The organism is Psychrobacter pygoscelis (genome assembly GCF_004335015.1).
Lineage (GTDB): Bacteria > Pseudomonadota > Gammaproteobacteria > Pseudomonadales > Moraxellaceae > Psychrobacter > Psychrobacter pygoscelis.
Genome location: NZ_RQRU01000006.1, coordinates 57,672 through 171,544, shown reverse-complemented (window position 1 = coordinate 171,544; position 113,873 = coordinate 57,672). Strand labels below are relative to the sequence as shown.

General features: G+C 42.9%; 95 protein-coding genes, 2 tRNA genes and 2 pseudogenes (1 of these 99 only partly in view). 31 read left to right on the top strand and 68 right to left on the bottom strand.

Annotation, left to right across the window (positions count from 1 at the left end; genetic code table 11):
- Positions 1-47: 47 nt before the first annotated feature.
- The 6 genes and pseudogenes from EGV92_RS12355 to EGV92_RS12335 all read right to left on the bottom strand — a co-directional run bounded on the left by EGV92_RS12355 (position 48) and on the right by EGV92_RS12335 (position 6,549).
- Positions 48-797, bottom strand: a complete 750-nt coding sequence (locus EGV92_RS12355) for an ABC transporter ATP-binding protein (RefSeq protein WP_131669603.1) — start codon at positions 795-797, stop codon at positions 48-50.
- Positions 791-1,858, bottom strand: a complete 1,068-nt coding sequence (locus tag EGV92_RS12350; protein WP_131669602.1) for a FecCD family ABC transporter permease — start codon at positions 1,856-1,858, stop codon at positions 791-793. Before EGV92_RS12350 ends, EGV92_RS12355 begins: the two co-directional genes overlap by 7 nt.
- Before the next feature lie 47 nt (positions 1,859-1,905).
- On the bottom strand, positions 1,906-3,120 hold the full coding sequence (locus tag EGV92_RS12345) for an ABC transporter substrate-binding protein (RefSeq protein ID WP_131669601.1): 1,215 nt from the start codon (positions 3,118-3,120) through the stop codon (positions 1,906-1,908).
- Positions 3,121-3,359: 239 nt separating this feature from the next.
- Positions 3,360-4,178, bottom strand: a pseudogene (locus EGV92_RS12340) (IS3 family transposase); the annotation flags it as partial.
- The gene (locus EGV92_RS14390; protein ID WP_479725189.1) at positions 4,148-4,261 is read right to left on the bottom strand and encodes a helix-turn-helix domain-containing protein; all 114 of its coding nucleotides are present in this window, start codon (positions 4,259-4,261) and stop codon (positions 4,148-4,150) included. The gene EGV92_RS14390 and the pseudogene EGV92_RS12340, both read right to left, overlap by 31 nt.
- A gap of 443 nt (positions 4,262-4,704) precedes the next feature.
- A complete protein-coding gene (locus tag EGV92_RS12335; RefSeq protein WP_131669600.1) occupies positions 4,705-6,549 on the bottom strand; it encodes a TonB-dependent receptor in 1,845 nt (614 codons plus the stop codon).
- 843 nt (positions 6,550-7,392) lie between these two features.
- Here EGV92_RS12335 and EGV92_RS12330 point away from each other — a divergent pair.
- From EGV92_RS12330 to EGV92_RS14365, 3 genes are read left to right on the top strand one after another with little or no spacing between them, the layout of a single operon-like run.
- Positions 7,393-9,165, top strand: a complete 1,773-nt coding sequence (locus EGV92_RS12330) for an ABC transporter ATP-binding protein (protein ID WP_131669599.1) — start codon at positions 7,393-7,395, stop codon at positions 9,163-9,165.
- Positions 9,162-10,895: an ABC transporter ATP-binding protein gene (locus EGV92_RS12325; RefSeq protein WP_131669598.1), complete on the top strand. Its 1,734-nt coding sequence runs from the start codon at positions 9,162-9,164 to the stop codon at positions 10,893-10,895. Before EGV92_RS12330 ends, EGV92_RS12325 begins: the two co-directional genes overlap by 4 nt.
- A gap of 20 nt (positions 10,896-10,915) precedes the next feature.
- Positions 10,916-11,110 (top strand): MptD family putative ECF transporter S component, encoded by a 195-nt coding sequence (locus EGV92_RS14365; protein WP_131669597.1) that lies wholly within the window; start codon positions 10,916-10,918, stop codon positions 11,108-11,110.
- Positions 11,111-11,151: 41 nt separating this feature from the next.
- On the opposite strand, the pseudogene EGV92_RS12315 reads toward EGV92_RS14365, so the two are convergent.
- A pseudogene (locus EGV92_RS12315) lies at positions 11,152-11,339 on the bottom strand (integrase core domain-containing protein); the annotation flags it as partial.
- Between the two features lie 718 nt (positions 11,340-12,057).
- Between EGV92_RS12315 and otsB the strand changes: the two are divergent.
- The 6 genes from otsB to EGV92_RS12280 all read left to right on the top strand — a co-directional run bounded on the left by otsB (position 12,058) and on the right by EGV92_RS12280 (position 18,209).
- The gene (gene otsB / locus EGV92_RS12305; RefSeq protein WP_131669596.1) at positions 12,058-13,008 is read left to right on the top strand and encodes a trehalose-phosphatase; all 951 of its coding nucleotides are present in this window, start codon (positions 12,058-12,060) and stop codon (positions 13,006-13,008) included.
- Between the two features lie 13 nt (positions 13,009-13,021).
- Entirely contained in the window at positions 13,022-14,698 is a 1,677-nt protein-coding gene (locus EGV92_RS12300) for an alpha,alpha-trehalose-phosphate synthase (UDP-forming) (RefSeq protein ID WP_131669595.1), read from the top strand.
- Positions 14,699-14,786: 88 nt separating this feature from the next.
- The gene (locus EGV92_RS12295) at positions 14,787-15,893 is read left to right on the top strand and encodes an acyl-CoA dehydrogenase family protein (protein ID WP_131669594.1); all 1,107 of its coding nucleotides are present in this window, start codon (positions 14,787-14,789) and stop codon (positions 15,891-15,893) included.
- Positions 15,881-16,699 (top strand): PIG-L deacetylase family protein, encoded by an 819-nt coding sequence (locus tag EGV92_RS12290; protein WP_131669593.1) that lies wholly within the window; start codon positions 15,881-15,883, stop codon positions 16,697-16,699. Before EGV92_RS12295 ends, EGV92_RS12290 begins: the two co-directional genes overlap by 13 nt.
- Positions 16,692-17,495, top strand: a complete 804-nt coding sequence (locus EGV92_RS12285) for a class I SAM-dependent DNA methyltransferase (RefSeq protein WP_131669592.1) — start codon at positions 16,692-16,694, stop codon at positions 17,493-17,495. The genes EGV92_RS12290 and EGV92_RS12285 overlap by 8 nt, the downstream gene beginning before the upstream one ends.
- Before the next feature lie 42 nt (positions 17,496-17,537).
- Positions 17,538-18,209: a glycosyltransferase family 2 protein gene (locus EGV92_RS12280; RefSeq protein WP_131669617.1), complete on the top strand. Its 672-nt coding sequence runs from the start codon at positions 17,538-17,540 to the stop codon at positions 18,207-18,209.
- A gap of 128 nt (positions 18,210-18,337) precedes the next feature.
- Here the strand turns inward: EGV92_RS12280 and EGV92_RS12275 are convergent, their stop codons facing one another.
- The 3 genes from EGV92_RS12275 to EGV92_RS12270 form a co-directional block, all read right to left on the bottom strand.
- Entirely contained in the window at positions 18,338-19,207 is an 870-nt protein-coding gene (locus EGV92_RS12275) for an HpcH/HpaI aldolase/citrate lyase family protein (RefSeq protein ID WP_131669591.1), read from the bottom strand.
- A gap of 95 nt (positions 19,208-19,302) precedes the next feature.
- Positions 19,303-19,560, bottom strand: a complete 258-nt coding sequence (locus EGV92_RS14285) for a Clp protease/crotonase-like domain-containing protein (protein WP_278248269.1) — start codon at positions 19,558-19,560, stop codon at positions 19,303-19,305.
- Positions 19,554-20,087 (bottom strand): enoyl-CoA hydratase-related protein, encoded by a 534-nt coding sequence (locus EGV92_RS12270; protein ID WP_278248268.1) that lies wholly within the window; start codon positions 20,085-20,087, stop codon positions 19,554-19,556. Before EGV92_RS12270 ends, EGV92_RS14285 begins: the two co-directional genes overlap by 7 nt.
- A 210-nt stretch (positions 20,088-20,297) precedes the next feature.
- On the opposite strand from EGV92_RS12270, the gene EGV92_RS12265 reads away from it, so the two are divergent.
- Together EGV92_RS12265 and EGV92_RS12260 are read left to right on the top strand one after the other, a co-directional pair.
- Positions 20,298-22,190, top strand: coding sequence for an NERD domain-containing protein (locus tag EGV92_RS12265; protein ID WP_131669590.1), 1,893 nt, complete (start codon positions 20,298-20,300; stop codon positions 22,188-22,190).
- A gap of 650 nt (positions 22,191-22,840) precedes the next feature.
- A complete protein-coding gene (locus EGV92_RS12260) occupies positions 22,841-24,019 on the top strand; it encodes an MFS transporter (protein ID WP_131669589.1) in 1,179 nt (392 codons plus the stop codon).
- Between the two features lie 60 nt (positions 24,020-24,079).
- On the opposite strand, the gene EGV92_RS12255 is transcribed toward EGV92_RS12260, so the two are convergent.
- From EGV92_RS12255 to speB, 28 genes are all read right to left on the bottom strand, one after another.
- Positions 24,080-24,877 (bottom strand): hypothetical protein, encoded by a 798-nt coding sequence (locus tag EGV92_RS12255; protein ID WP_131669588.1) that lies wholly within the window; start codon positions 24,875-24,877, stop codon positions 24,080-24,082.
- Positions 24,878-24,982: 105 nt separating this feature from the next.
- Complete coding sequence (locus tag EGV92_RS12250; protein WP_131669587.1) at positions 24,983-28,105, bottom strand: TonB-dependent receptor; 3,123 nt, start codon at positions 28,103-28,105, stop codon at positions 24,983-24,985.
- A gap of 99 nt (positions 28,106-28,204) precedes the next feature.
- Positions 28,205-28,819, bottom strand: coding sequence for a hypothetical protein (locus EGV92_RS12245; protein ID WP_131669586.1), 615 nt, complete (start codon positions 28,817-28,819; stop codon positions 28,205-28,207).
- 186 nt (positions 28,820-29,005) lie between these two features.
- Complete coding sequence (locus EGV92_RS12240; RefSeq protein WP_242678724.1) at positions 29,006-29,665, bottom strand: hypothetical protein; 660 nt, start codon at positions 29,663-29,665, stop codon at positions 29,006-29,008.
- A gap of 1,287 nt (positions 29,666-30,952) precedes the next feature.
- The gene (locus EGV92_RS12235; RefSeq protein ID WP_131669585.1) at positions 30,953-32,176 is read right to left on the bottom strand and encodes a DegT/DnrJ/EryC1/StrS family aminotransferase; all 1,224 of its coding nucleotides are present in this window, start codon (positions 32,174-32,176) and stop codon (positions 30,953-30,955) included.
- Positions 32,177-32,407: 231 nt separating this feature from the next.
- Entirely contained in the window at positions 32,408-33,070 is a 663-nt protein-coding gene (locus EGV92_RS12230; protein ID WP_207401799.1) for an LbetaH domain-containing protein, read from the bottom strand.
- Between the two features lie 239 nt (positions 33,071-33,309).
- Positions 33,310-34,347, bottom strand: a complete 1,038-nt coding sequence (locus tag EGV92_RS12225; protein WP_131669584.1) for a GNAT family protein — start codon at positions 34,345-34,347, stop codon at positions 33,310-33,312.
- A 47-nt stretch (positions 34,348-34,394) separates the two neighbouring features.
- A complete protein-coding gene (locus EGV92_RS12220; RefSeq protein ID WP_131669583.1) occupies positions 34,395-35,042 on the bottom strand; it encodes an acetyltransferase in 648 nt (215 codons plus the stop codon).
- A gap of 28 nt (positions 35,043-35,070) precedes the next feature.
- Positions 35,071-35,664 carry a sugar transferase gene (locus tag EGV92_RS12215; protein ID WP_131669582.1) on the bottom strand — a complete coding sequence of 198 codons (594 nt, stop codon included), beginning with the start codon at positions 35,662-35,664 and terminating at the stop codon, positions 35,071-35,073.
- Entirely contained in the window at positions 35,661-36,803 is a 1,143-nt protein-coding gene (locus tag EGV92_RS12210; RefSeq protein WP_131669581.1) for a glycosyltransferase family 4 protein, read from the bottom strand. Before EGV92_RS12210 ends, EGV92_RS12215 begins: the two co-directional genes overlap by 4 nt.
- Positions 36,800-37,933 carry a glycosyltransferase gene (locus tag EGV92_RS12205; protein WP_131669580.1) on the bottom strand — a complete coding sequence of 378 codons (1,134 nt, stop codon included), beginning with the start codon at positions 37,931-37,933 and terminating at the stop codon, positions 36,800-36,802. Before EGV92_RS12205 ends, EGV92_RS12210 begins: the two co-directional genes overlap by 4 nt.
- Positions 37,923-39,848, bottom strand: coding sequence for an asparagine synthase (glutamine-hydrolyzing) (gene asnB / locus EGV92_RS12200; protein ID WP_131669579.1), 1,926 nt, complete (start codon positions 39,846-39,848; stop codon positions 37,923-37,925). The genes EGV92_RS12205 and asnB overlap by 11 nt, the downstream gene beginning before the upstream one ends.
- A 17-nt stretch (positions 39,849-39,865) precedes the next feature.
- Positions 39,866-40,804, bottom strand: coding sequence for a hypothetical protein (locus EGV92_RS12195; protein WP_131669578.1), 939 nt, complete (start codon positions 40,802-40,804; stop codon positions 39,866-39,868).
- 130 nt (positions 40,805-40,934) lie between these two features.
- Entirely contained in the window at positions 40,935-42,035 is a 1,101-nt protein-coding gene (locus tag EGV92_RS12190; protein ID WP_131669577.1) for a glycosyltransferase family 4 protein, read from the bottom strand.
- Positions 42,001-43,323 carry a lipid II flippase MurJ gene (locus tag EGV92_RS12185; RefSeq protein WP_131669576.1) on the bottom strand — a complete coding sequence of 441 codons (1,323 nt, stop codon included), beginning with the start codon at positions 43,321-43,323 and terminating at the stop codon, positions 42,001-42,003. The genes EGV92_RS12190 and EGV92_RS12185 overlap by 35 nt, the downstream gene beginning before the upstream one ends.
- Positions 43,324-43,335: 12 nt before the next feature.
- Positions 43,336-44,355: an NAD-dependent epimerase/dehydratase family protein gene (locus tag EGV92_RS12180; RefSeq protein WP_131669575.1), complete on the bottom strand. Its 1,020-nt coding sequence runs from the start codon at positions 44,353-44,355 to the stop codon at positions 43,336-43,338.
- Between the two features lie 26 nt (positions 44,356-44,381).
- The gene (tviB, locus tag EGV92_RS12175; RefSeq protein ID WP_131669574.1) at positions 44,382-45,659 is read right to left on the bottom strand and encodes a Vi polysaccharide biosynthesis UDP-N-acetylglucosamine C-6 dehydrogenase TviB; all 1,278 of its coding nucleotides are present in this window, start codon (positions 45,657-45,659) and stop codon (positions 44,382-44,384) included.
- 713 nt (positions 45,660-46,372) lie between these two features.
- Positions 46,373-48,364, bottom strand: coding sequence for a polysaccharide biosynthesis protein (locus EGV92_RS12170; RefSeq protein ID WP_131669573.1), 1,992 nt, complete (start codon positions 48,362-48,364; stop codon positions 46,373-46,375).
- A gap of 63 nt (positions 48,365-48,427) precedes the next feature.
- A complete protein-coding gene (locus EGV92_RS12165) occupies positions 48,428-50,659 on the bottom strand; it encodes a polysaccharide biosynthesis tyrosine autokinase (RefSeq protein ID WP_131669572.1) in 2,232 nt (743 codons plus the stop codon).
- 9 nt (positions 50,660-50,668) lie between these two features.
- Complete coding sequence (locus EGV92_RS12160) at positions 50,669-51,103, bottom strand: low molecular weight protein-tyrosine-phosphatase (RefSeq protein ID WP_131669571.1); 435 nt, start codon at positions 51,101-51,103, stop codon at positions 50,669-50,671.
- Positions 51,104-51,117: 14 nt separating this feature from the next.
- The gene (locus EGV92_RS12155; protein ID WP_131669570.1) at positions 51,118-52,248 is read right to left on the bottom strand and encodes a polysaccharide biosynthesis/export family protein; all 1,131 of its coding nucleotides are present in this window, start codon (positions 52,246-52,248) and stop codon (positions 51,118-51,120) included.
- Between the two features lie 589 nt (positions 52,249-52,837).
- Positions 52,838-54,097: a 4-aminobutyrate--2-oxoglutarate transaminase gene (gene gabT, locus EGV92_RS12150; RefSeq protein WP_131669569.1), complete on the bottom strand. Its 1,260-nt coding sequence runs from the start codon at positions 54,095-54,097 to the stop codon at positions 52,838-52,840.
- A gap of 97 nt (positions 54,098-54,194) precedes the next feature.
- Positions 54,195-55,661 (bottom strand): NAD-dependent succinate-semialdehyde dehydrogenase, encoded by a 1,467-nt coding sequence (locus EGV92_RS12145; protein WP_131669568.1) that lies wholly within the window; start codon positions 55,659-55,661, stop codon positions 54,195-54,197.
- Between the two features lie 63 nt (positions 55,662-55,724).
- Positions 55,725-57,266 (bottom strand): aldehyde dehydrogenase family protein, encoded by a 1,542-nt coding sequence (locus EGV92_RS12140; RefSeq protein WP_131669567.1) that lies wholly within the window; start codon positions 57,264-57,266, stop codon positions 55,725-55,727.
- 171 nt (positions 57,267-57,437) lie between these two features.
- Positions 57,438-58,844, bottom strand: a complete 1,407-nt coding sequence (locus tag EGV92_RS12135; protein WP_131669566.1) for a YjiH family protein — start codon at positions 58,842-58,844, stop codon at positions 57,438-57,440.
- Positions 58,837-60,570 carry a D-lactate dehydrogenase gene (gene dld, locus EGV92_RS12130; protein WP_131669565.1) on the bottom strand — a complete coding sequence of 578 codons (1,734 nt, stop codon included), beginning with the start codon at positions 60,568-60,570 and terminating at the stop codon, positions 58,837-58,839. The genes EGV92_RS12135 and dld overlap by 8 nt, the downstream gene beginning before the upstream one ends.
- Before the next feature lie 141 nt (positions 60,571-60,711).
- Complete coding sequence (locus tag EGV92_RS12125) at positions 60,712-62,418, bottom strand: 5-guanidino-2-oxopentanoate decarboxylase (RefSeq protein ID WP_131669564.1); 1,707 nt, start codon at positions 62,416-62,418, stop codon at positions 60,712-60,714.
- A 125-nt stretch (positions 62,419-62,543) separates the two neighbouring features.
- Complete coding sequence (gene speB / locus EGV92_RS12120) at positions 62,544-63,512, bottom strand: agmatinase (RefSeq protein WP_131669563.1); 969 nt, start codon at positions 63,510-63,512, stop codon at positions 62,544-62,546.
- A gap of 198 nt (positions 63,513-63,710) precedes the next feature.
- Here speB and EGV92_RS12115 point away from each other — a divergent pair, with 198 nt between their 5' ends.
- Positions 63,711-64,625 (top strand): LysR family transcriptional regulator, encoded by a 915-nt coding sequence (locus EGV92_RS12115; RefSeq protein ID WP_131669562.1) that lies wholly within the window; start codon positions 63,711-63,713, stop codon positions 64,623-64,625.
- Between the two features lie 226 nt (positions 64,626-64,851).
- On the opposite strand, the gene EGV92_RS12110 is transcribed toward EGV92_RS12115, so the two are convergent.
- Positions 64,852-65,973, bottom strand: coding sequence for an endonuclease/exonuclease/phosphatase family protein (locus EGV92_RS12110; RefSeq protein WP_131669561.1), 1,122 nt, complete (start codon positions 65,971-65,973; stop codon positions 64,852-64,854).
- Between the two features lie 304 nt (positions 65,974-66,277).
- On the opposite strand from EGV92_RS12110, the gene asd reads away from it, so the two are divergent.
- Positions 66,278-67,423: an aspartate-semialdehyde dehydrogenase gene (gene asd / locus EGV92_RS12105; protein WP_131669560.1), complete on the top strand. Its 1,146-nt coding sequence runs from the start codon at positions 66,278-66,280 to the stop codon at positions 67,421-67,423.
- A 161-nt stretch (positions 67,424-67,584) separates the two neighbouring features.
- Here the strand turns inward: asd and EGV92_RS12100 are convergent, their stop codons facing one another.
- Positions 67,585-68,199: an SOUL family heme-binding protein gene (locus EGV92_RS12100; protein WP_242678723.1), complete on the bottom strand. Its 615-nt coding sequence runs from the start codon at positions 68,197-68,199 to the stop codon at positions 67,585-67,587.
- Between the two features lie 193 nt (positions 68,200-68,392).
- The gene (locus tag EGV92_RS12095; protein WP_131669559.1) at positions 68,393-69,295 is read right to left on the bottom strand and encodes a LysR family transcriptional regulator; all 903 of its coding nucleotides are present in this window, start codon (positions 69,293-69,295) and stop codon (positions 68,393-68,395) included.
- Positions 69,296-69,403: 108 nt separating this feature from the next.
- Here EGV92_RS12095 and EGV92_RS12090 point away from each other — a divergent pair, with 108 nt between their 5' ends.
- The gene (locus EGV92_RS12090; protein ID WP_131669558.1) at positions 69,404-70,033 is read left to right on the top strand and encodes a LysE family translocator; all 630 of its coding nucleotides are present in this window, start codon (positions 69,404-69,406) and stop codon (positions 70,031-70,033) included.
- Between the two features lie 89 nt (positions 70,034-70,122).
- Positions 70,123-71,274: a tRNA guanosine(34) transglycosylase Tgt gene (gene tgt, locus EGV92_RS12085; protein WP_131669557.1), complete on the top strand. Its 1,152-nt coding sequence runs from the start codon at positions 70,123-70,125 to the stop codon at positions 71,272-71,274.
- Between the two features lie 489 nt (positions 71,275-71,763).
- Here tgt and EGV92_RS12080 read toward each other — a convergent pair whose 3' ends face one another.
- The 12 genes from EGV92_RS12080 to rimO form a co-directional block, all read right to left on the bottom strand.
- Complete coding sequence (locus tag EGV92_RS12080) at positions 71,764-73,116, bottom strand: sodium-dependent transporter (protein ID WP_131669556.1); 1,353 nt, start codon at positions 73,114-73,116, stop codon at positions 71,764-71,766.
- Positions 73,117-73,315: 199 nt separating this feature from the next.
- Positions 73,316-74,095 (bottom strand): acyl-ACP--UDP-N-acetylglucosamine O-acyltransferase, encoded by a 780-nt coding sequence (gene lpxA, locus EGV92_RS12075; RefSeq protein ID WP_131669555.1) that lies wholly within the window; start codon positions 74,093-74,095, stop codon positions 73,316-73,318.
- Positions 74,096-74,346: 251 nt separating this feature from the next.
- Positions 74,347-74,793, bottom strand: coding sequence for a 3-hydroxyacyl-ACP dehydratase FabZ (fabZ, locus tag EGV92_RS12070; protein ID WP_423227915.1), 447 nt, complete (start codon positions 74,791-74,793; stop codon positions 74,347-74,349).
- 462 nt (positions 74,794-75,255) lie between these two features.
- A complete protein-coding gene (lpxD, locus tag EGV92_RS12065) occupies positions 75,256-76,356 on the bottom strand; it encodes a UDP-3-O-(3-hydroxymyristoyl)glucosamine N-acyltransferase (RefSeq protein WP_278248267.1) in 1,101 nt (366 codons plus the stop codon).
- Between the two features lie 67 nt (positions 76,357-76,423).
- Complete coding sequence (gene bamA, locus EGV92_RS12060; protein ID WP_131669553.1) at positions 76,424-78,835, bottom strand: outer membrane protein assembly factor BamA; 2,412 nt, start codon at positions 78,833-78,835, stop codon at positions 76,424-76,426.
- 295 nt (positions 78,836-79,130) lie between these two features.
- The gene (gene rseP, locus EGV92_RS12055; protein ID WP_131669552.1) at positions 79,131-80,531 is read right to left on the bottom strand and encodes an RIP metalloprotease RseP; all 1,401 of its coding nucleotides are present in this window, start codon (positions 80,529-80,531) and stop codon (positions 79,131-79,133) included.
- Positions 80,532-80,678: 147 nt separating this feature from the next.
- Complete coding sequence (ispC, locus tag EGV92_RS12050) at positions 80,679-81,893, bottom strand: 1-deoxy-D-xylulose-5-phosphate reductoisomerase (protein WP_131669551.1); 1,215 nt, start codon at positions 81,891-81,893, stop codon at positions 80,679-80,681.
- Between the two features lie 217 nt (positions 81,894-82,110).
- Complete coding sequence (locus EGV92_RS12045) at positions 82,111-82,920, bottom strand: phosphatidate cytidylyltransferase (RefSeq protein WP_131669550.1); 810 nt, start codon at positions 82,918-82,920, stop codon at positions 82,111-82,113.
- 61 nt (positions 82,921-82,981) lie between these two features.
- Positions 82,982-83,827, bottom strand: coding sequence for a polyprenyl diphosphate synthase (gene uppS / locus EGV92_RS12040; protein WP_131669549.1), 846 nt, complete (start codon positions 83,825-83,827; stop codon positions 82,982-82,984).
- A gap of 274 nt (positions 83,828-84,101) precedes the next feature.
- Positions 84,102-84,656: a ribosome recycling factor gene (gene frr / locus EGV92_RS12035; RefSeq protein ID WP_131669548.1), complete on the bottom strand. Its 555-nt coding sequence runs from the start codon at positions 84,654-84,656 to the stop codon at positions 84,102-84,104.
- A 299-nt stretch (positions 84,657-84,955) separates the two neighbouring features.
- Entirely contained in the window at positions 84,956-85,681 is a 726-nt protein-coding gene (gene pyrH / locus EGV92_RS12030; protein WP_131669547.1) for a UMP kinase, read from the bottom strand.
- A gap of 486 nt (positions 85,682-86,167) precedes the next feature.
- On the bottom strand, positions 86,168-87,805 hold the full coding sequence (gene rimO / locus EGV92_RS12025; RefSeq protein WP_242678722.1) for a 30S ribosomal protein S12 methylthiotransferase RimO: 1,638 nt from the start codon (positions 87,803-87,805) through the stop codon (positions 86,168-86,170).
- 569 nt (positions 87,806-88,374) lie between these two features.
- Between rimO and glnL the strand changes: the two genes are divergently transcribed.
- From glnL to EGV92_RS12010, 4 genes are all read left to right on the top strand, one after another.
- Positions 88,375-89,580, top strand: coding sequence for a nitrogen regulation protein NR(II) (gene glnL, locus EGV92_RS12020; RefSeq protein WP_341352821.1), 1,206 nt, complete (start codon positions 88,375-88,377; stop codon positions 89,578-89,580).
- A 231-nt stretch (positions 89,581-89,811) separates the two neighbouring features.
- On the top strand, positions 89,812-91,818 hold the full coding sequence (locus EGV92_RS12015) for a sigma 54-interacting transcriptional regulator (RefSeq protein WP_131669546.1): 2,007 nt from the start codon (positions 89,812-89,814) through the stop codon (positions 91,816-91,818).
- A gap of 130 nt (positions 91,819-91,948) precedes the next feature.
- Positions 91,949-92,089 (top strand): hypothetical protein, encoded by a 141-nt coding sequence (locus EGV92_RS13995; RefSeq protein ID WP_165525620.1) that lies wholly within the window; start codon positions 91,949-91,951, stop codon positions 92,087-92,089.
- Positions 92,090-92,260: 171 nt separating this feature from the next.
- Positions 92,261-92,345, top strand: a tRNA-Leu gene (locus EGV92_RS12010).
- A 113-nt stretch (positions 92,346-92,458) separates the two neighbouring features.
- On the opposite strand, the gene EGV92_RS12005 is transcribed toward EGV92_RS12010, so the two are convergent.
- From EGV92_RS12005 to EGV92_RS11940, 15 genes are all read right to left on the bottom strand, one after another.
- A complete protein-coding gene (locus EGV92_RS12005; RefSeq protein ID WP_131669545.1) occupies positions 92,459-93,598 on the bottom strand; it encodes a tyrosine-type recombinase/integrase in 1,140 nt (379 codons plus the stop codon).
- A 334-nt stretch (positions 93,599-93,932) separates the two neighbouring features.
- Positions 93,933-95,306, bottom strand: coding sequence for an SNF2-related protein (locus EGV92_RS12000; RefSeq protein ID WP_131669544.1), 1,374 nt, complete (start codon positions 95,304-95,306; stop codon positions 93,933-93,935).
- A 3-nt stretch (positions 95,307-95,309) separates the two neighbouring features.
- Positions 95,310-95,453, bottom strand: a complete 144-nt coding sequence (locus EGV92_RS13990) for a hypothetical protein (protein WP_165525619.1) — start codon at positions 95,451-95,453, stop codon at positions 95,310-95,312.
- Between the two features lie 112 nt (positions 95,454-95,565).
- Complete coding sequence (locus tag EGV92_RS11995; protein WP_131669543.1) at positions 95,566-95,856, bottom strand: PDDEXK family nuclease; 291 nt, start codon at positions 95,854-95,856, stop codon at positions 95,566-95,568.
- A complete protein-coding gene (locus tag EGV92_RS11990) occupies positions 95,823-96,122 on the bottom strand; it encodes a hypothetical protein (protein WP_131669542.1) in 300 nt (99 codons plus the stop codon). Before EGV92_RS11990 ends, EGV92_RS11995 begins: the two co-directional genes overlap by 34 nt.
- A 2-nt stretch (positions 96,123-96,124) precedes the next feature.
- The gene (locus EGV92_RS11985) at positions 96,125-98,200 is read right to left on the bottom strand and encodes a DNA polymerase (protein WP_341352820.1); all 2,076 of its coding nucleotides are present in this window, start codon (positions 98,198-98,200) and stop codon (positions 96,125-96,127) included.
- Between the two features lie 23 nt (positions 98,201-98,223).
- Positions 98,224-98,661 carry a hypothetical protein gene (locus EGV92_RS11980; RefSeq protein WP_131669540.1) on the bottom strand — a complete coding sequence of 146 codons (438 nt, stop codon included), beginning with the start codon at positions 98,659-98,661 and terminating at the stop codon, positions 98,224-98,226.
- A 92-nt stretch (positions 98,662-98,753) separates the two neighbouring features.
- Positions 98,754-98,825, bottom strand: a tRNA-OTHER gene (locus EGV92_RS11975).
- A gap of 85 nt (positions 98,826-98,910) precedes the next feature.
- The gene (locus tag EGV92_RS11970; RefSeq protein WP_131669539.1) at positions 98,911-99,453 is read right to left on the bottom strand and encodes a DUF2815 family protein; all 543 of its coding nucleotides are present in this window, start codon (positions 99,451-99,453) and stop codon (positions 98,911-98,913) included.
- Positions 99,454-99,464: 11 nt separating this feature from the next.
- Positions 99,465-100,721, bottom strand: a complete 1,257-nt coding sequence (locus EGV92_RS11965) for a DUF2800 domain-containing protein (RefSeq protein ID WP_131669538.1) — start codon at positions 100,719-100,721, stop codon at positions 99,465-99,467.
- A gap of 9 nt (positions 100,722-100,730) precedes the next feature.
- Positions 100,731-101,162: a hypothetical protein gene (locus EGV92_RS11960; RefSeq protein ID WP_131669537.1), complete on the bottom strand. Its 432-nt coding sequence runs from the start codon at positions 101,160-101,162 to the stop codon at positions 100,731-100,733.
- A gap of 5 nt (positions 101,163-101,167) precedes the next feature.
- Positions 101,168-101,572 (bottom strand): hypothetical protein, encoded by a 405-nt coding sequence (locus tag EGV92_RS11955; protein WP_131669536.1) that lies wholly within the window; start codon positions 101,570-101,572, stop codon positions 101,168-101,170.
- Entirely contained in the window at positions 101,572-101,769 is a 198-nt protein-coding gene (locus tag EGV92_RS11950; RefSeq protein WP_131669535.1) for a hypothetical protein, read from the bottom strand. Before EGV92_RS11950 ends, EGV92_RS11955 begins: the two co-directional genes overlap by 1 nt.
- A 584-nt stretch (positions 101,770-102,353) precedes the next feature.
- Positions 102,354-103,196 carry a hypothetical protein gene (locus EGV92_RS11945; protein ID WP_131669534.1) on the bottom strand — a complete coding sequence of 281 codons (843 nt, stop codon included), beginning with the start codon at positions 103,194-103,196 and terminating at the stop codon, positions 102,354-102,356.
- 261 nt (positions 103,197-103,457) lie between these two features.
- A complete protein-coding gene (locus EGV92_RS11940) occupies positions 103,458-104,129 on the bottom strand; it encodes a LexA family transcriptional regulator (protein ID WP_165525618.1) in 672 nt (223 codons plus the stop codon).
- Between the two features lie 169 nt (positions 104,130-104,298).
- Between EGV92_RS11940 and EGV92_RS13985 the strand changes: the two genes are divergently transcribed.
- The 12 genes from EGV92_RS13985 to EGV92_RS11890 all read left to right on the top strand — a co-directional run.
- A complete protein-coding gene (locus EGV92_RS13985; RefSeq protein WP_165525617.1) occupies positions 104,299-104,457 on the top strand; it encodes a helix-turn-helix domain-containing protein in 159 nt (52 codons plus the stop codon).
- Positions 104,458-104,516: 59 nt separating this feature from the next.
- Positions 104,517-104,963, top strand: a complete 447-nt coding sequence (locus tag EGV92_RS11935) for a phage regulatory CII family protein (protein WP_131669532.1) — start codon at positions 104,517-104,519, stop codon at positions 104,961-104,963.
- Positions 104,960-105,124 carry a hypothetical protein gene (locus EGV92_RS13980; RefSeq protein ID WP_165525616.1) on the top strand — a complete coding sequence of 55 codons (165 nt, stop codon included), beginning with the start codon at positions 104,960-104,962 and terminating at the stop codon, positions 105,122-105,124. Before EGV92_RS11935 ends, EGV92_RS13980 begins: the two co-directional genes overlap by 4 nt.
- Before the next feature lie 52 nt (positions 105,125-105,176).
- Positions 105,177-107,720, top strand: a complete 2,544-nt coding sequence (locus tag EGV92_RS11930; protein ID WP_131669531.1) for a phage/plasmid primase, P4 family — start codon at positions 105,177-105,179, stop codon at positions 107,718-107,720.
- Positions 107,721-108,138: 418 nt separating this feature from the next.
- Positions 108,139-108,456: a dATP/dGTP diphosphohydrolase domain-containing protein gene (locus EGV92_RS11925; protein ID WP_131669530.1), complete on the top strand. Its 318-nt coding sequence runs from the start codon at positions 108,139-108,141 to the stop codon at positions 108,454-108,456.
- Entirely contained in the window at positions 108,447-108,824 is a 378-nt protein-coding gene (locus tag EGV92_RS11920; RefSeq protein ID WP_131669529.1) for an antiterminator Q family protein, read from the top strand. Before EGV92_RS11925 ends, EGV92_RS11920 begins: the two co-directional genes overlap by 10 nt.
- Before the next feature lie 102 nt (positions 108,825-108,926).
- Positions 108,927-109,271, top strand: a complete 345-nt coding sequence (locus EGV92_RS11915; RefSeq protein ID WP_131669528.1) for an HNH endonuclease — start codon at positions 108,927-108,929, stop codon at positions 109,269-109,271.
- 100 nt (positions 109,272-109,371) lie between these two features.
- Positions 109,372-109,827 carry a phage terminase small subunit P27 family gene (locus tag EGV92_RS11910; RefSeq protein WP_131669527.1) on the top strand — a complete coding sequence of 152 codons (456 nt, stop codon included), beginning with the start codon at positions 109,372-109,374 and terminating at the stop codon, positions 109,825-109,827.
- 34 nt (positions 109,828-109,861) lie between these two features.
- Complete coding sequence (locus EGV92_RS11905; RefSeq protein ID WP_131669526.1) at positions 109,862-110,077, top strand: hypothetical protein; 216 nt, start codon at positions 109,862-109,864, stop codon at positions 110,075-110,077.
- A 60-nt stretch (positions 110,078-110,137) separates the two neighbouring features.
- On the top strand, positions 110,138-111,847 hold the full coding sequence (locus EGV92_RS11900; RefSeq protein ID WP_131669525.1) for a terminase large subunit: 1,710 nt from the start codon (positions 110,138-110,140) through the stop codon (positions 111,845-111,847).
- On the top strand, positions 111,844-113,100 hold the full coding sequence (locus EGV92_RS11895) for a phage portal protein (RefSeq protein ID WP_131669524.1): 1,257 nt from the start codon (positions 111,844-111,846) through the stop codon (positions 113,098-113,100). Before EGV92_RS11900 ends, EGV92_RS11895 begins: the two co-directional genes overlap by 4 nt.
- A protein-coding gene (locus EGV92_RS11890; RefSeq protein ID WP_131669523.1) for a head maturation protease, ClpP-related crosses the window boundary here: on the top strand, positions 113,084-113,873 show its 5' portion. Its footprint extends 80 nt past the window's final position; the window shows 790 of its 870 coding nt (coding positions 1-790); the start codon lies at positions 113,084-113,086; the stop codon falls past the right edge of the window. Before EGV92_RS11895 ends, EGV92_RS11890 begins: the two co-directional genes overlap by 17 nt.

The window sequence follows — 113,873 nt, the reverse complement described above, 5'->3', positions numbered from 1 at the left end:
GTTACTAATGTGGATAAGAGTATGGATTATAAATATATTTCTCAAACCTATATCTGGATATCATCAACAAGAACGTGATAAAAACCTTTAGAACAAGGTTCTATACGACATTGAACATGAAAACAGTCTGCCATAGCCTTGACAGTAATCACTTCCTGGACCTTTCCAGAGGTGTATAAACTTCCTTTATATAGTAGAATCGCCTTATCAGCAAAACGCATTGCAAGATTAAGGTCATGGATAGCTATTATTACTAGTAAAGACTTTTCCTTTGCTAAGTTGCGAATTGATTTAATAACTATCATTTGACGGTACAAATCTAGCGCACTAGTCGGTTCATCAAGTAGCAATATTTTTGGATTACGGACGAGACATTGTGCTAAAGAAACCAGTTGTTTTTGTCCTCCACTTAAGTCACCAAGCATACGATCTGCTAAAGTCTCAATACCTAAAGTAGAGAGTGCTAATGCTGCACGTTCGAAGTCTGAATCGTGTAACTTCCAATCACTACTTTGTTTGAGAGCAACCAGTAATGATTCAAGCACCGAGAGAGCTGCGCCACTACTTTGTTCTTGGGGCATATAAGCAATATGCTGCTGAGGATCAACTTCACTATTAATCGTACCAGTCCCCTGAAGTAATCCAGCAATTCGTCGTAATAAAGTAGACTTACCAGCTGCGTTGGGGCCAACTAAAGCAACAACTTCACCACCAATCATCTCAGGCAACGATACGTCACATAAGACAGTTTTACCGCCTAATTGAGCTGAAAGGTTTTTTGTAGATAGTTTTACCATAGTTGAGTCTTGCTACGCAGAATATAATAAAGAAACACCGGTAAACCAATTGCAGAGGTCACGATACCAATTGGCAGAATAGTACCAGGCATAATAATTTTTGCCAGTATTGAACCACAAACCATAATCAGTGCGCCGATCAGTGCACTAGCTGGTAATAATACACGTTGATCCTCACCGACCATAATTCGAGCAATATGTGGTCCTACTAACCCAACAAACCCAATAGTGCCAACAAAAGCTACAGGAATTGCAGTGAGTAGTGCTACTAGTAGCATTATCTGCAAGCGTAATTTACCAACCTTTACCCCGAAAGCCGCTGCCTGCGCCTCCCCCAAGCGCAGTGCTGTAAGTTTCCATCTTTGTCGAAGTAAGAAAGGTATAATAACCACTAGGGCTACTGCGGTAATCGCAACTTTTTCCCATGTTGCTTTGCCAAGGCTACCCATTGTCCAAAACACAATGGCAGAAACGGCCTCCTGACGAGCAAAAAACTGCACTAGAGCTAGTGCGGTGTTGAAGGTAAATACCAATGCAATACCGAGTAAGATAATAGTCTGAACTGTGCCATCTCGGCGCATGCTTACTATGAAAATAATTAACGCAGTTGCAATTGCACCTACAAAAGCATTGAGTGCAACGAAATAAGGACCAGCACCAGGTAGAAATGTTAGCCCAAAAGCCAAAGCAAGTGCGGCACCAAAGCTAGCGCCTGCTGAAATTCCTAGTGTAAATGGACTCGCTAATGGGTTGTTTAGGATTGTTTGCATTTGCAATCCTGCCACTGCTAATGCCATACCACAGCATATACCCATCATAGTCGAAGGCATTCGAATATTCCAGACAATGACTTTTAATTGTTTATCAACATCCTGAGGTTGTAAGATAGCATATGTTACTTCAAGCAGATTGTATCTTGCAGGACCAATAGCAATATCGGCTATTACTGCAAATATCAGTAGTGTAAGCAATGACAGGCATATTAAAGAGCGGCGGCGGCTAATATGAAAATAGTTTGTTTCGACACTATGTTTTCCAATTTTTCCTAGCTGCTGGGTCATAATATCGCTACTTTTCTATAACCTAATAATATTGAATTAGCCAAAGTTTATTTTTCCTCGTACAGACTTATGAAGTAGCCTGGCTGGTAATCAATTGGCAAAAACTGTTCATGGAATGCTTTGAATGTAGCATCAGGATCAAGATCTTTAAATAACTCTGGATGAAGCCACTTGGCAAACTTTTGTATAGCTACAAACTCGTATGGGCTATTATAGAATTGATGCCAAATGGCATGAAACTGTTTGTCATCTTGTGCAGTAATTCCAGTATATGCCGTACGCGACGGATACCATTCTAGCTTTTTCTTTGCTTCCTTTTGATCCGTCCCTGGGCCAAGCGGTATCCAACGACCATTGGGAACATAAGCTTCCCAGTTAGCACTAGTCACAATGACATGATCAGGGTCAGATACAATTACTTGTTCGGGTGATAGCTGACCAAAAGTTCCAGGAATAAATTCGCCACCGATATTATGCCCTCCTGCTAGCTCGACATAATTCCCAAAATTTTCATTACCAAAGCTCAAGCAGCACTCTTCTGAATAGCCGCCGATACGTTCGATAAAGACTTTTGGTTTTTTTGGGTTATGCTCTACTAACACCTTAGTGACCTTTTCGGTAGCGGCTTTGCGAAATAAAATCATCTCACTTGCACGCTTTTCTTGTTGTACTAGTTTTCCAAGCAACTCGATAGTAGAGTTAGTATTTTCCAAAGGCTTATGACGGAAATCAACATATAAAAGTGGAATACCTAATTCGTCGAGTTTTTCAATATATTGTGCATCTTCAGTATTGCTTTTGGCCTCAAGATTGAGCAGCACAACATCAGGTTTTTCAGCAATGGTAGATTCAAGATCGATTAAGCTGTCTTCTTTACCTTTGAATGTAGGGATATCGGCTAACTCAGGAAATACTTTAAGGTATTGCTGATAGGTCGCAGGATCAGCTTCGATCAAATCATTTCGCCATCCAGCTATATGGTTAACTGTATCATTACCGAGTAACCCAGCGAGTAAATAGAGCTGACGACCCTCACCAAGTAGTATACGATTAGCAGGAACTTTGACCTGGACTTTACGTCCTGTAATATCAGTTAAGGTTGTAATTTTTTGATTAGAACTTCTTTCTTGGTTTAAGGCTGATTGTTGATCAATAGGAGTGTGTAAAAAATGAGAAGAAATAATAAAGCCTAGAGTAATAACTACTAATATTGCTAATATAAAAATTACTATATGATTATTGCTAGAAAATTTATTAGTCATACTTCTCACTTATATTTTAATTATTAGAATGATTATCATTTACATATTTCAATATAAAGGATAATATTCCAGCTGTAAAGTAAATAGCCGCAACAAGAGAGAAAATAAAACACAAGCTAAATATATGACTGGTTGACACCCCAACACCGATAATATCTGTTGGGTACTTTGTGCTTGGCCTAAATGACCTATGCTCTCAAATCCGTAGACCTAAACTTGGGAGATTTTAATCGAGAGGCCTAACGATAATAACCTAACCACACCTGTCTTAATGCTTTCATGCCTAGACCTTTTTGAATCCTAGCCTGGTTGTACTCAGGCTCAATATATTTAACAATATCGCTGATGGCTTCCTTTCTCGTTTGACACTCTTAATGATATACCAGCTCATTCTTTAACACACCTCAGAAGCTTTCTATAGGTGCATTGTCAAAGCGGTTGTCTTTAGGCCTCATTGAGCCTTTAAACTGATGCTGCTTAATGATCTTGTGATACGCATGGCTACAGTACTGACTACCTCTGTCAGATTGCACATTCAACCCTTAGCTTGGACGTTTACTTTTGATTGCCATATTGAGTGCAAGGCAGACTAAATCTGCTATTATGCGCTTATTAATGGTATAGCCGATCAGCTCTTAGTATAAAGGCCTCTTACCCCTGCCAAGTAAAGTCAGTCCTTGCTTTTCCAAATATAAGTAATATCATTGACCCAAGCTTGGTTGAGTCTATTAGCTTCAAAGCTTTACTCTAATAGGTTTAGATAAATTGGTTTGTTGTGATCTGAGTTAGTTGTCACTTTACACTTCTTATGACGCTTGCATTTGATGTTATATTCTTCTTTAGTACTTCTATGTATTTGCAATCTTACGCCCTTGAGCCGTTATATGAGTTTGCAGCCATTCATAGCCATAGCACTCTTTAGTCTCAGTATGAGTGGCTTTAACCAGTAGTAGGCAGTGGTTACGATGTATCTGCTGATCACTGATATCACAAGTTATCCAGTCATAGTAGCTGGATAGTTGAGCCTCTAAAACAGTACACATTCGAGTAATAGTAAAGATTCACTGATTGGCTTTGATATCTGTATCGGTATGCCAAGCTTTCTTGCTGCGGCAGTGATATTTCCATTGTGCTCAGCTATGCTTTTGACAGCTTAGGATTTGAATTCTTCACGGTATCGTATTGTTCTTTTAGTCATAGTAAACTCCTTATTAAGTTGTTAGTTTACCAAGTCTTATTCTACGGTTTCTTCAGCATACCTCCTGAGCTCGCCCGTGGTAGTTACCATATAAACAGCATTGAGTCTTTTTGGAGTTTTACTAAACGATAGCTTGCTAAATTTAATGGTATTACTGCTAATTTCGAGCTTTAATTAAAAGAGGATGAGTGGTGATGGAATCAGAATATTGATAGCTTACAACGCTACCTTCGGAGTCTGATTAAGTGATCTTATTTAAATGTTGCTAGTCTAGAGCCTAGCTAGAATCGAATCATCAAAATATTTTTTTAGACATAAAGAAACTTCGTAGAGCTATCTTAGGGATCGAGATTGGAATTAAGGTTTACTATACTACTTTATTGTAGTTAGAAGTACCTCTTCAAACCTATACCGAAGCTTCTTGGTTTAGCAGCTTCTGATGTATGCCCAGCTCCAAAATCATATTCGACTGAAGAGTACTTCTCATCTAATGCATTCTTCAACCAAATATAAGCTTCCCATGAATCGCTTTCAACTCCTAACTTCGCATTGACCAAAGTATAAGGATCCTGTTTAAACTCATTTTGCGTATCGTAATAATAATCGCCAGTATATATGGCCTCTGCTCTCGTAAAGAGATTCAAATTGTTATTTAAAGCTCTAAAGTATTCCACACCTACTAAGCCTGTGAACTCAGGAGCATAAATCATATGGTTGCCGCTACAATCTGCATCAGTTCCTAATAGGCTACACCCTTCGTAATTATCATATTTTGCACTGTTATAACTGATACCACCATCCACTAACCAATGATAAGAAATCTTATACTTAGCATTCAGTTCAATGCCTTTACTAGTACTTTTTCCTGAGTTAACAGTAGAAATTTGACCACTTGAAGGAAGGATTTGCTGAACTTGTTGGTCTTTGATATCTATCCAAAATAGTGCAGTTGTCAAATCTAGTTTGTTGTCAAAGAAAGAACCTTTGTAACCTATCTCATAATTTGAACTTGTTTCTTTATTATAAGTAGGCTTATTAGGACTAGGATAAAGATGATCAAACCCACCAGCCCGGTAACCTTTATTATAAGATGCATACACCATCGCATCATTCTTAAATTGATAACTTGCCCCGACTTTTGGTAGCCAAGCATCAAACTCTTCTGTACCTTCAACAAAAACACTAGGTGCACTTTGATTATTTATATTTATATCTGCTTTTCTTTTCTCGCGGTCTAACCGGAGACCGCCTGTTAAAGTTAATTTTGGAGTGATGTGATAGTCAGCCTGACCAAATAATGCAATGCCAGAGTTATCTTTAGTTATATCGGTAAGGTCAACATAGGGACCACCTCCTCCAAATAATGTATAGTCGACATCATTCCTACTATCAATTTTGTATTCATTTTTATAGCCATAAGCACCGACTATCCAGCTTAAGGCTTGCTCATTGTCTGAAGATAGCCTCAACTCTTGTGTCAGTTGAGTATTTTGCTCATTAGTTTTTGAAACCCATGAAAATAGTGGATTGCTACCAGCATCTTGATCAGCCGTGTTAAAGCTGTCAAGCTTTCTCCAACCAGTAATGGATGTTAGTTTGATATCATTAAGTATTTTTTTATTAACCGAAAAAGACATCCCATATGACTTACGGTCATCTTCACCGCGATAATCATTGTCAATTTTCTTAGGATTTTTACTAATAAATTCATAGGAACCTAATGCATAGGAGTCATTATCAGTCTTTTCATAATCTAGTCCTAAACTCATATCAAGTGTATCTGAAGGCTGCCATACTAATTTAGTATTAAAACCTACTTCTTTTTTGGCTCCATAATCTGAGTTATTAAATACATTAGTAAGATAACCATCACTACTGGTTCCTTTTGCATGAATATTCCAAAACAGCTCATCCTCTATGATTGGTGAACTATAATATAGTTTTAGGTTTTTTTCTGACAAGTTGTCTACAGAGATTGATGCGCTTCCCTCGGAATAGTTACTCGGTTCTTTAGTAATAACATTAATAACTCCACCCAAAGAATTTCCGCCATATAGCGTTCCTTGAGGTCCTTTTAATACCTCTACTCTTTCTACATTATCCATATCAATATCAAACATCCCACTACTAGTAAGATTTACACCATCTACATAATACCCAACAGTAGGATCCGTAAACAGTCCAGGTCCTATCCCCCTAATATAGATATTACTCTCACGACTCCCCCCCATGTAAAAGCATGCATTCCAGGTACATGATCACCAATCCCAGTAATTGAATCGATTTGGGAGTCTTGAAGCGCCTGTTCATTCACTACAGTTACACTTAGCGGTGTCTCTAATAAACTTTCATCGCGTTTGTTAGTGGTTACTACAATTGTTTCTAGAGAAGCAAACGGAACATCCATATTTTTAATTAAGTCAACTGATGGGTTTTCTGTCAAAATCTCGTATTGGTTATCAGATAAATTAGTTGTTTTATCAATGGTTTCGTCAGCATTAGCAAAAGATATTACGCAAAAAGCTAATATAAAAACAGCTAAAGATGTTTTTTTTATTTTTTATTTTTATTTCCTAAGTTAATAATAAAAATCACATTTATATTAAATTGATAAGAACATATAGTAGTCGAATCTAAATAAAATAGAGTCATCGTAATAAGATGCGCAACTGGTATAAATTTTTCTGGCTTGTTGTGGCATGTCGACAGATTCTATAAAAATCTATACCAGTACTAATGTAGCGTTTTTATATTGAACTTACTAATTATGATAAGAAAACTAAAAATATATAGCTTTATTATTTTAGGGGTTCTTATAGTATCTATCAGAGAAAACGTAATTTTTTTGAGAAAAACTTTTAAAATCAAATAACTAGACTAAAACTATTTAAGTTGACTTAGAATATTTTATTAATATTTTTCAAATACTTAGTAAAAGCATTCGATTGCCCTGAAATATCTATATTAGCATATATTAATGCTAATAATAGTAGCAATCATTATCATTTATGATAAACTATTTCTTATTTACAGCACTATTACAATAACTAGAATCAATATAATGGACTTAAATAATGAAAAAGAAGTTTCTTTTCGTTAGGCTTATGCCTTATATGGAAAACAAAATATATTTATTGTATGCCTCCTTAATCCTATCTGCACTGTCTTCGATATTAGGGCTGCTACCATTTATCTTTCTCTGGTTAATTATTAAAGAGCTTTTAGGTAATGATCCAACTATAGATAATGTAGCTACCCATGCTTGGCTAACGCTAGCATCCGCTTTAATAGCAATGATATTTTATTTTGTAGCGCTATTATGTTCACATCTGACTGCATTTCGCGTAGAAACAGGCATGCGTAAAATGGGCATGCGTAAAGTAATCAACTTACCTTTAGGATTTTTTAGTGAAAACCAAACAGGAAAAATAAGAAGCATTATTGATGAAAATGCTAGTCAAACTCATACTTTTTTAGCCCACCAACTTCCAGATGTATCTGCTACCGTTATTGCACCAATTGCGCTACTTATTATCATGCTGATTATAGATTGGCGTATGGGACTGGTGTCTCTTATTCCTATCGTATTAGGATTAATCGCCATGAGCTTTATGATGAACAAAGATGGAGAAGAGTTTCGCAGACAATACATGGACTATTTACAAGAGATGACCAGTGAATCTATCGAGTATGTTAGGGGCATTTCTGTCGTTAAAACTTTTGGACAAAGCGTTCATGCATTTACACGTTTTGTCGATAGTATTACTAAATATAAAGAAGCTGTAGTGGCCTATACACTAATGTGGAAAAAGCCGATGGCGTTCTATACGGTAATCATGCAAAGTGCTGCTTTTTTCTTAGTTCCCTTTGCCATATTCTCTATTAATGCTAACAACCTTAGTACTGTCTTAAGTAATTTTATATTTTATCTACTTATCGCACCCAACTTTACCCTTCTATTCATGCGTAGTATGTACTTTCAAAATACAGCCAATATGGTTAAGCAGTCTCTTGATCGCTTCGATGCAATTATGGATTATCCCGACATGATTTTTGAAGTGCAAAGCAAACCGCTAACATCGTTTGACGTCGAATTTAAAAACGTAGTCTTTAGCTATAAAGACACAACTACTAATATCGTCAATGGGGTAAGCTTTACTATAAAAGAGGGAGAGGTGGTAGCACTAGTTGGCGCGTCTGGGGGAGGCAAAACTACTATTGCAAGACTACTTGCTAGATTTTGGGACGTCCAATCAGGCGAGATACTGATAGGTGGTCGCAATATAAAAACACTGTCTCGGCAAGCTCTAATGACGCACATTACTTTTGTATTGCAAAATACGAAATTATTTAACACCTCTATTCGAGAGAATATTATCTATGGTAAACCTGACGCCACTGATGATGAAATCTCTAGAGCTCTAACACTATCACAAAGTCAAGAAATCATTGACATGCTACCCCATGGTTTGGATACTAATATTGGTACATCGGGGACCTATCTATCTGGTGGTCAGCAACAACGTATCGGGCTGGCTCGTGCCCTTTTAAAAGACGCACCCATCGTAATATTAGACGAAGCTACTGCTTTTGCAGATCCAGAAAATGAGCATTTAATCCAGCAAGCTTTAAAAGAGTTGAGTAAAGGAAAAACCACTTTAATGATTGCTCATCGTTTAACCACTACTCGAGACGCTGATAAGATACTGGTAATTGATAAGGGTAATATTGTTGAAAGTGGCTCTCACGCTGAACTTCTATCCAAGGATGGTTGTTATCGAACTATGTGGGACGAGTATCAACAGTCTATCGATTGGAAATTGACCAATACGGAGCGTGTATTATGATTTCCTTTCTGCAAGAGAAATTTGCTTTGAGCCAGGAGGGTGCTATAGATCTACGTAACGCTATTTTTTGGCATACCTTGTTTAATTTAATAACAATATTACCTGCTATCCTAGCGTTCATATTTCTACAAGACTACCTTAATTTTTTTGTACTAGGTACACCACCTAGTTATAGCATGTCGTTTTACCTCATATTTTCGCTCATTACGTTTTTCCTTATGTATGTCATTGCATACATTGATTACGATAAAACCTATACCAAAATGTATAACGAGAGTGCTAGTCGACGCATTAAATTAGCCGAGACTTTGCGAGCATTGCCGATGGCTTTTTTTGGCAAAAAAGATATGGCAGATTTAAGCTCTATTATTATGGAAGACACTACTCAAATTGAACAGATATTTTCTCACGCTGTTCCACAAACATTCGCTGCAACCATCAGTATGACGCTATTAAGTTTGGCAATGTTTATCTACGATTGGCGTATGAGCTTAGCAATGTTTTGGGTAGTTCCTTTTGGTTTCTTAGTATTTTATTTATCAAAACAACATATAGAACAAGGTCACAGCAGAATCTACGCCAAAAAAAGAAAAGTGACCGAGGTTATTCAAACTGGGTTAGATATGTTGCAAGAAATTAAATCGTATAATCAAGAAACAGCTTATTTACAAAGTTTAGAAAAGCAACTAGATGCCTACGAAGGAGAGCTCATTAATAGTGAACTTGCTGGTGGCGCTTTACTGAACTTGTCACATTTTATCCTCAAACTTGGACTACCTAGTGTCATTCTTGTCGGTGCTTATTTTTACGTACATGACGGTATTAGTCTTTTTACATATTTAGTATTTCTAGTAATCGTTGGGCGTATCTATGATCCATTTATTGATGCCATGAATAACTTTGCTGCTCTGCTTTACCTAAAAGTACGAATTAAGCGTATGAAAGAGATGGATTCAATGCCAATACAGTCAGGGCGCAAAACATTCAATCCTAAATATTTTGATATTGAATTCCAGTCAGTTGACTTCTCTTACGAAGGTGATGTAAAGACATTGGAAAATATTAGCTTTATTGCTAAACAGGGTAAGGTTACTGCATTAATTGGCCCCTCAGGCGGGGGAAAAAGTACAGTCGCAAAACTTGCTGCTCGATTTTGGGATATTGATAAAGGCAAGATTCTATTAGGTGGTGAAGATATTAGTAAAGTCGCACCTGAAGCACTACTAGAGCATTTCTCTATTGTTTTTCAAGATGTAATGCTATTTAACACCAGTATTTTAGATAATATACGTCTTGGACGTACCAATGCCACAGATAAAGAGGTCAAGGAAGCTGCTGCTTTAGCCCAATGTTCTGATTTTATAGAGCGCTTACCAGAAGGTTATCATACCCTTATCGGTGAAAATGGTGAAAAGTTATCTGGCGGCGAACGTCAACGAATATCTATTGCGCGCGCATTGCTGAAAGACGCGCCTATAATTTTACTAGATGAAGCTACTGCGAGTCTTGACGCCAGAAACGAGCGTAAAATTCAGCAGGCAATAAGTGAGTTAATTAGTAATAAGACCGTCTTAATTATTGCTCATCGTATGCGTACTGTTATCAATGCCGATAATATAGTGGCACTCCGAGGAGGTAAAATAGTTGAGAGTGGTCCACCTGAGACACTTATGAAACAAAATGGAATATTCTCCTCAATGTTGGACAGACAAAAACAAGAAAATAACTAAGAAAACTATAGGGATATACCATGTTCAAAATTGACTCTAAGCAGCTTATTCAACTCGGAATCTACACGGTTATATATTTCTTTATTTACGTTCTTATTAATTCAATAGCAATTCTTACGCCTATTCTTACCCCAGTCGCCGCATATCTATCAGTAATAATAGCAGCTATTCCTTTTATGTTATTTTTACAACGTGTCAAACAGTTTGGACTGTAGTGTAAATACCCTATACTTAACACAACCTCATCATAAAATAACTAAGCCACCTGTTTATACTTAGCAGGCGTCATATCATTGAGTGAATCGTGCGGTCTTTCAGTGTTATATACCTTGATCCAATCTTTAGTCAGTTGATTAACCTCGTTTAAATTATTGAAAAGGTGCAGTCTAAAACCTCAGTACGATAACTGCGATTAAATCTTTCAATATAAGCATTCTGATAAGGGCAGCCAGCCACGATATAGTCTATAGTCGATCCGCTTAGAATTTGATACAGAGTCAAAAGGATGAGTTTTCGAAAGCTCGTGGTGGTCAGTTATTAGAAATTTACAAACAAGCCAATCAATGTATTTAGCTAAGTTCCGCATTATGGTTGAATACAAAATAGGCTTAATTAAGCTCTTCAAGATTGTTGCCATAGACCCCGCAGTCGCCGTCAGCGTTATACTCTTAGAATGAAGCTGTTCGCTGGCGTTGTTAATTTCGAAAATAGCTTATGACTTTTGCAAGAGGTCTACTCTTATAATATTTTTATAAGTCAATAACTTAACAATATTACTTCACAGTATTAGCAATCACTGAGCAGTTTGGAGTATGACAGTATAATGCCTTAACCCTATTGGGAAGGTTTCGCTCAATAAACACGTAGTAATCAACTTAGGGCTTGAAAGGTTACATACCCTACGTGAAATAGAGTGCGCTTACTATCGTAATAAGGCTCAGCTTGTGGCAAAGTTAATGAATAACATCTTATTAGTATTTTAATGGCTTATTAGGTGCTTTATATAAGAATAACTAACATTTACCACCCTCTATAAGAAGGGTTTAAAAGACAATCATATTTTTACACTATAATTTATCCAAGATTTAAACCTTACCTGCTCAGAATATCACCGCTCAATAATCTTCAACTAATGATTAGCATTTACTAACAAGGAGCACGCGTGACTTCAGCAAGCCAATCTCACTCTAAAAAGCCTCCTACATATCTGCAGCCCAACCACTTTGCCGACTATCTATCCCCTCAACAGCAATATTGCTTATTTTTGGATATCGACGGCACATTGGCAGATTTTACACTGAAGCCACAAGACAGCGTTGTCCCACAGACAACACTATTACTACTACAAAGAATACAAAATTGCGGTGTCAAAATAGCAGTCGTGACGGGTCGCAGTCTCGCTGAAGCAAGGCAAATGCTGTCTCCTATTCACCTGCCCATTGCAGCCACCCATGGTCTAGAGATAGCGTTAGCTGATATTAAGGACAGGGGCAACAATAATAGCTTTCATAATAACAGTAATGATAAAAAGGACAGCAACAGTGCTAAGAATAACGTAATACAAGTTGACTCTGCCGAGCTGATGGCCATAAAACAAGCCATCACCCAATCTTGCCTATCTTATGCTGATTTCACCATTGAAGATAAACCCTATTCTGTTGCCCTACACTATCGGCAAGACCCTTCTTTAGCCGATATCGCCTATAGCATCATGTCGGACACTTTAAAAAACCATTCAAATTGGATACTAAAACAAGGCAAATTTGTTTGGGAGGCGATGCCAAAGGGAGTAGACAAAGGCAGCGCCATATTGACTTTGCTAAATAAAATGCAGACTAACTCTGAGCTTTGTCCAATTTTTATTGGTGATGACATTACCGATGAGGCAGGATTTAGAGCTGTGCAAGCTCATAGCCAGTCATTAGAAATGGAGCAGGTTATGGATAACCCGCAAAAGTTAGTACATGGCATAGGCATTAAAGTTGGTACTTCGCCAACTTGTGCCGATTATTATGTGTATAATATTCAAGAGGTGACAGCTTTGCTTAACCACTTTTTAAGCTTTTGCCAAACCCACATTATCAGACGTCCTTCCCTCACCCATAAAAAATAACGAGATAGGATCTATGAGCCGCTTAATCGTCCTATCAAATCGGGTTAAAAGCCCCAATAATGGTCCGATGGCTGGCGGACTTGCAATAGCATTGCACGACCTGTTGATAGAAAGTTCAGGTATCTGGATGGGATGGAATAGCGATATTATTAACGGCTCCATTAACAGTGATAATGACTTTGCAACCTATGAATTTAGCCATCACCCACAATCTGATTTAGTAGGCCCTGCTATAGCTGGTACTGATCTACCAAGTACTGATTTGCTAAGTTCTGACACTCAACTGGCTCACTCAAAAACCACTTATGTCACCACTGCCCTAACTACTGAGCAATACCAGCATTTTTACTGCGGCTTTGCCAATAGCGTCTTGTGGCCTCTTCTGCATGAACGCACCGATTTAATTCACCAAGTCCCACAAGACTATGCAGGCTATCAGGCAGTAAACCGTCTTTTTGCTAAGCAATTAAAAAAAATCTCTCAACCAGACGATGTAATTTGGGTACATGACTATCACTTTTTAAGTGTGGCCTATTATTGTCGTCAGTTGGACATGGGTAATCGTATTGGCTTTTTTTTGCACATTCCATTTGCGCCATTGGCAGTTTGGCAACAGCTTGATCAGAGCTTAGAGCTAATTAAGCATCTTGCTCATTATGATGTACTCGGTACGCAAACTGAGCATGGTAAAGCGAACTGTCTTAAGGTGTTTAGATATTATTTAAAGGATTATCTTTTGAATAATACTTCAATAAATACTTTTCAAAAAAAGCGACAGTCTACCCGCCCTCAGCAGTCAATGAGCACCAGGCTAATGCTCAACCTTAAGCTAGAATCAACTGCCTCTCACTACTTAACGATTAATGCCTATCCTATAGGCGTGAATGTAAAAAATATTCAAAAACAGGTTAGCCATTTAACCTCGTATGTATCCTCCCAAGCGACAAATCATACTCGAAAAGTCAGTAATATAAAGCCAGCCAACCAACAGATAATTGCGGTAGATAGAATTGATTACTCCAAGGGTTTGTTGGCGCGTTTTTTAGCGTATCAGTCTTTTTTACGGCAATATCCAATCTATCAAAACCAGCTAAGCTTATTACAAATTGCCTGTCCTAGCCGCTTAGACTTACCCGTTTATCAACGGCTTTATAATGATGTTAGACAAACCGTGAATCATGTTAATCAACAATTTTCGTCTAGTGAGTATGCTATAGATGCAGTTAAAACTAATGCTTTAGAAGCTAACAGTTTAAATCCATCTGCCCTTATAACTGATAACACAGATAATTGGCGGGCTATTAACTATAGCGAGAGCGTGTTAAGCCATGAAAATTTGATGAAGGCCTTTCATCAGAGTGATGTTGGTTGGGTCAATTCGTTTAAAGATGGTATGAATCTGGTCGCTAAAGAATACATTGCCGCGCAAAATCCTGATAATCCGGGTGTGCTATTGCTGTCTCGATACGCAGGTGCTGCCGAGCAAATGCAGGCGGCGGTCATTATCGACCCACACCAGCCGGAAAGTATCATTCAAGGTTTGAAAATGGCCTTGACGATGCCACTAGCACAGCGTAAGTCACGCTATCAGACATTACTAAAAGGGTTGCAACAGGATAATTTATACGCTTGGCAGCAAGATTTTTTAGATGATTTATATGGTAGCGCAAGTCATCAAATAGATGGCTAGTGTTCAGCCTTATTTATAGCTTCGTTTCCAACCCAGTCGCAGTATCCGACTCACAAAATAATCTCACAAGAATAAGTAGGACACACCTATGATAGATTCTACACTAAACGAAAAACTGGTTGCGAAAAAAGCTTTATTACAATCCATTAAAGCAGATATAAAACACCTTATATCTGCCAACAATCAAGGTACTAGTACGTCGGCTCTCACTGATAAATTGCGCCATGATATCCTAAATACCTTAGTTACTTATAGCGATCAAATACCCCATCCTGCCAGTGGTAACGCAGCCAACCCAAACACGCTAATCCGTTGGCAAATCTTGGCGTATATTGCCGGTATTGATTTAACGATTGCCAAATGGTTTGAGTCTCATTTAGATGCGCTAAGCATTTTACATGAGGTGGGCTATGACAAATCAGTACAAGGGCTGTGGGCCGTTTGGGCTTCAGAAGGTCACCCCGACCCTATTCGCTATGAGCAAGGCCCAGCTCATCATACTATTAGCGGGACAAAAGGGTGGTGTTCGGGTGCCAATATGGCTGAGCATGCGCTGATGACCTATCGGGATGGCGACGGTCAATCACAACTGCTCATTGTAGATATGGGACAACCTGGAATCGAGATTGATAATAGTGATTGGCAAGCGGTAGGCATGCAGTTCACTGATACCGCCACCGTTCAGTTTAATCAGGTTCCAGCTACTAAAGTTGGCGCGGCAAATGCCTATCTAGACCGTGTGGGTTTTTGGCATGGTGCAGCTGGTGTGGCAGCTTGCTGGTACGGGGCAGCAGCTTCCCTTGCCGGTCATTTAATCACTGCTTATCAGCGAAAGCCGAATGATTATAAAGCCATGTATTTGGGCGAGATAGGAACGGCATTGGCAGTCACTCAGCAGTATTTGCACTATGTCGCTGACTTAATAGATACTCAGTCACAATGTAGCCATGAACGGATCATTCGCCAATTAAGAGCGAACGTCGAGCAAGTAGCGCGTCTCGTGATAGAGACTGCCGGTCAAGCATTGGGCGCAGCACCATTTTGTCAAAATGCCCATTTTGCAAGATTATCAGCTGATTTAGCCGTGTTTATTCGTCAGAGTCATGGTGCGTTTGATTTACAAAAAATTGGCGAATTAACCAGCGAATTAACGGGAAGTTCAGCTGATGGACAGGAGCACATATGGCAGCTTTAAATTCTGCAAACTCTGAGGCCGACACGTCAGCGCACAACCATCCAATCGTTGGTGACCGCGTTATTGAAGGTGATGGCACAAGTTTAGATGCTTGGCAAAACTGGCAAGATTTGCATAATCTATCACGATTAAATATTGCAGAAAGTATGTTACCGCACCAGCGTGTGTGCGTCTTTGCCCCGCATCCTGATGATGAGATATTGGGCTGTGGTGGTCTGCTGCAACAGCTGGCCGCCAATGGCAATCCTATGGTACTGGTCCATGTGACCAATGGTACGCAAAGCCACCCAAACTCACAGATTTACCCTCCCGAACAATTGGATAGTATCCGACCGCAAGAAAGCCAGTCGGCGCTACAAGTATTAGGCGTAGCGCAGCAAGTGACGACGATTGCCCTAGAATTATCGGATGGCAATGTATTTGCCCAGCGATCTCAGTTTAATGAGAAATTAGCCGCTATTATCCAGCCTGATGATATTTTAGTGACGCCCTTTAGACACGATGGTCATCCAGATCACGAGGCCACAGGTCAAGTCGTTGCGGCGTTTGCTAAGCAATACCAACTACCCTGTTACCAAGTCTTAATTTGGGCATGGCATTGGGCAAAGCCTGCCGATAGCCGTATTCCTTGGCACAATGCTACGAGGCTTGACTTGACTGCTGAGCAAGTTCAGCGTAAAACCCAAGCTATTGCTTGCTTTAAAAGCCAAATTACCGTTGATGAGAGCACGGGCAATCCGCCAGTTTTATCGGCGCAAACCATCGCTAGAATCAGCCAGCCCTGGGAAGTTTATTTATATGAGTGACACTCCTAACTCGAGGACGTCTACTGATACGCCTCTTAGCACAAATTCAAAAGCTGGCAAGACGAGCTTGATCCATGACTCTGACAGCTATTCAGAAAGCTATTTTGATAAGTTGTATAGCGACAATAGCGACCCATGGCATTATCAGACCCACTGGTATGAACAGCGCAAACGAGATATGTGTCTTGCGGTACTGCCACAAGCTACTTATAAAAATGCTATTGAATTAGGCTGCGGTAATGGTGTGTTTAGTGAATTACTAGCGCGTCGTTGTCAAGACTTGATCAGTATTGATGGCAATAACAAAGCGGTACAACTTGCCAAACAACGCTTAGCGGATGCTACCCACGTCAGGGTGGTGCAAGGGATTATTCCTAGCATCTTATCGACTTTAAGACAGGCACTGCTACAAGCTTATCCTTCATCAAATGCCTCTCTATTAGACCACTCTCCTGCTAAACAACCACCCTTTGATTTAATCGTTATTAGTGAAATTTTATACTACTTATCGCCCAATGATATCGATACGATTATTGCTTGGATCAGACAAAACCTAGCCAAAGGCGGCACTTTACTGTGCTGTCATTGGCGTTATGCCATTGATGGCTTTGCGATGACGGGCGAGAGGGTGCATCAACGCCTACAACAAGCATTTGGCTTAGTACATAGTGCTAATGATGAAGAGTCTCATATAGCAACTTTTCATCACCAAAGCCAGACGGTAGATAGCGACTTTTTATTAGACATTTGGCAAAATTCTCCAAAGTCAGTCGCCATGCAAGAAAACTTGGTATGACTTGATATGACCGTCAGTAAGATGATGAAAGACATGATCGATATAGAAATCGCTATTGTAATCCCTGCCCATAACGAGGCGCTGACCATTAGCAAGTGTCTGGCATCGGTCCAAACCGCCATTAAGCAATTACCCTCAACAATCTCAGCTTATCCGCTAGTGGTGCTCGATAGCTGTAGCGATGACACAGCTACGTTAGTCAAAAGCGCCGGGGTTGAGTGTATCAATGGTGATTATCGCAGTGTGGGTCGGGCGCGAGATTTAGGCATTCGCCACGCTATTACGCGCGGAGCAACCTGGCTTGCCTGCACAGATGCAGACTCAATAGTGACGGCAGATTGGCTAGTGCAACAAATCACCCATATTAGCGAGCAGCCCACGGATATGATTTGCGGCGTGGTGAGTGTGGACAGCTGGGCGCATTTGACTCCGAAAACGCGAGAAGATTATATCGCTCATTATCGAGATATGATGGGACACCGCCATATTCACGGGGCAAATTTAAGCTTTAGCAGCGATGCCTACCTCTCCGTTGGTGGCTTTGCCCCCCTACCTTGCCATGAAGATGTGGAGTTGGTCAAAAAGTTTGAGGCCCAAGGCCTTGATATCACTTGGAGCAATAGAGTGCGAGTAGTTACTAGTAGCCGCTTGCAAGCGCGGACAAGCGAAGGCTTTGCGGCATTTTTGATGGATTTAGAAAAGGGGAATTTATAGTAGTGATTGATAGAGACTATTTTTAGAGTCTATATTTGCTAGAGTGTGCAAGCTTTATTGTTGCCAATATCAATCTACTATACCTATAAGTCTAAAAATAACTCATCACCACCGCTTCAATCAGCAAGCTAACCCTTCTCACTAAGCAACTGATAACAGCGCTCAATCACCGGTCCATCCACCATATTACCGTCTATTTCGAATACTGCTTGACTAGAACGCTCATACTCCTCTATTACCCGCTTAGCAAAGTCAAGCTCAGCTGTTGTGGGTTGTAGAGCGTCTTTAACTATCGCTACTTGATTCGGGTGAATACAAAGCATGCCCGACATGCCCATCTGTGACCACAGCCGCACTCGTTGACTTAGCCCTTCGCTATCCTTGAAGTCGGGATAGACTGTATCAATAGGCGCTAATAGACCGTGGACTTTAGAGGTGAGAATCAGCTGATAGCGGATTTGGTTGGCCACGATATCGGCCGCTGGTGTACCCACCTGAACCTGCATATCATTGCACAAATCTAAAAAACCATAGCTAAAAGCGACAAGTCCTGAGGCCTTTGCCATAGCATCCATATGATATAAGCCTTTGACACTCTCTATTTGTGCGATAACAGGCAATCCGCTCACTTGATAGACATACTCAATATCAGCAGCTTGCTCAGCTTTGGCCAGTATAACGCCAGCAAGATTAGGCATCAGTCGGCATGCCTTAATGTCTTCAGCGAATGCTGGGCTACTTGACTGATTGATACGCACCCAAACTGGGCAATAGTCTGCACTATTATAATAGTATTTTAACGCAGCGCGTGCGGATGCCTTATCTACTAAATTCACTGTATCTTCTAAATCTACGATGACCGAATCAGCCCCGCATTTGAATGCTTTGGCTACTAGTGCCATCTTAGTAGCGGGTACAAACAACCAGGTTTTGTTATTCTCTAACTCAACAATAATCGCTTTGGTATCTTTTGGCAAAGCACCCTTTAAGGCAACCATACTTTTATCCTTAAAAATCAAATTAAATTAACGGTCATATTGCAAATGCCTATCTTATGCTAAGCCATTCTTAAGTAACGGTGGTAAAAGTTACCTTAACACCCTGTCCAAACAGCGGGGCGCTTGTCAATAAAGGCATCAATACCCTCAATCACATCTTTGACCATCATATTGTCAACCATAACATCTTTAGCAAAGTCATAAGCATCCGGCAGACTCATGCTCAATTGTTGGACGATAGCATCGACCAGATTTTGCAGGACCGCGTCTAATTGATCTGCAGACGCTACGCGATTGATCAGCCCTTGCTGCTTTGCCGTTTGGGCATCGATGAACTCTCCCGTAATTAACATCTCGAAGGCCTGCTTAGGCGATCAGTTCGACTGATGGCGACGGCGGGTGTCGAGCAAAACAAGCCGACATTGATACCAGAGGTGGCGAACCTAGCTGTGTCTGCGGCAATGGCTAAATCACACACGGCGACCAACTGACAGCCTGCAGCAGTAGCGATACCTTGGACTTTGGCAATCACCACTTGTGGCATTCGATTGATGGTTAGCATTACTTGATTGCATTGCTCAAATAAGCGGTTGTAAAAAGATTTATCGCGGTTAGCGCGCATCTCTTTGCGATTATGACCAGCATAGAACGCTTTACCATGAGCCTGAAGGACTGCGATACGAATTTTGTCATCATCGGCGCTAGCCTGCAACTCAGATTGAAAAGCCGATGACATATCTACAGATAACGCATTGAACTGTTTAGGGCGGTTTAGAGTGAGGGTTACGACTTCATCATTAAGCTCTTCGCTGAGCAGCGGTTGGTCTATATCTGCTAAAAAGGTAGGTGTAGATTTTAGAGAAGAGCAAGGTTCAATCATTCGCCGTCCTTAACGATTGTTGGTAAGTTTTTATGAGTATTTTTATAGTATCACCGCTAATTACTTAGGGTGTCCCATGCTTAATAAATAGGCTAAAGAAAAAACAAAACGCTATTTTACTTATTTTAATATTGAAAAAGTTTAAATAAATTAGTATCTTAGCTCGCTATCAACATTTATCTAAGATTATTATTCTACAAGGACGTACCTATGGCGCAGATGATTCCTGATAGCATCGGACAAGTGAAAGAAGCTACCGCAGGTGAGAGGCGTGTTTATAATTTATTAAGGGCAGCCTTACTACCAGATGATGAATGGACAGTATGGTATGACCCTTGCGCCTGTGTCCAAAGTAAACATGGCGACTTTCTTATCTTCTCGCGCTATCACGGCATTATCTTAATCGAGGTCAAAGACTGGAGCCTATCCTATATCGAAGAGGCATCTCCTAACTATTTTACGGTCAAAACGGACAACGATACGCTGCAAAGAAGGGAGAATCCATTAAAACAAGCCCGCACGGTGCAGCTGCAGATTCGTAACTTATTAGAAAAACGTCGCTCGCTCACGCAAAAGACAGGCAATCATGCAGGTAAGCTAAGATTCCCCACCACAGAATGTGTTATTTTTACTGGTATGGAGAGAGCACAAGCAGAAAAATCAGGGTTACTGAACGATGCTATCTTAAGCCATCAAAAGTGTCTCTTCCAAGATGACTTACGTATCGATGTAGAAGATAGAGAGTCTCGCAAAGACTTTATCAATCGCTTACTCAGCGCCTTCAATCATAAATTCCCATTTCAGCCATTAAATAATAAAGAAATTGATGCGGTTAGGTATGCGCTCTTTCCTGAGTTGCGAGTCAACCCTCAACAACAACTTGGTTTAGACTTGGTGCTTAATAATGACGAGCTCATCAAGGTTTTAGACAAGCAACAAGAGATTACTGCTAAGTCCATCGGACCAGGGCATCGTATTCTAAAAGGGGTAGCAGGCAGTGGTAAATCCTTAGTTATTGTTTATCGAGCACGCCATCTGGCCAAGTTTAATCCCAATTGGCGCATATTGGTGGTTTGTTTCAACATCTCTTTACGAAGTCATCTTGGCGCTAGCCTAAATAATGCCCATATCAAGCCTTACGCCTCGCAAGGTGACGGCTGCATTGAAGTAAAGCACTATCACAGCTTATTACCTGATTTGACGGACGTTAAGATAACTAAACGCTCGCAAGAAAGTTGGGATGACTTCAATAAACGCCGTTCTGACGCCCTGATTAATTATGTCAATAACCATCCAAACTTCAGCAAATACGATGCGGTATTAATCGATGAGGGTCAGGACTTCTCTGAGGATATGATCGCTGCTGTATTAACCATCCTTTCAGAGCAAGATAGCCTGTTGTTTTGTTATGACCCTGCTCAGAACATATTCGGTAGAAAAAATTTCACTTGGAAGTCTGTAGGTATTAACGTTCAGGGCAAGAAACCGACCTTGTTAAATAAGAGCTATCGTAATACCCGCCAGATTTTAGAGCTTTGTACAGCGTTTAAAGGTGAAGAATTAGAGGTAGAAAGTGATAATCAGGCGCTAGTACCTGATTATGGCGATTGCCGTGAAGGCGATGTACCCTTACTCGTTCAACAACCGACTTTCAATGACATGGTGGACTACATTGCTGAAGACATTAAGCGCCATGTCAGTAGTGGCGTCGAGTTGTCAGATTTTGCAATCATTATTATGGAGTCCGACAATAAAAGAGACATCGTCAAGCACTTAATCCCCAAACTAAAAAGTAAGCTCGCTCGCTTAGGGATGAGTGAGACATCGGTGAGTGCTATCTTGGACCGAGACTCAAAGCTAAATTTAGACCTTTTCCACCCCAGTATTAAGGTACTTATGACAGACTCCTGTAAGGGTCTGGAATTTAGAAATGTCTATCTTTTGGGGCTTGGCGTGGTAAAAGAAGACTCGCCTGAGCTTAGAAAAACAGCGTATGTCGGCATGAGCCGCGCCAAGGAGTATCTAACCATTCTGTACTCTGGCTCTAACTTCTATATCGATGAATTAGAGAAGATTATAGATAAGCAAAACAAGATGTTTTAGCCACTCAGCTGACCAGCCCTATCTCGCAAATAATTCATTATTCGTGTGCCGAGCCAGACAACCCCTACTGGCTCACTCAATGCACTCCGTATTAAAAAGTATTATTAAAGAGAATAAGTGATTAATGGTGTTTGGCTTTTAGCACCACATTAGTAGCGTACCACTATCATCAATCTTACTTAAAACTGGTAGATAAAACAGCAGCGGGTATAAATTCACTGGCTAGAGATCATGAGATGACTGAGGTAAGCGTAAATTTATACCCGTTCCGCATCATAATATAACGACTCTATTTTATTTAGAGTCGACAATAAGCCACTATGAAACAGCTGGCTGGCTATTGGTTGGGAGGGGCTTATCTCACATAAGCTAACGTCATGAATATGCTCACTCAGCCGTTAATTAAAGAAGATATATAATGTAGCCCATCTATGTGTAGTCCCCTCCTCAGTTAATTACTCATAACAGAAAAATAAGTCTAATTATTATACAATCCGCTATCGCTCCCAAAGTATTTCTAAAGCCGTAATCATGACCCTAACCAGCACTATGCCTTTTCCCAACTTGATTGATTTGCAGCATTTTAAAGCTCCCTTCGTGACCATCATGACAACTGCTATTCTAGCTAGCTCACAAAGGGGGGTATAGCAATGAGTGTTAACCAAGCCAGTCATTTAGCAGCGACAAAGCTGCCTATCTGGAAGCTACTCGTATTCACCTTAGCCGGCTTTCTCACCATTATGACAGAGACTATTCCGGCAGGACTGCTGCCGCAGATTAGCGAGTCTTTAGGGGTGTCAAAGGCACTGGCAGGTCAGTTAGTTACCCTTTATGCCTTAGGTTCTGTGCTTGCTGCTATCCCAATTATTGCCGCCACGCGCAGTTGGAACCGCAGACCATTATTTCTATTCGCCGTTGGCAGCCTTTTATTATTCAATATAATCACCTCCCTATCTAGCCATTATGGGCTTATCATCGGCGCACGATTTGCGGCTGGGATGGCGGCTGGAGTGATCTGGGGGCTATTTCCAGGTTACGTATTACGCCTAGCACCCTCAAATTTACAGGGTCGGGCATTAGCAATAGCTGGCGTCGGTCAGCCCATTGCCCTTGCTATCGGTGTGCCGCTAGGCACTTGGCTCGGTATTATGTTTGATTGGCGTGGGGTGTTTTGGATTATGTCCGCCATGACCCTACTGCTACTAGTCTGGATTGTCCTTGTTATTCCTGATTTTGCCGGTCAATCTGCAAAGCAGCGCATCTCTATTCGGCAGATCTTTCTGATACCGGGTATCCGGCCTGCACTCCTCACTCTATTCGTCTGGATATTGGCGCATAACACACTATATACCTATATCGAACCTTTCTTAGCTTCGGTCAATTTGGCCCAGCGTGTAGATGCTTTATTGCTACTGTTTGGCGTATCTGCCATCGTTGGTATTTGGCTCACAGGTTTACTCATAGATCGCTGGCTACGACTGATGATATTAGGAAGTCTTATGCTATTCGCCTTGGCAGCGTTAATATTGGGCTTAGGCGGCGGCTCACCTGTGGTGGTCATAATCGGTATAGCGCTTTGGGGCTTGACCTTTGGTGGTGCACCAACATTATTGCAAACGGCACTTGCCGGTGCGGCAGGTGACAACGCTGATGTGGCCCAATCGATGTTTGTGACTATCTTTAACCTTGCTATCGCGACAGCCGGCGTAGCGGGAGCGTTACTGCTACAAAATATAGGAGCAATATCTTTGCCTTGGACAGTAATGCTACTAGCGTTATTAGGCTTAGCCATTGTTTGGACAACGAAACGGACTTACTTGCCTAGGTGAGATTTATGTATGATGACTGAGTAATTGACTTCTAGATATTGAGAGTTCTGTGATACTCGTTCAGTTGACCAATACCCCCACACTCACTCTATAGCCTCCGGAATATTTCAAGACACTACTATTGGCTTGTATTTGTAGTCTAGTGCCCACCCCTACCCAGCAGTAACGATCTCGAATACCATTCCCCGGTTCGGTAAAGTACTGACCACTTAGACCAGCATTAGCATGATAAAAATAAATATCCGCCGTTAGCTCTTTAGCTGGGTCAATGTTAGATTGTAGTTTGGCAGCACTTATCTTGGCAATACTACTTGTTGAGCTAATATCAGAAGCAGCCGTACCAGAAGCTGGAATGGTCTGAAAGACATTAGGATGGTTTCTTAGGTAATTTCTAATTACTGGATACTGGCCACTACAATCATCATTGTTATTTGTCTTTATATAAAAATTAAATAAGCTTGGCGAATCAAACTGGCCATCTACGTTTGGATAGTTAGCGGATAAACTATTAAAATCCAAATTGCCAACGTTAAAACCAGTAAGATCGATGCTATTAGCCAGTGGAAAAGTCTGGAGCGTGTTGCCTTTTGCGATAACTTGACTACCGCCATTAACCAGATCAGTTCTACTAGGGGCAAATAATAATGCCTGATCAGGGAATTCCTGTTTACAAAAGTAGATTTTTTTGTTATTGCTGGTGGTACCGACCACTTTGCTTTCCACATTGATACCTTGGGTGGCAGGGCAAGCTGCGAGAACAGCCGGACTTAACCAGCCAGCAAGTACTAATATGCTAATTTTCGTGCTAATTTTCAGTACGCATTCATAGTGCAGCGACTTTAGAGCGCAGTTTGACATAATAGATACTCTAGTCTAATGTTTAGTAATTTTAGTGTTCATAATTCGCTAATACTATTTTAATAATAAGTAGTGGAAGTAACTCAATAACAAAGCTCAGGCACTCTACTGGTGTGTTGTTACTGACTCTAGCAAAACTTGCATGACAAAGTCGTTGCTAATAGCGACATCTTTCGTCTCATAGCCTTGCGATTTTAAAGTATAGATATTGGGTAATAGGCCAAATACTTGAAAATAGCCATAGCTGCCTGTCGTGATACTCCGCACCAAGGTATCACCTTGATAAACATCAATCTTTATTCCTGGCGCAGCGTCTGTTGTTTGACCAGAGATACCAAACGTCTTTTGTAGGGTAATAGGCACAGTAGTCGGCGTATGATTGCTAACACGAATGCGCGGTGTGGGCAGATCGCTGGCACTATATTCAAGTGGTAAGTTTTCAGCATCAGTGGTTAGCACATAGTCACCAGCCTTTATATTGTTTATTAAATACTGGCTATGCCCAGCCTGCTTATCGATTAAGCTTGCCTTCACTTGTTGGTTATTTAGCTCAAAGCGCATATTATCTGCGACTATAGGTAGGTCAGCTTGATGCTCAACATCTACAATGATACTTCCCCCTTGCTGGAGTGGATAACTACCAAATCGTAGTCGGCTTTTGGGTGCTTTAAACATATCGAATGATAGCTTAGCGTATAGATAGTTATTCTGTGACCAAGCTGGTAGTGAGTTATCGACGCTAATAGAGTCAGCTATTACTAAATCATCGTACCGACTATTGGAGATGGCATCAACATAACGATGCTTATATCCCAAGCTAAAGCTAACCCCATTACGATGGTTTAATTGCCAATCAGCTTGCCAGCCCAGTTTATTTTTATAAGCACTGTAACCAATGTTGACTGAATTATTGAACGCATTAATACCTTTCAATCCACGACCCAGTCCCTCTGAACTATCAAAGCGATAACTAAAGTCGCCTTGGTTCAGCACGTTATGGCTACCATGTAAGTGACTGATTGATTGCCCAATACTGGCTCGCTGATTTAATTGATGTCGTACCGATAGTGTCTCACTATCATTATCACCGGACAATCCTACAGTATTGCTAATATACGGCTTCTCACCCTTACGCGTTTGGTTACTATCTTGCCATAGCAGACGATAGCCATAGCGGTCCTCACGGCTATTCCAACTAAGCCCTGCATTTAGAGCATCATTAAAACGATGATTGATACTGCCGTAAGCATAATATTTATCTAAATCGTAACGTCCTACTTTGGTGTTACTGACATTAGTGTTGTTTATACCAGTACTAACCGTACCTACTGCCGTATTAATATCAGTAGCAGAAGCCGGATCATCATAATACTGGTTTAAACTAATACTAGTATCATCATTAGGTCGATAACTAACCAAGAGCTGGTGACGCTGATCCGTTATAGCTTGTCTTGGATTAGTACTCATCAGAGCTTTAGGATAATCATAGTCGTAGCGTCTATGCTGGTACTGGTAATTTGCCCACAATTTCTTACGTTGATATTGCAGCTGCGCTTGCCATAAGTCTTGGTTAGGCGCATGCGCATAACTAAGATCGGCATTACTATAAGCCGACGGGGTAACGTTTATACCAGCATGCCATGACAGCGACGTATCATTATCTGACGAGGTTAGGATATTGCTATTAATACCGCCGCGTACCGCTAGGCGGTTATTAACACCATATTCTGAATATAAATGCGCAGCAGTATGACTTTGAGTATGTCCTTTACTTGTTGTACCCAGCTTATCACTTAATAGATTGCCAGTACGCCCCAAACCAGCTTCTAACAGCCACTCATTGGTCGCGACATTCGTGCGGCGCTTGCCAACGAAAATAGACCTAACCTCAAGCGGCTGCCGAGCTAGTGGATAAGCATAGATAGCCACTTCGACGACATTATCTGTGTGTGTCAATTGACTCACATCAAGATTTAAAAACTCATAGCGACCATCTAAGCCAATTTGTACCCGAGCGATTGCCTGACCATTAATTCGCAACTCAGCGACGCCGCCCACCTGCCCCGAACCCGTCAAATGCTGATAATCTTGACTGGTATTTTGTAATAGACTCCGACTGTCTTCATCCAACCGTGACAGGTGCCGGGAGATTTGACGATTGCTAAACGCCACTAATGCCCCAGTGAATTCATCACCACTATTTTGTGCCCCTTGAGCTAACGCGTTAGGCTGATTAATACCAAGCCGAGTGGCTAAATGCTGTCCTGACTTAGACCAGTATAGATTGTCAACCTGCCAACGCTGCCAATCCGATGGCAGGTGAGTCAGACCATCAAGCGCTGTCTTAGTGAAGCTAAGACTATCTACTCTATCTCTTTCTAACTCCCTATTGTTATTCTCACTCCTTGCATTAGCATTATCATCATCATAACCTGCGACCTTAATACCCCAGATCCCTCCGAGTCCATAACCAAATGCCCCAATATCAGCGTACAAATATTGATTGTACGAATGATCATTATTATAGCCACCACCCTTAGTATCGCTCGCTGTGAATGTGCTGTTAAATGACAGGCCCAACAATCCAGCGCGACTGGGATAGTAGTCAATAGCTAACGGCTGATCTATGTCCTTGTCCGCTGCTGATAGATTTTGTTGAGAGGGACGCCAGCCCATATTAAGAATAATGGCTAAGTCTTGCTGACTGAAGTCAGCAGTAATACCTAACGGCTGTAAATCAGGCAATGATACATAGTCTTGGCCTTGATAGGAGATGACCTGGCGGTCTGATAAGGTGGCATTACCAATTGGGGTGGTAACGTAATAACCAATATCAGAGTTAAGGGAGCTTGAGCTTTCAATTTTATGAACAGCGGTATTATTTTTAGGCGAGGAGCTTAGAGCAGAGGAATTTATAGCTGAGGAGCTGGTAGGAAGGGAGGAAAAGCGGATAGCCGTTAATCGGCTTAAATCACTAACGGATAGAAAGTATGCTGTATTTTTACTGTTTAGACTGTCATCCACGTTCGGATTATATAACGCATCAAGACTCTCCTGCTCCTTCCCATTGACCACTATACCAACCAGCATAGGCTCTAGCTTCTCTGCTGCTGACACTTGCTGAGTCGTGTTTACATCGACTGATGGGAGCGTAGTACTCGCCGTTTGGTCTGGTACTTCAGCGGCTACAAATGGACAATAGATTCCCACACATGACACAGACGTCATTACTACTAAATATAAGGGTGAGTATCTTTTGCTCATATAGGCCATACAATATCCATATTATGAACACTGCTTAGGTTACTAAGCCCTTTTAGCTGAGCTTTATTCCACGTTAATACGAATGGGTAACCCATAACGAGAGCCTAATTCAACAGTGACACCTTTACCATCTGCATCATAGGTAATGGACTTGTCAACTTGCTGCTCGATCGACAGCATGGCGATGTGTTGCCCTTGTTCGAACTCTTTTGGTAAGCGTATGGACATTCGTACTGTCTGATAGCCACCAGGAGAAATGGTGAACTGAGTAGGATTGATTAATGTCCAAGGTTTTAGAGTATGCTCACTAGGGATAATAGGAGTACCTGATGCGTCTATATCTACTAAGGTTAAACTTATTTTCTTAGGCTTTCTACCATAATTATAGAGGGTTAGCGACTGATTTAGTTTGGCGGTATTTTTATTATTAATAATAGAGACCGTCTCGTTGATCTGAGAGGGAGATATTCCTAACTGTGCAGGGGGGAGCTTCTCTTGCCCATCCTCGCTAACGACCATACTAGTCTGACCGGTATTATCGTTAGAGGTGTGAATAATCAACTCAGCTTGGGCTGCTGATGAAGCCAGTACTGCCATTGCCCCAGTAGCCGCTATTATTAAGCCTGAGTATATTGCACTCACCCTCAATTGACGATTAGGGAAAGTCGTTCCGCTCATGTATTCACCTAACAAAATATGGATAATGGATAGAACAATGACAACTAAAATAACGATTAACATTAAGTCAGGATATATCACTGATATAAAAATACCAGCAATTTCAGCTGGTATTTTATGGTGCTCTACTGTGCCAATTGAGCTTACTTATAAGTAGAGTATCATAATGATAAATTACCAGTGCGGTTAGTTACCTTGAAGGGTGAGCAAGAAGGTGTCGGTTGCCTCGTCTGAAGTCGTTGCTGGTCCTGCTACGCCTCTTGTATTATATTCACCCGGCTTATTAGCACTTGATAGATCTAAATCAAAATTGATATCACCCATTACTGGCGCCCAGCCTGAAGGGATGGTCATATTGGCTGAATTGCTGCCCGCCACTCCATTACTGGTAGATGCTAAAGTGGCATTGCTAGTAGTAATAGTAACCGAATTATCAGTAACATTTTTTAGGGTAGAATTTGGATTGGTTAATGAAAGACTCACATCACCACTAGATAGGCTGCGTACTGCCCATGAGTTCTTCAAAGTTACCGCCACTGTATTCAAAGCATTATTGGGTGCAGTAGTAGCGACATCTCCAGTAATAGTATAAGGACTATTTCCTAAAGGCGCTGTCAAATCATGAGCTGTCGTATCGCTGATTTCGCGGCCGGTATCGCTATCGTTATCAGGCGTAGTAGCGACATCAGTTAAGGTTAAATGTGCATCATCCCAATGATATAGGACTAAGATTTCGGGTAAGGTAACTCGAAAATCAGTAGAACCACTAATGGATGCGGCAGAGGCAAATGAAGCCATAGATAATGCTACACCTGAAACCGCTACTCTTTTTAAAATATTCATCATGTAAATCCTCTGGTAAAAGCCAGTGCAAATTGTGGAAAACCAGTAATGCATCTTAATATTTTAAGCGATCGAGTAAGAGAATAGCTGGTAGTAGAATAATGTAAGGACTTAGCCAAATAAACACCTGAAATGACTAAGGATTTCCACCATTATTAGATTCGCAGCATTATCTTATTATTCTTATATAAATACAAAAACAAATAGACAAATGGATTCTTTATTATGACAAGTGGTTAAGATTTGTTTTTAGAAAAGATAATTCAATTAAAACCCGCTGCACTAAAGCTAATAACATATATCAAAAAGAAGTAAATAACTTATAACTCTAAAAAATTAATATTACTCTAATTAATTTTAAAATACAGTCATTCTAGTTAATCTCATGACAAACTAACACATTGCCCAGCTATAGTTAATCCTATTTAAAACGAATACCTAAAAGAGTAGCTGACATAAATTTACTGGCTAGCAGTCATGATATGCTTAAAGCTACAGAAGGCTGCTCTATAGCAAGGATAGGGTGAATTAATTATATAGACGACAGTGAGCTAAGCTTAATATCATGACCCGTTAACATAGAGTCGGTCGACAATAAAAGAGAGACAAATAAGTTTAAGCACGATACTAGTACAAGTTTTCTAGCTTGCTGCGATTGCGCTAGCAGAGGCGAAAAAACACTCACCCCAGCCTCATTGTATCTTTTTATAGTAAATTTACTATACGTAAAAAAGCAAAATATATCATCCTAAAAGTCTGTAAATCAATCCTAACTATTTGATTAATATATAAATATCTCTATAGATTAAGTTTGATAGTTACTATAATACGAATTCATCTTAGATAATATTTCAATATTATGACAGCCAGAGAATAATATAGATAAGTTTATTATAATCAATATTTTACTACTTTAAAAGTTGATGGCAAAATAACATTAAGCTTTCGACTTCCCCTTAGTTTGTAAGAAAGCTTTGACCTATAACAATATCAACTCACTATTATCCGCTTGGTTTGAACTATAACTGGATAAAAAAGGTAAGTTATTATCATTAGCTACTAAAGTCCATGCTATTTTAAACGTGTACGTTGTGAGTTACTGATATGAGCCTTTTGGCTAGAAGCCCTGATATGACTTAAGTAGTCGCAAGCTTATACCCATGACTCTGTGCTAAATGCTAAGTTGATAAAAATATGTGGCTTAACTATATCTAGTCTAGCCTTGTAATACGTTTGGATACGAAGGGTAGATTAAAGCGCTGACTGCGTGTCTGTTTAATGACGCTGCAACTACTGATCCGCTGCAGACTGACGCAAACTATCTATTTCAGAGAATACCGAATCTATCGCAGCAACGCTTTGTGCAATCTCAGATTCGGTTAAGGTAGGATGGACTAAGAACATCAAGCTGGTCTCTCCCAACTGCTTGGCTATAGGCAATCTTTGCTTAGGACGCAGCCCAGAACCCTCAAATGCTTTTTCTAAATAGACCTCCGATGCCGACCCTGAATAGCAGGGCACGCTCATATTATTTATTTCCTCAATAATACGATCTCGCGACCAATCTTTTGGTAGATTTTCTGGACGGATATAGACATAGAGCTTATAGTAAGCATGAGCTGACTTATCAGCTTGCTCTGAGCATTCAAACCTTGGTGCTCTTAGGTAACCCTTGTCGGTCCATTTTTCACAAGCTTGGATCAGCTTTTGCGCATTGAGGGTGCGTCTGGTCGTCCATTCGTCCATTCGCCTAAGCTGAATCCTACCAATAGCCGACTGCATCTCTGGCAAGCGCCAATTAGTGCCGAAGCTCTCATGAAGCCAGCGATAGCCAGGTGGGTGCTCCGTTTCATAAACAGCCGCATAGCTCTTGCCATGATCTTTATAAGCCCACATCTTACGCCATAGCCGTTCATCATTAGTAGTGACCATACCGCCCTCACCGCCGGTCGAGATTATCTTATCTTGGCAAAAACTCCATGCGCCAATATGACCAATACTGCCAACGCTTCGTCCTTTATAGCGGGCTCCATGCGCTTGAGCACAGTCCTCAATCACATATAAGTCGTGATTCTCGGCTAGCGCCATAATGGCATCCATATCACAAGGCCAACCTGCAAGATGCACGCAGACAATAGCTCTAGTCTTATCTGTTAGTACTGCGGAGATAGTCTCAGCGGTAATATTCCCACTATCCGCGTCAATATCGGCAAAGACAGGTTTAGCGCCTGAATTCACCACACTCGACACGCTAGCGATAAAGGTGCGCGGGGTGACGATGACCTCGTCACCGGTGCCAAGCTCAAGGGCATTTAAAGCCAAATCCAAAGCCAAAGTACCATTAGCAACCGCAACCGCAAACTGACTGTCTGACCAATCAGCAAACTCCTGCTCAAATTGACGCCCTTCTTGCCCCGTCCAATAGTTGACTTTGTTAGATAGGAGTACTTGACTGACAGCATCAGCCTCTTGTTGAGTGAAGCTTGGCCAAGGATGGAAGGGCGTGTTAAGCATAGTAGGTTGTCCATAACGATTGAGTGACGAGAGAATGGGCGAGTGATGCCGAAAAGACAGTTCTTAATATATATTTTTAATTCAACATCATAAAACAGCTATCTTTTAATAAAAGCTCCGATATAGCTAACTTATTGAGATTAGTAAATTTATAGTCAACATTCTTTAAGTTTAGAGTGTCGATTTTATTATTGGTTATGCTTATGACTGTATTTTTTTAAGCGCTAATAATTATTTGAGCAATACTCTAGCTGGATTGCCAACGACGACCAGTCCGGGTGACACATCTTTCGTGACCACAGCACCCATGCCAACAATAGCCCCTTCTCCTATTATCAAAGGTTTGTCAGATGTGCCTTGTTTGATCACTGCTCCTGATCCAATATAAGCATGGTCATAAATATGGATGTTACCATTACAGTTAACCCTAGGGGCAAAAGTAACGTAATCGCCAATCACACAATCATGCTCGACATAACTATATAAATTGGCATGAAAACACTTACCAATAGTCACATTGGAGCCGATAGTCACGAATGGGCTTAATGCCGCTCCTACATCGATATTCACATTATCCATAATCAACGTAGTAGCTCCTTTAACTGACCATAATAAGATGCCATCATTCAATAATTTCTTACCAATAATTTGACGAATACTACTATTGGCTATGGCAATAAGGACAAACTTATAGGAGCAATCGATATCTTTGAACCTATCGTAATTCATCGCTACATGGCCATTTACCATCCTATCTTCATCTAAGATATCATCAATAAATACCACTTGACTGTTACTACCAACTCTCTTTAATTGCTCAATAGCAACAGGCATCAAACTACGTCCGCAGCCTGCTATACCATACACAGCAAATATCTCGTCGATAGTATTCATGTTAGTTTGTACTCGCTAGGTATCCACCCTCATCTTGTTTATAGTCATTACTTATAAGTATCAATAAAAGACGTGCACTAATCTTTTGCGTATTAGGTCTAAATAGGATGAACTATAATAAAAAGCGTAAGCTAAAAGTAATAATTAAGGCCAACTACTTGATAGGACAAAAGACTTATCACTCAACTGGCTACTTTGATACCTTAATCAAGGAAAAGTTTTATAATGATGGTATCAAGTTAGTGAGGCTTCCTATATATAGGGAAAAAATCTAAACTCATATTCGTATCAATATACTCAGAGTCCCTCGCCAAAACCTTATATTTTTCTAAATTAGTGATCACTCTATGCGTTTTGAAGTCTAGCTCTTCTGAACTAAATCCCTTTTTGTACTCATATAGCGTATCTAATTTAGCCCCTACCCCTCCACCAAAATGTAAAAACTTATAACCCTGATTCCTTCCCCACTCTCGAGCCACATGAGTAATTACTTTGGATGGCTGTAATCTTCTATAACCATCCAAAGTACCACTCAAATGAAATTGCATAATTTTAGACTCAGCGCAAATGGTACACATTGTAGAACTAATGGCCACATCATCTTTATAAGCTGTTATTAATAAAATTCTTTCAGGAAGGTAGTCACATAAACAATTAAAATAACTATCATTAAAATGATAGTACTGGCTGGCACAAACCTTCGTCATAGTCTCTTTATATATTTTTGAAAATACTTTAATATTACTCTTAGATAACTTTTCAATTTTTGTTGTAATCTCTGACTTCAAAGATTTTTTAATCGCCTGACGATGTCGTCTTTGGGTTTCTTGCCAATGCTCTTCTTCTGTTTTGCTCAGATCTGATACCAAAGTAGGTCCGTGAGTAACGATAGTACCTATGGCTGCTTTCCAGTCTTTATTTAAAATCGGATGTAACCTGATAAACCATGAAACGCAGCCTTGCTGAAAGAGAAATCTTTCTACTTCGAACATTACAGCGTCAATATCATTTTTAGTCAGCGTAGGATCTACGATAGGCCCACCGTAACCATAGGTGGAGGTTGCATCCCAATACTTATCATCAATATTTCTGATAATTAGTGGAAAAAAAAGTTTTTTACTTTTGTAGGTCGCCACTACGCCTTTAGGCTCGCCCCTATCTATGATAGTCGAAGATATCAGCCAACCACTTAAGTGATAAATATCAATATCATAGCCAGTAACTTCTTCATCCCAATACTCATCTATATCCCTAAAGCATACGTTAATCGAATCCATGATGACCACCTAGCTTAAATATTCTGTATTTCATTAAAACAGTAATACTATTTAATCAATGGTCGCGCTGGATTTCCAATCACTACGGCCCCAGGGGCTACATCTTTAGTTACTACTGCTCCCATCCCTATAATAGCACCTTCACCAATAATCAGTGGCTTATCATTCTTTCCTTGTTTTATGATAACGCCAGTACCTATATACGCATGATCGTGGATATGAATGTTGCCGTTACAATTAACTCGAGGCGCAAATGTCACATAATCACCAATGACACAATTATGCGCAATATAACTATAGATATTGCCATGAAAAAACTTACCTATTTTAATATTAGAGGTTAAGCAAAAAAAATTACATATAATAGTACCTATCCCCAGCTCTACCGTATCTAAACTGACTAAATCCTTAGCTTTAATCGAAGCAATCAAAATCCCATCTTTAATCAACTTTTCTGCTAATACTTCTCTTATTTTACTATTAGCAATAGCGATTGAAACCTCCTTAATTTTATTCGGTAGTTTTAAAAACTCATGGTAAGACATAACACGATAGCCGTTTAAGTGAGTGGCCTTACAATTGTCGTCGATAAAGACAAAATCTTGTTTATTTAAATGGGCATACTGGATTCTAATTAATGGCATTACTTCTATCCCAAAGCCACTTGCACCATATACACCAATGATTTTCGTCATCTGCATTCCCACCTTACAAATTATAAAATTATTCAGACCCCGTAAACTTCTTCATGGTCGCTTCGTCCTTTGCGGTAATACCCTCTTTGCAGATTACCTTTTTAACCGTTTTAAACAAAATTTTGATATCCAACCACAGTGACTGGTTATCAACGTACCACGTATCAAGCTTGAACTTCTCTACTGAGGTAATCGAATTACGCCCATTGACTTGAGCATAGCCAGTAATACCTGGGCGCACTAAATGACGACGGGCCTGCTCTTGATTATAAAGTGGAAGATATTCCATAAGTAAAGGCCGAGGCCCCACTAGGCTCATCTCCCCTTTTAGAACATTCCAAAACTCCGGTAACTCATCCAGACTAGTGGCACGAAGCTTCTTACCAAATGCTGTGAGACGTTCATTATCTGCTAGCAGATTACCTTCAGCATCTGTAGCATTCCTCATTGATCTAAATTTAATCATCTCAAAAGGCTTACCGTGTAAACCCGGACGCACTTGACGAAATAAAACTGGTGAGCCTAAGTGCTTCCTGACTTTGTAGGCCAAAAAGATATACACAGGCGATAAGATCACCATTGCAGCTAAGGCAACAATGATGTCAAAAAGGCGCTTAATCATAGTATCTCCATTGCTTCTAGCATGGCTCGATTGACCGTGTGCACATCAAATTTTTCCTCAACCAATTGTCGTGAGGCTGTGCCCATTTGGGTTAATAACTCAGGATTAAATATGAACGTCTCCATTGCCGCTGCCAATTCATCAACTGCTTTGACTGGGACAAGGTAGCCGTTGAGACCATCTGTCACCGTCTCGCGACAACCAGGAGCATCGGTGGTAATGACCGCTCGACCCATGGCCATCGCTTCTAAGACCGTTCGTGGTGTTCCTTCTCGATAAGAAGGTAGAACATAAACCGAGCTTGCACTAATAGCGGGTCTAACATCCGCGACTTTGCCCCAAAAATTGAATACCCTTTCATTTATCCAATCATCAAGCTCAGACTGACTTATCGAATTTGGGTTGTCATCAATCCAACCAACCAAGTCAAACTGTGTGCCTGGATATTTGGCTTTGATTATTTTTGCTGCCTGAGCATACTCGCGAATCCCTTTATCCTCTAACAAACGGGCGATGAGTAAGAACCTTGGTTCTGGTACATGGTTTTTAGTAGGCAAAGACACTACGCTATATTCAGCAATATCAACCCCTGATCCATTAACAATTTTAGTTGCCACCTCAGGTTTTATGATACCCATAGTCCTAAATAGTGCTTCATCATCCGGATTTTGAAAAAATACTTTTTGTGCTGATGCCAAGGCCCGAGAATAGAGTTGATGCATAAGTTTCTGTAAGTTGGATTTTTTGTAGCCCTGTTCTTCTGCTCCTTGAAAGGCATATCCCAACCCTGTAATTAGTGCGAATTGATGCGGAACGTGAGCTAACTTAGCGGCCAGTAGACCGTAGATTACCGGCTTGATGGTATACGCGAGTACATAATCAGGCTTAATACTCTTCATTAATCGGTACAATGAAAGCATCGCTCTCATATCGGCAATAGGGTTCGTTCCCGTTCGCTGCATAGGGATTTCATGGAGCTGATAACCCAACGTCTTAAGTTGATTAAACGCTTCTGGATGATTGACAAAATCAGGGGCGGCAAGGTGAATTTCTAGATCAGTTCGTGCAAGCGCGGCCAGTAGCTCTCCACGAAAACTCAAAAAAGAAGGTGGGTAACTGGCGATGAGTAGAAACTTCATTCTACGTACTCCTTTACTGCTTGCCAAAAAGCTTCTACCGAGCGGTATTGGCTGATGTATTTTTTATTGACTACAGCATTGTCCACTTGATGGGATAAGTGTTGGCGTAGTGCCGCTTCAATTGCTTCTTTGGAGCATGATTTGGTCACGGTGATGTGAGGTATCGAGTCTACACCGTCTGTACAAGGTGTAGAAATCACCTGTTTGGTTCCCGAGGCCATCATTTCGATTAACACATTGGGAAATCCTTCTATCTCAGAGGAGATAACACCAATATCAGCACTAGCAAACCATTGAATTGGGTTACTGATCTTGCCAGTAAAAATCACTTTATCTTGTAGCCCTAACCTAGCGACAAGCTGTTGTAAACTTTCTCGTTCAGGACCATCACCAATGATTACTAGACCTGCCTTAGGGAACTCTCCTTCTATCGCTGCAAACGCCTCAATCAACCAATCAAATTTCTTTAGAGGAATTAAGCGGCCACAGCCAACTAATAAAGTTGAGAATGGCCGCTTGTTAATTTGGCTATCGGCTACCTGATAATCAATATAATCCAAATTCACGGGGTTAGAGATAACCGCTATTTTCTTTGCAGGCATATATCCTAAATTGCTAATAAGCGATGATTTCATGCGCTCAGTTTGACAAATAATTAAGTCCTGTTGGCCATACATGAACTTATAAATGAGTTTAAATAACACCCGCCATGGACCAAAAAAGCGGTCAAAAACAAAGGTCGATTCGCGGCTAATCAAATATTTGGTCCTAAAAAGCCTAACTCGCCTCATAAAACTCAAGACACCATTCACATGACTGTGCGAAGAAAATGCGTACTCATATTTATTGTTATAACTTAGAAAAATAAGGTTAAATAAAAAATCTGGTAAAGATGTTTTTTCAGAGCCATGATCTTTAATAATCATAGTTAAATTCGGATGATCTTTAATACTCTCCCACCCTGCTTGCTTACCCCTAGACATAATATAGACAGTAACGTGATGACCTTTTTTCAACAGCATAGATATGATGTTAAACATGGTACGCTCCGCCCCACCCAACACAGCAGTGGGCGAGACAAACAAGAATTGGCTTGGTGACTCTCTTGTCACCTTAGGGTTAACGTTCATTTTGCCACGCCTGAAACATAAGAACTGACCATAATTTTTTACTATAATCTGCATGACCTGACAGATGCGCTTGCCACGTTTTTTGAATAATGTCAGAATTAAGATGGCCCTGATTACGAATATGCATAGGGTCTAATAAACTTTCTACCCAGTCGCGTAAATCATGACGTAGCCAAGACCCTAGTGGCACACCGAACCCCATTTTTGGCCGGTCTATCAACTCTGGTGGTACATAACGATAGAGAACTTGTCTTAATATCCATTTCCCTTGGTTATTTTTAAATTTCAGACTAGCGGGTAGCTGCCATGCAAACTCAGCGATACGATGGTCAATTAAAGGAATACGCCCTTCTAAGCTAACCGCCATCGTTGCTCGATCTACCTTAGTTAAAATGTCATTAGGCAAGTAATTCAAACCATCATGCAACATCATGACGTGCAAAAAATCTGGCAGATCAAAACTATCATTGAATATCCTTACTGCAGATGGAGTATAGTTCTTCACTAGCTGACTAGGTTGCCGCCAGTTCTGCATGGTCATACGATAGAATGCGAGTTGATTTTTAGTAGATAGTAAAGGCAGCGTATGTCTAAACGTTGTCAGCGTTATTGGCTTACTCACATATGGTTGTAATATTGGACGCAGCATCCCCAGTATTACTTTTAATGAACGCTCTGACAGAGCACTTAACCAAGCCGTGACCATGCTACGGACAGGTATTTTGTTTAATTTGTGCCATACATTCGGCGTTTCTTGATAACGACTATAACCGCCAAACAACTCATCCCCCCCATCACCGCTCAGGCATACCGTGACATGTTGTTTAGCTATACCACTGACTAAATAAGTGGGAATCTGTGAAGCGTCAGCAAAAGGTTCGTCATAGATACCTCCTAGCTTAGGTACTACTCCCATAGCTTGACGGCCTGTTACATATTGCTCGGTATGATCCGTGCCTAAGTGCTTAGCTACGGCTTTAGCATGTTCAGCTTCATTGTAGCCTTCAATATCAAAACCAATTGAAAAGGTCTTTACAGGGCTTACTGATTGCGCTTGCATCATCGCTACCACGATGGAAGAATCAATACCTCCAGACAAAAATGCCCCTAATGGCACATCAGCCTCCATTCGAAGTCTGACAGCATCCCTTAATAACACATCTAATTGGTTAATCGCCTCCTCATCACTGTTATAGGACAATAGGTCTTGTTGACCTTGAAGCGCAACCTCAGCTAGATTCCAATAACACTGCTCTTTAAGTTCCTGATTATCAGGTGACCAAGTAAGATAATGCGCTGGCAGCAGCTTAAAGGTATTCTGATATATAGTTAAAGGCGCGGGTACATCATTGAATCTAAAGAATTCAGCCAATGCATTTGAATCAATGTCGCGCTGAAATTTAGGATGCGCTTCTAAACATCGTAGCTCTGAACCAAATATAAATGCTCCATTTTGCTGGGTATAATATAAAGGTTTCTCGCCTAGCCGATCACGCGCTAAAATAAGCTTGCGCTGCTGCCTATCCCAAACGGCAAAAGCAAACATACCATTAAAAGCTTGCAAAGCAGTATTCATACCCCATGCTTCAATGGCAGCGAGCATAATCTCAGTATCTGAATGACCTCTCCACTGATAATTTAACTGCCTCTCAAGCGTATCTTTTATTTCTTTATAATTATAAATCTCACCATTAAATACGATTATGAAACGCCCAGTTGATGACACCATTGGCTGGTGGCCTGCGGGTGACAAATCCAAGACGGCAAGGCGGCGATGACCAAAATTTACACCTCCTTCAGACCACATACCCTCACTGTCAGGACCACGCTGGCGAATAGTACCGAGCATATTATCCAAAATAGTTTGGCCACTGAGCGTTGAACTCTCATCGTAGAACCCTGTAATCCCACACATAATATGTCTCAATATTTTTAAATAAATGTCAACCAATAACCTAGCCAACCTTGTGAATACTCTATTAAAGGGTGCCACTCTAAAGTTGAATATATAGATAGAGCTGTAAAAGATATCAAAAATAAAAACTTCCCCTGAGACCGATCAGACTTTATCAATAGTATTAATAATGCAACAACCATAGCCTGAGAAAAGAATCTCCAAGCAAAAGGGTAATATCTCCCTAAAATCAACCAAAATAGTACCAATACAATAAAAAAATAACGATATGGATTAGACTTAAAAGCTAAATAGTAAAATACACCAAATAATAAATATACAAAATATACTGACCACATCTCTTGCCCAGCTACGAACCCATCATAGCCTCTTGACATCATTACGTCATTGACAGTATCAGAATAAAGCATTAAAAATAAGCCTAACAAGCCCAAAAAAATTTTAATATATACAGATACCCTCTTATTAAAAATAATACTTAGCAAACTTAGAGGTGCTACTCCAGGGTGAATAGCAATAGAGCCGAAAGTAAATAGCTTTTTGGAACTAACCAACCCATACATTAAAACTGCTAAGGCCAAACCATTTTTTAATGCCACAAACATAGAGTTAAATATCAAAGGGTTTAACATCAAAAAAAATAAAAACAAAAATATGTTTGCTGTAGATATTCTTCTTATTATGAGAAATAAAAATAAGAAAATGACCAATGATAAAAAGTTTGGAAAAAAATAACCAAAATACTCGCCAAAAATATCTACAAACAACCAATATAGTGGATAACCATAAACCTGAGGTAGAGTAAAGTCTACATCATATAAAAAAGCATGAACAATATAACTAGGGCCATCACTAATAAGCATTGCATCCCTAAAAGAGATTAGAAAAGCGATTAAAAAAAATAAAAAATAAGCAAATAACCTTAAAGCATGATTCTTATTAAATTCATTATTCATTGTGACACCATGATACTCTATAAAGCAATATACAGAATCATGAAGTGCATTCAAGATTATATATTGATTTTATTTATAGCCAGTTTGACAAAGTTAATTACCAACCCTATATTCTCAGCTCTAATTTTTATTATCTAAATAATGCTTCCCAATGAGGCATGATATTAGTTTCAGAATATCTATTGATTACGGCTGTTGCTTGGAGCCCCAACCGTAAGCGTAACTCTTCAGATGCTATACAGTCCTCGATAGCGGCTGTTAAAGCATCTATGTTTTCCTTTTCTACTAACAGTCCATTATGATTATGTTCAATTAATTCAGACGGTCCAGAGGGGCAGTTAAAACTAATACAGGCCAACCCCAGTGCCATAGCTTCTAGTAAAGCATTAGGAAAACCTTCTATTCGCGAGGGTAGTACAAAAATATCTGCGCTTTTCAGTATGCTAAAAGGGTTTTTTACTTGTCCATGAAGTAATACTTTGTCTTGTAACCCTAAATCTTGAATCAGCTGTAATAGCTCAGGTTTAAGTGGCCCATCTCCTATAATTTCTAGTCCCCATTCTGTTTCTCTTTTTAGTAGAGGGGACACACTTTTTATTAGCAAATCGTGACCCTTCTCGATAGTAAATCGACCCATAGCTACTATTGACTTTTGCCACGCTCTATCAGTTTCGATTTTTTGAGCCCTTTGAAGGGCGTGTATTCGATTGTCATCCAGAGCATTAGGAATCACGCTTATATGATCACTATCAATATATGACCGCGCCCAATTCAATAGGCTTTCCGTTTGAATGACCAGATGGTCTGCTCTGCAATATAACAAACGACGTAATAACGCCCAAAACCTACCAATCGGATAGTAAATGGGATTGGTGCGTTCAGATATAATGATAGGTATTCCTGTATTTTGACAGGCTAATAGTGTCAGAATATTACAGCGGTCTATAAAACTAATAATTTTATCAGGTTTACTTTTTAAAATAGCTTTTCGCAAATTTGTTGCTCGATAATATAAATTAAATAAAGCATGGAGGTTGTTATTAGGAACCCCGCCAAGATCAAGTCTTATCCGATGAATCGAACTTGCTACTTTATAGAAATCATCTGTCTTATTTATATAAGTAATAAGAGTAATATCATAGCCATTTTTATCTAAATAATTAGCTAAGCCAGTTATCACCCTTTCTGCGCCTCCACTACCGAGGCTTGATATTACTAAGCTTATACGCATTTATTCTTCTCTGTTTTAGAATATGATAAAATTTATATAAAGAGGAGCCACTATAAACAATAGTGTAAGCTATCCCTAAACTTTCAATACCTCTATTATAGTATTGAATCAATATCCAACTTGAACTCGAAAATAAAACCAGACTTATAATATTACCCAATATAAATATTCTTGATAAACTCAGTGAAACGACTAACCTTGATAACAATAACCCTGTAACATAAAATGGAATATAAAGCAGTAAGTACTTTAGTATAAAAGATACTGCTAATGTGCTCTCATGAGTAAACTCCCCACGCTCAAAAAACAACTGTACTATCATATCGCTCAATAAATAAATAGGTATAATAGCCACAGAAAACAATAAAAATCCGAAAACTGTAATCCTTAGACCAAACCTAATACCCTCACTCTTATTAGCAATAACTGCTTCTGCAATATAAGGGAATAGTACTGAGTTAATAACAATACCAACTATCATCAAACCAGATGAAATCAGCTTATTTGCATAATTTAAACTAGCCACGCTTCCTGGATCTAAAAAGCTTGCATAATAATTGGCTATTACTGGCATAATTCCTAGTATTGATGAAGAAAATACCAACCAAAAAAATTCTTGAATAGTATTCTTATAATTATTAATATCTAATTTTCTTAATTCACCTTTGTTAAATTTAAATATTTTACTGATTATCATCAACTGAATTAATAGCTTTATACCATAACCCACATATAAACCAAGGCACAATATCAAAAAGTTATTCTCATTGACTAACTGTAGTACAGCAATAGTCCCCAAAGGAATAAGTATAGAAGTTAAATTATTAGCTATTATTTTTTTCTCCGCATTTAGAACTCCGTCTAAAAACGACATAACTCCTTGTATAAAGACAATGGGCGACATTATTAACCCAGCTTGTATCACTAGTTTAATTTTATACTCTGTCAATCCTAAAAGACTGGGCTGAACATAAATGATAAAAATAGCTGAAAGCAAGGATAAAAACAACAAAAATACAGCTGTAATTTTTGCCACATCAATAAAAAATTCAACCTCACAACTTTTTGATTTTGCCTCAAGATAAGCAGGAATCACTGTGGCATTAATTGACGAGCTAAAAATGGATACGATAAACAAAGGTATACTTAAACCCAAATAAAAAATATCAATATCACTATTAGTACCAAAGTTATAGGCTACAAATATTTCTTTGAATAACCCAGTTACACTGACTACCAACCCTATTAGTAATACAATGATTGAGGTCGATAGTATTTTTTTTAGCATCGATATATCGCTTTATGAACTTATATACCAAGGCATTGCTTTTGCGATACCCTGCACAATATTGAATTTTGGCTCATACCCTAATAGTCTCTTAGCTTTTCCTATATCTGCTTGAGAGTGACGAACATCACCTTCCCGAAAGTCTCGATAGTGAGGTGACTTATCAAAATTAATACTATTGCTTGCCAAAGCAGATTGAATAGCAGTGAACAGCTCATTTAGCGTCGTTCTATCGCCAACAGCGACATTGTAAATCTGATTTTTTGCGTCTTCATTCTCGGTAGTGGCCGCTAAAATATTAGCCTGAACCGCATTTTCAATAAAATTAAAATCACGACTGGTTTCACCGTCTCCATTCACAAAGACGTCATCATTTTTTACCATTGCTGCTGTCCATTTTGGAATAACTGCCGCATAGGCCCCGTCAGGATCTTGACGCTTACCAAAGATATTAAAATAGCGAAGACCGATAGACTTAAACCCATATACTCGTGCAAAAACTTCAGCATAAAGCTCATTGACGTACTTCGTTACTGCGTACGGGGACAATGGCTTACCAATAGCGTCTTCTACTTTAGGAAGCGCGGGATGATCTCCATAGGTTGAGCTGCTCGCGGCATAAGTGAAACTTGTCACTCGCGCATCTCGTGCGGCTGTCAACATATTAAGATACCCTGAGATATTGGTCTCATTGGTTGCGATAGGATCTTTAATGGAGCGTGGAACTGAGCCTAAAGCCGCTTGATGTAAGACATAATCCGCACCCATGCAGACTTGATAGCAGTCATCTAGATTTCTGATATCGCCTTCGATAAAGTGAAAGCGCTGCCACTGCTCTAATGCCACTGATGCCTGCACTTCGTCTAGGTTTTTTTGATATCCAGTGGCAAAGTTATCTAGTCCTATTACGCTCTGATTAAGCTGCAGTAGCGTTTCTAGTAAGTTTGACCCTATAAACCCTGCTACCCCAGTAATGACCCAAACTTTAGGATTTTCTACGATGGTCTTTTTTCTCTGTTCATAAGCTGTCATTATTATTGTCCTATTTGATGAATCTTCTATAGCCGGATATCAGTTTTTTCTTTTTCAAATACATACTTGAGGTCGTAGAGAACGTGTTCTTTTTTACCTAAAGCCCTAATACTATCAATACCCATGTGTGAAAACTCTTGATGAGCGACCGCCAAAATAATGCCATCATAATGATTAAATCGCGGCTCGCTGATCGGTGCAATACCGTACTCTCGCTCTGCTTCATCGCTATCCACCCAAGGGTCGTAGACATCTAAATCGATATTGTATTCCCTGAGTTCATTGACGATATCGATGACCTTAGTATTACGGACATCAGGGCAGTTCTCTTTAAAGCTAAGCCCTAATATCAGTACCTTTGCACCTTCTACTTGAATGCGCTTTTTAACCATGGTTTTGATAAGCTGCGTGGTGACATACTCTCCCATCCCATCATTAAGACGCCTACCGGCCAAAATAATCTCTGGGTTATGACCAATAGATTGCGCTTTATGGGTTAGGTAATAAGGATCAACACCGATACAGTGACCACCTACCAAACCTGGTCGAAAGGGTAGAAAGTTCCATTTAGTGCCAGCTGCTTCTAACACCGCTTCAGTATCTATATTCATCTTGTTAAAGATGACCGCCAGCTCATTGATAAGCGCGATGTTGACATCTCTTTGCGTGTTTTCAATGACTTTTGCAGCTTCTGCTACTTTGATAGAGGGGGCTTTGTGAGTCCCTGCAGTGATCACTAGGTTATATACCGCATCGACAAAGTCTGCTATCTCTGGTGTGGAGCCTGCAGTAACCTTTAAAATATTGGTTACTCGATGCGCTTTATCTCCAGGATTAATACGCTCAGGGCTATAACCCACGTAAAAATCTTGATTAAATGTCAGTCCAGAAACTTGTTCTAATACCGGAATACAAACTTCCTCAGTCGCCCCTGGATAAACTGTGGACTCATACACCACAATGTCACCTTTACTTAGTACTTCACCTATAGTTGTGGACGCTTTAATTAATGGCGTTAAGTCTGGTTGTTTATATTCATCAATAGGCGTTGGTACTGTAACAATAAAAAAGTTACAGTCTTTAAGTGAGTCAATATCGGAGCTGAAGCTTAGATGAGCCGCTTGAGCAAGCTCTAAATCGCTGACCTCTAAAGTATGATCGGTTCCTGATGTTAGCTCTGCTATCCGGCTAGTATTGATATCAAAGCCGATGACCATACGGTGCTTACCGAATTCAACTGCTAACGGTAATCCCACGTAACCTAGTCCAATAATGGCAATTTTAATATTGTCGATGTCTATCATAATGTCCCTCAAATAACCTCTTAAACAACCTTCGTAATAAATCCTTTTTATAGTGCTAAGCATCACTAACGACTTTACTAAGCAGCAATACTTTTTCACCATAAAGGTGCCATAAATCTTTAATTACTCTAAAATTTTTATTAATATTGACTTTTTGTTTTTAAAAATCACAACTAATTATCAAATAGTCTTTGCCATGAAAATACGAGCGTTATTACTATGGCTTTCTCTAAAACCAAATGCCTTATATAAGCCGATCGCTTTAGTGTTATATTTCTGATAGCCAAATTGCCTTCTTAAACAACCTTTGCTTTTGAAGCAGGCTAAAATTTAGTTAATAAATCTTTCGCAACACCTTTTCTTCAAAAATTTTCATTTGCTGCCACCATCGTTTTAACAGACCTCTCTTTATTTTTATCATTACAATAAAGTGAAATAAATCCTGACAGTTAACCTGCACTAAAAAATTTAAAGTCAACGTGGTTATCTATTTTTTAAGCTATTTGTTAACCCACCTTCCTCAAATAGCAAAAACTCACAATCAACTGTTAATTCTTCTAACATGAGATTGATACAATCATAATTTTTGTATTGTGATGACATGGCCCTACCCTTAGGTTTGTCTGTAGCCCATGCTTTAAAGTTGATACCATGTGTAATTTTTCCTTCATTTTATTAAATGATGCTTTGTTAGCTGATATATAAGTTCGTTATCACGCTGGAGTCACACATTCCTGATAGCCACTGACAAAGTATCTGAACTGACGTTTTAACCAAATAACATCCTCTTGCTGAGCTTTTTCGGTAAGCTCAGCCAATATCGCTTCAATATCGGCTAACGGAAAGCAATCTTCTACAGCTTGCATAATTAGTGGGTGACGTGTGGACTCGATATTGCTCTCCCCGATAATGAGCTCTTCGTAGAGCTTCTCACCGGGTCGCAGTCCCGTAAAGATAATCTCAATATCGCCATTTGGATGAGCATTGTCTTTTGGCTCACAGCCACTTAAGAGCACCATTCTTCGAGCTAAATCTACAATCTTGACTGGGCTTCCCATATCTAGGACAAACACCTCACCACCATGAGCCATAGCCCCTGCTTGAATAACCAAGTTAGCAGCTTCAGGAATCGTCATAAAATAGCGAGTAACCTCAGGATGGGTCACCGTAATAGGGCCACCACACTCAATCTGTTTAGTAAAAAGAGGGACCACAGAGCCTGAAGATCCTAAGACATTGCCAAACCGAACCATGCTGATGCGAGTAGAGATATCTGACTGACTCATGCCTTGACAGACCAGCTCCGCCAAACGCTTAGACGCTCCCATAATATTGGTCGGCCGAACCGCCTTATCTGTAGAGATCAGTACAAAAGTCTCTACCTCAGCATCAACTGCCGCTCGGACGCAGTGATAAGTTCCTTTGGAATTATTGATTACTCCCTCAAATGGGTTGTGCTCTACTATTGGCACATGTTTGTAAGCCGCGGCGTGATAGACCGTCTGAATCTGATATTGCTTAAATACGGTTCGCAGCCTACCCTCATTAATCACATTACCGATAAGAGCGATAATCTCTATTTGATCTGCTTCTGGTAGCGCTGCCTGCTGGGATTTTAGCTCTTGATGAACCGCATATAAGGCATACTCAGATAGCTCAAACAGTACTAAACAGCGTGGTTGGTTTTTAATTATTTGTCGACATAGCTCACTACCAATAGAGCCACCAGCACCGGTAACTAATACCCCCTTACCTTTGATATCTTGATGCAAAAGCTCATCAACTGGCGCTACAGTCTGCCGATCTAAAACATCCAATATATCTACTTCGCGAAGGGTACTTACCGTGACCTTGCCATCCGCTATATCTTCCATACTGGGTAGCTGCTTGATCTTTACTGAGACACTAGAAAGACTGTCAATAATCTTACGTCGATGCGCTTGGCTAATCGTCGGCATCGCTAGAAATACTTGTGAGATGTCAAACTTCGTAACTAGGTTTATCAAATTAGCGGCAGCGTATATTTTTTTACCTAAGATATGAGCGCCCGTTAACCTTGAATCCTCATCGACAAAAGCAATAACTTGATAACGACTGCTGTGTCTTAGCTCTTCAAATAAAGCCTTCCCTGCCTTGCCAGCTCCGTAGATGATCACATTCTCATAAATAATATCGCTGTTACCACGCGCCTCATGCTTGCCCTCCCAACGAGCCAATAACTCTCGCAGGGTGAGACGACTATTCCAAAGACAAATAAATAATAAAAATAGATAAAGTAGCGGAACTGAACGGGGAAGATAACTGGTCCAGTGTAAGTAATGCGTGATTGCAAACACGAAGACCAAAAGTACGAATAACTGTAAAACATGGTGCATCTCACCATCATAAAAAATTCGTGCTACGCCTTTGTAGAAACCGATGGCGTATAGTCCTATAACTGGGACGACAGCATAAAGAGCCAACACAACCGGACTAACATGATTATCAATAGTGCCGTAACGTAATGACAAAGCACAGAACAGACAAAATATAGAAATCACATAGTCAACTATGAGTAAGATGACCTGTTTGATTTGACGCGGTAACCCAAGTAACCACTTTGCCAAACGATATGACACCGTCATAGGCACTTGCTCGTCTGAGACATAACAGTTGTCACTCAGGGGTCGCTGCGTATTGTTGTTACTTTCTACACTGATGGTCATAACATTGACTGCTTATTTTATAAGTGTTGGCTAATAGGACTATTACTTAATTACTGTTATCGTCTAACCATAGGCATAGTTATAGTGACAGCTATACCTATTCATCACACTTTGATTCATATCATTTAGGACGATGCCATCGACTTCTACATTGGCCTTGTGCATCTGCTTTATGGCATAGACGAGCTGACCTTCAATAGACTGGTCGTAGCGCGTCACCAGCAACACCTTATCAGCGTATTGGGAAATAATAAGCGCGTCAGAAGCTGCTAATACTGGCGCTGAATCAATAAAAACATAGTCGTAGTGTTGGATCACTTGTTTTATCAAGTTCTTGAAACCTTCACTAGCTAGTAGAGAGGCAGGGTTGTTTGACGGCCCTCCACGAGGCATTAAATCGATATTTTGAATACACGTAGGGTGAATAAAATGGGTAAGCTCTGTATCTAAATGAGGTTTTGGCTGGGATTGAGTGCCTTGATGACTAGTCAGATACTCAGTAAGACCACTATCATGATCGATAGAAAATATCTTATGCAGTTGCCCCAGTCTTATATCGCCATCTATTACCAAGATTTTTTTATCTAACTGAGCGAATACTTCGGCCAAATTAGCTGTGATAAATGACTTTCCGACTTTAGGACTCTCACCAGTAAGAAGGATTACTTTGCCCTTAGCAAAAGACTTAATACTAGGCACCATGCCGAACAGCAAAAATGTTCTTAGACTTTTAATTGCTTCGTAGCTTAGGCTCTCGTTATCTACACGTGCTAGCAATCGATTAGGGGTACGTTTACTTTTACCCAATCGGCGCACAGCCTTAGAACTGGGAATAGTAGCAATAACTGGCACACCAGACTTCGTTTCTAATCGCTCTGGATCTTTAACCGTATTGCGTAATAAACTTCTTAGTAATACCAGCGTGGAACCCAGCATAGCACCTAATATTAAGGCCAAAATCCAAATCCGTAATTTCTTTGGTGCAATGGGTCTAAAAGAGCTGATAGGTAAATCAATAACTCGCACATACCCAATTTCACCCGCCTTTACAATTTTGAGCTGTTCGTAGTTTTTAAGCATGGTTAGATATATCTCTCGATTAATCTCCATATCTTCTGACAGCTGCAAAAACTCCCTTTGAATCTCAGGCAAACGAGCGATGGTCTCATTAATCTCTTGCTTCCTATTAAGCAGCACTTTTAATTGATCATTTATTTGCGTCACGAGTGGATGCTCATCGGTATAATAAGTACTCAATTCAGCTCGTTGAAGATTGAGCTGATTAAGCTGAGCATCTATCTGATAGCTCTCAGTGAGCAGCAACTCTGCCTCTTGACTGACATCAATAGTGCCGTAAGTCTCACGGAATTTATTAAACGCTGCTTCTGATGTTTCAAGCTTTTGCCTCAAGTTGGGTATCTGCGACTCCATAAACCCTATAGTGGTGGTAGTCTGCTCAGAGCCACGAGCTTGATTTTGGTTAACATAGGACACCACAACCTGCTCTAAGATTCGGCTGACCTGTTCCTGATTACTACCCGTTAAAGACAGTTGAATGATGCCAGTCTGTTGGCCTTGCTCTGTCACTGTTAGAGCATTATTTAGAGCGTCAGTAGCCGTTTGCAGTGAAAGTTTGGTTAAGCCCACAGGATGATCGCCGACTGGTAGTGCAGCTACGGTAATACTGATATCCCCTGCTGTCGTCTTAAAGCTTGACGCTTCTCCCACTTGACCCACAAAGTGATTGATACCATCACTGAGATCAAAGCCTGATTTAGTGGCGGTCAATGTAAAAGACTTATTCAAGTAAGCTTGAGGCACTTCAAATTCGCTGATTTCGACTTGGCCATCTTCGGTATCTAAAGCCACGCCATCCGTACTATGAATCGTGGTCGCTATTTTGGTTTGGCTCAATCTATCCAAAGTGTTCACTAGTGGATCAGCTAGCCTAGTATCTAGGTGTAGCTGGTCTACCACAGGCTCTAATACCATCCTTGACTGAATTAACTCACGCTCAGTCTCGGCTAGGCTAACCTCTGGCGCGACCAGCTCTGAGATATTAGAGCCAAGGGCTGACAGGCCGATAGATTTTTCATCTATTTGTACCAGCGCATCAGCTTTGTAGACAGGGTTAACATAACGCCCATAAAGCACGCCTAACAATAAACCAGCAATAGCAAAGGCCAGAATAATCTTCCAGCCGCGCAGCATTACCCAAAATAAAGCAAGTAAGTCAATCTCATCTTTTTCTTGTTTGGGCGTCGCTTTTGGTAACTTCGGTGAATTTATACTCATAATGAATCACTAGTCTGCTAATTTATTCTGCCAATAACCCAAGCTATCTGCGATGTCCTGATAGGCTGTCTTGAAGGCAGCGAGGTTATGTCCATATGGGTCGTTAATGTCTTTATTATTCCAATGCCCTAGTCTAAATGTCTTCCCGCGGCAATAAGGCCACTTAGATTCGATCCACTTGGTTTGTTTACTGGTCATCGTCAGGATTAAATCTGCTGCTACTGCCATATCCTTGGTGATCTGTTTGGCACAATGGCGATCAATATCAATCTGAGCTGCCGTCATCACCTCTACTGCTTCTGACTGAATAGGGTGACCCACTACTGCCGCCAGACCTGCTGAGTCGATACGCTTTTGTGGATAACAAATTTGCAGTAAAGCTTTTGCCATTGGACTTCGACAAATATTGCCAGTACAGACCACTAATATATTGTTAACCTCCATGCTGTGACCGCCCTTTATAGCCCTGATAACATATTGACAGTAGAAGCTGAAGGTAAGATAGATCTGATGAATCTTGACCACCGCACTAGACCCGTTGGATCTACATAGACGATATCATTGGCCTGCATCTCAAAGCGATTAGCCAGAGCAAAGTTAGTCACCGTCTGCATATCGACATAATAGATATCGGTATAAGCGCTACTAGGATGGTCACGCACCACATAAATCTTGGCAGCGTCTGCTGTGTTAGCATTCAACCCCCTAGATTCACCCAGCACATGGGCCAAGCTTAAACCTTGTTCAGGAATCTCAAGCGGCTCAACAACACCAAACTCCCCTAACACATAAACCTTATTGCGGTCCTGTCTGTTGACATGCACTGAGTCGCCATCTTGCAAATGAATTTGGTTGGCTGAGATGCCCATCTTTTGCAAAGCGCGTAACCCGATCTGATAACGCTGACCCTCTCGAATCAGCTCTATACCATTTGAATCACCAGTAGTATTGACCCCGCCGGCCATAGAAATCGCCCCAAAAAGCGTAACCGGCGCATCATTGATATTAAACTCCCCAGGCTGACGCACTTCGCCATCAATGAAGAACTTCTTACCACGATAATTAATAATCTTTACTTGTGGGTCTGGGTACTTAAGGTACTTTTGCAGCTTTGAGCGCAGCTTTTCGGCAAACTCCGGTACGCTCAATCCCTGTGCCTGGATCCGGCCTATTAGAGGGAACTGAATATAGCCTTGTTGATCAACAACAAAGCCTGATGCATAAGGATTGGAGGAGTTACTACTGGCAGGAGGGGTAATCTCTGGATAACCGACGAGAACAATACTTAAGATGTCACTAGAAGTTATACGATAATCAGCTTGAGTAGTGGCGCTTACCAACTTCCTTAAACCCTGATCATTTATTTTGCTCGCTGTAAATTTAGCCGCAGTTGGGAGCGTTGCTAAACTTAAAGGCTTAACGATGAACTGCATACCATTATCAGCGACAAAAGCGCCTGTCGGTGGTAAATCCCCAGATTTAAGTCCAGAACTAATGGTACAGCCAGAAATTATGCTCATCATGATAATAAGTAAGTTACCAAGTATTAATTCTCGACTATTTTTTATTAATAAATTATTTAAGTCCATGATTTACGTCCATAATCAAGCTATCTAACGTCACAATACAAGCAGACATAAGTTTATTTTATATATAATAACAACAAGAGTAATACTGAAAAATGACATTTGTATTAAAAGACAACAAGACTATATCATATTTAATAAACATTTGACTAGATTTTTGTTATGAACAATTATCGAATAAATAGTCATTATTTTTTAAATTTCTGTGACTTGATAGGATACTAGGAGGAGAACAAGATTATGATTTTAAAAATTTTTGTTTGGTTTTATATATGAAATTATTACTTTTTTATTCAACTTCACTAAATAATTTTTATAGTCTTAAAATTTTTATATCGAATTATTTTTATTATCGTTGAACTAAGTATATTGATAGCCAACCTATTATGTGTACCTCTTCTGCACTAGTATTAAGCCTAAATTAGGTAAGTATGCAGCTTGTGACTAGGATCATTAATGAGGCGTCAGCTAAGGTGTGTAAACTGTGCCGCAATGGGGGTTAAAATTTACTGAGTTACCATAAAAAAGCTGAAGGCAGTCATTGACCACCCTCAGCTTAATTTTAAGGTAATGTGCTTATTGATTAGCGCATTTAGAGGCTATCGGCAATAATCTGCATGCCTTCTTCTAGAATCTCATCTTCAACAGTTATCGGCACCATAATACGGATAGCATTACCAAACATACCACAAGAAGCAAGAAGCAGTCCTTTCTCAAAAGCTTTGGCCTTTAGGTCTGCTGCTGCTTGAGGATCTGGATTGCCGTCTGCATCGACGAGATCAAAGGCAAGCATCGCTCCCATGTGACGAATGTGCGCAATCTTAGTATTGTTTAAATCGGCTAAGAATGTCGCCATACGCTCACCGATAGCGTTACTACGCGCCAGTAAGTTTTCTTCTTCTATGACTTCCATCACTGCCAATGCTGCCACGCAGCCTAAAGGACTGCCAGAGTATGTACCACCAAGGCCGCCTTTCTGTGCAGCGTCCATAATATCAGCGCGCCCTATAAGCGCAGAGATAGGATAACCGCCTGCTAAGCTTTTGGCACTAGTGAGCAGATCAGGCTCTATTCCTAATTGCTCTGTAGCAAATAGCGTACCCGTTCTGGCGAATCCAGATTGAACTTCATCTAGAATTAATACGATGCCATGCTCATCACAGATCTTACGCAAGGCTTGTGCAAAGCTTGGCGTCACTTGATGAAACCCCCCTTCACCTTGGACAGGCTCAATAATCATCGCCGCCACATCGCTTGGATGAATGTCGGCTTGGAAGATCATCTCAATACTTCTAAGTGCTTCGGCTTCTGTCACCCCAAGCTCCGGCGCTGGGAATAGCGCGTGATAGATAGAAGCTGGCATAGGACCGAAGTTATTCTTATATGGCACCACCTTACCGGTTAGCCCCATACACATCATGGTACGGCCATGCCAGCCACCGACAAATGAAATCACGCCGTGACGATTTGTTTTGGCACGCGCAATCTTGATAGCATTTTCGACGGCTTCAGCACCCGTGGTCAAAAAGAATGCTTTTTTATCGCCAGTAATGGGCGCTTTTTCACAGAGCTTCTCAGCTAGGGTTACATAGCTGTCATAGCTGATAATCTGCGCAGCGGTATGTGAGAACTTCTCTAACTGCTCCTGAACGCGCTGGGTAATTTTTGGATGGGTGTGACCGGTGTTTAATACTGAAATACCAGCAACAAAGTCAATATAGCGGTTGCCCTCTACATCCCAAAGCTCAGCGTTCTTGGCACGCTCTGCAAAGATTGGAAAAGCGACACCAAGGCCATTTGGTAACACTGCATTACGGCGCTCTAGTAAAGACTGGTTGGTTAAGTTGGTCATTATTCTATCCTTAGTATATTGTCTATAACGACATGAAAGTTGAGATTAAAGGGAGATATAACAAAGTTATTTGCTTTTAATTGGGCAAATATCATTCTTATTCGCTAATATCTTGACACCAGTATTTGGTGGTTACATATTCTTCAATACCATATTTAGAACCTTCACGGCCAAAGCCAGATTGCTTAACGCCGCCAAAAGGTGCGACTGTAGTGGAGATTAAGCCAGTATTTTGTCCCACCATTCCATACTCTAGCGCCTCACTGACACGCCAAGAGCGGCCTAAATCTTGGGTATAGAAATAGGCAGCAAGACCATAAATGGTATCGTTGGCCTTTTTGATGACATCAGCCTCTTCACTAAACGTGAATATCGTGGTGACGGGACCGAATATTTCAGCCTGAGCAATCGCCATATCATCAGTGACATCACTTAATATAGCTGGGTCCAACGTCAAGTCAGAGGCTGCATTACGCTCACCACCAGTGATAAGCTTAGCGCCTTGATCGACTGCCTCATTGATTAACTCCCTCACTTTATCGACTGCCGATTGGTTAATGAGTGGTCCGATGTCAGTACCCTCGTCCATACCATCGCCGACGCTGAGTGCCTCTACCTTTTGTTGATAGATGGCTAAAAAATCATCCTTGATACGCTCGTGCACATAGATACGGTTGGCACAAACACAAGTCTGACCCGCGTTTCTATATTTGGCAGCGATTAGGCCTTCGGCAGCTTTTTCTAGATTGGCATCTTCGAATACGATAAATGGCGCGTTACCACCTAACTCTAGCGATAGCTTTTTGATGGTATCAGCACACTGAGCCATTAGCTTTCTACCAACTTCGGTAGAGCCAGTGAATGATAGCTTGTGAATACGCTTATCTTGCGTCAAGAAATCGCCTACGACTGAAGATTTACCAGTCACTATTTGCAAGACACCTTTAGGGATACCAGCCTGAATAGCTAATTCACCTAATGCCAATGCTGATAGTGGCGTCTCAGTCGCCGGCTTGACAATCATCGTACAGCCAGCCGCTAGCGCAGGTGCGACTTTGCGCGTAATCATCGCCGAGGGGAAGTTCCAAGGCGTAATCGCTGCACACACACCGACGGGCTGCTTAAGAACCACGATACGCTGCGCCTCATTGGTCGCTGGTATCGTGTCACCATAGACACGTTTGCCTTCCTCAGCGAACCAGCGGATGAAGCTATTGGCATACCCAATCTCCCCGCGAGATTCTTTTAGAGGCTTACCTTGCTCTGCCGTCATGAGTATGGCTAAATCTTCTTTATTTTGATCGATTAAATCAGCCCATTTGGTCAATAGCTGACTGCGCGCGTCTGCCGTTTTACGCGCCCACTCCGCTTGCACATCATGTGCAGTCTCCACAGCCTGGCGGACTTGCTCAGCCTTCAAACTCGGTACTTGACCGACCTTTTCACCATTAAAAGGGTTGATAACATCAATTAGCTCGTTATCAGTAGCGACTATCCAGCCATCAGCTTCTAGCCCCACTAAGCACTGCGATTTTATCAATTGTTGATTAGATATCTCTTTCATAGGTCATCCTCTGGTTCTGCTTTTGAATAATGCTAAATAATTGTGACACTTAGTAATAGCTGCTTAGGCAGGCAGTAAGATATGCTTGCTCTTCTGGTAAGCAGCTAAGCCATCCTCACCAAGCTCTCGGCCAATACCACTTTGTTTAAAGCCGCCCCACCCTGCTTCGGGCAGCACAATCTGCTGCTCATTAATCCAGATGTGACCTGCTCTGACTCGAGCAGCCATCGCTAGTGCTTTTTCTTCATCAGCACTCACCAATGTGGCGGCTAATGCATAGTTACTGTCGTTTGCCAGTTGGATTGCTTCATCATCATGCTGATAGGTAGTCGTTACTAATACGGGACCGAATATTTCTTCTTGCCACAATCGGCTCGAAGTTGGCACATCGGTATAAATTGTCGGTGCGACAAAATAGCCAGAATCTGGCAAGCTTGCCTCAGAGTGGTTGTTGTCGCCAGAGTTCTCACCGCCTACCAGACACTCAAGCTGCTCATCCTTAGCAATAGCGAAATATTTGCGCACTTGGCTTAACTGTGCTGCACTCACCAGAGGTCCCATTTGGGTAGCTTCAGCAAAGCCATCACCGATGGTCAGCTGCATAGTTTTTGCTTTGAGCTGTTGATATAACGCTTGGGCAATATCCTGATGGACAATCAGCCGAGAGGTAGCAGAGCAAATCTGTCCGGCATTGGTAAAGATACCTCCGATGATTAGCTCACAGGCAGCATCGATATCCGCATCAGCCCGGACAATAATGGCCGACTTACCACCCAGCTCAAGGCTGATGTCTTTGGCACCAATTGCGGCCTGCGCCATAACTTTCTCCCCCACCCCATTACTTCCAGTAAAAGAGACTTTGTCGATTAGCGGGTGACGGGTCATTGCTGCCCCGACTGCTGCAGCACCAGGCAAGATATTAACCACCCCTTTTGGAAAGCCCATATTGCTTAAGTTGCTCAAGATATTACCCAGCATTAATTCTGGCAGTAAAGTCACCTCCGAGGGCTTTAATAGGACCGTACAGCCAGCCGCTAGAGCAGGTGCTAGCTTCCAAGCGGTAGTCACCATAGGGAAATTCCAAGGAACAATTAATGCACAAACACCGATAGGCTCTAGGGACTTATATAGACGTATTCCTGGCTCATTCGTAGCCACTGTCGTTTGCGCCAGTTGCGCGGCTGCAAGCTTCGCGTAGTAACGATAGCAAGCAATCGCATCACTAACATCTATCTGAGCTTCGGCAATTGGCTTACCATTATTGAGCACCGACAACCCAACTAATGTATCAAATTGCTGCTGCATCGCATCGGCTAGCGCATTAAGATAACTTGCTCGCTGAGCGCCTGTTGTCTGCGACCACGGCGCCAATGCTGCACTCGCTGCCTGCGCTGCTAGGTCAACATGGTCAGCACTACAAAGCGCTGTCTGAGCGATAACGTCACCAGAATTAGGATCGTATAATGCAGCTTCCTCCTCTGTAGAAACTCCAAGATCTACCCATTCGCCATCGATAAAGGCGCTATTAAGCTTAATCTCAGATGCCACGACCTGACTGATGCCCTCTCGAGTCAGCTGAATATTATTTGCTAATGTAGAAGACATAAAACCTCTCATTGCTAAAGTAGGAATTGAAAACAACGTTTAAGAATAATCTCTCACAAAACCCACTAAGAATTAATGAAATAAATAGCCAATATTAACTACCCTGAGCGAGAGATTTGCTCAGAGGCAGCTTTAGTTAAATATCTGGTAAGTAATCAGGTCTTGAAGACGCTAATACAGTAGATGAGCTACTGAGGTAATGATGACCAGACTGATCAAGGTACGCATAATAAAGATGAGAAACAGCTCTAAAATGTTCAGCTTAATATTCGACTTAAGGATCAGCGCACCAACTTCAGACATATAAATAATCTGAGTGATAGACGCTGCTCCTACGATAAATCGCGTCATCTCGCTCTCAATACTCTTACCCACTAGGGCTGGTAAATACATATCTGCAAAGCCCATTACCATAGCAGGCGCCGCTGCTGCTGCTTCAGGGATTTGCAGCCATTCAAGTAATGGCACTAGCGGTGCTGAGAGCCAGTTAAACACTGACGTATACTCGGACAAGCCTAAACCAATAGTACCGATCGCAAAGACCACCGGAATAAGACCAAAATAGATGTCAAACAGATTAACGACGCTGCTTTTGAACACATGACTCAAACTTGGCATAGAATAAGCTCGTGTCACCGCCCGATTTAGCGCCCATTGATGAGTGCTATAATTGGTCGGAATCTGCTCATCTAGCATACTTTTGCCCGAGTGATAAGTCTCTGGTTTCAAAGACAGGGGCGGCAGTCGTGGCATAATAATTGCCGCAACGAAACCGGTTAAAGCAACGGTCAGATAAAAAGGCACAAAATTATTGTCAACGCCGATGGTCTTGGCCACCACATAGGTAAACGCTATAGAAGTCACTGAAAAGGTCGTCGCAATAACTGCTGCTTCTCGTTGACTGTAGTAGCTTTTATCATATTGCTGCATGGTGACGAGTAGACCAATAGAGGCAGCGCCAAACCAAGATGACATGGCATCAACAGCGGAGCGGCCAGGCAACTTGAAGAGTTTAACAAAGACTTTACGAGCAAGCGTTCCTAAATATTCCATAAGACCAAAGTCTGTTAGGAATGGTAAGGTCAAAATGGCGAAGAAAAATAGGGGAATAAGAATAGGGATAAGATCTTGATAAATGACCCCGCCAGTATTACGGTTAATAATAAACTCAGGACCCATCTGCAGAAAAATCATCCAGATAAATAACGCCCCTAAAAAGCGGGCCACGAGCCATAGCCAAGAGACATCAAACATATTCTTAAGCGCAGGCTTGTTCTCTAAATTAGGGCGCAATACTTTTACTGCTAACGCACCTAAAAATGATATGCTCACTATGGCGAGTGAGATATAAAATACTGCATCACCCAGTGCAGCTTGCAAGGTATCCGTTAGTACGCCTAGTAAAATCGTAATCTTACCACCCCATTCAAAGGGGAGAATAAATAAGGCAATACCCACCGCAGAGAACAATATAAATTTCCACAGTGACGATTGCCACTGCGCGCCTTGCGGCGTCTGTACCTCTTCTTGCGCGTCATCCAAAAGTGGCTGCTGCGACTTATTAATATAATTAGTCATTCACTTCCTCCATGAGAGGCGAAAATCGCCAATCTTTCCATTTTGCTGTCTGACCTATTCCTGGGTTTAGCGAATTGGTCGGGTCCAGCGTCCGATAAAAAGTGCTCAATGCTGGTTTTGCAGGATAAATATGCCCGACATTATGCTCAGCAGGGTACTCCACCCCGCGCTGATCATAGAATGCTAACAATTCATCCTTAATTTTATTTTTATTGGTGGTGGGCTGTAATAAATAGTCTTGATGCATAACGTGACAAAAAAAATGCCCTAAATAAAATGTTTTTTTAATATGTTTTTTTAATGACTCAGGTAAGGTCTCATCCCAATCGATGGCGTTCCTTGGTAAGGCAATATCTGTAGATATCATCTCACCAAAGTCTGCTGAGTTTAGGTTATGGTAGCGAAACATAGCTGCCGTGGCCGCACTACGAAAGACTAATAACTTCTCTGCCTCCTCTGTGGTACAAGTATGCAGCCTGCTTTGATGCTGCTCATTATGTGCCTGCAAAAAAGCCTGAGCTGGGGCAATATTGTCATCCGCTACCTTAATGATGAGATGGTAGTCATAGGCTAAAGCTTGCTTGGCCAGATGCTTTGGTAAAGCGGCTGGCATCACGCTAGATACGAGCTGTAATATTCGATCTGGCAATGAGGTTGGCAGTCGCCACTTAGTCAAATAGTAACCCAAGCGAGATTGTAGCCGGTATAGAGCACCAATACGCTTGGCAGGTAGTTTTCGCATACTAAAACAAGTATCGCGCCCATATTGCAAGGTCACTTCGTTATACGCTCGATGCATGTATTCAGCACATACTGGCAAATCAAGCTCACTTGCAAGCCAGTGTCGGCGTAAGCTTGTGAGGGCGTGGGCATCATTGCTAGAGTAGTAAAAGGTCTGCTCTCGCTGGCTCTTAGCAAAGGTCGCAACCCTAACAGCAAATACGATAAGCCTACCTGCCGAGCCAGATGCCTCGTAAAGACCGCTAGGATCATTATTGAATCTGGCAGGCGTCGACGCGTTACAGTCACGGACTTTATCTTTATATTGAGTGTTACTGGCAGCGCGGTTGCAGGTATCACTGACTTGGTCGGTGCTAAAATTACCAGACTCTAGGCGAGTGAGGATTTCTTCAGGTGAATCTCCTAGCGCAATATCTAGATGATTAATAAGCTCAAAACTACCCGATGCTGTTCGCCGTGCGAATAACGCCATTTCTGTATACGCGGGACCACGCTGAACCAGCATTCCACCAGAGTTATTGCAAATACCGCCAATAACCGAAGCGCCGACACAGCTTGAGCCAAGTACCGAATGGGGCTCTCGGCCTAATGGGGCTAAGGTAATCTCTAATTCTTGTAGTGTGGCCGCCGGTAGAGCAACGACTTCACGGCCTTCCTTAAGTAGATGCACGCCACCCAAGCGCTGCATCGAAATGACGACAACAGGACGATCATAGCCGCCAAACGGTGTTGACCCTCCTGTCAGTCCTGTATTGGCCGCTTGCGCAATAATGATTGCATCGGCTTTAGCACAGATATTAATCACTTGCCAAAGCGCCACCAGAGTCTGTGGTATCACCACTGCTAGCACGTTCGGCTGCTCTGGACTACTAACGATACCCTCAACGTAGGCTTGCTGCTGGCTAGATGTCGTAAGCAGACCAGCTTTATCGACGACTTGGCTTAGCTCGGTGAGCAAATATGACGAAGGATCGTAAGAAGACACAACTACTCTCTAAATTTATTAAACAATAAAATGGCAATTAACGGACGATGGGTGAGAACCACCAAACAACTCTCACTAAGGCAATAGCCAGCCAGCAACTAGACTCACAGGGTGGCTTTACTGACTCGCCCTAATCCTAATCTAGCTAAAGTAACTAAAAGACTTGCCCATCTCTTCAATAAAGTCGTCCGCTTCATCGACTTCATAAATAACTGGCTTATGACCTGTGATGTCCTGTTTTAGTGCTTCCAATAGCTGCTGCTCTGAGGTGATTCGGCGGTAGCCTGCACCAAATCCAGCTGCTAGTGACTCAAAATTAGGGGTCTTAATATTGACCCCGATCTCCGGTAAGCCTCGTTCCTGCATATAGCGACGAATCTCGCCATAGCCTTGGTTATTCCACAACAGCACGATTAATGGCAGCTCAAGCTCTGCTGCACAGATAAGCTCAGCGATAGTAAATTGAATACCGCCATCGCCTATCAAGCTAATGACAGGACCTTGCGCTGCTACCAGAGCACCAATTGCCGCCGGTAAGCCATAGCCCAACGTACCAAAGCCCGTGGAAGAGTTAAACCATTTGCGTGTTTTTACAGCTTCAAAGCCAAGGTTACCTGCATAGACCGGCTGAGTGGAATCTCCGACAATAATGACGTCGTCTACAGCATCACGGATGCATTTAAGGAGTGCGTTTTGACCTGCAAAATTATCTGGTATCTCTTTGATTATCTGCTGCTGAGCTGCTTTAACCCGCGGCGCGGCCTGATGATCTAAAGGGTGGTCAGATAAGCGTTTGCACAGTGCCGAGACTGCCATTTGCGCGTCACTGAGTATCGCGATATCTGCCCTAAATGGTCGGTGCAACTGCGCCGCATCACAATCGATACGAATAAGGGTACCATTGATTTTAAAGCCCCCATCAAAGCCAACATCATAATCAGTCTCACCAAGCTCAGTGCCGATGGCTAATACCACATCGGCATTAGTAATAAGCTCACGACCAGCCGGTAAAGATTGATTACTACCAAGACTTAAAGGATGAGCCGGTGGCAACAATCCCTTAGCATTGATGGTCAAAAATGTCGGAGCATCAAGTAGCTCTGCCAATCGCTGAGCATCCCCGTCGACTGCCACGCAGCCACCACCAAAAAGTAATACTGGATTTTTAGCAGCGATTAGCTGCTGCGCGGCGAGATCCAACTGTGCAGGATTGGGTGCAGGCAGAGTTGCTAAAGAAGCGGCCACATTCTGAACCTCAGCCTGACTCGACTTTGGCGGCTTGGGAACATGGCTGGCATCAGCAGTAATGACATCAATAGGCAATTGAATATGCACCGGACCAGGTCTTGCACTATGAAATAAAGCAAACGCTTCGGCGATTACCTTAGGCAGAGCCTCGGGCTGCCAGATAGTCTTGCTTGCTAGCGCTGCTTTACTCACCAGACCCTGCTGATCATGAAGCTCATGCAAGTGCCCTTCTCCGCTACCAGTGTCGGCAATCTTATTCACACTAGAGATAATGAGCATCGGTATAGAGTCAGCTGCGGCTTGCGCCATTGCTGTAAGAATATTGGTCATACCAGGCCCAGTTATGATAAAACACACTGCCACCTTACCTGATGCGCGGTAATAACCGTCCGCCATAAAGCCCGCCCCTTGCTCATGACGCGGAGTGATATGACGAATATTAGTATTGGGAAGGCCACGATATAACTCTACGGTATGCACACCTGGAATACCAAATACTGTATCTACCCCATAATACTCTAGCCATTCTACTAATAGCTCACCACAAGTGATGGCCGTATCGTTCACCGTTAACTGATGCGATTGATCTGACTGCCCCATAAATCATCCTAAATAGTAAAATGGTCTTTAATGCCACTCCGAGTGACTGTGAACGATCAGTGGAATAGAATTAAAGACCATATAATATATCATTAATATTAAACAGTTTTATTAGCTAACTTGGATTAATACACTGCTTTGACTTTATCGTCATAGCGAACGCCTGGTAGAATGCATAACATCTCAAAGAGCAAGTTAGCAGCTAGCACAGAGGTATTACCAAATGGATCATAAGGAGGAGACACCTCTACTAGGTCACAGCCAACCACATCTAAGCCGCGCATACCACGAACGATTTCAATCCCTTGGGTCGAGGTTAGCCCTCCAATTTCAGCAGTACCAGTTCCAGGGGCAAAGGCAGGGTCAATACCATCGATATCAAAGCTTAGATAAACAGGACCGGCGCCTACTTTTTCTCTGACTTCAGCCATGAGCGGCGTCAGTGACTTATACCAGCACTCTTCTGCTGGCACTACGCGAAACCCTTGCTGCGTCGACCAGTCAAACTCTTCGGCACTGTAGCCCGTACCACGAAGGCCTATCTGAACCACTCGATTACCATCGATAAGGTTTTCTTCGACCGCGCGGCGAAACGGCGTACCATGAGCGATTTTTTCACCGAACATATCGTCATTGATATCCGCATGAGCATCGATATGAACAAGTCCGACCGGACCATGCTTTTTCGCGATGGCACGTAGAATAGGCAAGGCAATCGTATGGTCACCACCTAACGTCAATGGCACTGCACCGTGACTTAGAATTTTTTCTGAATAAAACTTTTCAATTATCTCAACGCTCTTAAGCAGATTAAAGGTATTGATAGGCACATCACCGATGTCGGCCACTTGTAAAGATTCAAAAGGGGCAGCACGAGTTGCCACGTTATACGGGCGTATCATTCGCGACTCATCGCGAATCTGTCTTGGGCCTAATCTTGCACCACTGCGATTTGAAGCCCCAATATCCATAGGCACGCCAACAAAAGCAGCATCTAACCCTTGGGCATCAGGCTGAGTAGGTAGACGCATCATAGATGCAAATCCGCCAAATCTTGGCATTTCATTACCGCTTAGGGGTTGATTAAATTCCATTTGTCACTTCCTTCTTACATTTCATCTGAATAATCAGTCATTTTGACTATAATTACCTTACCTAAATATAGTGGCTCAGACCATGATAAAATTCAGAAGTAAACTTTTAAAAATTCGTAGTAATCTGCTTAAAACAATGAAGATTGATAAGTAAATGAGAATTAGTTAGCTACTACCAAAGATAAGAGATACTGATACATGCTCAATGAACTCACCAAAATTGATATCAAGACCCTTAATAGCTTCATCGCCATTGTTGAGTGCCAAGGAGTCACTGCCGCAGAGGATAGACTAAACCTTTCAACCTCTGTCATTAGTGGTCACCTATCCCATTTAGAAGACAGATTGGGTATGGTGCTATGTCAGCGTGGTCGTAGCGGCTTTAAGCTTACTGAGGATGGCCTTGCAGTCTATGAAGCTTGTCTTGGCTTTCAAGAAGCTGTGGCAAACTTCCAGCATCAACTACACTATATCCGTCAACTAGACTCGGTCCGAGGTGGCCATATTCGGCTATGCTTATCTGATCAGCTGCCCGAAGTATTTTATGAAGCGCTACGACAGTGTCTGGCGCAGAGCTATAGCCAAAATCCGCTCATCCATTTCTCTATCGATGTACAAAGTCCAGAGAGAATGTTAGATACCTTATTGAACAATGAGTGCGACATCGGTGTGGGATATTTTAGTAGCTTTCCGCCCTCTTTGACCTTTAAACCTGCCTTTACTGAAAAGCAGGTAGTGTGCTGTGGGCGCGACCATGAGCTGTTTAGAAACTTTCAAACCCTGACCTTTGAGCAATTAGAAAAGCAGTATGCATGGATCAAGCGAGGATACTCCGTAGAGCATACGTTAAAGTATATCCAACCGACGAGCTTAACTGCCACTACCTATCATATGGAAGCGACGGCGCGACTAATCCTAGCCGGCCATCATGTGGGCTATCTTCCTTATGATCTTGCCAAGCGCTACGAAGATCTTGGCTTGATGAAAATTTTACTGTTTGATGAGATTAGTTACGACGTTCAGCATCATTGGGCCTTTCGACCTGCTATGAGCAAACCTGTCGAGAATTTTTTGATCCAGATGATTGAGCGGTTTGAGATGATAAATAGCTAGGACTTATTGAGCTTTAAGCTCATAAGTCCAGTATTGATAGGGTATAAAATGCAATTGTTCTCTCATATAAAGACTGGCTACATTTGCCTTGGTCAATGTTAATAAACGGGGCAATCTGCACATATTAACTGCAATCATTGCTTTAATTTGATTAAAACAATGATTATGACAGTCAGCACCTTAATTTTTCTACGAAAATTAAAACCAATGACCCTAATAAATCTGACTAACTTTGGTATGCTTGCGCCCGATGCTCCTCCGACACCTTCCTACCCTCTTCTCTACCTTGGTCAATTTTTTTCTCAGTCTCACTAATATCTTCAGCATCTGCCGTGGGCGCATTTTGCTTTTGCTCCGCGCTGACCTCTGGCGAGTACTGCAATGTGGTCAACACGGGAAAATGATCCGAGCCAATAGAGGGCAGTCTTTTAATATTAACCAAAGTAAAGCACTCACTATGGAAGATATGATCCAGCGCCCAGCGCAGGAATGGATATTTCACATGGAAGGTATTGATAAAGTGGCGACCGATACGTGGATCGAGCAATCCGGAGATTCGCTGAAAGCGGCGCGTCGTCTTAGACCAAGCCACATCGTTCAGATCACCCGCCAGAATAGCCGTATGACCCTGCTCCTTAATATGACGACCGACCATAAGCAGCTCAGCATCGCGTGTGGTTGACTTATCTGCCTCAGTTGGACTTGGCGGCATAGGGTGCAAACAGTATAGCCAAACCACTTGACCGGTTTTTAGGCGCATCTGTGTATGGATAGAGGGGATATCATCGATCATAAGATATTTCACTTCGGGATCGATAAGTTCAAGCTTAGAGTACAGATGCATACCGTACAGATTGTCCAATGGTATTTTGACACTATAGGGATAGTCCCCTTCTACCGCCTCTAATGCCTTCTCCCACTTCTTATCTGACTCAAGGGTGATAAGAATATCTGGATGATGCTCACACACTAAATCTATCAATGCTTGGGTATTATTATTTGGCGTTAGTACATTGGAGACCATAAGCTTTAGCTGATGGGCTTCGGGTTTAGACGTGGCAGCGCGGACTTCTTTTTTCCAAAGCCGCGTATAGGGCAAAATCATACGCAGCTGAAATGCTAAGGCCAAGCTTAATACCGCAAATAACAACCACTGCACTATCTCCCACTTCAGCCAAAATACCAACAATCCAATCCAAGCTAGTGTACCTAATACTAAGATCTGAATCCGTGGAAACTCAACACCACGAACCCACCAATGGTCCAGTGGCATCATTCCCCAAATAGTGACAAAGGCAATAAAACCGGCCAAAACCTGAACGGCATAATATAGTACGAGATAATCCATGCTAATTTTGACCTATTATTATGGCAACTATTAGATTAAAGTAAGGCATTAATACCCCCAAGACAATTTATTGATTCGTTGTCTTTCTTAACCCTTTATTTATCAGGATTATATCGTACTTTCTGGCTTTATACTTTGAAGGAGCCAAATATTAATTAGATTGGGTTAAAAGTCATTCTTATTCTGCTCATTGTCTTAAATAATTATTCAAATTCGAGCAAAACATCTTGCATTTTTTAATTTTTAACGGCATTGTTAAAGGTTGGATAGACAAATCACTATTTCACTTAAGAGGGCAAGTTCTATGAGTAATCTAACAGTAGGTTTGGTTGGCTGGCGCGGTATGGTCGGCTCGGTATTGATGCAGCGCATGGTCGAAGAAAGCGACTTTACAGGTATTACCCCTGTATTTTTTTCGACCAGTAATGCTGGTGGCGATGCGCCTAAGATGGACGGCGTAAGCTATAACGCTGATAACAAAACCTTAAAAGATGCTCATGATATTGCTGCTCTAGCCACGTGTGATGTGATTATTACCTGTCAAGGTGGCGACTATACCAAAGCTGTGCATCAGCCTCTTCGTGACAGTGGTTGGGATGGTTACTGGGTTGATGCAGCCAGTACCCTACGCATGGAGGATGACAGCATCATCATTCTCGATCCCGTTAATCGCAACGTAATAGATGAAGCCCTTGCTAGCGGCAAAAAAGACTTCATCGGCGGTAACTGCACAGTGTCCCTTATGCTAATGGCCATCGGTGAGCTGTTCAATCGCGGCTGGGTTGAGTGGGTTTCAGCCATGACTTATCAGGCAGCTAGTGGCTCTGGCGCTCAGAATATGCGTGAGCTGATTGCAGGTATGGGCATGCTCCATGACGCTGTAAAAGACGAGCTGGCTGATCCTGCCAGTGCCATTCTAGATATCGATAGAAAAATCGCTGAGACGCAGCGAAGTGACAACTTCCCGCAGCAACACTTTGGTGTGCCACTAGCCGGTAGCTTAATTCCTTATATCGACTCGCAGTTAGAAAACAAACAGTCGCGTGAAGAATGGAAAGGCGGCGTTGAGACCAATAAAATCTTAGGAAATACTGGTGATGCTATCGTCCCTATCGATGGCTTATGTGTGCGCATCGGTGCGATGCGCTGCCATGCTCAAGGCTTAACTATTAAGCTGAATAAAGACATTCCCCTTGCTGAGATTGAAGAGGCGTTACGTAATAGTGGTAATGAGTGGTTAGACTTGGTCGAAGACGATAAAGAAGCGACCATGAACCGCCTAACACCAGTTGCCGTGACTGGTACCTTAAAAGTGGCGCTTGGCCGCTTGCGTAAGCTTAATATGGGTAATCAGTACTTAGGGGCATTCACTGTAGGCGATCAGCTTCTTTGGGGCGCTGCTGAGCCGCTACGCCGTATGCTAACGATCATTCGAGAGCAAAAGGCTTAATTTATTTAAGAGCAATCCTAACCTTGCCCCTTAAACCATCAAAGACAGCTTCGGCTGTCTTTTTTTATCGCTCGGACTCTCTAGAAGAAAGCTTGCTTCAAAATAGGGTTTGTAATTAATTCTGGCTACTTAAATGGCTTAAATTATTTAATTTGCTTAGGCTATTGATAAGCAATCATAACTTCGTTACGCCGCTTGAATGGCAATGTCCAAGGGGGATTGTAACGCGCTAGCTCAGGTTGTGCTATCGGGGTTAACTCTCTATCTGCCATCCATTGCTGAAGTGCTAAGGTCTTAGCAGCGACTTTTAGCTCACCCGCCAGTCCATAGAACGTCATTACTGCATAGTGCTGCTCTGGCAGTTGCTCTAACATCACTGCTGGATTATTAGGTTTTGGAATACTCTCAAGGGTATAGCGCTCAGGCATAACAAAAGCGACGAGCCAATTGCCATTATGTTGGCTCATACTTACTGGTACGCTCATATTGATCTTTGCGTTTGCTTCAGAGTTGTTGACCGCAGTCTCATGAGTGGGAGACATTATCACAGGAGCCGTCATGCTTATTTTTGCACTTTTGCTACTGTTTTTATTAGCAGGCTCCACCTTTGAATTATTGCCAAAAATATAATCTGCAAGTCGCTTAAAGCCTTGGCGACTAGCAGAATCATACGCGCCAGTTACTACAGTTTTGGCAATAATTCTGGGGTCATAAAGACGTCGCTCAAAGTTGCCAACATGCTCTAAAATAGTATAATTTGGCTCGCGTGTGGCCATAGTAGCTCCTAATATTAGAATAACTAGAACAGCAAAAGCTAATTGTCCAAAGTGCGCCTTTAGCATCCTATCCAATTTGTCTGATGACTCTATCATAGCAGTAACAAATCATGATGGGGTTAATACTATTCATGCTCTTCCATGGCTGGCAGATCGCTATTCTTAGTCACCAGTCTTAAATGCACTTGCAATACTAGCCTAAATTGTCGCTCATTTGCGACTTAAGCCAATATAAAAAAACTTGTTTTTTCTCATGGTTGGCAATAGGCGACTCTGACAATAGATAATACGCTGAGCCATCTTTAGCGAACCCTTGCGGAGCAGTCAGAAGCCCTGTAGCTAGGTCATCTTGTACCATGAGCCTTGAGGCGATCGCTTGTCCTAACCCCGCGATAGCTGCCTGAATAGACAGATAAAAATGCTCAAAATACATCTCTTCTAATCCAGCCCTTGGATCATCGATAACATCATCAGAAACCACTGGACTTATATCCCTCAAAGCTAGCCAATCTTGCCACGCGTCAGCTCTGCTATGCGTGTGCAATCTTATCAGATGACTGCCTCTGGACACTTGAGACGCTTGAGGTGACTGAACAGCACCGATCTCTTCATCGACTAGATAATAACTATTGATGCTTGGCGACCAGACAAAATCATTCCTCCTTATCGCCACGTCGATGTTCTGGCGTGCGAAGTCTACCACCCCACCGGCGGCCAAAATCACCACGTCAATATTGGTCGCTTTGTTAAAGTCAGCCGTTCTAGGAATGAGCCATTTCATCGCTATCGTCGGTTCACAAGAGACTATGAGCGTCTTATCTGGCTGCCATGATAATTGACTAAGCGTCTTCTCAAGGTCATGAAATAGCGGCTGACAACAGTGCTGCAAACGCCTGCCAGCAGGTGTCAAGACTAGCTCGCGGCCACGCCTGATAAATAGTGAGACGCCTAAATGGGTCTCTAAATTTTTGAGCTGCTTACTTACTGCGCCGTGGGTAACGCATAGCTTATTAGCGGCCAGACTCATACTGCCATAGTGCGCTACGAAGTAAAAAAACTTTAACGCTCGCATCGGTAGCTTACGGATATGTTCCAAAATCTCACACCTTATATGGCTAAATATCGATTTTTATTGCTTTAATTTTGACAGAAGATAGCGACAGCACGATGACTTATCTTCACATTACATTAGGGTTATCTTTATATGTCAGAGATTCTCGCTGTTGCCACCATTACCATACTTGCTGTTATCAGTCCAGGAGGCGATTTCGCTATCGTTACTCGCAACAGCTACCTGCACGGTCAAAGATGTGGTTTATTCACCGCTATAGGTATTGCCGCTGCCGTCTGGATTCATGTTGCTTACACTCTTCTTGGTGTCAGTGTTATTCTGCAACAGTCGGCTTTTTTATTGAATATCGTAAAGCTCATTGGCACCGCATATCTAGTCACTATCGGTATTCAAACTTATCGCCACACTGAGTCTCAGAACATCCAGCTTGATTCACACCAAGCCTCGACTTCGTCTGGTCACTTATCTGCCGCTACCGCCTTTAAAAATGGCTTTATGACCAACGCCTTAAATCCTAAGACCACTCTATTTGTGCTTAGTATCTACTCACAAGTCGTCAGTATTGATACCTCGTTAATAATCCAAGTCGCCTACGGATTGTTTATGTCACTTGCTCACTTGCTTTGGTTTACCTTGGTAGCCTGCATCCTGTCGCACAGCCGCATTAGAGAGCAGCTACTCCAAAAGCAAGTGCTGGTAAACCGTATTATTGGTATCGTGCTAGGTGCTCTTGGTATCCTGCTTTTATTGTCCTCATTATAATAATCATTATGTAAAGTCATGCCTTGAGGCAAACTTAACCTTAGTAATGTTATAATCCCCTGACTTTATTAATAGCTTAAGATATCACTATGCAATTTACCCTTCATAAAACCGCCAGCGGTGAATCTCGTGCTCGCCGTGGTACTGTTCATCTCAATCATGGTGACGTTCAGACGCCTGCCTTTATGCCTGTCGGTACTTATGGCACGGTCAAAGGCATGCTTCCACGTGACATCAAAGACATTGGTGCCGACATTATCCTTGGCAATACCTTCCACTTATGGCTACGACCTGGCACTGACATCATCGACCAGTTCGGTGGCCTCCATGAGTTCATGCATTGGGATAAACCTATCTTAACTGACTCCGGTGGCTTTCAGGTATTTAGCCTTGGCGCGATGCGCAAGATCACTGAAGAAGGCGTGCACTTCAAGTCGCCCATTGATGGGGCAAAAGTATTTTTGTCGCCCGAGAAGTCAATGCAGATTCAGTTCAGCCTAAACTCTGATATCGTCATGCAGTTTGATGAGTGCACCCCTTATCCTGCTACTCATGACGACGCCAAGACTTCGCTTGAGCTGTCACTCCGCTGGGGGCAGCGCTGCCTTGATGAGCACCGCAGATTAGAGAGTAAAAACGCTCTATTTGGGATTATTCAAGGCAGTATGTACTCAGACCTGCGTCAACAATCCTTAGAAGGCCTACTTAATATTGATTTTGATGGCTATGCGATTGGCGGACTGTCAGTCGGTGAGCCTAAAGAAGAAATGATTGAGGTACTAAACTACCTACCTGATGATATGCCTGCGGATAAGCCGCGCTATCTTATGGGCGTAGGTAAACCTGAAGATATCGTCGAGGCGGTGCGCCGCGGCGTTGATATGTTTGACTGCGTTATGCCGACTCGTAATGCCCGCAATGGTCACTACTTTGTCACGGGCAATGAAGACAATCAAGGTGTGGTTCGCATCCGTAATAGTCAATACCGTACTGATGAACAAGCCCTTGATCCAGAATGCGACTGCTATACCTGTCAGAACTTCAGCCGAGCTTATCTTTATCATCTTAATAAATGCAAAGAGATGCTCGGCGCCCAGCTAGCGACTATCCATAACTTGCGCTACTACCAACGCTTAATGGCGGGTATCCGTGAAGCTATCGAACAAGATCAGTTTGACAGCTTTGTCGCTGATTTTTATAGCAAGCGTGGTCAAGAAGTCCCAGAGCTGACGTTACTGTAGCTATGGCAACTGCTCACTCTGATTACTGATAATAAGCAGTAGATGACGCTGCCCAGTCACTTAGTCGTCATAGTGAGCATGATTGGTGATTGGCTATCAATAAATTCGATACGTAGGAAGCTATGCAGCGGTTAGTAATTGTCATATAGTCGACTCTAAATAAGATAGAGTCATCATAATATGATGCGGAGCTGGTATAAATTTTTCTAGCTTACTGCGAGCGCGCTGACAGAGGTGGCAAAAAATTCATCCCAGTATCGCTGTAGCGTTTTTATAGTGAACTTACGATAGCTAAAGGGCTTAAACTGACAGTTATTACACCGTTAAATACAGCTATTGGTCTTTATTTAGGATGCTATTTATTTAGGTAATTCGTATTTAAATAACTTCTTGGTTGAATTAAGTCGTCTAAAGTGTCTTTAACTGTATCGATAAAAAAAGCATCCCTTGGGATGCTTTTTTTATAATATACCACAGCTTAAGGACTGATTAGCTCATAAGACTGCTAATAAAGACAATGAGCACACCGACAGGCGCAATAAACTTAGCAACTATTTGCCATAGGCTCCAAGCGCCATCAGACAACCCAAGCTCACGTCGAACGCTATCTTGACTCAACTGCCAACCTACGAATAGTATAGCGGCAAGTCCTGCTAATGGAAGGAGGAATTTACTGGTCACTTTATCCAATATATCAAAGATACCGTTACCCATGATGGTAAATTCAGACCATAGGTTAAATGACAGTAGCGCCGCCACACCCAGTAGCCAAATAACTGAGCTTGCTACGATGGTTGACATCGTACGATTCATCGACGTACGCTCTTCTAAAAACTCAACAGATGGCTCCAGTAAAGAGATAGACGAGGTCAATGCGGCAAAGGTAATCAATAAAAAGAACAGCGTACCAATCAAAGTACCCGCTGTCATATCCCCAAAGGCGATGGGTAAGCTAACAAAGATCAAACCGGGACCTGAGGCTGGGTCTAGACCATGGTTAAAGATAATTGGGAAAATGGCAAGACCAGCAGCAAGTGCTACTACAGTGTCCAAAATACAGACTGTCCGTGCTGTCTTAAGCAAGTTTACCTCACGACCTAGATAAGAGCCGTACGCTACCATGATGCCCATACCGAGGGATAAGGTAAAGAAGGAATGGCCTAGCGCTGCTAGCAACACATCGCCATTAAGCTTGCCAAAGTCTGGTGTAAATAGATAGCTTACCGCTTCAGCAAAGCCGCCATTCAATACATTGTAGCCTAAAATAAAGACAAGAATTAGGCCTAATAAAGGCATTAAGACTTTAGCGGCTTTTTCGATACCACCTGTTACCCCCACACCAACGATAAGGGCCGTCAAAACCATAAAGACTGTGTGCCAAAGTGTTAGCGTCCCAGGTGCTGCTAACATCGCATCAAAAGTAGTACCAATGGCGTCGCTGTCTTGCCCGACAAAGCTGCCGGTACCGACCTTAGTAATATAATTGAGCGCCCAGCCTCCAATGACACTATAGAATGATAAGACAATGAAGCCGGCCAAGATACCGACGCCGCCCACAATACCCCAAGCGCTAGATTTATTTTCGCTGATCGCGACATCGGCAAATGAGTTAATAGGGTTCTTTTGACCACGGCGACCAATTAACCATTCTGCAACTAATATAGGAAAGCCAATCAGGGCAATACACACTAAGTACGTTAAGACAAATACTGCCCCACCGCTCTCGCCTACCATGTAAGGAAACTTCCAGATATTGCCTAGGCCCACGGCAGAGCCAACTGCCGCTAATACGAACCCGAAGCTAGAGCTCCACTGGGCATGATCGTGTTTTTTTATACTCATAATGCGTTGTCCTTATTCTTAATATAGCCAGCTTACAAAAGCTAGGCTTATCCTATAATTCGTAACTTCTTGTAAGTTTTATTACATCTTTTAACCGCTAAGTTTCAGTTAAGCGGTGGCAAATGTCAAGCAGGGGCAATAAAAAAGCCATAACTAATTGTTATGGCTTTGGGGTAAAACAGTTAAAATTTTAAGCTAATCAGCGCACAATACCGCGTTGACTATTTTGCAAAGATTGAATGAGCAGTTGCACTTTTGGCTCTTTAGCAAGCAGCTCATCTTCCAATATGGCCAACGCTTGTTTAGTAGTTAGACCTAATCTAAATACCGTTCGATAAGCTTGCCGTAAGGTATTGATGGTATCTTTCGACCAGCCTTTTCGGCGCATACCTTCTATATTAAGACCATGGGCACTGGCCGGATTACCAGAAACCATGGTAAACGCTGCGACATCTTTTAGGATAAGACTAGCACCACCAATCAAGCTATAGTCGTCTATATGACAAAACTGATGAATGCCAGCATTACCACCAATAATAGTATGATTGCCGATGTGCACGTGGCCTGCAACCCCGACATTGTTAGCGACAACATTATGATCACCAACCACACAGTCATGGGCAATGTGGGTGTTAACCATAAATAGATTATGATTACCGATTTTGGTTAGCGCATTATCTTGAGCAGTACCCCGATGAAAGCTGCAAGCTTCACGGATGGTATTGTGATCGCCAATCTCTAACCACGAGGTCTCCCCCGCATATTTTAGATCTTGGCAATCCTCACCAAGACTGGCGAACTGATAGATTTGATTATGTTCACCAATGCGAGTGTTTTTGGTCACTACCACGTGTCGATGCAATACAGAATGAGCACCAATAGTTACCGCATCACCAATAATACAATAAGGGCCAATCACTGCCGTCTCATGGATGGTCGCCCCAGGCGCTATGATGGCGGTAGGATGGATCTGACTCATAAAAATTTGCCTTAGGCTAATAGTCTATTAAAAGTGGATAAAAGTGTGACAGGATTAAAATGCAACAATAAATTAAAACTCAGATCTGTTAGGTTATCAGATTGATTTAGCCTATTCAGCCTAAGACTGATACCGGCCGACTGAGAAACATTATGCAAATTTTTTAGCAGCAAAACAATTAGTCTTGAACCAATCAAAGTGAGCTTATCTGGATAGGCAAGGCGTTAATTAAAGCAATAATAATAAAATAACTACAGCTCTTTTGACTGGCGCGCGATCATAATTTGCGCACTAGCGGCCATAGTATCATCCACATAGGCGCTACAATCAAACTTATAGATACCACGCTTTTGCATCAATAAATTAGAGCGCAGTATCAGCTGATCACCGGGGATAACTTGGCGCTTAAAGCGTACTTTGTCAACGCCCGCAAACAGATACAGGTAGCCATCTTCTGCGGTTAAACCTGCACTAATAAATCCTAAAACACCTGATATCTGAGCCATGGCTTCTACCATAAGTACACCAGGCATGATAGGCACATCTGGAAAATGCCCTGTAAAGTAAGGCTCATTAAAACTAACGTTTTTGAGGCCTTCAATACAGTGGTTCGGCTCACACGATGTCACTCGGTCTATCAACATAAAAGGATAACGATGCGGTAAATAATGCTTGAGCGTCTCAAACGTCATCGGCATTGTTGGCACAGTTATTCCAGAATTCTCATCAGTTAGGTCTAAATTTAATGACATCGCTTTTCTTCCTTGGTTTGGCTAATCATTGAGCTGACTGGCTGCCAATCATCCTGATAAATTATCAGCACTTAGCAGCACACTCAGCGCTAGGGACGCAGTATACGTCAATTTTTGTCTCTTGTTAAAACAATGTTTTAGCAGACATTCTAGTCAGTTTTGCTAATGGCTTTATTATCAACAAGTAAGCAGTACTGGTACATGTGACTTGTTACCAGCCCGCTACACTGCTTATAAATCTGATTTAATAATAGTCACTAAGTGCGTAGATACTTTAAGGCTATGTATTTTGCAAACGCGCCAAACCTAGTAATGGCGCTTAGCTTTTTGCTTATCATCCTCATCCTATCGCTATAATAGCAATCATCAGAATAGTGACCATGACTGTATAATAGCTACTTATCTTGACTATTTGACTTGCCGAAAGCGTACTGCTGCTTTGCGCCATTTTGCAGTCGGCATGGCCACTGTCCCAGACGAGTAAGACCCGGACTGCTTAATAGACTTAGTCACCATGGTCATGGCGGTGATGGTAACGTCATCAGTGATCTCAATATGACCACTAATGCCCACAGCACCGCCTATGATGCAGCGCTTACCAAGCTTGGTACTGCCCGCGATACCAGTATTAGCAGCGATGGCTGTCCCCGCACCGATCTGCACATTGTGGGCAATTTGTACTAGATTATCAATAATAACGTTGTCGCCAATAACCGTATCGTCAATCGCCCCGCGATCAATGCAAGTCTGACTGCCGATACGCACCCGATCACCAATAATAACTCGCCCAAGCTGGGCAATTCGCTCCCAACCTGTCACTGCCGGATCTGACGTTGGCGCAAAGCCAAAACCTTCTGAGCCAATACTAGCATGGGCATGAATCCGCACCTGATCACCAATCTGGCAGTCATGGCCGATGACAACTTGTGGGTAGATAACACAATCCTCACCTACCCTCGCATTGCTGCCAATAGTGACATGTGAGGCGAGCTGAGTACCTCGTCCAATACACGATCCTGCACCGATGACACAATAAGCACCAATAATGACATCCTCAGCGATACTAACATCGCTTTCGATAACCGCTGTTGAATGAATTATTGCGTTAGGACAGATGCCAGTAGTTGCTGTTGGGTTTGCAGAAAACAAATTACTCTTAATGTCGGCAGCTTGGGCATTTAAGCTATGACCAGCAAAGCCTTGATCAAACCATTGGCTCACACAAGCGTAAGCCAAATAAGGAGAAGCCACTACTAACACCGTACAGGATTGAGGCGCATTATCTTGATGAGCGGGGTCTACTAAAATAACGCTAGCCTCAGTGCTGGCGAGCGCGTCGCTATAACGCTTATTGGCTATAAAGCTCAGCTCACCTACCTGCGCTGAATCCAAAGCACTCACGCCCTTAATCAGTGTCTGCAAGCTAGCGTCACTGAGCGCCGCTTTATTCATTACCGGCTGGCGCTGTTCAATACTGGCTATCAGCTGAGCGACGGTCACCTTTCTCACTTCATGTTACCTTTGTTATGGGCGTGTTATGAGCGCTTGTGGTTACTACTAACTGCCTTATTTTTACCTAAAAAGTACTGCCAATCTGGAACTGAACCTTATCAGTTTGGTCGCCTTCTTTATCACCGAAAGGCTGAGCATAGCTGATTGAGATTGGACCAATTGGTGTATACCAAGTAATACCAGCACCTGCACTATAGCGCATCTCTTTATCTTGAGTAATTAGTGGAATCTTAGTGTCGTTACCCTTGGTATCGATAAAGGTTTTGTCTTCTCTATCTGTGGTATCGAATACTTGTCCCCCTTCAACAAAGAGTACAGGTCGCACCTGATCGGCCCAATCGCCCTTAAATGGCAGTGGCAGGATCAGCTCGGCGCCGACGTTAACCAGCGCATTACCGCCCACCTCTTCGTCGCGATAACGAAGGTCTTTGTTTACTGCATCGTAGTAACTTTGAGACTTCGGTCCTAGGCTTGATGCTTCATAACCACGTACTGAGCCGTAACCCCCTGCATAGAAGTTTTCGTAGAAGGGCAAATCGTTACCATAGCCAAGTTTGGTATAACCACGGACGACTAAGTCTTTATAGACTGGATAGTAAACATTACCACGGTACACAAGCTTTTGATAATTTTTATCACCAAAGCCAATAGTGGCATCGACGGCATGATTCATCCCCTTAGTAGGGAATACCGGACGATCCAGAGTATTATAATCCCAACCTAGGAGCAAATTGTAAGTGGTATAGTCGTTTTTGAAGCTGGTTCGTCCTTGATCATCACCAGTATACTGAGTGACTGAGCCACCATCATCGATAATCTGCTGAACGTTAGAGACACCAAGCCAGCGGCCACCACGTACCTCAGTATTATCAATATTAAGCCCAGCACTGACACGCTTGGTTTCATCGACAGGATAGCTATAGTTCAAGGTGCCGCCGTACGCATCTGTCACATAGTTACTGACGTTTTTATCATCGTATTTGGTTTTGCGATAGTAAGCACTGACACCTTGAGAGACGCCATTTTCTGTAAAGTACGGATCAGTATAGCCTAGACTATAAGAGTCGCGCGTCTCTGAGCGTGATAGTGCTGCTTTGACACGGTTACCTGTTCCCATAAAGTTATTTTGGGTTAAGTCTACTTGGAAGGTAACGCCGCCGCTTTGTGAATAACCGGCTGCAATGGTCGAGCTACCAGAAGGCTGCTCAACGACGTTATAGTTGACATCAATCTGATCAGGCTGGCCGGGTACTGGCTTGACATCGACATTCACGGTCTTAAAGAAGCCTGTGCGCATCAGCCGCGTACGCGATAGCTGAATCTTCTCATTTGATGCCAGCGCCCCTTCTAGCTGACGCATCTCACGGCGTAGTACCACATCTTTGGTGCGTGTATTACCATTGAAGTTAATCCGGCGCACATAAATAGGACGCGCAGGATCAATATAGTAGTCAATATTCACCACGTGGTTGACATCATCGATACGCGGTACTGGACGAATCTGCGCCATATAGTAGCCATCATTACCATAGCGTCTTTTTAGCGCAGCGGTTGTCTCATCCAAGGTCTGCTGCGAGTATTGCTCATCAGCGGCAAAGGTAACCAAGTCATTAAGCTCACTAGTCTCATAAATGGGCTTGCCTAAGAAACTAACCTGACCAAACTTATATTGATCACCTTCAGTCACGCTTACTTCAATGAACACACTACGCTTATCTTCACTAATATTTAATACTGCATTATCGACAGTGAAGCGCACAAAGCCTGCATTTTGGTATAAGGCTTTAAGATTCTCTAGACTTGCGGCAAGCTTTTCTTGAGCATAGCGATCCGACTTTGATAGCAGCCGCGTCCATGAGGATTCTTTTACGGCGAAAACATCTTTGATGTCTTCATCGCTAAAGTGTTTATTACCAATAACATTGATATCGACGACTTTAGCAGGCTTACCTTCAATAAAGCGGATATCTAGCTTAGCTCGATTGCCCTCAAGTAGGGTCTGGTCAACCTCAATATCACTATTATAATAGCCTTGTGAGATATACTGTTGTTGTAGCTCATTGGCCACCCCTTGTAAGGTTGCCTGCTTGAGCACATCACCGACTGCCAATCCAGCATTCTTTAGACCTTCTTGCAGGCCTTCTTTCGGAATGAGCTTGTTACCTTCAAAGTTCACTTCGGCAATAATTGGGCGCTCGACCACATTGAACACCAGCTCAGAACCCTGCACGCTTGCTTGAATATCAGCGAAGTTGCCGGTAGCGTATAGTGATTTGATACTCGCTGCTACTGCGTCATCGGTCACTGTATCACCCACTGATACTGGTAACTGCGGATATAAGCTATCCGCAGTCAGACGTTGAAGCCCGTTAAAGCTAATATCAGTGACCACAAAGTCGGCTGCCTGTGCCGGCACACTCATCATCGCTACCACTATTGGCATCGCTGCCATATTCACAAATAAAGGCGTACGCATAAATACTGTCCGTATATAAAAAAACTAACTAAAGTTAAGTGAAAAAATAAGCGCTATCTAGTCTGTCAATATAATAATTCATTCAATAAGCAAGATTGCTACCCAGTTAAGACACTATTGTACAAAAAAGGCTATAGCTTAAAATACTGCGGACCTTAATAACCTTTACTCTTAACAACTTATCATTATTAAAAGTCACTACACTGGAGGTTATTAAAGCTTACTCATAGGCTCTGCTAATGATTAAACCCTACTAACAGCTGACTACTTTCAAAGTGCCTAAAAAACATCACGACTAAAAAAAGCGACTGATGTCATTCCCAATGGCTAATATCATAAATCCTGCCAGTAAAATCAGACCTATATTCATGCCAGCGATCTGCATCTGCTCTGATAGTGGCTTTCCGCGTACTAGCTCAATAGCATAATACAATATATGACCGCCATCCAATACAGGGATAGGCAGAAGGTTTAACACAGCTAAACTTAAGCTGATAAGTGCTGCTGTTGATAATACCATCTCCCAGCTAATATCAAAGCTTTGCTTAGCGACTTTAGCTATCGTAATAGGACCAGATATATTGTCAATACCGATCTGCCCAGTTAGCATCTTACCCATTGAGGACACTGTCATGACGGCTAATTGTTCAGTCTTTTGGAAAGACTTTATTATCGCGCCAACAGGGCCATATTCTACAGTGGTCTTATAAGAATCTGGCACTGTAATATTTGGTGCTTCAACCATCGCTCCAATTTGGCCAAACTTATTGCCCATAGTGTCTTTTTTACCTTGCGGCATTATCTTTAATGTCACAGGCTCATTGTCTCGCAGGACACTAATAGTCAGAAGAGTCTCAGGGCTATCTTGAATAACTCTTGTGGCACTTACCCAGTCATTAATAGCTTGGCCGTTAATAGCGGTGATTTTATCACCTATTTGCATACCTTGCCGAGCGGCAGCGCCTTCTGGTACTAGGTCGCCAATAACAGGATCGATCTGTGGCTGCCAAGGTAGTGCGCCCAAGCTACTGATAGCATCCTTGCCTTTATTAGCGCCCTGCATAAAGTCAGATACTGGTAGATTGTAGGTTTGTACAGTCGTTGCCTTAGCATTGTCAGTCGCTGCATTATCCGGAGCATAAGGGCGCACAGTGACCTTGATAGTCCCAGTCTCACCCATGCGATTGGCCAACCGATAGTTAATCTCTTCCCAAGTCTGAACGCTGTGATCATCCACCGCAACTATAGTCTTACCAGCAGGGATTTGCGCCATTGCGGCGGGCGACTCCGGTAGTACTGAACCAATGCGTGTCGCTAGCTGCTCAGAGGGCGTCATAAACAGCACCCAAAATAAGCCAATCGCTATAACGAAATTCATCAAAGGCCCAGCCGCAACAATAGCAATCTTTTTGAGCGGATGCTGAGTATTAAAAGCCAGATGTTTCTCATCATCTGCAACTGGACCTTCTCGCTCATCGAGCATTTTGACATAGCCACCGAGTGGCAGTAGGGAGAGCCGGTAGTCGATACCCGAGCGCTTACTGGTCCAGCCTGCAACCTTAGGACCAAAGCCGATCGAGTAAGTCAGCACTTTGACACCGCAGAGCCTAGCAATAATATAATGCCCCCACTCATGCAAGGCAATCAGCGGGCCTAACACCGCAATAGCGGCCAATAAGGTAAGTGAGAATCCCATGATCACCTCGGACAGTCGGCATGCCGATTAAATAAAGTCAATGAATAAAACCCTATGCAAAATATTAGCCTAAAAACAGTTAACAAGATAATAATGTTAATAAATTACTGCAATATTACCTTTAATAGGTCATTTAGAGACTTAAACTTAACAATAGCGCTTAGCGACGATCTGTTTAGCTATACTTCTTGCTCGCTGATCAATAGCAATCACTTCATCAATGTGACTCGGCGCTTGTAATGCTTGCTGCGCCATAGTGTCCAAAGTCTGCTCATTAATCAAGGCAATGTCAGTTAATTTAACTTGCTCGTCTATAAATGCCTTGACCGCTACTTCATTGGCTGCATTTAGGCCAATTGTCGCAACCATACCTGATTGCATAGCGTCACGTGCCAATCGTAGGCAAGCAAACTTATTCAAATCAGGACGAATAAACTCTAAATCAGCCAAAGCAAACAAGTCTAATGGTACCACGCCACTATCTATCCGCTTAGGATAAGCTAGCGCATGGGCTATCGGTGTCTTCATATCTGGACTACCCAGCTGCGCAAGTAAGCTGCCATCTGAGTATTCAACTAAAGAATGAATGATACTTTGTGGGTGAATAACCACTTCAATCTTAGCCTCTGGTAGATCAAATAGATGTGCCGCTTCGATCAGCTCAAGGCCTTTATTCATCATCGTCGCCGAATCGATAGATATCTTTTGTCCCATGGACCAGTTAGGGTGCTTGACTGCCTCTGCAATATTGGCAGCAGCCATATCGGCATAGGTTTTATGCAAGAATGGTCCGCCCGATGCCGTTAACCACAGCTTACGTACCCCATACTCTGACTGATGGATTTTTGTATTATCCTGTTGGATTGGCTCAGGTAAGCACTGAAATATTGCATTATGTTCTGAGTCGATAGGCAGCAATGTGGCATGATTGTCTCTGACTGCTTGCATCATCAGGTGACCGGCCATCACTAAAGCTTCTTTATTGGCAAGTAAAATTCGCTTCCCAGCTTTTGCAGCAGCCAGTGTCGAGGGCAATCCTGCTGCACCAACGATTGCCGCCACTACCGTATCCACTTGCGGATCTTCAGCAAGCTCAATCAGTCCTGACTCACCGCCCACCACATCGACACTTAAGTTAGCTGCTTTAAGTCGCTGAGCAAAAGTAGCCACTGCCTCTGTAGGAACGGCTACGCGCTTAGGAGCAAACTTCTGGCAAAGATCGAGCAGCTTATCAAGTTGTCTATGACCAGATAAAGCATAGACCTCAAACTCTGTAGAGCTCGCCTGCGCTGTCTCTAATATAGACAGCGTACTATCTCCTATAGAGCCTGTAGCTCCTAATACTGTAATGCGCTGCGTCATTATTATCTACCTAATCCTTCATATGTCTGTTAGCGGCTATATTACTGCGATGGGGCTATTATTAAAGAGATTATGGTTAAAGCAACTCTATCAAATATTATCTGAGCTTTACGAGCAGTCATTAACCAAGTTTATTATCAATGATTATGCTGATTCATTGTTTAAGTAGTAGACGATTTAAATCATTTATGAGCAATATAAATCATTAATAAAGTGCTTAAAGCATAATTAACCCTAGCTGCTGCAGACACCAAAAGCCTAACGCGAATATGGGCGTGGCCGCGAGCAGCGAGTCAATACGATCTAATACGCCACCATGACCTGGCAATATGGTTCCTGAATCTTTGACCTTCGCTCGGCGCTTGAGCATTGATTCAAACAAGTCCCCTAGTACGGAGGCCAGTATCGTTACACCAGACAATACCATAAAGCTGATCAAAGTCAGCCCCGTCAAGTGTAGCTTGAAGATACTAATGCCTAACACAACGAGCAGGCCAGTTATCAGCCCTCCTGCCAGACCTTCCATACTCTTATTCGGTGAGACATTAGGCGCCATTTTTCGGCGACCAAGCTTACGCCCGACGAAGTAAGCACCACTATCTGCACACCATACTAGAATAAATACGTACATGAGCCACCATGGCGACAGTTGCCACAAATAAAACATCGCAGTAATGGCTGCGGTCAAGATAATCAAGCCCATCAAGGACAGCTTCTTGCCATACCAGTTGGTCTTATCGGGGAACTGCGTCACCCACGCTAACGCCATAAGCCAAATAATAACAGAGGCTATCCACCAAAATACCCAAGTGGAGGTAAATAATAAGGTGAGTAAGGTGAGCGCCAGTACCATAACCACAAACAGCGCTGGATAGCGCCATCTTGGCATAAGTTTGGTCCACTCATGTGCAGCAATGGTCACCCCAACTGCCAGTAAAGGCACAAACAAAATAGGCGTATCACTAGCAAATAAAGCCACACCAACTATCAAAATGAGGATAATGGCGGTTTTAATTCGTTGCCACATTTGAGTTACCTTTATTAAGCGTCTTATAGTACCATTCTTGGTGTCAGACAATATTTGATGACTACGATGCTGAGTTTATTGATGCAGCCGTGGTCAGTGAGTTGGCTTCAATCTGCTCGCTGGTCTTACCAAACCGGCGTTGGCGTTGGCTAAACGCCACCATCATCTGACCCAGCTCATCGGTAGAAAAATCAGGCCAAAGAGTCTCGGTAAAGAACAGCTCTGCATAAGCACTTTGCCACAGCAAAAAGTTGGACAGTCGATACTCGCCCCCAGTGCGAATCAGCATATCAACGGCTGGCGCATCAGCGAGCTGAACTTGATTATTAAGCGCCATCTCGTCGATCTCATCGATCTCAATATCGCCTTGCAGAGCCTGTATGGCTAACGACTTTGCTGCTTGAGCGATATCCCACTGACCGCCATAACTAATAGCTATCACCAGCGTCATCGCCTTAAAGTTCGCTGTCTTCGCCTCTGCATCTGCCATCAGATCTTGTAAATCAGTATCTAACTGACTGCGATCACCAATAAAGCGTAGGCGAATCTGGTATTGATTCATCCTCGGCATCTGCTCATAGATTGTCGCCGTCAATAAGCGCATGAGTAACGCCACTTCGGCTGGCGGTCGCTGCCAGTTTTCACTAGAAAAGGCAAAGACAGTAATGACCTCAACACCAGCCGCTAAACAAAACTCTACGATAGGGTCTAGCGCATCCTTACCGGCTCGGTGACCTTCGCCCTTAGGCATCCCTTGTAGCTGCGCATAGCGATTATTACCATCCATAATGATAGCGATATGACGCGGTACAATAGGTATCTGAGTTGCGGCAGCTGTACTTGTTGCCTGATCAGTCGATGAAGCGGTAGACTCTAAGGCATGATGAGAGCAAACGGAGTTAGACATAGCGATGAAAACTTATGAAGATAAATGAATAGATAGCCCACTTGCAGCCCCGTATTGATATAGCACTATCGATAAGGGACTGCCACCACCTTGATAACCAGAAGCAATAGCGTAGAATAAAGGGTCTATTCTAGCCTCTCGTATCGGCAATAGGAAAAGCACTTATGGCTGCCAAGTAACGCCAGTACTGAGCTTATGATTAACAAACACCAACCAGTGGTAATGGGCAAAGCTTACTATCAGACCAACATAGGTTGGTCTATTTAGTCGGCTCCTAGACTTCCATTAGCTCAGCTTCTTTCTTCTCAAGCTTGCTATCAATGATACCGATATATTTATCCGTCATCTTTTGAATCTCATCACTAGCGCGGCGCTCTTCGTCTTCTGATATCTCTTTTTCCTTGGCCAGATCCTTAACATCACCAAGCATATCACGGCGTACATTACGGATAGACACACGGCTATTTTCGGCTTCGCCGCGCGCCAGTTTTTGCATATCTCGGCGAGTCTCTTCGGTCAGTGCTGGCATTGGTACACGAATGACATCTGCCGTCATCGGGTTTAGACCTAAGTCTGCTTCGCGAATCGCTTTATCCACTGCTTGCACCATGGTACGGTCAAATGGCTGAACCAATAAGGTTCTTGAGTCTTCGACATTCACACTTGCCACTTGGTTTAGCGGAGTGTCCGCACCATAGTAGTTAACCATCACGCCTGATAGCATACCTGGATGGGCGCGGCCAGTTCGCACTTTGCTAAAGGCATTCTCTAGCGCTTCGATGGTCTTTTGCATGCGAGCATCGCCGTCTTTTTTAATATCATTAATCATGGGACTTCCTTAATATTTCTTAATAATAACAGGGTTAGAATAGCAAAACTTATAAAGCTATATTTATAAAGTCTGGATTCGTCCTATCGAGGTTTAATATATGGCCATTACTCTAATGTTTGTTAGGTGCTGCTCTGTTGGCTATATTATCGTCATATTAACCAAAGTATAAAGTTTAAAACTGAGATACCTTAATAAAACAGCTATCTAAATAGCGGACTGCCTAACTATTAACATTAAAGTAGCAGCTTATTGCTAGTATAATGAATCAATAAAGCATCAATGCTCCAATGCTTCACCTAATGGAATACGCGTGTGCCTTCATTGTCACCCATCAATACATTAAGTAGCGCATTGGGCTTGGTCATATCAAAGACCTGTAAAGGCACATTATGCTCACGACATAGCGCTATCGCAGTCAGGTCCATTACTCCAAGCTTTTGCTCTAGCACCTCATCAAAAGTAAGACTGTCATACTTGATAGCATCTTCATGAAGGCTTGGGTCTTTATCGTAGACGCCATCTACCTTAGTCGCTTTTAATATCAATCCAGCTTCAATCTCAATGCCGCGGAGGCAAGCTGCCGTATCAGTGGTAAAGAAAGGATTACCAGTACCAGCGACAAAAATGCAGACTTCGCCATTTTTTAGATAACGAATAGCGTTGCGGCTACTATAGCTTTCAGTCACTTCGCCAATAGGCAACGCTGACATCAGCCGCGTTTTGATATTGCGGCGCTCAAGAGCATCACGCATCGCTAGGCCGTTCATTACCGTAGCTAACATCCCCATTTGATCGCCTGTTACTCGGCCGACCAGCCCCTCTTTTTGTAACTGGCTGCCACGGTACAGGTTACCACCTCCGACGACGATACCGACCTGAACACCAAGACCACATAAGTGGGCAATGGACAAGCTCATCTTATCCAGCACCGATGTATCAATTCCCATGCCTTTGCCGCCAGCCAATGCTTCACCAGACAACTTAAGCAAAATTCGAGAATAGCGGGGATTTTTATCAGACATACAGATACCTTCGTTATAAGTAGGGTGGCATTAGCTCGTGAACTGTAAATTCAAAGCCCTAAAATAGTAGTAGCGGCTTAAAATTCACAAATTGCGCCAATTGTAGCAAAATCTAGCACATAATTGGAAAAGGAAACATGATCTCCTAACTCACAGCGATAAGATGATAAGCTCAATCAAAAGATTGCAGGTATGGCTCTATTCTACCCTTACTAAAAAAACCATCTTATCCGTTATAGTTAATCTATTTGCGTGTTCAACCCATCCCTATTACGTATTGGTGCTAGGCAAGGCTTTAAAACACGATCTTATGTAGCAAATCTGACATTTAATAGACCTAAAATAAGAGCGCCTTTGCTCAGCCTGAAAAAGTCTTACGGAGACTAGACGTATATTGCCTAAAAGCCAATAAAGTTTGCTCTAGTTGAGCATAGCTATAGCCGTCTTAATCCATCAAATGCTATTTTTATTCGATGAAGTCGCATCTTATCCCGTAAAGCTTGCAAACAAATCGTACTCGCTCGCCTCATCGATGGTCACGGTCAAAAACTGACCAGGCTGCACTCGATCGTCAATAGCATCAACGTAGACATGGCCATCAATCTCAGGGGCATCGGCATAACTACGGCAGATAGCGATACCCTCTTCTTCATCGATCTCATCAACCAGTACTTGCAAGGTCTTACCGACTTTATCTTGCAACTTCTGCGCTGATATCTGCTGCTGCAACGCCATAAATCGATCATAGCGCTGCTGCTTAATCTTTTCAGGCACAGGATTAGGCAGATCATTGGCCTCAGCACCCTCAACCTCTGAATAAGTAAAACAGCCTACTCGGTCAAGCTGAGCCTCTTTTAACCAGTCTAATAGGTATTCGAAGTCCTCTTCGGTCTCACCTGGAAAGCCGACAACGAAGGTCGAACGAATTACGATATCAGGACAAATCTGACGCCATGTGCGAATACGCTCAAGAGTATTTTCGCTATGTGCCGGGCGCTTCATGGCCTTGAGCACCCTTGGACTGGCATGCTGAAGTGGAATATCCAAGTATGGCAGGAGCTTACCTTGACCCATCAACGCCACTACCTTGTCAACATGAGGATAAGGATACACGTAATGCAGTCGTACCCAAATCCCTAGCTGGTTTAGCGCCTGACACAGGTCATAAAACTTGGACTTAAGCGGCATGCCATTCCAAAAGCTCGTCTTATATTTGAGATCTAGCCCATAAGCAGAAGTGTCTTGTGAGATGATCAGCAGCTCTTTGACACCCGCTTTTTTAAGCGCTACTGCTTCATTCATCACCTCATCGATAGTCCGAGAATCTAAGTCTCCGCGCAGGCTTGGGATAATGCAGAATGTACAACGGTGATTGCAGCCCTCAGAGATTTTTAAATAGGCGTAATGACCAGGAGTTAGCTTAATGCCAGCCTCATTAATTAAGTCAATCTTTGGATCGTAAGCCAATTTATCACGCTTAGGCATCGGCATATGGTGAGAGACAGCCTTAATCACCTCACCATAGGCATGAGCGCCCGTTACCGCTAATACTGCAGGGTGCATACTGCGAATCTTATCCGCATCTTTACCCAAACAGCCGGTCACGATGACCTTGCCATTTTTATCAATGGCTTCGCCGATAGCGTCCAATGACTCTTGTACCGCAGACTCAATAAAGCCGCAAGTATTGACCACGACCAAGTCTGCACCGTCATAGTCACCCGCCACTTGATATCCTTCACGGGACAGCTCCGTAATAATGCGCTCACTATCGACCAGTGCTTTTGGGCAGCCAAGCGACACAAAGCCAACTTTGGGGGCTGCTGCTGGCGCTATAGCGCTTGCACTTTGGCTACTTTGAGCAATACTACGATTCTGATTATGATTGGCTTTATGGTGGTAAGGCTTTTCTTGACTACCCTCGCCCAAGTTAGGTGTAGCAGCGCTATTCTGAGCCACTGCGCCTGATGCATTTGTATTAGGATTATATAGCGTTACTGCATCACGGGCCTTAGCCAATGACTCTGCTGTAGACGACTGAGCTGCTGCTGATAATTCTGCGATATCAGGGTCATTTTTTGGCGTAGTATTAGACGATGCTGACGTAATAGGAGAAGATGGCATGGCTGACCTTTAGCTATGAGTTGGCTGAGCGCATTGTACGTTTTTTTTGCCAAAATCACCAGTTAGTGATTAGCAAAGCCACTATATACCGCCGCAAGCACCATCACGAGTATACTGATAAATCTAACTAAAATCGTCTCAGTGATTGGCATTATTTAAGAGGAAGGTTAAGTGGCTTTATTAACTAGATTTTTTCAGACCTTTACGAAGTTTGCTTTACCGCTAGAAATCTCTACCAGGACAAAAGATATGCACCAATATGGTATATGATAAGCACCAAACTGGTGCGATAACAACTTTAATTATCCCCTTAGCAGCGCTATTTTAATGCCCACCCTTTCCTTTTTTATTCTCAACTGATTGATAACTGGTATCGAACTTGCACCTACTAGGATATGTTCTTAACTAAGTACTAAAACTAAAATAAGATAGTTGTTTGTTAATCAAAGGAAGTTTTGCTGAAAATATGCACCTAATATCTAGACTATTTACTAAGATTTCTTGAGTTCACTATAGCTATTATTAGTCCATTAAACGCAAGTTTTTTAGAATGAGGAATCGGTAACTTTATGGCAGCACAATCATCCACTAACCTGCCTGCTGATAGATCAGTCGCCTCTATAAGCCGCGAAGAGTATGCCATGGATCTTGCAGTTATGAGCAAGCACTTGTTTACCGCTATTTTATGGACAGATGAGTTCGGAGAGATTCTTTGGGCTAATACCCAGGCTGAGCAGCTGTTTTCTGCTAGCCAAGCTCGCCTACTCAACCGCAGTGCTTTAGACTTGCTGCGACCTTATGACGGATACGATGATGATAAAGGTCTGACAGATAATACTAGCGATGATAAGACCACAATAGCTGACCCTCTCAGCTGTCAGCTTAAGCACGCACTTACCTATCAGCAGCCTTTTATCGATCATGACCAGCTTATATTCGGTGTCTCCCACAGCGTTATGGTCGATTATAGTGTCACCCCAGTCGATCATCAGGGCCAATACTATTTTTTGATAGAAATATGGGAGAAGAATCGTCAAAGCCGAATCAGTCAAGAGCAGCGACAGCAAGAGCAGCATACTATTGCACGGCAAATGCTACGTGCTGTCGCCCATGAGGTCAAAAACCCACTAGCCGGTATCCGCGGTGCAGCGCAGCTACTAGGAAAGCAGCTAAAAAAGCTAGCAATTAGCGATGATAAGGTCAGTACCTACGCCGGAATCATTATCTCTGAAACAGACAGATTGACACAGCTTATCGGTCAGATGCTCGGCTCTAATCGTCTGGCGAACTGGCAAAGTGTCAATATTCATGAGCCGCTCGAGCACGTATTGACCTTAACTCATAGCCAGCATCCAGATATTGTCATTGAGCGTGACTATGACTTATCACTACCAGAGCTGACGGCAGATAAAGACCAACTTATTCAGGTCTTTTTGAACCTAATGAATAATGCTTGTGAAGCTATGCTTGAGCAAGACACAGCTAAGAACTATATACCGACTATTAAGGTGCAAACTCGCGTGGTCTTTCAGCATACTATCGGTAGCGTTCAGCATAAGCAGGCTCTAAAGATAGACATTCAAGACAATGGCTTCGGCATCGACCCTAATATGATTGACCAAATCTTCTTACCTTTAGTAACGGGTAGAGCAACGGGCACTGGGCTTGGCTTAGCCTTGGTTCAGGATATGATTAGCCGTCATCATGGCGCTATCGATGTGCAGTCTAAAGCTGGTAATACTACTTTCACCGTCTATCTACCATTTAGCCAATAACTTAAAAAAGCGGTAATCAGTGAGCAACAATGCAGCTTGATAGCTCTTATATAGATCCTTATCAGCAAAATAGAGCCCTATTAATACGATAAGATGACAAGCTACGTTATTTATGCACAAATTTAGTGCATAATCATTAATCATCAACCCAATACGGTGATTCGCTGATACTTATTATTACAGATATTATTACCAATAGACGTCAGCTAACCCTGATAGCAAGGAGCTAGAATGCCCACCTTAGACTCAGATCCAAACGCAGAATTAGCAACCGTCCAAAGTACCTTATGGCTTATCGATGATGATCCTGCCCTGCGCTTGATACTAGCAGATACCTTCAGCGACGCACAGATGACTGTCATCTCGTTTACCCAAGCCAAAGCCGCGTGGACGCGTCTCAATGATGTCTTACAATCAGGCGATCGCAGTATTCTCCCTGACGCTATCTTAACTGATATTAGAATGCCGCTGATGGATGGTCTGTCTTTTAGTGACTGGGTACATAAGCACTTCCCTGATCTGCCTATTATCATTATGACAGCACACTCAGACCTGCAATCTGCGGTCGACAGCTACCAGACAGGGGCCTTTGACTACTTGCCCAAACCTTTTGATCTTGACGATGCTATCGCGACTGTCAAAAAAGCCATAAAACCACGAGTGCTACCTGCTGATACAACCACTCAAGCTGCACTCGATAGTAAAAATACTCATGATAATAACTCAAGCCCATCGTCAGATGCAGTGGCAGATACTATCAAACAATCGACCGCTAAGAGCACGAAATCCAGTCAGCAATCAACTGCCCAAGCCTCGCGAGTGCATAGCAGCGCTAGCAAGCAAACCACCAAAAGCCGCTCAGATTATACAGCGCCGACCGCAGAGTCTAATACGCGAAAAATTAGTACTACCAACCCTAATACTGCGAGTAGTGTTAACAATAATCCAAACGGTATTATCGGTCAGTCAGCAGCGATGCAAACGGTGTTTCGCGCTATCGGCCGCCTGTCGCAGTCACCAATCACAGTATTAATCACTGGCGAGTCAGGAACAGGTAAAGAGCTGGTTGCTAATGCGCTACACCAACATTCGCCGCGCCGTAAGAAGTCATTTATTGCGCTAAATATGGCGGCTATCCCACACGATCTAATCGAGTCAGAGCTGTTCGGTCATGAAAAAGGGGCATTTACTGGCGCCTCTACCATGCGCCAAGGTCGCTTTGAGCAAGCCAACGGTGGTACGTTATTTTTAGATGAGATTGGTGACATGCCTTTTAGTACGCAGACTCGCCTGCTCAGGGTACTGGCCAATGGTGAGTTTTACCGCGTTGGCGGTCAAAAACCTATCAAAGTCGATGTCCGCATTATTGCCGCTACTCATCAAAACCTAGAACGCTTAGTCAAACTAGGGAAATTCCGCGAAGATTTATTCTATCGTCTTAATGTTATTCGCTTGCCTCTACCACCGCTACGTCAACGCCGCGAAGACATTCCTGCATTGGTCACCCACTTTATGCAGCGGGCTGCCAAAGAGATGAGTACTGAGCAAAAATACATCGAGCCTGAAGCGTTAGCCATCATGCAGGCTTTTGACTGGTCAGGCAATGTGCGGCAAATTGAGAATGTTTGCCGCTGGCTGACGGTTATGGCAACTGGTGATACGGTTCTTGCTGACGACCTACCGCCTGAGCTTATCGACTTCGTTAATCAACGAGATCGTCAGCCCTCGCCTAACGATCATCCTACAAACCAACCCCTAGCGACTGATTTACAACGCTCAGCAGTGCCTCATAGCAGTAATACTAGTGAGCGTACCCCGACTTCCTTTGAGTCAGGCTCAATCGCTTCTACAACCGCGAGCGTTAATCAGCACGTAACTACCTCTACAGGAGATACAGCTACAGCCCCCCATCCTAATCATCAATCGGTTTCTAATCCTGCGCCAAATTCAGCTTTCAGCACCCACGACTCTCAAGACTCTCAAAATTTGGAAGATAAGCCGACACCGCTCACTACTGACTCTGCAATGACTTGGCAGCAGTCGCTTGAGCGCTGGGCACACCGCGCTTTAACCGATGGTGAAACTGAGATACTGCAAATTGCTGCACCTGAATTTGAACGAGTACTCCTTAATGTCGCCCTTACTCATACAAAGGGCCGTAAAGGTGATGCGGCGCTATTGCTAGGCTGGGGGCGCAATACTTTAACGCGCAAATTAAAACAGCTAGACATTCATTAATGGCTTTGCTGTATAAGCATTGGCGCTTAAGCCACTCTGATCATGGCCTAAAACAGAAATGCTACAGTGCCTAAATACTTATAAGTGAGTTGGCTTATCAGAGAAGCAAATCAACTAAGGTTGCGAAATCATGGCAAATTTTGATAGTCAAGATATTGCACTGCTTATCTCGGCGGTGCAGCATTATAAGCGTCATTCTGAAATCCAGCGTCAAGAACTCATCAGCAAGGCTGGGATACAACAGAACAGTCTAGTCGCATTATCGAGCTAGATAGTTTGGAAGAACAACTTTATGACTGCTTAGATGCCCGAAAATCAAAGGTTTCGAGTAAAAAAGCAAAATAAATGCAAAAAAATTAAAAAAAAGACTTGCCAAGAGATTTAATTTCTATATAATAGCCAACCACTGAGACGTACTAACCCAGTAAGAGAAAGAGCAAATGGGGCTGTGGCGGAATTGGTAGACGCACCAGATTTAGGTTCTGGCGCCGCAAGGTGTGAGAGTTCGAGTCTCTCCAGCCCCACCATTTATCATATTGATTTTGTTAGACTTCTCAAACCTTATATATAACTTGTCGCACTTTTGACGCAGTTATTAAAAAAGCCCTCAATAATGAGGGCTTTTTTTTATGTCTAATATCTAATCATAATCTATCTTCTGCATCTCGACAGCCATTTTCTCTGTATTAATCCACTTTGCGTATACTGTTTTAAACGTCTGTATATCATGCCCCATCTGATACGCGGCTGCAGACACGTCGATTAAACTGTTAAGTAGCGTTGTAGCATATGTATGCCTACAGTTATACGCAGGCCGCTCGCGGATACGGGTCTCTTTGAGTACTTGGCGTAATTTTTCTGATAGCTTATCGGGTCTCGTCCACGGTTTATCCGTGTGCAAGCTGATAAATAGTCTGTCCTGATGACCCGTTAAATCTCTAAGCCTGATCAATACGTCTATGGCTCTGTCATTAAGATAGATATTTCTAATTTCATGCGTCTTAGTCGTGTACTTAACCTCACCTTCACTTAATGTCTTGTTAACTGTGGCCAATCGCTTAGACAGATTAATATCCGTCCAGTCTAACGCTAGCGTCTCTCCTGGCCGACAACCCGTCCAAAATTGCCATTCATAATATAATTTCCACATCTCTTTTTTATCTACCCAATATCGTTCCATCCAATTGATGATTTTTTTACGCTCGTAAGGGATGAATGGATCAGGATCTTCATTCTGTACTTTTTTATTTTTAATACGCTTGGTGGGCAGATCATCGATGATCTCATCGTCAAAGGCTAAGTTAAATACCCCGCGTAACGGGGTCATGAGATCATTAAAGGTTTTGGGTTTTTTAATATCAAGCTGAGAGATAGTTTTGCGAATGATCGCCGGATTAATATCAGCGATAGGTATATCAGCTAGATGAGGCATCCAGTGCTTAGATAGTGCGCTCTTATACTTGCGACGTGTGCCTTTGTCATCGGTGCTCAGACTATCTAAATACATTTGGGCGTAGTCAGCAAAAAGAGGACGGTCATCGGTGTCTGGCACGATCGCCGCATCGACTTTACAAGCGGCATCAATATCGGCCTGTGTCAGTGTGCCCCATTTCCTTGATTTCATTAAGTGAGCTCGAAGCTTCCCCGCTTCGCTAATCCCCTTCGGCGTCGGCGGTTGGGGAATTGTAACGTATCGTCTACGACCGGCGACTGGGATGTTAATTTGGACAGCGTCGCCTCGTACTCGGACGCCTCGCGGATACTCTGCTGATTTAGCCATTCATTCCACCCTTTAATACTAAAATAAACTTTCTTACCTACCTTTTGCCACACCTGCCCTTCCGGCCATTGTTCCTTGGCGCGGTAAAGCCGGCTTGCAGGATAACCGATTAACTTGCCAAACTGCTCAAGCGTTACCCAATCGAGTGGGAGATTTGACTCGATGAGCTCGGTGATGATTTGCGCGGGTTGTTCATGCATATCCAAATATCTCCCTTAATTCAAATAGTTTATGCTGTAAGGCAAAGATTAGTGTTTGTAGCTCGTCATCGCTAAACTCACGTAGGCTGTATGCAAGCCACAGTGCCATTCTCTCTTCCGTTACAGTCATCGGTTTAACTCCTCTTCATTGCATTAAGTAGTATGTCTTGCACGCGGCGCTTGGTCTCGCGGCGCTCTATGATTAGATCATCGACTGTATCGCAAGCTACCAAGTGATAAATAAACACTGGACGCTTGTGCCCGGCTTGCGCTTGGCGCGTGGGGCCAATGCGCTCGACTATCTGCTGATACTCTTCTAAGTTCCACCAATGCCCGAAAATCACTAGGATATTGCCGCCGTCTTGCAGGTTAAGACCGTGACCCGCGCTGGCAGGATGGGCAAATAACACTGGTATTTTGCCGGCGTTCCAGTCGCGGATTGTCTGTGGGTCCTGGTCGAGCACGCGCCCTTGTTTAAACGCTTTTTGTAGTCGGATTAAATCAGTCTTAAAGTGGTAGGCGACCAGTACTGGCATACCTGCAGACTCTTCAATGATTGACTCCAAAGCTTCAAGCTTTGCGTCATGCACGCCATGCCAACCGTCGTCTGTATAAACTGCGCCATTAGCAATTTGCAGGCATTTGATGGTCTTGGCCGCAGCATTCATCGCTTCGACTTCATCGCCTCGCAATTCGAAGAACATCTCCTTTTCCATGGCTTCGTAAAGCTTTCTGGCCTTGGCCGGCAGGTCGACATAAACGTCAGTGATAATCGGCTTATCAATATCAAAATAGTCGTTGGCGTCTAGCGTTAAACAGATATCTGATAGACGCTCTTGGATTTGCTCTTGGGCAAAATCGTGTGGCTCTAATCTCACAGCAAAGCGCTGAGCGCCAACTTGGATACTCTGAAACCATCTGTTTTTAAACGATGTGAATGAATAGCCAAGGCGCTCGCCGCCGTCTAAGAAGTAAGCTTGACCCCACAGGTCAATAAGACCGTTCGGCGATGGCGTCCCTGTCAGCTCAATAAAGCGCGTAGTATGACTGTGGGCAACTTTGGCTAGTGCTCTTGCTCGCTTACTGCCACCTCGACTGCGATATGATTTAAGTCTGGTGGACTCATCAGCGATGACGGTTTTAAAAGGCCAGCGCTTACCGAAGTGTTCAACGAGCCAAGGCAGTTGTTCATAGTTAGTCGTAAACACATTACTATCAGCTTTGAGCAAAGCCTTGCGCTGGTTAGCCGTGCCGGTAATGGCAGTTACTTTTAAGTCTTTTAGATGCTTCCATTTCTCCGCTTCATCTGGCCATGTACTGACGGCGACACGCTTGGGGGCGAGCACTAACACCGGATCGGGTTCGACAAATTGCAAAGCGTCGATGGCCGTCAAACAAGTCGATGTTTTGCCCATTCCCATAGATGCCCAAAGCGCGCAGCGCGGCTCACTTAATATGTGCTCTAAGGCAATATGCTGATATGGTCGGGGGATAAATTCTTTACGCATCCCCTACTCCTCACAGATAATTGAATAATCGCCATCGACGTCTAAAGTTTGATTGCCTTTTTTAGCAATCATCCCGTTTAAGTAAGTACTAATATTGCGCTTTTTAACATCGGTAAGTGTGATGTTGGGTGTTATTACGGTACACATTACGGGCGGCCTATCAGCATCCCTGTACGCCGTACACGCCGTAAACCCCGCTAACAATATCACCCCGATTAAAACAGCTATAGGATTACACAACCCGAAAGTCCTCATAAAATTACCCACTGTTTGCTTCCTTAATTTCATTGATAAGCCAATCTACTGCGCCGCGGCTATCGATATTAAAAACAGTCTGACCGGCTCGGCGCATCCGATCGTGCTCACGTCTTTGCCCTGGTCGAGGATTTTTACCTGGCGCTTTGGCCTCAACCCATACAGTTATCGCTGGCGTCATGATAATGCGGTCAGGGCAATGGTTGTGACCGATCCACTGGCACTTGCGTACCAGTGCGCCTATCTTTCTAGCTTCAGCGACTAAATAATTTTCGATGTCTTTTTCTGTTTCCATTTCTGATTCTCGTTATAGCTAATGACCTGTTCTTCAATACCTTCGTGCTCTACTTCGATAACGTCTAAACAGGCGTCGATAACTTCCCGTCTAACTTTGCCCCCAAAGCCATTGCGGTATTTTAAGCGTTGGACTGCACCAAACAGATTGTTATCTCTGCTACTGCCGATAATCAGTGCAAAATGTTTGATTTGCGATATGTCACCCTTAACCCCGCATCTTTCGGCAGCTGCCATCAATTTTTCATCATTAAAAGACATTGTCATTTCTAATCCTTCCTATATCTATACGCTTCAAATCCGCCTGCAGCCAAGGGCATATCGCTAGCCCAATCTGGATTAGTTGCCAACAGCTTACTTAAATGCTCGTGGTTAAAATCTGCATTATCAGGCGCTTCGCAGATCACTTCATCGTGTACCGTGAGCACTATCTGATACCCCGCTTTATCTATAGCGTGCATGTTGTGCGCTAAGATATCTCGGCTCATGGCTTGGCAAATGTTTTCAAAAATCTTGCCTCCATAAGTATTCTGGTATTGCCACTTACGGGTGTATTGATCAGTACCCATATACTGTATGCTGTCGTCTTTTAACCGTATGTTTGGATAGCAGAGATAGCGCCCACTGGGTAATCGGATACGCAGCCAAGTGCCATCACGCCGCACTGCTAATTTATTAGCTCTAAAGGTCTGCGCCGGATTGCAGATAGCAGACTTAACAGCACCTTCTATGTCATACCAAAGCTGACTGATATTAGGATGAGCATTGCGCCACATGCGTTTAAGCGTGTCGCATGTGATAAAGGCTCGGTCGCTCATCTTGGGCGCTGTCTTCTTATCCTTTTTGCATACTTCTAACCAGTTCTGGGCTTTGTGCATTTCGTCACGCGGTAATGTATCCCATGCGTCGTTAGCTAACTGGTCGAGGTCGATGCCGTAGACTGATGCAAACGTCACAAATGCCCCCACCCCACCGCCATAGCCCAACGCTAACTCTTGCACCTTACCGATCTGCCTTTGGTCTTTGGTCACTGACTTAGGCGATACGCCAAACGATTTGGCGTAGGCCAATTTATAAAGGTCATCACCAATACCGCGATCAAACTCACTAAATGCTTTAATCTTCCAGCTCTCATCGGCAAGCCAAGCTTGGGCGCGACCCTCAATATTTGATAAGTCACTAACGACTAGCTTTTTGTCCTCGGGCGCTACGATGCAGCCTCGGATAGCTGAGCTAGTTAACTCCATCAGATTGTCAGTGAGCATATCGGCGCATCCTAGCTTTAATGCTTCAATACCTGTGTCGATTTCAGCTTGCTTTAAACTTGGTCTTGGCAAGTTCTGCGGTTGAAAAGTGCGACCTGCCCAGCGTCCTGTACGCGCTGCACCTGCAAACTGCAAAGTACCGCGCAGTCGGCCGTCATCATTGACTGATCTTGCAAGAGCTTGGTATTTACTTGTGCTAGTGGTGCTGGCTTGTAGTCGGTTGTTAAGCAGATCTTTGACTGCATCCGGTAAATCAGGGTCAGCTATACGGCGCTCAAGCGTTGCTTTTTGCAGATTAGGTAGCGTGATGCCATACTCAGATAAGATATATTCAAGCATGGCGTCACGCTGGGTAGCAGAGTCTACAGCGCCGTCGGTCATGTTTTGCGTCTGTTTGGCCAATCGCTTTTTCTCGACTGCAATGGCCTTAAGCGCAGTATCGACAAGCTCTGTATCAACAGTAAAGCCACGATCGTTAATAATCTGGTCGAGTTGCCAGTGGCGTTGTTCAGTTGCCATGTTCCACTCAGGCATGGCTTTATCAATGGCTCGCATAGCCTCCACGTCTAATCTCGCGTATTCGACAAACTTCGCCCACTCATCTGGATGTGTCTCTCGAGTGGCCCGCTCTAAGTTACGGTTTTTGCCGAGAGGCTTACAGAACAGATGAATAAGCTTGCGGCCGTCAGCTGCCTTGGTGTGCTCTGCTTTAATGTTAAGCACGTCGCATAACGTAGCTAGACCACCGGGTAAACTGTGGCAGTACGCCTTGATCATAGTGTCACGCCACTTATAATGTGGGGTGTTAAAACCGTTAGCCTCAAGTACATTGCGATCAAACATAGAGTTGTGCGCGACAAGTTGGTCCGCACAAGATAAAAGCAAATCTATCTGTGTTAACTTTTCCGCAAAACCCCATTCGTCGTTTGGGTCGACATCGGTTAAATCGATAACTTTCGCGGAGGCATCATCAAAGGCATAGGCAAACAGCAATATCTCAGCGTTAGCCGCGTATTTATACGTTCCGTGCTTGATAGGCGTTTCGCTGAACGTTTCTAAGTCGAGGTATAGAGTTGCCATCATTTATCGCCTAATATTGCTGTTTAAAATGTATTTTTAAAAAAGTCTCGAATGCCTAGCATTTCGGGATTACGGTTAAGAGATATGCAATCAACAAAAGGCCGCTTTAAGTTATGCCGATTGGCCTCAATGTAATTTAAAGCAGCTTGGCGAGTAAAACAGGCAGTTACGATTTTTGGTATTCTTGATAAGCATAATTTTTCATATTCATTACCATCAATAGTTACCGTCCACTCACCTTGGCTTACAACGTTTAAAGCCTCATACATTTCGTTGCCATCCTCATATAGAACAGGATCGCTGTTGTCATACCAAGCATATTCATATTCGTAATGGCCGGTGCGGTCTGGGTCGCAAGGGTGCAAGTCGATTTCATAAACGCACCACAAATAAGGCGTTTGTCCTGGCCTTTCTTGCGCTTTTAAGTCGTTGGCAAGTTCGGTCAAGTTAAAATTACTCATAATTAATCTCTTGTTTTTAAATTACTTTAGTTGAGCTAACTGGTAGCTAAATGTGAGCGACCACACCCCAATTAGCTCACTAAAATAAAAGTCGGACGTGGTAGGAGTCGAACCTACTACCTGTCGCCTCAGCAACTGCGCTTACCTCTTAACGCCACACGTCCTAGATTTTTTTTAGTGTCTTACCACTTGCTACAGATAGCACTTGGCTCGTCTGGTAGCCACCACAGTGCGGGAGACGTATTTGGATTAAACGAAGTCTTCTGCTTCAGCGCCTTCGCTTAAATCTTCAAACTCATCTTCACGCGCTACGCCGCCGCCAGCGAAAGCATCGCCGTCTTTGACAAACTGAATACCACGTAAGCTTGCGTTGATACGCTTGCCGTAGGTGTTATCCTGCGCCCAGATATCTACACTGGCGTTGACATAGCAGCCCGCGTAAACAATGCCGTCCGCTTCAACGATTGGAGATCGGTCTTTATTCACCACGGTTGGGCGTACACGGTTGGTAGTGCTTAATGCCATATTGCCTTCAAACCCTTCATACTCGGCTTTGGTGTCACCATCGACAAAACAAATCTTGTTGCTGGCGCGTAGGGTTTTGAGCACCGTTTCGGCTTTAGCACCCCACTTCTCTTTGGCAACGCGCTCGATTTCAGCTTCGATTTTCTTAGCGTTAGCGCCACCTTTTTCGATTATTAGTTGGGCGCCAAAGTTGCCAAACTGCTCGCTTGGATTAAAAATGTTAGGAAATGCCAAGCGAACGGTAGATAAAATAGTAGATTTAGCCATGGGTCGTACTCCTATGCTTCGGTTAAGTCGTCGAACATTTCGACTGGATTAGTAATGATTGCTTCGCGTTTGTCACTGCCTGGGGCTATCGTCGGGTTACCCGCAGGTTTTACGATAAGGTCTTGTAATTTGTTCCACTGTATATCGCCAAGTGTTCCGGCCTTTTTGAGCTTCTCAGCGTCAGTGGGTGAGATAAGCTTTTTGTTATACATGTCATCGACTTTGAGACGCATAGCTTTAAGCGTTGCTTCAGCTTGCTCTTCATCAAGCCACTTGCGGCGACCTCCTCGACTTTGAACCAGTTTAAAATCTCCAACGGATTCGCCAGCGTAGAGTTTGTCAACTGTGGCTTGCTCAACAGCTTTGATCCATTCTTTGATAAGTCCAATTCGCTCAAACATCTTGGCTAAAGTGTCGCCGTCATACTTGGCGTCATCGACCGTGAGCGGCGCATCTAGGTCTTCAAAATCAGCGCAGACCGTACGGTGGACGTGCTCCGCGTAAGCTTTGCACTCGGCGCTTGCTTTGCAATATCGGCAAGCATCCTCTGACGGCGCAAACAAGTCAGTTAAGTCGCTGGTCTCATCAAGCGAGTCGATAAGCTTAGCCGTATTGCTGACTGTCTCGCCCCAAGCTTTAAGCTCATCGGCTGAGATAGTCCACTCGCTGACGTGCTGGCGGCGCGGTTGGCTGATGATTAATCGTACTGACTCAATTTCAGCTAATACGTCAAACTCATTGAGCGCGGCCAAGCCGTACATCATCAGCTGCGGATTGCGCTCGGCGTCGACTTGGTTGCCTTGGCCATACTTCAAATCGATAACGATGATCTCTTTATCAGTAATGAGCACTGCGTCCGCTGTGCCAGTCGCGCCTTTTTCGCCCGTAATGGATTCGAGCGGCAGAGCCTGCTCAAAGAAGCCTTCGGCTTTGGCCGCGGCCATAATGTTGTCGATGAGGTCGATATATTCTTGGACATAATCGGCCATGTCTTGGTCGACTTCATACTCAAATGCGATATCTTTTTTGTTTGGCTGATCATGTTTAAAAAAACCAATACCTTTTGAACTCACCGCGAGAACTTTGCTGACCTTGTCACTAGGCGAATATCCAAAACTCAAGCATTGATCCGCTAAATGGTGGGCCGCAGTACCCTCGGCTGCGTACGAGTTAGCCGTGTTCGGTTTGCCCCGCTCCATGAGCGGAGCAGCTGGGCAGCTAAGCCAGCGTACGGCAGATGATGGGGATAGTTTTGCGTGCGTAGCCATAGCTATCTCCTACGCCGCTTCGCACTTGGCGACGAGCTCAGCGTACTGCGTAGGCTCAAGCTCCTTGATATTCTTAACGCCAAACTCGCCGAGTATCTTGGCCACGATATCCCGCCCTTTATCACGTACGGTGTCGATGACAACGGCCTTGGCCTTGTCAAAGGTAACTTCTTCATCGGTTTCAACTGGCGCAGTCTCTGTGGCTTCCGCTTCAACCGTGTCTTCTTCACTCTCTACCGGCGCAGTCTCAGTTGGCTCATCGACTGGCGTGTCGTCTTGCGCCTCCACTTCCGACCCGTCGGCTGGTGGGACAATCTTAACTTTGCCAATCGGTGCGCTTACTTCGGTGTTGCTTTCAGCTAAGTCGCAGTAGCGATTGATAGCTTGGGCAACGTTGCCAATTGCGCTGGCTAGCGTGGTGATCGTTTTTTCAATACTCATGGTGGTTATCCTTCTGCTTTTGTATTGGACGGCATGATCGCGTCGGCTTCATGTTGTGCGTATTCCGTCGCACCTCTTTGTTCATCTTGGATTTGCTCAAGCATCACAGTTAACTCTTCAGCTAACGTTTTCATTGTCGACTTGGTAACGCGGCCTTTGGCTATCTCAGCCGCTTTACTAATTGCCTTCTGCAAAAAATCCTCGGCTGGCAGCTGTGCACGAATTTCGATTAAGGCCGAGGCTACATCTTCAGGATTTATAAACTCCTTGGTTATCCTATCCAGCTCTTTTAACTGGTACACCAAAGCCCGATCTAGAGGCGAGCTCGTGAACTCGTCTTGCTCTTGCTCTGCTAAATCGATCAGCTCTTGAGTATCCATCTGTTCAAGTTGGTTTTGAGTAAGTGACATTACTTATCGTTCTCTTTTGACCAATCTATGACTGCTTGATCTGCCGCGCTGATATAAATTTGAGCTTTATGCTCTTGGATTCTTGCATCGTCATTCGCAAAGCTTTTATCGATGGCTTGTGGTACCAATGCGAATATCGCCATTGCTAACACTGCGAGCAGTGCGAATAAGATAAGAGATGATGCAAATCTGTTCATATTTGCGAGTCCGTTTTGCTTTGTTGGTTTAATTATGCATTAATGCATAACTTAATGCAAGTATGAATAGATATAATTATGCAAATATGGATAGTACTTTTCTATAGACAATAAAAAACCCGCATAGATTGCGGGTTTGGAGAATTGGTATTAGGAGCTAGGTCTCAGGATCGATATGCTTAAACACTTGGAAAAATTTGTACGCTGTCCTAAGTGAGTATATGGCAACGAACATGGTGAAGAAAATAGAGATTAAATAGAACTGCGGTTTAAGCTCATTAATCATTAAAGTAATCATAAACACAGCAAGACTGCAGAAGTAAAGAAAAGATAGCACCTTGTTACTTGTTAGTAAATTTGAATAGTGCCCAGATTTTGTCATATTCTTAACGATAGGTTTATCAGATAAACTAATAACTATAGCCATGAGTGTTAATACAAAACCAAGTAAGGTGCCATACAATGTAATAAGAGTCTTTAGCACCTCATTAGCTTGGTTGGGGTCGATGCTAAGAATACTCTCTTGGAACATAAAACACACGCCTACTGAGATAGCTAGGCTATAGCCTAACCATTCATATATCTCAGCAGACCCTCTCGATTTCATCTAGTTTCCCTAAATATGCGTCGACAATTTTGTCATAGAAAAAGTCTGATTTCTTTGCCTCTTTTGCATAAGAGTAGGAATCATCTTCGAACACTATTCTATCAGCAATTAAGTCAATTTTGTCCAGCTTGCCATCGATATCTTCAACTTGAACGACAGCTCGTGTCGCGCCCTTAGAAAGCAGATTTTTTATATTCTCATATGCATTTTTAATTTTTCCGTGCTTTGTACTCCTCAAATCTACATTGGCTTGCAGCTTTAAAATATCTACTCCAGATTTAGCGACAGCGCGCATAGCTTCATCCGACCAAAGTGCTCCATCATTTGAGATATCACTTGCACTGACGGGAACAGATACGTCCATTTTTAATACAACTTTATTATGTAAGATGTTGCGTAAAGAACCTTTAGTGATCAGCGGTGAAAGTAGGACTTTACGTTTAAAAGCTTCAGAGAGACATTTTTCTAGTCGTTTAAAGTGGTTAGCATGTACGTTTCTTACATAGCCTATAACGTCATATTGCGGAAAAAAGACAAGGTGGTTTGTTTCTAGCTTACCTTCTCCTTGTGGATATTGGATACGTCTACCCTCAGACCCAACTTTACCTGTTTCAATGATCTCATCAGTTCTGATCTTTCTAAACACTCCACCATAGTACATATTATTTATTTTTTTAAAATCATAAATATCTCTATCGAACTCATCTCTAAATCCAAGAGATTTGCTAACTATAGATGCGAAGTAATCCTCTAAAGTCATAGAGTTGCCCTGTTCTTCCTTAAAAAAGCTTACTTTATAAAATTCAACTGTAGTTGCCATAGTTAATCCTTTTCCTATTCCTCAAAATCTACCGCTTCACGATATACGCACCAACCCGCTGGCAAACTACCAACTACAGTAGCAGTTTTTAAAAAGTGTTCTAGCCAGTAATAAGTGTATGTTTTCATAATATTAGCTCCCATTATTTTACAACTTTGACTAACTATAGTAGTAATTACATATATCTTCTAAGTCGCTAACTGCAAAAGTATCGGAAAAGGCTTAATGAAAACCATTTAAAATTTCTCACTTGTCCTCCGACTACCTCAATTTTCGCTTTTGTTCTAGCGCAACTCCGCATATGTCAAAGGGCTCACGACGACTATCAATGGTTGGGAAATCTGGATTGGATGGTACTAACTGAAAATACTCCACTCCGTTTTCATCGAATCCTCTAGGACGCCACTTCTTAAAAGTTACTTTTTTCTCTCCATGCTTTAAAGCCACAACAAAATCACCAGGTATAGGCTGAGTATCAGGATCAATCAAAACATACTCTTTAGGCTGGAAGTCTGGAACCATGCTAAGGCCCTCAATAATCACCCAATAAACATTAGGGCCATAATCGCCACTTATCGGCTCATATTCATCTGCTATAGCCCCATCGTGGTACTCACAGAATTTACCTGCCTGTACGAAATTAAGGACTGGGACCTGCCTTACTTGTGTATCCTGCAAACGTTTGAAGTTGTCACCATCCCCCAATTCCGTTTCCAGATCCTTAAACATTAGATCCGATACATCGTATTTAAAAAATGATGCGTACTTTGAAACGGTTTTCTGTGAAGGACTTTCTGTCTCACCATTAATAATTCTAAAAGTTGTAGATTGTGCGATGCCCGACGCATCTTGCAATTGATATGCATTCAAATTGTGCTTACTTAATAAGTATGTAAGGTTCTTTGCGATGTAATTCATCTTTAAGTGGCTCATAACAAGTCCAAATGATGTTCTATTTTTATGCATTTCTGCATATTTTGAAAGCTTCTATCCATAAATGGGTTTACTCTATGCAAAAATGCATTATAATAAGTTCAGTTAATCAATTATGGAGACTGACATGCATCCTGCTAGAAAAATCGAAGCTCTGATAGGAGCTGGCATGACTCAACTCACTATTTCGGCGGCAACGGGTATTGACCAATCCAAAATTTCTCGCATAGCTTCTGGCGCTATTAAAAACCCTAGATGGGACGACGCCGAGGCACTTAACGTTTTATATGCTCAGACAATCAACAAGCAACCCGTCGAACCCGCTTAACCCAAATGTTACGCAAAGCTTGCTACTAACAATACGTTTTTACCTTAGGACACGACACGATGAACGTTATCGACGCGGCGCACAAGACAGTACATAACCCTAAAAACGGCGGTAGCCCTGCGCTAGCTGCTCGAATGGATATGTCGTCCACGGTGCTTAACAGCAAAGTAAACCCAAACTGTGACACTCATCATTTAAGACTAGATGAAGCGTTAACGATTATGGAGTTTACTAATGACTATAAGATGATCCACGCGATGGCACACCAATTGGGCGGCGTGTTTTGCAAAGTAGATGCTGGCGCGACTGAAGGCGATTTACTGATGACAGTGCTAAGCACGGGCGCGCGTCAAGGTGAAGTGGTCGCTGAGATGCACAAGGCTCTGGAAGATGGCCGGATCGACTGCTCAGAGTACAAAGCTTTGACTGACAAGATACAGCGGTCTTTGGCTACGCTTCGCGCGCTACAGCTGCAGCTGGATGATCATTGTGGGGGTGACAAATGAATTGCGATAACTGCCCATACCCCATTGGTGACAAGTGTTGTCATCTAAGCGCATCGGCTGACGATGCGGCTTGGCGACGTGAGCTAGAGCATACGCAAAGGGTAGAAGAGTTAAGACGCAAAAATACAGACAAAGAAAAACCCCAATCAGTTCGCACCTGATCGGGGTTTTGGTATTTCTTTAACATGAAATTTTCTCAAGGTTTATTTAATCATGACGGACTCAAAAATGCAAGCCCAATCACTCATAGATAACGGCTATCACATCGTACCACTTAAAGCTGGGCATAAAGGCCCAGTTATTAAGTCTTGGCAGTCGCGCGAGTTTACAGCGGCTGATATTGACGCGGGTATTGGTGTGAAATGCGGTGTGGGTGATTATCCGATTTGTGCTATTGATGTCGATGTGTTAGATGCCGATCTAGTGGCTAGCTTTAGTGTGTGGGTACAAGATAACTACGGCATTACTTGTGAACGCGTGGGTAATGCGCCAAAGACAATGCTTATTTATCGTATGTCTGGCCCTGCTTGGCGCAAAAATACTAGCAGTTGGTTTACAGACACTGACGGCGTTAAGCAGCGCTTAGAGATCTTAGGTAAAGGACAACAGTTTGTTGCCTATCACATCCATCCTGATACTGGGCAGCCATATGATTGGGTCGATTTTCTAGGAGGCCTTGAGGCTAATCACGTATTGGATCTGCCAAGTATAAGCGCCGCCGACGTAATAGACATCATCGCTCAGTTTGAGCAAATGGCGGCAGACGCTGGGCTTATTGCCGACGGCGAAACAAGCACCAAACTTATGAGAGCTAAAGCTGATCCTGAAGACTTCACCGCAAACATTAAAGTAGGTCTGTCTATCAAAGAGGCTAAAGATCTTTTAGCACATATCGATGCGTCAGACTATGACAAATGGCTGCAGGTCGGTATGGCGCTGCACCATGAGTTTGATGGCGGTACTGATGCCCTAGCGCTATATGACGAATGGTCAGCGACAGCACATAACTACTCAAGTATCGAAGATATCACTAAGCGTTGGGATAGTTTTGGTGGTGACGGTATCACGGCACGTACCCTTATTAAATGGGGTAACGAGGCCAATGCTAAGTATGAGCGCAGTATTAAGCACGCGCTGTTAGATACTTATCTGTCAGATATTGAAAGCAGTGAAGACGTCTTTGAGCTTGCCGACGAAGTACTGACAGCCATCGGTAAACAGCTTAGCAAAAATGATGTAGTCTCAATTAAAGCGGTACGTGATGCGGCGAAGAAAAAAGCTGACAGCTTAGGCTATCCGCTGACTGTTAAAGAGATTGACGCCAAGCTTGGTGTTAAACGTGACCGTGGACAAGATGAGCTTGAAGCACAGACTGAGCTTACTGAGTTTGGTAACGCCAAGCGCATGCTTGATGATCACCGCGATACGATTATGTTTGTCGCTGAGACTGAGAGCTGGTACACCTGGGAAGGTAACTACTGGCGCAGAGCATCGCACACTGATATCGAGAGACTGGCTAAGCAGACACTTACTGACATGGTCAAAGACTTTGACAGTCTTGGACTTATGAGCAAAGACGAGCAGTTTGACTTCATCCGTCAATCACTCAATGCCCGAATGGTCAGCAACATGGTCAAGCTTATCCGCTCTGAAGATGACGTACTGATCAACATTACTGAACTTGATAATAACAAAATGCTATTTGGCGTGGCCAACGGTGCCATCGATTTAACCACGGGTAAGTTATTACCTGCAGATCCGCATGACCGTATCACCATTGCCTCTGATGTCGATTATATCCCTAGTGCTAAATGCCCGGTCTTTGAGCAGACGCTTAAAGATGTGTTCTGTGACGATGGTGACATGATTGATTTCTTCCAGCGCTTAGTCGGCTATACCATGCTAGGCACGCCCAACGAAGACATCATCGTCATACCTTATGGCTCCGGCAGTAATGGTAAGTCGACTGTCCTTGGCGCTATCCGCGATGTGTTTGCTGATCACGCTAAGACTGCAGCTAATGAGACCTTCATGGGCTCAAAGTTTGGCGGCGGTGGCGGTGGTCCACGTGAGGATATTCTGCGTCTCATGGGCAGCCGCTTTGTTTATGTCAGTGAGCCGGACGAAAATAGCGCACTGCGCGAAGGCTTAGTTAAGGCCATGACTGGTGGTGAGGCTATGCCAGCACGAGCTGCTTATGCGAGGGCCACCGTTGAGGTTATGCCCACGTGGACAGTCTTTATGCCGACTAACCACAAACCTATTATTAAAGGTGATGACCATGGTATCTGGCGGCGCATCCTACCTATCCCCTTCGAGCGTAACTTTGACAATGATCCTGATGTGGTAAAAGACAAAGACCGTGGTGAGAAGCTGGCAGCTGAGAAGACAGGTATCTTAGCTTGGTGCGTCCGCGGTGCCTTGGAGTACCAGCGCATCGGTCTAGCTATCCCAGACAAGATACAAGCGGCGCGCGATGAGTATAAGGCCGACATGGATCTGCTTGCTGACTGGATTAACGACTGCTGTGAGATTGGCCCTAAGCAGTGGTCTGGTAGCACAGAGATATGGAAGTCCTGGGAACAATACGCCAATGAGCGCGGTGAGCTGCGCTACATACCCAACGCCAGGTCATTAGGTAAGCGTTTAAGCTCACGTGGTTTTACTTCTTTCAAAAACGCCCACGGGTATCGTGGCCGCGGTTTCAACGGAATCGCAGTTAAAAGCGATTTTGAAACCGTAGAAAATGCGGATTAGTTATTTTTTGCAGATTGTTTTTGATATTTGGGTCGTTTGGGGCGTTTAGAAGTCATTTTCATAAAACTCCTATACACGTGTAAGAACTATTTTATTTTAGCGTTTAAACGACCCAAACGACCCAAGGTGTTAATCCGTTTGTTTTTTATTTATATATCTTCTTATTTTTCAATAGTTTAAAAGAAAAGATAAAGAAATAGAGATAATATAATCCTTTTTGCTTAGGCTATTTTATAAACAGGAGACTGACCGTGGCCAACAGTACAACCCGCATCGTATGCCAGATTGGTGGGAAGACAGTTGGCACCAGCTATTACTTGTACTCGGATGGCAAGATCAGGTTTTGGCACATAGGTCATCAGCAGTACGAGAAATACTCCCCTGCGGATTTTAAGAGAATGTTTAGATTGGAGCAGTTATGACAGACGATAATAAAGGACAGAAGCAAGATGCAGGTAAGCCTCAGCTAAGCCTACTGCCATACGCTCCCCTGTGTGCAGTGGCTGAGGTGCTCGCCTACGGCTGTGAGAAGTACAGCAAAGATAACTGGCAACACGTGCCCGAAGGCCGTCAGCGGTACATAGACGCTCTACTTCGACACGCTCATGCTTATGCTTATGCTTATGCAGATGGCGAGACACACGACGATGAGAGCGGACTACATCATCTAGCGCACGCAGCGTGTAATGCTTTATTTGTGATTTGGTTTGATACGAGAGGTGCACGATGCAAATAAGTAGCGACGATCTTTGGGCGTTCGGTGAGTGGGCATTAGATAATAGTGTGTGCGGACACCTTGATGTAAAATCAAACTGGATGATGTTGATGCGAGATAACATAGAGGATCCGGATAGATATGTACCCAAGTATCCACCAATTAGCGATGCGCTGGCCGACAAAATAGACAAAGCAATAGCTAAACTCATGCGGCACGATGAGGCATTGGCGATATTGTTTTTAAGATATTACGTGTATAGGTACACTTATCGACAACTCGCAGAGCGCTACGAATGTAGCCGTAATAAAATAGATAAGATGCTAAGCGAGGCAACCGGATTTATCATCGGCGCTGTGAGCAGCGAAGAAAGTACTTGCCTGTCATGACAAGAAGTGGTATAAAGTATACAGAGTCAAAGATTACAACTACACCACACATTCATTAAGCCCTACCCTAGCCGGTAGGGCTTTTTGCGTTTGGAGCAAAACATGCCACACACCCCTTGTCGCCAACGCGGATGCCCAAACATCGTTAAACGTAAAGACAAGGGCTATTGTGATGAGCACGCAGATCAACGTAGCAATTGGACCAAGCGCCAACGCAGATTTGGTAACAGCGGTCAACGCGGCTACGGGCATGAGTGGCGCAAACTGCGCAAGACGGTACTTGAGCGTGACGATTATCTCTGTGTAATTTGCAGAGATACAGGCGTACTTATACCAGCGACTGACGTTGATCACATTGTGCCCAAAGCTCAAGGCGGGACTGATGACTCAAATAATTTACAGTCGCTGTGCAAGTCTTGCCATCGCCGTAAGACGGCTAATGAATAGCTCCGGGGTAGGTAAAAAGTTCGGAGTCAAGCCCGAAATGACCGCCCCCCTCCTCAAATTTTTATGACCGCGAAATTAAAAGTTTAGGTAAGGACTCAAAATGACACGTGGACGCAAGCCAAAACCAACAGAGCTTAAACGCTTGGCCGGCAATCCTGGCAAGCGTCCGCTGAATGACGCAGAGCCTGAATTTACACTTATAAAAAAAGTTGACGCACCAGAGTGGTTAGGCGAACTAGCGACAACGATGTGGGAAACTGTAATACCAGAATTGCTAGATGCCAAAATATTGACAGTGCCAGACTTGCATAACGTCGAGTCATTTTGCATGGCTTACCAACGCTGGCGGCAAGCTGAAGAAGAGATCGACAGAGTAGGCATTACAATCGAGACTGAAAAATCAACTATTAAAAATCCAGCTGTCACCGTGGCCAACGAAGCCAAAAAGCAGATGGTGCAATTCGGCAGTCTACTCGGCTTAGATCCAAGCAGTCGCAGTCGCTTGATGGGTGCGGCTAAAGATAATAAGCCTGACAACCCATTTGCTGATCTATGATGTATAATTGGTTAAAGCAATTACGAGAGATTACGTGATGGAGCTAATCAACGAAGCTTTAAAAAATAAATTAGATACAGTACTGGCAGCCAGCTTATTGCCCGTTAAAATAACAGTTTCTCCAATGTGTCACAGTATGCTTATGAGAGAATTAGACTATCAAGGTATTTATGATAAACAACCAACATACCACGGGATACCAATTGAAGAAAATCGTGAAGTTGAAGGTTTCGAAATAACCGTTAAATAATTAAAAGATTTTAAAAAGCCCACCCATCACGGTGGGCTTTTTAATGCCCGAGATAAACACATGGCCCGCAGTAAAACACCCAATGTCTCTAAAGCTGAGAAATATGCTAGAGACGTGGTTGCGGGGAAAATAATAGCGTGCAAGTGGATAAAGCTAGCATGCCAAAAGCATCTAGATGATAAAAAACAAGTCAAAAATAAATCATATCCGTATAAGTTTGACCGAGACAAAGCGGAAAAAGTAGCCAAGTTTATTCAGCTACTACCGCACACCAAAGGCAAGTGGGCTCAGAAACGGCAATTATTAAAGCTTGAGCCGTGGCAGATATTTGCAGTTTGCATCCCGTTCGGCTGGATCAAGAAAAAAGATGGCAAACGACGTTACCAAAAGATTGACCTGTACGTGCCCCGTAAAAACGGTAAGTCAGCATTGGCTGCGGGCATCGGCAATTACATGTTCTGTGCTGATGGTGAGTATGGAGCCGAGATTTATAGTGGAGCGACAACAGAGAAGCAAGCATGGGAAGTATTCCGCCCTGCTAAGCTCATGGTAGAACGCACGCCACAGCTCAAAGATTATTACGGTGTAGAAGTCAACGCCTCGAACATGCATATCGTGATAGATGGTAGCCGTTTTGAACCGATCATCGGTAAGCCTGGCGATGGTTCAAGCCCATCTTGTGCGATTGTTGATGAGTATCACGAGCACAAAGACTCTACGCTGTATGACACGATGGAAACGGGCATGGGCGCACGAGAGCAGCCCATATTGCTTACCATCACCACGGCAGGTAGCAACATTGGCGGCCCGTGCTATATGCGCATGCGTGACTGTCAAAAAATGCTCGAGGGTACGATTGATATGCCCGACACATGGGCAATGATTTTTACTATCGATAAAGACGATGATTGGACAGATCCGCTAGTACTGATAAAAGCCAACCCCAACTACAACATATCAGTTGGCGGTGAGTTTCTAGAATCGCGGCAACGAGACGCCAAGCAGTCAGCACGTAAGCAAAACACTTTTCGCACCAAGCATCTGAACGAATGGGTGGGCGCTAAAGAAGCTTGGATGAACATGGCCAAGTGGCAGGAAGCGCCCAAGCGCAAAACGCTTGCCGAGCTTGAGGGCAGACCTTGCTACATAGGTCTCGATCTCGCTACAAAAATTGATATTGTCGCTACGATTCTCTTGTTTCCACCGACTGCGGACGACCCCTACTATCACGTCCACGGGCGTTACTATTTACCTGATGCTCGCATTTTAGACGATCAAGGCGAGGTAAATACGGAGCTATACCAGACCTTCGCCAATGAGGGGCTATTAACCCTAACCATGGGCGAAGTGGTCGACTTTGACATTATCAAAGATGATTTATTTGAGTTTGCGGGGCGCTTTGATGTGCAAGAAATTGCTTACGACCCTTGGCAAGCTACGCAGCTCGCGCAGGACCTCGAAAAAGAGGATCTGACAATGGTCGAGATACGCCACACCGTACAAAACATATCCGAGCCAATGAAGGAGCTTGAAGCACTGGTACTGCGCAAACTGCTCGCTCACGGCGGATGCCCTGTAATGACATGGATGATGTCAAACGTCGTCGCTAAAGTGGACGCCAAGGATAATATTTACCCCAACAAAGAGCGCGCTGAGAACAAAATCGACGGACCTGTGGCTTGTATTATGGCGTTGGCCAGAGCGAGTGTGCATGACCAAGATAACGGTTTAGATAATTTTGCAAGCAACCCAATTATGGTAGGGATATGAAAAAACGAATAGGCCCTATCAGGGCTGCAATATTAGAGTTTATGGGAGTGCCATCTGAGATAACACAGTTAAGCGCCAATCAGGTCTTATCTTTGTTAGGCGGTGGTACGCAAACATCCAGCGGTAAAAATGTCACTGTAGATAGCGCATTGCAATTATCTACAGTGTGGGCTTGTGTACGGTTGATTAGTGAAACGGTTTCGACGCTACCGCTTAGAGTCTATCAGAATAATGATGATGGCAGCCGCACCTTGGCTAAGTCGCATCACTTATACAAGCTACTTTGTAAGAAGCCCAATGCGGAGTTTACGCCTAGCCGCTTTCGATTGATGATTGTGGCTAGTATTTGCCTGTGGGGTAATGCATATGTCGAAAAGATTTATATTGGCAAGCGCTTAGTATCATTAGAGCCGCTTTTGCCACAGCGCATCACAGTGAAGCGGTTAAAAAACGGCAGCCTTGAATATAAAGAAGTTAAAAATGGTAAAGAGCGCGTTATCCCAGAAAACCGCATCTTGCATATTCGTGGGTTTGGGACAGATGGAATTAATGGACTGGCTACTATATATCAAGGGAGAGAGACGGTAGGTAGTGCAACCGCTGCTGATCAAAGTGCTGGCAAGTTCTTCAAAAAAGGAATGCAGCCGTCCGGGTTTCTGACCACTGATGTACAGTTAAATGAAAAACAAAGAGGTCAGATTGGCGACAACGTTACTAAATATGCGATGAGTGAAAATGCTGGTCGCATCATGGTGCTAGAAGCTGGCATGAAATACCAGAACATCACTATGAATCCTGAGGCTGCTCAGTTACTACAAACTCGAAGCTACAACGTTGAAGAGTTGTGCCGATTGTGGCGTGTGCCGCCCTTTATGATTGGTCACATGGATAAAGCATCAAGCTGGGCGTCATCAACTGAAGCTCAAATGCTGCACTTTTTAACAAATACATTACGCCCTTTGTTAGTCAATATTGAGCAAGAGCTTGCAGCCAGTCTATTGGACCCGCGAGAAAGCGACGATATTACAATCGAGTTTTCCGTTGAAGGCTTGCTGAGGGCTGACAGCAAGGGTCGTGCAGAATATTACAACAGCGCTCTTAATAACGGTTGGATGAATCGCAATGAAGTAAGGCGACTTGAAAACTTACCGCCAGTACCTGGCGGCGATGTCTATACAGTGCAGTCTGCGCTAATAAATCTTGAGCATGTTGGCAAAAATTACGGAGCTAAAAACAATGGACCGACGCAGTAAACTACCCAAAGCACCAGAGACCAAAGAGCGTCCACAGGTGCAAAGTGATGTAACGCCAAAAGCTCGTGAATTATGGGATGGTGCTATCAAAGCTTCTGATACTAGCGAAGATGACAACGTTATCAATATTTTGGATGCCATCGGTTACGACTGGTGGACAGATAGCGGTACCACTGCTAAGAGAATAAATGCAGCGCTAAAATACATTGGCCGTGATAGCGATGTGATTGTAAATATTAATAGCCCAGGCGGCGATGTATTCGAAGGTTTGGCAATCTACAACCTCTTGCGTGAGCATAAAGGCAAAGTAACAGTTCGTATTTTAGGCATTGCTGCAAGTGCTGCATCATTCATAGCTATGGCTGCAGACGATCTACAAATTGCCAGAGCAGGCTTTCTTATGATTCATAACAGTTGGACGATTGCAGCGGGTGATCGCAATAATTTACGCGATGTGGCTGACTTCTTAGAGCAAATCGACGGCACTATCGCTGATGTCTACCATGTACGCAGCGGTATAGATGCTGGCGAGTTAGCAGCACGAATGGATACAGAAACATGGATTAGCGGCAAAACAGCCGTAGAAACCGGCATGGCTGACGGTTTCCTTGATTCCGACATTGTTACAAAAGACGAAGATACTAAAAACACATCTAACGCGGTGCGCAAGATTGACAAGCTGATGGCCATGCAAGGCATTCCACGCAGCGAGCGACGCGAACTAATTGCAGAGATTAAACAGGGTACGCAAGACGCTGCCCAATTAGGTATGC

What these genes read in the sequence shown, in the direction of transcription:
- EGV92_RS12355 (WP_131669603.1), bottom strand. Translation starts at nt 797, where the DNA reads ATGGTAAAACTATCTACAAAAAACCTTTCAGCTCAATTAGGCGGTAAA.
- EGV92_RS12350 (WP_131669602.1), bottom strand. Translation starts at nt 1,858, where the DNA reads ATGACCCAGCAGCTAGGAAAAATTGGAAAACATAGTGTCGAAACAAAC.
- EGV92_RS12345 (WP_131669601.1), bottom strand. Translation starts at nt 3,120, where the DNA reads ATGACTAATAAATTTTCTAGCAATAATCATATAGTAATTTTTATATTA.
- EGV92_RS12335 (WP_131669600.1), bottom strand. Translation starts at nt 6,549, where the DNA reads ATGGGGGGGAGTCGTGAGAGTAATATCTATATTAGGGGGATAGGACCT.
- EGV92_RS12330 (WP_131669599.1), top strand. Translation starts at nt 7,393, where the DNA reads ATGAAAAAGAAGTTTCTTTTCGTTAGGCTTATGCCTTATATGGAAAAC.
- EGV92_RS12325 (WP_131669598.1), top strand. Translation starts at nt 9,162, where the DNA reads ATGATTTCCTTTCTGCAAGAGAAATTTGCTTTGAGCCAGGAGGGTGCT.
- EGV92_RS14365 (WP_131669597.1), top strand. Translation starts at nt 10,916, where the DNA reads ATGTTCAAAATTGACTCTAAGCAGCTTATTCAACTCGGAATCTACACG.
- EGV92_RS12300 (WP_131669595.1), top strand. Translation starts at nt 13,022, where the DNA reads ATGAGCCGCTTAATCGTCCTATCAAATCGGGTTAAAAGCCCCAATAAT.
- EGV92_RS12295 (WP_131669594.1), top strand. Translation starts at nt 14,787, where the DNA reads ATGATAGATTCTACACTAAACGAAAAACTGGTTGCGAAAAAAGCTTTA.
- EGV92_RS12290 (WP_131669593.1), top strand. Translation starts at nt 15,881, where the DNA reads ATGGCAGCTTTAAATTCTGCAAACTCTGAGGCCGACACGTCAGCGCAC.
- EGV92_RS12285 (WP_131669592.1), top strand. Translation starts at nt 16,692, where the DNA reads ATGAGTGACACTCCTAACTCGAGGACGTCTACTGATACGCCTCTTAGC.
- EGV92_RS12275 (WP_131669591.1), bottom strand. Translation starts at nt 19,207, where the DNA reads ATGGTTGCCTTAAAGGGTGCTTTGCCAAAAGATACCAAAGCGATTATT.
- EGV92_RS14285 (WP_278248269.1), bottom strand. Translation starts at nt 19,560, where the DNA reads ATGTTAATTACGGGAGAGTTCATCGATGCCCAAACGGCAAAGCAGCAA.
- EGV92_RS12270 (WP_278248268.1), bottom strand. Translation starts at nt 20,087, where the DNA reads ATGATTGAACCTTGCTCTTCTCTAAAATCTACACCTACCTTTTTAGCA.
- EGV92_RS12265 (WP_131669590.1), top strand. Translation starts at nt 20,298, where the DNA reads ATGGCGCAGATGATTCCTGATAGCATCGGACAAGTGAAAGAAGCTACC.
- EGV92_RS12260 (WP_131669589.1), top strand. Translation starts at nt 22,841, where the DNA reads ATGAGTGTTAACCAAGCCAGTCATTTAGCAGCGACAAAGCTGCCTATC.
- EGV92_RS12255 (WP_131669588.1), bottom strand. Translation starts at nt 24,877, where the DNA reads ATGTCAAACTGCGCTCTAAAGTCGCTGCACTATGAATGCGTACTGAAA.
- EGV92_RS12250 (WP_131669587.1), bottom strand. Translation starts at nt 28,105, where the DNA reads ATGACGTCTGTGTCATGTGTGGGAATCTATTGTCCATTTGTAGCCGCT.
- EGV92_RS12245 (WP_131669586.1), bottom strand. Translation starts at nt 28,819, where the DNA reads ATGAGCGGAACGACTTTCCCTAATCGTCAATTGAGGGTGAGTGCAATA.
- EGV92_RS12240 (WP_242678724.1), bottom strand. Translation starts at nt 29,665, where the DNA reads ATGATGAATATTTTAAAAAGAGTAGCGGTTTCAGGTGTAGCATTATCT.
- EGV92_RS12235 (WP_131669585.1), bottom strand. Translation starts at nt 32,176, where the DNA reads ATGCTTAACACGCCCTTCCATCCTTGGCCAAGCTTCACTCAACAAGAG.
- EGV92_RS12230 (WP_207401799.1), bottom strand. Translation starts at nt 33,070, where the DNA reads ATGAATACTATCGACGAGATATTTGCTGTGTATGGTATAGCAGGCTGC.
- EGV92_RS12225 (WP_131669584.1), bottom strand. Translation starts at nt 34,347, where the DNA reads ATGGATTCGATTAACGTATGCTTTAGGGATATAGATGAGTATTGGGAT.
- EGV92_RS12220 (WP_131669583.1), bottom strand. Translation starts at nt 35,042, where the DNA reads ATGACGAAAATCATTGGTGTATATGGTGCAAGTGGCTTTGGGATAGAA.
- EGV92_RS12215 (WP_131669582.1), bottom strand. Translation starts at nt 35,664, where the DNA reads ATGATTAAGCGCCTTTTTGACATCATTGTTGCCTTAGCTGCAATGGTG.
- EGV92_RS12210 (WP_131669581.1), bottom strand. Translation starts at nt 36,803, where the DNA reads ATGAAGTTTCTACTCATCGCCAGTTACCCACCTTCTTTTTTGAGTTTT.
- EGV92_RS12205 (WP_131669580.1), bottom strand. Translation starts at nt 37,933, where the DNA reads ATGAACGTTAACCCTAAGGTGACAAGAGAGTCACCAAGCCAATTCTTG.
- asnB (WP_131669579.1), bottom strand. Translation starts at nt 39,848, where the DNA reads ATGTGTGGGATTACAGGGTTCTACGATGAGAGTTCAACGCTCAGTGGC.
- EGV92_RS12195 (WP_131669578.1), bottom strand. Translation starts at nt 40,804, where the DNA reads ATGAATAATGAATTTAATAAGAATCATGCTTTAAGGTTATTTGCTTAT.
- EGV92_RS12190 (WP_131669577.1), bottom strand. Translation starts at nt 42,035, where the DNA reads ATGCGTATAAGCTTAGTAATATCAAGCCTCGGTAGTGGAGGCGCAGAA.
- EGV92_RS12185 (WP_131669576.1), bottom strand. Translation starts at nt 43,323, where the DNA reads ATGCTAAAAAAAATACTATCGACCTCAATCATTGTATTACTAATAGGG.
- EGV92_RS12180 (WP_131669575.1), bottom strand. Translation starts at nt 44,355, where the DNA reads ATGACAGCTTATGAACAGAGAAAAAAGACCATCGTAGAAAATCCTAAA.
- tviB (WP_131669574.1), bottom strand. Translation starts at nt 45,659, where the DNA reads ATGATAGACATCGACAATATTAAAATTGCCATTATTGGACTAGGTTAC.
- EGV92_RS12170 (WP_131669573.1), bottom strand. Translation starts at nt 48,364, where the DNA reads ATGACCATCAGTGTAGAAAGTAACAACAATACGCAGCGACCCCTGAGT.
- EGV92_RS12165 (WP_131669572.1), bottom strand. Translation starts at nt 50,659, where the DNA reads ATGAGTATAAATTCACCGAAGTTACCAAAAGCGACGCCCAAACAAGAA.
- EGV92_RS12160 (WP_131669571.1), bottom strand. Translation starts at nt 51,103, where the DNA reads ATGGAGGTTAACAATATATTAGTGGTCTGTACTGGCAATATTTGTCGA.
- EGV92_RS12155 (WP_131669570.1), bottom strand. Translation starts at nt 52,248, where the DNA reads ATGGACTTAAATAATTTATTAATAAAAAATAGTCGAGAATTAATACTT.
- gabT (WP_131669569.1), bottom strand. Translation starts at nt 54,097, where the DNA reads ATGACCAACTTAACCAACCAGTCTTTACTAGAGCGCCGTAATGCAGTG.
- EGV92_RS12145 (WP_131669568.1), bottom strand. Translation starts at nt 55,661, where the DNA reads ATGAAAGAGATATCTAATCAACAATTGATAAAATCGCAGTGCTTAGTG.
- EGV92_RS12140 (WP_131669567.1), bottom strand. Translation starts at nt 57,266, where the DNA reads ATGTCTTCTACATTAGCAAATAATATTCAGCTGACTCGAGAGGGCATC.
- EGV92_RS12135 (WP_131669566.1), bottom strand. Translation starts at nt 58,844, where the DNA reads ATGACTAATTATATTAATAAGTCGCAGCAGCCACTTTTGGATGACGCG.
- EGV92_RS12125 (WP_131669564.1), bottom strand. Translation starts at nt 62,418, where the DNA reads ATGGGGCAGTCAGATCAATCGCATCAGTTAACGGTGAACGATACGGCC.
- speB (WP_131669563.1), bottom strand. Translation starts at nt 63,512, where the DNA reads ATGGAATTTAATCAACCCCTAAGCGGTAATGAAATGCCAAGATTTGGC.
- EGV92_RS12115 (WP_131669562.1), top strand. Translation starts at nt 63,711, where the DNA reads ATGCTCAATGAACTCACCAAAATTGATATCAAGACCCTTAATAGCTTC.
- EGV92_RS12110 (WP_131669561.1), bottom strand. Translation starts at nt 65,973, where the DNA reads ATGGATTATCTCGTACTATATTATGCCGTTCAGGTTTTGGCCGGTTTT.
- asd (WP_131669560.1), top strand. Translation starts at nt 66,278, where the DNA reads ATGAGTAATCTAACAGTAGGTTTGGTTGGCTGGCGCGGTATGGTCGGC.
- EGV92_RS12100 (WP_242678723.1), bottom strand. Translation starts at nt 68,199, where the DNA reads ATGGCCACACGCGAGCCAAATTATACTATTTTAGAGCATGTTGGCAAC.
- EGV92_RS12090 (WP_131669558.1), top strand. Translation starts at nt 69,404, where the DNA reads ATGTCAGAGATTCTCGCTGTTGCCACCATTACCATACTTGCTGTTATC.
- tgt (WP_131669557.1), top strand. Translation starts at nt 70,123, where the DNA reads ATGCAATTTACCCTTCATAAAACCGCCAGCGGTGAATCTCGTGCTCGC.
- EGV92_RS12080 (WP_131669556.1), bottom strand. Translation starts at nt 73,116, where the DNA reads ATGAGTATAAAAAAACACGATCATGCCCAGTGGAGCTCTAGCTTCGGG.
- lpxA (WP_131669555.1), bottom strand. Translation starts at nt 74,095, where the DNA reads ATGAGTCAGATCCATCCTACCGCCATCATAGCGCCTGGGGCGACCATC.
- fabZ (WP_423227915.1), bottom strand. Translation starts at nt 74,793, where the DNA reads ATGCCGATGACGTTTGAGACGCTCAAGCATTATTTACCGCATCGTTAT.
- bamA (WP_131669553.1), bottom strand. Translation starts at nt 78,835, where the DNA reads ATGCGTACGCCTTTATTTGTGAATATGGCAGCGATGCCAATAGTGGTA.
- rseP (WP_131669552.1), bottom strand. Translation starts at nt 80,531, where the DNA reads ATGGGATTCTCACTTACCTTATTGGCCGCTATTGCGGTGTTAGGCCCG.
- ispC (WP_131669551.1), bottom strand. Translation starts at nt 81,893, where the DNA reads ATGACGCAGCGCATTACAGTATTAGGAGCTACAGGCTCTATAGGAGAT.
- EGV92_RS12045 (WP_131669550.1), bottom strand. Translation starts at nt 82,920, where the DNA reads ATGTGGCAACGAATTAAAACCGCCATTATCCTCATTTTGATAGTTGGT.
- uppS (WP_131669549.1), bottom strand. Translation starts at nt 83,827, where the DNA reads ATGTCTAACTCCGTTTGCTCTCATCATGCCTTAGAGTCTACCGCTTCA.
- frr (WP_131669548.1), bottom strand. Translation starts at nt 84,656, where the DNA reads ATGATTAATGATATTAAAAAAGACGGCGATGCTCGCATGCAAAAGACC.
- pyrH (WP_131669547.1), bottom strand. Translation starts at nt 85,681, where the DNA reads ATGTCTGATAAAAATCCCCGCTATTCTCGAATTTTGCTTAAGTTGTCT.
- rimO (WP_242678722.1), bottom strand. Translation starts at nt 87,805, where the DNA reads ATGCCATCTTCTCCTATTACGTCAGCATCGTCTAATACTACGCCAAAA.
- glnL (WP_341352821.1), top strand. Translation starts at nt 88,375, where the DNA reads ATGGCAGCACAATCATCCACTAACCTGCCTGCTGATAGATCAGTCGCC.
- EGV92_RS12015 (WP_131669546.1), top strand. Translation starts at nt 89,812, where the DNA reads ATGCCCACCTTAGACTCAGATCCAAACGCAGAATTAGCAACCGTCCAA.
- EGV92_RS13995 (WP_165525620.1), top strand. Translation starts at nt 91,949, where the DNA reads ATGGCAAATTTTGATAGTCAAGATATTGCACTGCTTATCTCGGCGGTG.
- EGV92_RS12005 (WP_131669545.1), bottom strand. Translation starts at nt 93,598, where the DNA reads ATGGCTAAATCAGCAGAGTATCCGCGAGGCGTCCGAGTACGAGGCGAC.
- EGV92_RS12000 (WP_131669544.1), bottom strand. Translation starts at nt 95,306, where the DNA reads ATGCGTAAAGAATTTATCCCCCGACCATATCAGCATATTGCCTTAGAG.
- EGV92_RS13990 (WP_165525619.1), bottom strand. Translation starts at nt 95,453, where the DNA reads ATGTGTACCGTAATAACACCCAACATCACACTTACCGATGTTAAAAAG.
- EGV92_RS11995 (WP_131669543.1), bottom strand. Translation starts at nt 95,856, where the DNA reads ATGGAAACAGAAAAAGACATCGAAAATTATTTAGTCGCTGAAGCTAGA.
- EGV92_RS11990 (WP_131669542.1), bottom strand. Translation starts at nt 96,122, where the DNA reads ATGACAATGTCTTTTAATGATGAAAAATTGATGGCAGCTGCCGAAAGA.
- EGV92_RS11985 (WP_341352820.1), bottom strand. Translation starts at nt 98,200, where the DNA reads ATGGCAACTCTATACCTCGACTTAGAAACGTTCAGCGAAACGCCTATC.
- EGV92_RS11980 (WP_131669540.1), bottom strand. Translation starts at nt 98,661, where the DNA reads ATGAGTAATTTTAACTTGACCGAACTTGCCAACGACTTAAAAGCGCAA.
- EGV92_RS11970 (WP_131669539.1), bottom strand. Translation starts at nt 99,453, where the DNA reads ATGGCTAAATCTACTATTTTATCTACCGTTCGCTTGGCATTTCCTAAC.
- EGV92_RS11965 (WP_131669538.1), bottom strand. Translation starts at nt 100,721, where the DNA reads ATGGCTACGCACGCAAAACTATCCCCATCATCTGCCGTACGCTGGCTT.
- EGV92_RS11960 (WP_131669537.1), bottom strand. Translation starts at nt 101,162, where the DNA reads ATGAGTATTGAAAAAACGATCACCACGCTAGCCAGCGCAATTGGCAAC.
- EGV92_RS11955 (WP_131669536.1), bottom strand. Translation starts at nt 101,572, where the DNA reads ATGTCACTTACTCAAAACCAACTTGAACAGATGGATACTCAAGAGCTG.
- EGV92_RS11950 (WP_131669535.1), bottom strand. Translation starts at nt 101,769, where the DNA reads ATGAACAGATTTGCATCATCTCTTATCTTATTCGCACTGCTCGCAGTG.
- EGV92_RS11945 (WP_131669534.1), bottom strand. Translation starts at nt 103,196, where the DNA reads ATGGCAACTACAGTTGAATTTTATAAAGTAAGCTTTTTTAAGGAAGAA.
- EGV92_RS11940 (WP_165525618.1), bottom strand. Translation starts at nt 104,129, where the DNA reads ATGAGCCACTTAAAGATGAATTACATCGCAAAGAACCTTACATACTTA.
- EGV92_RS13985 (WP_165525617.1), top strand. Translation starts at nt 104,299, where the DNA reads ATGACTCAACTCACTATTTCGGCGGCAACGGGTATTGACCAATCCAAA.
- EGV92_RS11935 (WP_131669532.1), top strand. Translation starts at nt 104,517, where the DNA reads ATGAACGTTATCGACGCGGCGCACAAGACAGTACATAACCCTAAAAAC.
- EGV92_RS13980 (WP_165525616.1), top strand. Translation starts at nt 104,960, where the DNA reads ATGAATTGCGATAACTGCCCATACCCCATTGGTGACAAGTGTTGTCAT.
- EGV92_RS11930 (WP_131669531.1), top strand. Translation starts at nt 105,177, where the DNA reads ATGACGGACTCAAAAATGCAAGCCCAATCACTCATAGATAACGGCTAT.
- EGV92_RS11925 (WP_131669530.1), top strand. Translation starts at nt 108,139, where the DNA reads ATGACAGACGATAATAAAGGACAGAAGCAAGATGCAGGTAAGCCTCAG.
- EGV92_RS11920 (WP_131669529.1), top strand. Translation starts at nt 108,447, where the DNA reads ATGCAAATAAGTAGCGACGATCTTTGGGCGTTCGGTGAGTGGGCATTA.
- EGV92_RS11915 (WP_131669528.1), top strand. Translation starts at nt 108,927, where the DNA reads ATGCCACACACCCCTTGTCGCCAACGCGGATGCCCAAACATCGTTAAA.
- EGV92_RS11910 (WP_131669527.1), top strand. Translation starts at nt 109,372, where the DNA reads ATGACACGTGGACGCAAGCCAAAACCAACAGAGCTTAAACGCTTGGCC.
- EGV92_RS11900 (WP_131669525.1), top strand. Translation starts at nt 110,138, where the DNA reads ATGGCCCGCAGTAAAACACCCAATGTCTCTAAAGCTGAGAAATATGCT.
- EGV92_RS11895 (WP_131669524.1), top strand. Translation starts at nt 111,844, where the DNA reads ATGAAAAAACGAATAGGCCCTATCAGGGCTGCAATATTAGAGTTTATG.